At 35.4% G+C, this 115,343-nt stretch carries 103 protein-coding genes, 3 tRNA genes and 6 pseudogenes (2 of these 112 cut by a window edge); 47 read left to right on the plus strand and 65 right to left on the minus strand.

Annotated elements, in window-relative coordinates; genetic code table 11:
* The 9 genes from ABWU73_RS06610 to ABWU73_RS06650 form a co-directional block, all read right to left on the minus strand.
* A protein-coding gene (locus ABWU73_RS06610) for a hypothetical protein (RefSeq protein WP_182364772.1) crosses the window boundary here: on the minus strand, positions 1-54 show its 5' end (the start). It extends 732 nt beyond the left edge of the window; the window shows 54 of its 786 coding nt (coding positions 1-54); the start codon lies at positions 52-54; its stop codon lies beyond the left edge, outside the window.
* A 65-nt stretch (positions 55-119) separates the two neighbouring features.
* On the minus strand, positions 120-509 hold the full coding sequence (locus tag ABWU73_RS06615; protein ID WP_209473189.1) for a phage tail tube protein: 390 nt from the start codon (positions 507-509) through the stop codon (positions 120-122).
* Positions 484-894: a DUF3168 domain-containing protein gene (locus ABWU73_RS06620; protein ID WP_155968841.1), complete on the minus strand. Its 411-nt coding sequence runs from the start codon at positions 892-894 to the stop codon at positions 484-486. Before ABWU73_RS06620 ends, ABWU73_RS06615 begins: the two co-directional genes overlap by 26 nt.
* A 187-nt stretch (positions 895-1,081) precedes the next feature.
* Complete coding sequence (locus ABWU73_RS06625) at positions 1,082-1,630, minus strand: head-tail connector protein (protein ID WP_095742630.1); 549 nt, start codon at positions 1,628-1,630, stop codon at positions 1,082-1,084.
* 136 nt (positions 1,631-1,766) lie between these two features.
* Positions 1,767-2,078, minus strand: coding sequence for a hypothetical protein (locus tag ABWU73_RS06630; protein WP_015588824.1), 312 nt, complete (start codon positions 2,076-2,078; stop codon positions 1,767-1,769).
* Between the two features lie 148 nt (positions 2,079-2,226).
* The gene (locus tag ABWU73_RS06635; RefSeq protein WP_353285481.1) at positions 2,227-4,626 is read right to left on the minus strand and encodes an ankyrin repeat domain-containing protein; all 2,400 of its coding nucleotides are present in this window, start codon (positions 4,624-4,626) and stop codon (positions 2,227-2,229) included.
* 1,016 nt (positions 4,627-5,642) lie between these two features.
* Entirely contained in the window at positions 5,643-6,221 is a 579-nt protein-coding gene (locus ABWU73_RS06640; protein WP_010962344.1) for an RlmE family RNA methyltransferase, read from the minus strand.
* A gap of 76 nt (positions 6,222-6,297) precedes the next feature.
* Positions 6,298-6,873 carry a PopZ family protein gene (locus ABWU73_RS06645; protein WP_265017836.1) on the minus strand — a complete coding sequence of 192 codons (576 nt, stop codon included), beginning with the start codon at positions 6,871-6,873 and terminating at the stop codon, positions 6,298-6,300.
* 19 nt (positions 6,874-6,892) lie between these two features.
* On the minus strand, positions 6,893-8,116 hold the full coding sequence (locus ABWU73_RS06650; protein ID WP_010082597.1) for a TolC family protein: 1,224 nt from the start codon (positions 8,114-8,116) through the stop codon (positions 6,893-6,895).
* Between the two features lie 129 nt (positions 8,117-8,245).
* On the opposite strand from ABWU73_RS06650, the gene rplM reads away from it, so the two are divergent.
* From rplM to ABWU73_RS06665, 3 genes are all read left to right on the plus strand, one after another.
* Positions 8,246-8,704, plus strand: coding sequence for a 50S ribosomal protein L13 (gene rplM, locus ABWU73_RS06655; RefSeq protein WP_010082596.1), 459 nt, complete (start codon positions 8,246-8,248; stop codon positions 8,702-8,704).
* A gap of 10 nt (positions 8,705-8,714) precedes the next feature.
* Positions 8,715-9,170: a 30S ribosomal protein S9 gene (gene rpsI / locus ABWU73_RS06660; protein ID WP_006279875.1), complete on the plus strand. Its 456-nt coding sequence runs from the start codon at positions 8,715-8,717 to the stop codon at positions 9,168-9,170.
* 146 nt (positions 9,171-9,316) lie between these two features.
* A complete protein-coding gene (locus ABWU73_RS06665) occupies positions 9,317-9,628 on the plus strand; it encodes an HU family DNA-binding protein (protein ID WP_010082594.1) in 312 nt (103 codons plus the stop codon).
* Here the strand turns inward: ABWU73_RS06665 and ABWU73_RS06670 are convergent.
* A complete protein-coding gene (locus tag ABWU73_RS06670) occupies positions 9,621-10,328 on the minus strand; it encodes a pyridoxine 5'-phosphate synthase (RefSeq protein WP_006279877.1) in 708 nt (235 codons plus the stop codon). The two genes, ABWU73_RS06665 and ABWU73_RS06670, sit on opposite strands and share 8 nt — an antisense overlap.
* Positions 10,329-10,464: 136 nt before the next feature.
* Here ABWU73_RS06670 and ABWU73_RS06675 point away from each other — a divergent pair, with 136 nt between their 5' ends.
* From ABWU73_RS06675 to ABWU73_RS06690, 4 genes are all read left to right on the plus strand, one after another.
* Positions 10,465-10,758 carry a transposase gene (locus ABWU73_RS06675; protein ID WP_010082069.1) on the plus strand — a complete coding sequence of 98 codons (294 nt, stop codon included), beginning with the start codon at positions 10,465-10,467 and terminating at the stop codon, positions 10,756-10,758.
* A gap of 122 nt (positions 10,759-10,880) precedes the next feature.
* Positions 10,881-11,177, plus strand: coding sequence for an IS3 family transposase (locus tag ABWU73_RS06680; RefSeq protein ID WP_094189604.1), 297 nt, complete (start codon positions 10,881-10,883; stop codon positions 11,175-11,177).
* Positions 11,178-11,180: 3 nt separating this feature from the next.
* Complete coding sequence (locus tag ABWU73_RS06685) at positions 11,181-11,342, plus strand: DDE-type integrase/transposase/recombinase (protein ID WP_010082071.1); 162 nt, start codon at positions 11,181-11,183, stop codon at positions 11,340-11,342.
* Complete coding sequence (locus ABWU73_RS06690) at positions 11,335-11,499, plus strand: IS3 family transposase (RefSeq protein WP_010082072.1); 165 nt, start codon at positions 11,335-11,337, stop codon at positions 11,497-11,499. Before ABWU73_RS06685 ends, ABWU73_RS06690 begins: the two co-directional genes overlap by 8 nt.
* Before the next feature lie 472 nt (positions 11,500-11,971).
* Here the strand turns inward: ABWU73_RS06690 and ABWU73_RS06695 are convergent, their stop codons facing one another.
* The 10 genes from ABWU73_RS06695 to ABWU73_RS06740 all read right to left on the minus strand — a co-directional run bounded on the left by ABWU73_RS06695 (position 11,972) and on the right by ABWU73_RS06740 (position 22,100).
* On the minus strand, positions 11,972-12,607 hold the full coding sequence (locus ABWU73_RS06695) for a membrane protein (protein ID WP_010962341.1): 636 nt from the start codon (positions 12,605-12,607) through the stop codon (positions 11,972-11,974).
* 128 nt (positions 12,608-12,735) lie between these two features.
* Positions 12,736-15,252, minus strand: a complete 2,517-nt coding sequence (gene leuS / locus ABWU73_RS06700) for a leucine--tRNA ligase (protein ID WP_010962340.1) — start codon at positions 15,250-15,252, stop codon at positions 12,736-12,738.
* 12 nt (positions 15,253-15,264) lie between these two features.
* Positions 15,265-15,861, minus strand: coding sequence for a murein hydrolase activator EnvC family protein (locus ABWU73_RS06705; RefSeq protein WP_006279879.1), 597 nt, complete (start codon positions 15,859-15,861; stop codon positions 15,265-15,267).
* Positions 15,862-15,906: 45 nt separating this feature from the next.
* A complete protein-coding gene (locus tag ABWU73_RS06710) occupies positions 15,907-16,233 on the minus strand; it encodes a MerR family transcriptional regulator (protein WP_006279880.1) in 327 nt (108 codons plus the stop codon).
* Positions 16,233-16,538 carry an integration host factor subunit alpha gene (locus ABWU73_RS06715; protein ID WP_006279881.1) on the minus strand — a complete coding sequence of 102 codons (306 nt, stop codon included), beginning with the start codon at positions 16,536-16,538 and terminating at the stop codon, positions 16,233-16,235. Before ABWU73_RS06715 ends, ABWU73_RS06710 begins: the two co-directional genes overlap by 1 nt.
* 60 nt (positions 16,539-16,598) lie before the next feature.
* Complete coding sequence (locus ABWU73_RS06720) at positions 16,599-17,786, minus strand: MFS transporter (protein WP_141456806.1); 1,188 nt, start codon at positions 17,784-17,786, stop codon at positions 16,599-16,601.
* 199 nt (positions 17,787-17,985) lie between these two features.
* Entirely contained in the window at positions 17,986-19,155 is a 1,170-nt protein-coding gene (locus ABWU73_RS06725) for an IS4 family transposase (protein ID WP_264329432.1), read from the minus strand.
* Between the two features lie 576 nt (positions 19,156-19,731).
* On the minus strand, positions 19,732-21,195 hold the full coding sequence (locus tag ABWU73_RS06730; RefSeq protein ID WP_233395611.1) for a leucyl aminopeptidase: 1,464 nt from the start codon (positions 21,193-21,195) through the stop codon (positions 19,732-19,734).
* 135 nt (positions 21,196-21,330) lie between these two features.
* Positions 21,331-21,972, minus strand: a complete 642-nt coding sequence (locus tag ABWU73_RS06735) for a protocatechuate 3,4-dioxygenase (protein WP_010962336.1) — start codon at positions 21,970-21,972, stop codon at positions 21,331-21,333.
* Between the two features lie 5 nt (positions 21,973-21,977).
* The gene (locus tag ABWU73_RS06740; protein WP_255322264.1) at positions 21,978-22,100 is read right to left on the minus strand and encodes a hypothetical protein; all 123 of its coding nucleotides are present in this window, start codon (positions 22,098-22,100) and stop codon (positions 21,978-21,980) included.
* Positions 22,101-22,396: 296 nt separating this feature from the next.
* Here ABWU73_RS06740 and ABWU73_RS06745 point away from each other — a divergent pair.
* The 6 genes and pseudogenes from ABWU73_RS06745 to ABWU73_RS06770 all read left to right on the plus strand — a co-directional run.
* A pseudogene (locus ABWU73_RS06745) lies at positions 22,397-23,009 on the plus strand (DUF6444 domain-containing protein); the annotation flags it as partial.
* Between the two features lie 54 nt (positions 23,010-23,063).
* Positions 23,064-24,443: pseudogene (locus ABWU73_RS06750) on the plus strand (IS4 family transposase).
* Between the two features lie 7 nt (positions 24,444-24,450).
* Positions 24,451-24,798, plus strand: a pseudogene (locus tag ABWU73_RS06755) (PD-(D/E)XK nuclease family transposase); the annotation flags it as partial.
* Positions 24,799-25,261: 463 nt separating this feature from the next.
* The gene (locus tag ABWU73_RS06760; RefSeq protein ID WP_264329422.1) at positions 25,262-25,657 is read left to right on the plus strand and encodes a reverse transcriptase N-terminal domain-containing protein; all 396 of its coding nucleotides are present in this window, start codon (positions 25,262-25,264) and stop codon (positions 25,655-25,657) included.
* A 51-nt stretch (positions 25,658-25,708) separates the two neighbouring features.
* Complete coding sequence (locus ABWU73_RS06765; RefSeq protein WP_265017874.1) at positions 25,709-26,026, plus strand: reverse transcriptase/maturase family protein; 318 nt, start codon at positions 25,709-25,711, stop codon at positions 26,024-26,026.
* The gene (locus ABWU73_RS06770; RefSeq protein WP_220468192.1) at positions 26,020-26,391 is read left to right on the plus strand and encodes a reverse transcriptase domain-containing protein; all 372 of its coding nucleotides are present in this window, start codon (positions 26,020-26,022) and stop codon (positions 26,389-26,391) included. The genes ABWU73_RS06765 and ABWU73_RS06770 overlap by 7 nt, the downstream gene beginning before the upstream one ends.
* On the opposite strand, the pseudogene ABWU73_RS06775 reads toward ABWU73_RS06770, so the two are convergent.
* Positions 26,366-27,197 (minus strand): annotated as a pseudogene (locus ABWU73_RS06775) (IS5-like element ISWpi1 family transposase). The gene ABWU73_RS06770 and the pseudogene ABWU73_RS06775 overlap by 26 nt on opposite strands.
* Positions 27,198-27,366: 169 nt before the next feature.
* Here ABWU73_RS06775 and ABWU73_RS06780 point away from each other — a divergent pair.
* From ABWU73_RS06780 to ABWU73_RS06820, 9 genes and pseudogenes are all read left to right on the plus strand, one after another.
* The gene (locus ABWU73_RS06780) at positions 27,367-27,915 is read left to right on the plus strand and encodes a group II intron maturase-specific domain-containing protein (RefSeq protein WP_182282776.1); all 549 of its coding nucleotides are present in this window, start codon (positions 27,367-27,369) and stop codon (positions 27,913-27,915) included.
* On the plus strand, positions 27,912-28,055 hold the full coding sequence (locus ABWU73_RS06785; RefSeq protein WP_264329424.1) for a hypothetical protein: 144 nt from the start codon (positions 27,912-27,914) through the stop codon (positions 28,053-28,055). Before ABWU73_RS06780 ends, ABWU73_RS06785 begins: the two co-directional genes overlap by 4 nt.
* Positions 28,056-28,264: 209 nt before the next feature.
* Positions 28,265-29,204, plus strand: a pseudogene (locus ABWU73_RS06790) (IS110 family transposase).
* A 199-nt stretch (positions 29,205-29,403) separates the two neighbouring features.
* Positions 29,404-29,676: pseudogene (locus ABWU73_RS06795) on the plus strand (hypothetical protein); the annotation flags it as partial.
* Between the two features lie 214 nt (positions 29,677-29,890).
* Positions 29,891-30,838, plus strand: a complete 948-nt coding sequence (locus ABWU73_RS06800; RefSeq protein ID WP_264329628.1) for a hypothetical protein — start codon at positions 29,891-29,893, stop codon at positions 30,836-30,838.
* 63 nt (positions 30,839-30,901) lie between these two features.
* Positions 30,902-30,979, plus strand: a tRNA-Arg gene (locus tag ABWU73_RS06805).
* Positions 30,980-31,061: 82 nt separating this feature from the next.
* On the plus strand, positions 31,062-32,180 hold the full coding sequence (gene dnaJ, locus ABWU73_RS06810; protein ID WP_012673045.1) for a molecular chaperone DnaJ: 1,119 nt from the start codon (positions 31,062-31,064) through the stop codon (positions 32,178-32,180).
* A gap of 208 nt (positions 32,181-32,388) precedes the next feature.
* Complete coding sequence (locus tag ABWU73_RS06815; protein ID WP_012673044.1) at positions 32,389-34,023, plus strand: ribonuclease J; 1,635 nt, start codon at positions 32,389-32,391, stop codon at positions 34,021-34,023.
* Between the two features lie 5 nt (positions 34,024-34,028).
* Entirely contained in the window at positions 34,029-35,291 is a 1,263-nt protein-coding gene (locus ABWU73_RS06820; protein WP_006279726.1) for a Tol-Pal system protein TolB, read from the plus strand.
* A gap of 41 nt (positions 35,292-35,332) precedes the next feature.
* Here the strand turns inward: ABWU73_RS06820 and gatC are convergent, their stop codons facing one another.
* The 3 genes from gatC to ABWU73_RS06835 all read right to left on the minus strand — a co-directional run bounded on the left by gatC (position 35,333) and on the right by ABWU73_RS06835 (position 37,772).
* Positions 35,333-35,686: an Asp-tRNA(Asn)/Glu-tRNA(Gln) amidotransferase subunit GatC gene (gene gatC, locus ABWU73_RS06825; RefSeq protein WP_010962323.1), complete on the minus strand. Its 354-nt coding sequence runs from the start codon at positions 35,684-35,686 to the stop codon at positions 35,333-35,335.
* A complete protein-coding gene (locus tag ABWU73_RS06830; protein ID WP_264329627.1) occupies positions 35,676-36,602 on the minus strand; it encodes a ribose-phosphate diphosphokinase in 927 nt (308 codons plus the stop codon). The genes gatC and ABWU73_RS06830 overlap by 11 nt, the downstream gene beginning before the upstream one ends.
* A gap of 303 nt (positions 36,603-36,905) precedes the next feature.
* Positions 36,906-37,772 (minus strand): ankyrin repeat domain-containing protein, encoded by an 867-nt coding sequence (locus ABWU73_RS06835; RefSeq protein WP_006280296.1) that lies wholly within the window; start codon positions 37,770-37,772, stop codon positions 36,906-36,908.
* A gap of 413 nt (positions 37,773-38,185) precedes the next feature.
* Between ABWU73_RS06835 and ABWU73_RS06840 the strand changes: the two genes are divergently transcribed.
* A complete protein-coding gene (locus ABWU73_RS06840) occupies positions 38,186-40,759 on the plus strand; it encodes a hypothetical protein (RefSeq protein ID WP_353285482.1) in 2,574 nt (857 codons plus the stop codon).
* A gap of 628 nt (positions 40,760-41,387) precedes the next feature.
* Here the strand turns inward: ABWU73_RS06840 and purD are convergent.
* On the minus strand, positions 41,388-42,659 hold the full coding sequence (gene purD / locus ABWU73_RS06845) for a phosphoribosylamine--glycine ligase (RefSeq protein WP_341810212.1): 1,272 nt from the start codon (positions 42,657-42,659) through the stop codon (positions 41,388-41,390).
* Positions 42,660-42,693: 34 nt separating this feature from the next.
* On the minus strand, positions 42,694-43,971 hold the full coding sequence (serS, locus tag ABWU73_RS06850) for a serine--tRNA ligase (protein ID WP_038198549.1): 1,278 nt from the start codon (positions 43,969-43,971) through the stop codon (positions 42,694-42,696).
* A gap of 143 nt (positions 43,972-44,114) precedes the next feature.
* Between serS and ABWU73_RS06855 the strand changes: the two genes are divergently transcribed.
* The gene (locus tag ABWU73_RS06855) at positions 44,115-45,239 is read left to right on the plus strand and encodes a C48 family peptidase (RefSeq protein WP_265017833.1); all 1,125 of its coding nucleotides are present in this window, start codon (positions 44,115-44,117) and stop codon (positions 45,237-45,239) included.
* A gap of 25 nt (positions 45,240-45,264) precedes the next feature.
* The gene (gene dusB / locus ABWU73_RS06860) at positions 45,265-46,227 is read left to right on the plus strand and encodes a tRNA dihydrouridine synthase DusB (RefSeq protein ID WP_010962313.1); all 963 of its coding nucleotides are present in this window, start codon (positions 45,265-45,267) and stop codon (positions 46,225-46,227) included.
* 6 nt (positions 46,228-46,233) lie between these two features.
* Here dusB and ABWU73_RS06865 read toward each other — a convergent pair whose 3' ends face one another.
* The 12 genes from ABWU73_RS06865 to rpsL all read right to left on the minus strand — a co-directional run bounded on the left by ABWU73_RS06865 (position 46,234) and on the right by rpsL (position 62,138).
* Complete coding sequence (locus ABWU73_RS06865) at positions 46,234-54,747, minus strand: DNA-directed RNA polymerase subunit beta/beta' (RefSeq protein WP_264329621.1); 8,514 nt, start codon at positions 54,745-54,747, stop codon at positions 46,234-46,236.
* A gap of 58 nt (positions 54,748-54,805) precedes the next feature.
* Positions 54,806-55,207 carry a 50S ribosomal protein L7/L12 gene (gene rplL / locus ABWU73_RS06870; RefSeq protein WP_007551887.1) on the minus strand — a complete coding sequence of 134 codons (402 nt, stop codon included), beginning with the start codon at positions 55,205-55,207 and terminating at the stop codon, positions 54,806-54,808.
* A gap of 26 nt (positions 55,208-55,233) precedes the next feature.
* Positions 55,234-55,752 carry a 50S ribosomal protein L10 gene (gene rplJ, locus ABWU73_RS06875; protein WP_006279539.1) on the minus strand — a complete coding sequence of 173 codons (519 nt, stop codon included), beginning with the start codon at positions 55,750-55,752 and terminating at the stop codon, positions 55,234-55,236.
* Positions 55,753-55,764: 12 nt separating this feature from the next.
* Positions 55,765-56,418, minus strand: coding sequence for a 50S ribosomal protein L1 (gene rplA / locus ABWU73_RS06880; RefSeq protein WP_065094732.1), 654 nt, complete (start codon positions 56,416-56,418; stop codon positions 55,765-55,767).
* Between the two features lie 4 nt (positions 56,419-56,422).
* Entirely contained in the window at positions 56,423-56,863 is a 441-nt protein-coding gene (locus ABWU73_RS06885) for a 50S ribosomal protein L11 (protein WP_006279541.1), read from the minus strand.
* A 2-nt stretch (positions 56,864-56,865) separates the two neighbouring features.
* Entirely contained in the window at positions 56,866-57,702 is an 837-nt protein-coding gene (nusG, locus tag ABWU73_RS06890) for a transcription termination/antitermination protein NusG (RefSeq protein ID WP_070356705.1), read from the minus strand.
* Entirely contained in the window at positions 57,692-57,892 is a 201-nt protein-coding gene (gene secE / locus ABWU73_RS06895) for a preprotein translocase subunit SecE (RefSeq protein WP_022626186.1), read from the minus strand. The genes nusG and secE overlap by 11 nt, the downstream gene beginning before the upstream one ends.
* A 19-nt stretch (positions 57,893-57,911) precedes the next feature.
* Positions 57,912-57,984: transfer RNA gene (locus tag ABWU73_RS06900), tRNA-Trp, on the minus strand.
* A 13-nt stretch (positions 57,985-57,997) separates the two neighbouring features.
* Positions 57,998-59,170, minus strand: coding sequence for an elongation factor Tu (gene tuf, locus ABWU73_RS06905; RefSeq protein ID WP_010962309.1), 1,173 nt, complete (start codon positions 59,168-59,170; stop codon positions 57,998-58,000).
* 11 nt (positions 59,171-59,181) lie between these two features.
* On the minus strand, positions 59,182-61,257 hold the full coding sequence (gene fusA, locus ABWU73_RS06910) for an elongation factor G (protein ID WP_010962308.1): 2,076 nt from the start codon (positions 61,255-61,257) through the stop codon (positions 59,182-59,184).
* Positions 61,258-61,278: 21 nt separating this feature from the next.
* A complete protein-coding gene (gene rpsG, locus ABWU73_RS06915) occupies positions 61,279-61,758 on the minus strand; it encodes a 30S ribosomal protein S7 (RefSeq protein WP_007549313.1) in 480 nt (159 codons plus the stop codon).
* A 5-nt stretch (positions 61,759-61,763) separates the two neighbouring features.
* The gene (gene rpsL / locus ABWU73_RS06920) at positions 61,764-62,138 is read right to left on the minus strand and encodes a 30S ribosomal protein S12 (protein ID WP_006279787.1); all 375 of its coding nucleotides are present in this window, start codon (positions 62,136-62,138) and stop codon (positions 61,764-61,766) included.
* 1,114 nt (positions 62,139-63,252) lie between these two features.
* Between rpsL and prmC the strand changes: the two genes are divergently transcribed.
* Positions 63,253-64,092 carry a peptide chain release factor N(5)-glutamine methyltransferase gene (gene prmC / locus ABWU73_RS06925; RefSeq protein ID WP_010962305.1) on the plus strand — a complete coding sequence of 280 codons (840 nt, stop codon included), beginning with the start codon at positions 63,253-63,255 and terminating at the stop codon, positions 64,090-64,092.
* 164 nt (positions 64,093-64,256) lie between these two features.
* On the opposite strand, the gene ABWU73_RS06930 is transcribed toward prmC, so the two are convergent.
* The 8 genes from ABWU73_RS06930 to ABWU73_RS06965 form a co-directional block, all read right to left on the minus strand.
* Entirely contained in the window at positions 64,257-65,105 is an 849-nt protein-coding gene (locus tag ABWU73_RS06930; protein ID WP_010962304.1) for a P44/Msp2 family outer membrane protein, read from the minus strand.
* 121 nt (positions 65,106-65,226) lie between these two features.
* Positions 65,227-67,230, minus strand: a complete 2,004-nt coding sequence (locus ABWU73_RS06935) for a type IV secretory system conjugative DNA transfer family protein (protein WP_077188467.1) — start codon at positions 67,228-67,230, stop codon at positions 65,227-65,229.
* Between the two features lie 30 nt (positions 67,231-67,260).
* On the minus strand, positions 67,261-68,253 hold the full coding sequence (virB11, locus tag ABWU73_RS06940; RefSeq protein ID WP_065094644.1) for a P-type DNA transfer ATPase VirB11: 993 nt from the start codon (positions 68,251-68,253) through the stop codon (positions 67,261-67,263).
* Position 68,254: 1 nt separating this feature from the next.
* On the minus strand, positions 68,255-69,715 hold the full coding sequence (locus ABWU73_RS06945; protein WP_264329620.1) for a TrbI/VirB10 family protein: 1,461 nt from the start codon (positions 69,713-69,715) through the stop codon (positions 68,255-68,257).
* 16 nt (positions 69,716-69,731) lie between these two features.
* Positions 69,732-70,532, minus strand: a complete 801-nt coding sequence (gene virB9 / locus ABWU73_RS06950; RefSeq protein WP_174515708.1) for a P-type conjugative transfer protein VirB9 — start codon at positions 70,530-70,532, stop codon at positions 69,732-69,734.
* Positions 70,519-71,199 carry a virB8 family protein gene (locus ABWU73_RS06955; RefSeq protein WP_151807683.1) on the minus strand — a complete coding sequence of 227 codons (681 nt, stop codon included), beginning with the start codon at positions 71,197-71,199 and terminating at the stop codon, positions 70,519-70,521. The genes virB9 and ABWU73_RS06955 overlap by 14 nt, the downstream gene beginning before the upstream one ends.
* A gap of 72 nt (positions 71,200-71,271) precedes the next feature.
* Positions 71,272-72,354, minus strand: a complete 1,083-nt coding sequence (locus ABWU73_RS06960) for a GTP cyclohydrolase II (protein WP_010082649.1) — start codon at positions 72,352-72,354, stop codon at positions 71,272-71,274.
* A gap of 29 nt (positions 72,355-72,383) precedes the next feature.
* Positions 72,384-72,471 (minus strand) — tRNA-Leu (locus tag ABWU73_RS06965).
* Positions 72,472-72,661: 190 nt separating this feature from the next.
* On the opposite strand from ABWU73_RS06965, the gene ABWU73_RS06970 reads away from it, so the two are divergent.
* Positions 72,662-73,936 (plus strand): metallophosphoesterase, encoded by a 1,275-nt coding sequence (locus ABWU73_RS06970; RefSeq protein ID WP_209473146.1) that lies wholly within the window; start codon positions 72,662-72,664, stop codon positions 73,934-73,936.
* 27 nt (positions 73,937-73,963) lie between these two features.
* Here ABWU73_RS06970 and dnaA read toward each other — a convergent pair whose 3' ends face one another.
* On the minus strand, positions 73,964-75,346 hold the full coding sequence (gene dnaA, locus ABWU73_RS06975) for a chromosomal replication initiator protein DnaA (RefSeq protein WP_264329619.1): 1,383 nt from the start codon (positions 75,344-75,346) through the stop codon (positions 73,964-73,966).
* Positions 75,347-75,672: 326 nt separating this feature from the next.
* Between dnaA and ABWU73_RS06980 the strand changes: the two genes are divergently transcribed.
* The gene (locus ABWU73_RS06980) at positions 75,673-76,410 is read left to right on the plus strand and encodes a glutamine synthetase (protein WP_264329618.1); all 738 of its coding nucleotides are present in this window, start codon (positions 75,673-75,675) and stop codon (positions 76,408-76,410) included.
* Between the two features lie 3 nt (positions 76,411-76,413).
* Here the strand turns inward: ABWU73_RS06980 and ABWU73_RS06985 are convergent, their stop codons facing one another.
* Positions 76,414-77,136 carry a hypothetical protein gene (locus tag ABWU73_RS06985; RefSeq protein WP_264329617.1) on the minus strand — a complete coding sequence of 241 codons (723 nt, stop codon included), beginning with the start codon at positions 77,134-77,136 and terminating at the stop codon, positions 76,414-76,416.
* 175 nt (positions 77,137-77,311) lie between these two features.
* On the opposite strand from ABWU73_RS06985, the gene ABWU73_RS06990 reads away from it, so the two are divergent.
* The 5 genes from ABWU73_RS06990 (at position 77,312) to ubiA (ending at position 85,640) form a co-directional block, all read left to right on the plus strand.
* On the plus strand, positions 77,312-80,386 hold the full coding sequence (locus ABWU73_RS06990; RefSeq protein ID WP_208571588.1) for an efflux RND transporter permease subunit: 3,075 nt from the start codon (positions 77,312-77,314) through the stop codon (positions 80,384-80,386).
* A gap of 88 nt (positions 80,387-80,474) precedes the next feature.
* Positions 80,475-82,037, plus strand: coding sequence for a transcription termination factor NusA (gene nusA / locus ABWU73_RS06995; protein ID WP_070357032.1), 1,563 nt, complete (start codon positions 80,475-80,477; stop codon positions 82,035-82,037).
* Positions 82,038-82,046: 9 nt separating this feature from the next.
* Entirely contained in the window at positions 82,047-84,371 is a 2,325-nt protein-coding gene (gene infB / locus ABWU73_RS07000; protein WP_264329615.1) for a translation initiation factor IF-2, read from the plus strand.
* Positions 84,372-84,380: 9 nt separating this feature from the next.
* Positions 84,381-84,779: a ribosome-binding factor A gene (locus tag ABWU73_RS07005; protein WP_006279769.1), complete on the plus strand. Its 399-nt coding sequence runs from the start codon at positions 84,381-84,383 to the stop codon at positions 84,777-84,779.
* 3 nt (positions 84,780-84,782) lie between these two features.
* Positions 84,783-85,640, plus strand: coding sequence for a 4-hydroxybenzoate octaprenyltransferase (ubiA, locus tag ABWU73_RS07010; protein WP_182319897.1), 858 nt, complete (start codon positions 84,783-84,785; stop codon positions 85,638-85,640).
* 783 nt (positions 85,641-86,423) lie between these two features.
* Here the strand turns inward: ubiA and ABWU73_RS07015 are convergent.
* From ABWU73_RS07015 to ABWU73_RS07025, 3 genes are all read right to left on the minus strand, one after another.
* Positions 86,424-87,902: a UbiD family decarboxylase gene (locus ABWU73_RS07015; protein ID WP_264329614.1), complete on the minus strand. Its 1,479-nt coding sequence runs from the start codon at positions 87,900-87,902 to the stop codon at positions 86,424-86,426.
* 95 nt (positions 87,903-87,997) lie between these two features.
* Positions 87,998-89,071, minus strand: coding sequence for a Fic family protein (locus ABWU73_RS07020; RefSeq protein WP_259348578.1), 1,074 nt, complete (start codon positions 89,069-89,071; stop codon positions 87,998-88,000).
* A gap of 16 nt (positions 89,072-89,087) precedes the next feature.
* Positions 89,088-89,240 carry a hypothetical protein gene (locus ABWU73_RS07025; protein WP_007548541.1) on the minus strand — a complete coding sequence of 51 codons (153 nt, stop codon included), beginning with the start codon at positions 89,238-89,240 and terminating at the stop codon, positions 89,088-89,090.
* 324 nt (positions 89,241-89,564) lie between these two features.
* Here ABWU73_RS07025 and ABWU73_RS07030 point away from each other — a divergent pair, with 324 nt between their 5' ends.
* Together ABWU73_RS07030 and ABWU73_RS07035 are read left to right on the plus strand one after the other, a co-directional pair.
* Positions 89,565-90,323, plus strand: a complete 759-nt coding sequence (locus ABWU73_RS07030) for a DsbA family protein (protein WP_264329613.1) — start codon at positions 89,565-89,567, stop codon at positions 90,321-90,323.
* Positions 90,324-90,513: 190 nt separating this feature from the next.
* On the plus strand, positions 90,514-91,110 hold the full coding sequence (locus ABWU73_RS07035; protein ID WP_264329612.1) for a TIGR02217 family protein: 597 nt from the start codon (positions 90,514-90,516) through the stop codon (positions 91,108-91,110).
* Positions 91,111-91,240: 130 nt separating this feature from the next.
* On the opposite strand, the gene ABWU73_RS07040 is transcribed toward ABWU73_RS07035, so the two are convergent.
* From ABWU73_RS07040 to purE, 6 genes are all read right to left on the minus strand, one after another.
* Positions 91,241-91,594 carry a hypothetical protein gene (locus tag ABWU73_RS07040; RefSeq protein WP_353285483.1) on the minus strand — a complete coding sequence of 118 codons (354 nt, stop codon included), beginning with the start codon at positions 91,592-91,594 and terminating at the stop codon, positions 91,241-91,243.
* 82 nt (positions 91,595-91,676) lie between these two features.
* A protein-coding gene (locus tag ABWU73_RS07045; protein ID WP_156518237.1) for an IS5 family transposase occupies positions 91,677-92,440 on the minus strand; the annotation gives its coding sequence in 2 pieces (ribosomal slippage) (positions 91,677-92,086 and positions 92,086-92,440; 765 coding nt in all).
* A 20-nt stretch (positions 92,441-92,460) separates the two neighbouring features.
* Entirely contained in the window at positions 92,461-92,880 is a 420-nt protein-coding gene (locus ABWU73_RS07050) for a hypothetical protein (protein WP_353285484.1), read from the minus strand.
* Between the two features lie 244 nt (positions 92,881-93,124).
* Complete coding sequence (locus ABWU73_RS07055) at positions 93,125-95,779, minus strand: 2-oxoglutarate dehydrogenase E1 component (RefSeq protein WP_264329610.1); 2,655 nt, start codon at positions 95,777-95,779, stop codon at positions 93,125-93,127.
* Positions 95,780-96,792: 1,013 nt separating this feature from the next.
* On the minus strand, positions 96,793-98,619 hold the full coding sequence (mutL, locus tag ABWU73_RS07060; RefSeq protein WP_264329609.1) for a DNA mismatch repair endonuclease MutL: 1,827 nt from the start codon (positions 98,617-98,619) through the stop codon (positions 96,793-96,795).
* Positions 98,620-98,626: 7 nt separating this feature from the next.
* On the minus strand, positions 98,627-99,118 hold the full coding sequence (purE, locus tag ABWU73_RS07065) for a 5-(carboxyamino)imidazole ribonucleotide mutase (RefSeq protein WP_006280351.1): 492 nt from the start codon (positions 99,116-99,118) through the stop codon (positions 98,627-98,629).
* A gap of 436 nt (positions 99,119-99,554) precedes the next feature.
* Here purE and ABWU73_RS07070 point away from each other — a divergent pair, with 436 nt between their 5' ends.
* The 8 genes from ABWU73_RS07070 (at position 99,555) to rpoD (ending at position 104,227) form a co-directional block, all read left to right on the plus strand.
* Entirely contained in the window at positions 99,555-99,851 is a 297-nt protein-coding gene (locus ABWU73_RS07070) for a helix-turn-helix domain-containing protein (protein WP_012673420.1), read from the plus strand.
* A gap of 60 nt (positions 99,852-99,911) precedes the next feature.
* Entirely contained in the window at positions 99,912-100,319 is a 408-nt protein-coding gene (rpoZ, locus tag ABWU73_RS07075) for a DNA-directed RNA polymerase subunit omega (RefSeq protein WP_007548528.1), read from the plus strand.
* A gap of 28 nt (positions 100,320-100,347) precedes the next feature.
* Positions 100,348-100,593 (plus strand): monovalent cation/H+ antiporter complex subunit F, encoded by a 246-nt coding sequence (locus ABWU73_RS07080; protein ID WP_007548527.1) that lies wholly within the window; start codon positions 100,348-100,350, stop codon positions 100,591-100,593.
* Between the two features lie 6 nt (positions 100,594-100,599).
* Positions 100,600-100,887 (plus strand): monovalent cation/H(+) antiporter subunit G, encoded by a 288-nt coding sequence (gene mnhG / locus ABWU73_RS07085; RefSeq protein WP_006279703.1) that lies wholly within the window; start codon positions 100,600-100,602, stop codon positions 100,885-100,887.
* 1 nt (position 100,888) lies between these two features.
* Positions 100,889-101,416 carry a DUF4040 domain-containing protein gene (locus ABWU73_RS07090; protein ID WP_015589497.1) on the plus strand — a complete coding sequence of 176 codons (528 nt, stop codon included), beginning with the start codon at positions 100,889-100,891 and terminating at the stop codon, positions 101,414-101,416.
* On the plus strand, positions 101,409-101,828 hold the full coding sequence (locus ABWU73_RS07095; protein ID WP_006279705.1) for a Na(+)/H(+) antiporter subunit B: 420 nt from the start codon (positions 101,409-101,411) through the stop codon (positions 101,826-101,828). The genes ABWU73_RS07090 and ABWU73_RS07095 overlap by 8 nt, the downstream gene beginning before the upstream one ends.
* Entirely contained in the window at positions 101,825-102,136 is a 312-nt protein-coding gene (locus ABWU73_RS07100; RefSeq protein ID WP_006279706.1) for a cation:proton antiporter subunit C, read from the plus strand. Before ABWU73_RS07095 ends, ABWU73_RS07100 begins: the two co-directional genes overlap by 4 nt.
* A gap of 138 nt (positions 102,137-102,274) precedes the next feature.
* Entirely contained in the window at positions 102,275-104,227 is a 1,953-nt protein-coding gene (rpoD, locus tag ABWU73_RS07105; RefSeq protein ID WP_264329846.1) for an RNA polymerase sigma factor RpoD, read from the plus strand.
* 37 nt (positions 104,228-104,264) lie between these two features.
* Here the strand turns inward: rpoD and ABWU73_RS07110 are convergent.
* A protein-coding gene (locus ABWU73_RS07110) for an IS5 family transposase (RefSeq protein WP_156518237.1) occupies positions 104,265-105,028 on the minus strand; the annotation gives its coding sequence in 2 pieces (ribosomal slippage) (positions 104,265-104,674 and positions 104,674-105,028; 765 coding nt in all).
* A 190-nt stretch (positions 105,029-105,218) separates the two neighbouring features.
* Here ABWU73_RS07110 and ABWU73_RS07115 point away from each other — a divergent pair.
* Positions 105,219-106,199: an SGNH/GDSL hydrolase family protein gene (locus ABWU73_RS07115; RefSeq protein ID WP_010082050.1), complete on the plus strand. Its 981-nt coding sequence runs from the start codon at positions 105,219-105,221 to the stop codon at positions 106,197-106,199.
* 174 nt (positions 106,200-106,373) lie between these two features.
* On the opposite strand, the gene ABWU73_RS07120 is transcribed toward ABWU73_RS07115, so the two are convergent.
* The 4 genes from ABWU73_RS07120 to carB all read right to left on the minus strand — a co-directional run bounded on the left by ABWU73_RS07120 (position 106,374) and on the right by carB (position 110,800).
* Positions 106,374-106,757, minus strand: a complete 384-nt coding sequence (locus ABWU73_RS07120; RefSeq protein WP_227738615.1) for a hypothetical protein — start codon at positions 106,755-106,757, stop codon at positions 106,374-106,376.
* Positions 106,708-106,968 (minus strand): IS110 family transposase, encoded by a 261-nt coding sequence (locus ABWU73_RS07125; protein ID WP_010082049.1) that lies wholly within the window; start codon positions 106,966-106,968, stop codon positions 106,708-106,710. Before ABWU73_RS07125 ends, ABWU73_RS07120 begins: the two co-directional genes overlap by 50 nt.
* The gene (locus tag ABWU73_RS07130; protein ID WP_080717592.1) at positions 106,965-107,180 is read right to left on the minus strand and encodes a hypothetical protein; all 216 of its coding nucleotides are present in this window, start codon (positions 107,178-107,180) and stop codon (positions 106,965-106,967) included. The genes ABWU73_RS07125 and ABWU73_RS07130 overlap by 4 nt, the downstream gene beginning before the upstream one ends.
* A gap of 164 nt (positions 107,181-107,344) precedes the next feature.
* Positions 107,345-110,800: a carbamoyl-phosphate synthase large subunit gene (gene carB / locus ABWU73_RS07135; protein WP_264329608.1), complete on the minus strand. Its 3,456-nt coding sequence runs from the start codon at positions 110,798-110,800 to the stop codon at positions 107,345-107,347.
* 138 nt (positions 110,801-110,938) lie between these two features.
* On the opposite strand from carB, the gene ABWU73_RS07140 reads away from it, so the two are divergent.
* A complete protein-coding gene (locus tag ABWU73_RS07140) occupies positions 110,939-111,112 on the plus strand; it encodes a hypothetical protein (protein WP_167471214.1) in 174 nt (57 codons plus the stop codon).
* A 124-nt stretch (positions 111,113-111,236) separates the two neighbouring features.
* On the opposite strand, the gene ABWU73_RS07145 is transcribed toward ABWU73_RS07140, so the two are convergent.
* The gene (locus tag ABWU73_RS07145) at positions 111,237-111,992 is read right to left on the minus strand and encodes an SDR family oxidoreductase (protein ID WP_353285485.1); all 756 of its coding nucleotides are present in this window, start codon (positions 111,990-111,992) and stop codon (positions 111,237-111,239) included.
* Entirely contained in the window at positions 111,979-112,794 is an 816-nt protein-coding gene (locus ABWU73_RS07150) for a YihY/virulence factor BrkB family protein (protein ID WP_209473266.1), read from the minus strand. The genes ABWU73_RS07145 and ABWU73_RS07150 overlap by 14 nt, the downstream gene beginning before the upstream one ends.
* Before the next feature lie 134 nt (positions 112,795-112,928).
* Here ABWU73_RS07150 and ABWU73_RS07155 point away from each other — a divergent pair, with 134 nt between their 5' ends.
* Positions 112,929-113,273, plus strand: a complete 345-nt coding sequence (locus ABWU73_RS07155) for a TrbC/VirB2 family protein (RefSeq protein WP_209473268.1) — start codon at positions 112,929-112,931, stop codon at positions 113,271-113,273.
* A 95-nt stretch (positions 113,274-113,368) separates the two neighbouring features.
* Positions 113,369-113,713, plus strand: a complete 345-nt coding sequence (locus tag ABWU73_RS07160) for a TrbC/VirB2 family protein (RefSeq protein ID WP_264329606.1) — start codon at positions 113,369-113,371, stop codon at positions 113,711-113,713.
* Between the two features lie 680 nt (positions 113,714-114,393).
* Here ABWU73_RS07160 and recF read toward each other — a convergent pair.
* A protein-coding gene (gene recF, locus ABWU73_RS07165) for a DNA replication/repair protein RecF (RefSeq protein WP_264329605.1) crosses the window boundary here: on the minus strand, positions 114,394-115,343 show its 3' portion. The gene runs 148 nt beyond the window's last position; the window shows 950 of its 1,098 coding nt (coding positions 149-1,098); its start codon lies beyond the right edge, outside the window; the stop codon is at positions 114,394-114,396.

Raw genomic sequence — 115,343 nt, forward strand, 5'->3', positions numbered from 1 at the left:
GTTATTTTCTTCAATATCATCACCGTCTTCCTCGAAAAGGTCTTTGTCGTTCATGATTTTTTTTAATTTAGTTAAAATTCTCACCAGTTATTATTGTATATGAAAAAATTAAATTAACATTAATGAAAAGCGTTTACAACTTCAGCACTAGTTAAAACTACAGTAAAGCTGTCAAAAGTAACAGGATCATAATACCTCTCATACAATTCAACTGAACACCTAAGCCTTATCTTTTCCTTAGCATTAAAACTAATTTCATAATCATTATTAGAGTTTAGCATAGCAGAATTACGTAATAATTCATCAGCTAATACAGAGTCTAAAATTCCATTAATTTTTATCGTAATGTGTCTGCTTCCAGCACAATCGAGCACTTTCCTCCAGCCAAAAGAAGAAATATCTTTCACCTCTTCTCTGTTATTACGCAAAGTAAACCTTAGGTTTCTTATATTATTTAACACAATAAAATTATTGTCATGATCTTTAATTTTTAGCTGTAATTTGCTCATTATCACCTCCTTTTATTAAAATATCAAAATTAATTGTTGAATGTAAAATTTCATCGTGCTGATCCATAGCACAATTACTTTCTAAAATGGCCTCATTATTAAAACCTTCAATGCTCTTAAGTATCAAGTTAATATGCCTTATAATGGCAAACATACTGTCTATATGATAAGTATATATGTCGCATGAAAATCTTGCCTTTGTAGCAAAATTGGACAGCATATGCAGGTTATTATAATTCACTACACGCAATCTCAGGTAAGGAATGGTGACCTGTTTAGGTAAGTAGTCATAAATGTTAGTAACATATTTCCTTAAATCAGAGTTTGCTTTTAGTGCTTCATAAATGCTACTGTACAACTCGTTTATAGCTTGAATTTTTTTCATAATTAACCCTCGAAAGATATATAGAAACTCGTCATCCCGCTGCTTGTTAGCGGGATCTATGTTAAGAGATACCGCGAATGAATCGCGGTATGACGATAAGGTTTATACCTCGTCATCCCGCTGCTTGTTAGCGGGATCTATCCGTAACGGTATGACGTAGTAGCCCAGTTTGAATGACCAGAAAGAGCTACAAAACAACCTTTGGTTCGCGAAATGGAGAATATACCTTCTTCACTTCAGATAAATGGCTACTTACCTCCGATTCACGATTTTTGTAAAGAGCAGAAACATGCCGCATAATACCTAGTTTTATCTGCTCAGGAACATTGTCATAACCAGCTTCGTATACAACATCAACTCTTATTGCATTCAAACAATTGAAAAACTCAACGTAGCCCCCTACATCACTAAAATAATACTTAAGTGTACTCTTCTCTTGATTTTTAGACATCATTGCAGTAGCCAATACTATCTTACTCACAGGGCCATAGCTTAAATAGATCCTACGAGGTACATAATCTTCATATGAAACTTGCCATGTTTGTTTCACCAGTGACTTTTCCATATGCCATTCAGCGTAATCAGTTGCCATAAAAATTAGATCTGAAATCAACTTATCATCCTGGTCGTTCTCAATGCGTAAAAAAGATTTAACCTCTTCTAAAGTAACTGGAAAAGATTCAGGCTTAGATTTACGTTGCACAGATATTCTTGGTGAAGTAGATCTTATTGACATAATAACCCTCCTTTTTGATATAGCTAGAATAAGTAAGGTTTACCTCGTGACAGCGTGGGGCAAATCTTACTTACTTTAGCTATGCAGCTTGCATGCAACATTAAGTTAAATTGGCGCAGCAACAACTCTGAGTGCTTTATCGTATGAATATATTAAGAAGAGAACGTATTAAAGCTGTTTCTCCTTTTTTGTTGATAAAATTTGAACTTATAGCATATTCAACTAGGCTGGATTTTAGTAGATTGACATTTTGAGAATGAATATTATTGAAGGTGGAGTTTAACTCTTTAGCAAGCAGACTGCGAAATTTTTGCACACTGTCATATGCGATATTTTCAAGTTCATGTGCAAATTTATCTTGAGCTATAGTTGTTATATCTTCAATTTCCTTATTAAACTCCTCTAGCTTTTTTTCGTTATTTTTAAAATTTTTCGTAAAAGTTTTCATATCAATTAAACTCAACTATTATTATGATTATAATGACAATGAAAAACTACCGAAGTAAAAAATTCACACTACTGTGTAACTTACAAATACTTTTTACTACATTCCAGCGTCACGCGCTGGAATCTATAGCAAGTGTACAAATTAAATTTTACAAACACCGTTGTGCTGAATCTTGAATATTCACTTCTTTCAATTCAGTGGTAGGTTTTGGTTCAGCGATGGGTTTTGATATTGTGTATGTAATGCCACCAGCTATCAGTGCAGATACCACAGAAGCTGCAACTATTAATAGAGCAGACAATCCGGAAGCAATACTAAGAGCAGCACCTACTGCTAACATAGCTGCAAGGCTCGCATAGGCAACTTTTGGGGAAAATTGTCTTTTTCCTACTTTTTCTAGTGACACTTCATTTGTTTTAGTTTTGCCCAGTTCACCATCAAGTGGTGTGTTTTCATTCTCCAGACTTCTTATTTTTTGTGTTAGTGATTCATTCTCTTTATCGAATTCTTTCAACTTAGTCTCATGTCCAACTATGCAACTTTTTGATTCTGCTAGTTCCTTTTGCGCTTTTTCTAACAACACTTTTGTTTTAGAATGCTTATTTTCGTTTTCTTCTAATTCGCTATTAAGTGTTGTATTTTTACTTTCTAGATCTTGTATTTTTTGTTCTAGTGATTCATTCTCTTCATTGAGTTTCTCCAGTGCTTCCAATTTAGTCTCATGTTCAGTGACACAATTTCTCAATTCTGTTAGTTCCTTTTGCGCTTTTTCTAATGGTACTTCGTTTTTTTTAGTTTTTGTTTTTTCTAATTCACCCTTAAGTGTTGTGTTTTCATTTTTTAGATTTTTTATTTCTTGTCTTAGTGATTCATTCTCTTCATTGAGTTTCTCCAGTGTGTCCAGCCTAGCTCCATGTCCAGTGATATAACTTTTCAATTCTGTTAGTTCCTTTTGCGCTTTTTCTAATGGTACTTCGTCTGTTTTAGTTTTTGTTTTTTCTAATTCACTATTAAGCGTTGTGTTTTTACTTTCTAGATCTTGTATTTTTTGTTTTAGCAATTCATTCTTTTTCTGCTCATCCTTTAGCTGAGTACGTAATTCTCTTAACTTAGCTTTACGTTTTTCAACCTTTTCTGCTTTTTCTGGAGTTTCCGTTGCGTTGTGTGTTTTGGAATGAGAAAAGGTACTAGGTACAACCTCAGATGGCTGATCACACATACTGTTTAGTCTATCTATTAGGTCTTCATCCTTTATCAATGAGCGATCTGCTCCATGCTTTATCAAAAGCTTTGCTAATTTTTTATTGTCATTTGCAAGAGCATAATATAAGGGAGTATGCTCAACTTTATCTTGTGCATTAACATTTGCTCCACCTTCTACTAGATATTCTGCAATCTCTACACAACCATATGCAGCAGCATAATGTAAAGGGGTCAGTCCATCTTTATCCTGTACATCAACTTTTGCTCCACATTTTACCAAAAGTTCCACTGATTCTTTATTGTTATCTGCAATAGCCCAATGTAAATGGATCACGCCATCTTTATCTTGTGCATTAATATCTTCTCCATTTTCTAATATAGATTGGCCTAAAGCTTCAGATTCATCTACATCAAAATATATTCCACTATCGCCACTATTACTTTTATTTAAAAAGGTCTGTTCCCCATTATATGTAGTATACTGCTCTGGATGTTGACTGTGCAAGTCATTATGTTCTATGCGCTTCTGATTATTGGCAAGTCTTTGTTCTGCCTCTTGCAACTTTTGCGCCATAGCATCTCTTTCTCTTATAGCCTGTTCTTTTTCTAATGTATCATCTACTTTGTCTGTATTGTTTTCATTAACGATTGAGTTTGAAGAAGTCTGTTCATCCTCATCTTGTACATAGATTTCTCTGCTGTTTAGTGTAGTTCCGTTGTTCTTTTTCTGATCTCTTGCATTCCATGCTTGCACTGCAGCAGTTGTGTTATTTCCGTTCACAGCTAAATTTCCTGGAGTTTTATTATTAGGCTGCGGTAAAGTGCCTTGTCTATTTTGTCTTCTCGCAGCTCTTGCCTCAGCATAACGTTGTTCTCCTTCCTCTAACATTTTTATTATAGCCTTTTTACCTTCTACATCGCCGACAATATCCCTTGGAGTTCGGCCTTGACTATCTTTTAGTGAAGGATTTGCGTCATTATTCAATAAAAGCTGAACTATCTCTTGATGACCATGCAAAGCAGCAATGTGCAAAGCAGTTAGCTTAGACTTAGCTTCATCAAGTTCATATATTGGTTCATTAACTTTTGCTTCCTTTGCTAGTAGGAGTTTTACTATTGGTACACTGTTACATTCCACAGCAAGATGTACCAACATATAATTTACAATTTTGTCTGAATCTAATATACTGAACATCTTATCTATCTTCAAATTGTTATAAGTGCTATATACTATTGAGTCTGCATCTTTTAGCTTATTCCCTATTCTTTCAAGTAAATTATTCTCATTTAAACCTTCACTCTTGCTTACCTCATTTATTATTTCAAAAAACTTTTTCTTTTCCATTGCCGTAACCTTTCCTCTCAATTTATTTATTATTGCTGAACCATCTCACAAAAAAGTTAAGTTTGTCGAAATTCCATGTTTGATCTAAAAATTAGTCATAAACATTTTCTATGCAAGTAGCTGACACTGGTTCATTCTATAATGGTGTCACAGCAGTCCTACATCATGCCACCGCGAACCGTCATACCACGATTCATTCGCGGTATCTCATCCGCTAACTGTTCTCCCTCATCATACCGTCACGGTATCTCCAGATCCCGCTAACAAGTAGCGGGATGACGAGCTTATCTTCATGCCGCCACGAACCGTCATACCGCCGCGGCGCTAACAAGAGATCCCGCTAACAAGCAGCGGGATGACGAGCTTATCTTCATGCCGCCACGAACCGTCATACCGCCGCGGCGCTAACAAGAGATCCCGCTAACACGTAGGGGAATGACGAGGTCATGCCGCCGCAAACCGTCATACCGCCGCGGTATCTCTTAGCCGCTAACACGTAGCGGGATGACGGTTGTCGTTTAGCCATAAATATTAAGAAATTTACCAAATAAAAAAAAAGGCAAAAGAAGCCCTGGGGTTATTATCTGCTTTAAAATATTGGCGTTTTTTATGTTTTAAACGCTTGACAAGCAAGATTTAGCTGCTTTTAATTGCAACTAACCTACGCTGCAAATGTTTAAGAAATTTACTAAGCAGAAAAAAAGACAAAGAATCCCCGAGTTAGCTAGTCTTTTACTATCTCTGTCGAGTATTGGCATTTTTTGATGTCTTGTAACGCTTTATAAGCGCGTTCAGCTTATTTAGATAAAAATCTAGATGTAGATGAAGTTTTGTAAAGACATACAGTATCTATATACTGCAAAAAATTGAACATAAGACGCCGATACATTAAGTAATCCTTACCTTTTAATCTGCAGATTGGCGAAAGCAAATACAATAGCTTCAGTTTCATGATAAGGGGGCTGGCGAGGTTTGTCAAGCAAGTTTTTTGTTTCTGCGGACTACCTAGATTAATATTATATAGAAGGTTTGCTGCCAATAAAGCCTAAACTTACCAAATACATTTCTGTAGATTCAGATCTACTTGACTTTGGTTTAAAGTATTTTACTGTTTTAAACATTTTTTTTAGCTCGTTACAAAAATCTTTGTCAGATTCTCCTTGGAAAATTTTTACTACAAACGTGCCACCATGACTCAAGAAATGCTTTGCAAAATTGAGCGCTGCTTCGCATAAAAGCATAATTCTGATATGATCCAACGATTTTAAACCACAAGATTCGGGCGCCATGTCAGATAAAATTACATCAAATTTTTGATCCTTGAATTTTTCTCTTAAAATTTCAAACTCATTGATAATATCACATTGTATAAACTCTACTCCATTAATTGCATTCATTGGTTTTATGTCAAGAGCAACCACATTTGCACCTTTCTGAGATGCAACTTGTGACCATCCACCAGGAGAAGCACCAAGATCAATAATTTTTTGCCCTTCTTGGAATAATTTAAATTTGTTATCCATTTCTACCAGCTTATATGCTGAGCGTGACCTATAACCATCCTTGCTAGTTTTTTGCACATACTGATCATTCAAATGACGATGTAGCCACCTTGTTGAAGATAGTTTTCTGCCTCTAGCCGTCTTTACTCTAGTTTTTATTGCTAATACCCTACTTATTATTAATTATATCTTTAAGCTCTTTTTCAACTACTTCTTTTACCAGTGCATGTAGATATTTATTCAGCCATTCTGAGAGCTGAGGTTTTAAAAGAGATGTAACTAATTCTTCAACAGTAAGGTTCGCTTTTTTTTGTTGTTTATGCTGTAATTCGTTTTGCATTTTTCCAAGCAACGCTTTGATCTCTTCCATATTCTCTTTTAAAATTAGATGATCGTTATTTTGCGCTTGTAAGCCGCTATTACTCGCTTTGTTATTACTCATTTGGATATTATCGTACAAATAAATATCTTTTTTTTCTTCTGAATTGTAGCTATGGCCATTAAATTGGTTATTGTTGCAAGCCATTTCCTCACTTTGGTCATCATTATCAATGTCCTCTTTTTCATTATTTTCTTTTTTGCCATCTTCTTTTATTTCTTCTGGATACTCTTCCTCAAGGTATAGCACATCATCATTTTCATCCTTTATTTCTGCTTTATCGTTACTCGCGTTTTTACCCGATATAGCTTTTTTTATATCTTCTAGGATATCTTTTACAGATTGATTACCTTGTTCATCATGCATAGTGCTAATACCATTAAATTTAGAGGTTTATACTATTTATCATAAAAAGCAAGTTGTAAACACTAATCACATAATTGCTTTTTGCTTCAACTAAGTCTGAACGTGCTTTAAATAATGCATCTTCAGTGTCCAAAAGGTCAGATGTACTCTTTAAATTTAAGTTTACTTCTTGCTCAACTCCTTCCAATGCTAGAGCTGCTGCTTTTTCCGCTTCTTGACTTGCTTTGATAATGGCCTTTGCTGTCAACACATTATTCCAAGCATTTACAACTGCTTGTTCTATATTTTTTACCGTTTCATAATAATCGTAGGTAGATTTTTTTGCATCCATTTTAGCTTTACTGACACCAAAAGCATTAACTCCTCTCTTAAAGATTGGAACATCAAGAGTAAAAACTACATGAACATTTTCTAATAGTTTGTCTACCTTCATACCATCCTCCCCAAAATTTTTGCTTGCACTTAGATTTAAAGAAGGAAGCCACTTAGAGCTTTCAGCAATCACTTCCATTCCGGCTGCTCTTTTTTGATAAACTGCTGCTTTTAGAGATAAATTATTGGTTTTTGCTAACTGTAAACATTCATTTAGCTCTGGAACAGAAGGTAGTTTATCATTAGCTTCAGAAAGGTCATCAGCATCTTCGCCAATCAAATGATAATAAGCAATATTTACCAACTTTAATTTACCTTCAGCATCAACTCTTTCGGATATAGAAGACGAAAATTTTGCTTTTGCTAACAAAACTTCAGCATTGGTTACCTCTCCAAGGGAAAAGCGTTTTTTCATAGCTGACAAATGTTCCAAAGAAACGCGTTCTTTATGTTCTCTGAGCTTTAATATTTCTGTCTTTTGTAAAACATTAACATATGCTTTCACAGCATTAAGTGCAAGCTCTTGTTTTAATTGCTGAAATCGCATCTTTTCTGCTTTGAGAAGATGGCTTGATCGACTGAATGTGGCAAAGGTACCACCGCCATCGATTAATTTCTGGCGCAATGTAAGTTTTTTTTCAGATGTATCAAGATTAAAGTTACTATCGAAATTGTATTGCAAATTAATGTCAGGTAAAAATCCAGCTAACCCAGAAGATTTATAGTGTTTTTCTGCGCTTTTATATTGGTAAAATTGAGACTTTATTTTTGAGCTATTTTTGATGGCTTTGCTTATCACTTCTCCCACATCGGTTGCATAGCAACTTATAGTATTAAAAATGATCGCAAGTGTGATAATCAATCGAAACATTCTAATTCCTATGCATATTGGTTGCGCAGCTCAATTACTAACATAAATTACTTTAATAATCAATAACTAATATTGTTGACACTATTGAGAAATTAAGTATATCATAGCTTACTATTGTTGGATCAAATAATGAAGACTTTTTTCTTAAAGGAGAAACAAATCAATAAAAAGTGGTTTGTCATAGATGCAGAAGGATTAGTGGTAGGGAGGCTTGCAGCATTTGTAGCGACACTATTACGTGGAAAGCATAAACCTGAGTATACACCTCATATGGATTGTGGCGATAATGTAATTATTATCAACGCAGAAAAGGTGCATTTCACCGGAAAGAAGCTTAAAGATAAAATTTACTATAAGCATACAGGTTATTCTGGTGGTTTGAAGAAAACTACTCCAGATAATATTTTAAATGGCAAATTTCCTGAGCGTGTAATAGAAATGGCAGTGAAAAGGATGCTTGATGATGGGCCTATGGCACGTAGACGCTTTGAAAATTTGTATGTTTATTCTGGTTCAGAGCATAAGCATCAAGGACAGCAACCTGAAAAGATAGATTTTGCCTCTTTGAATCGTAAAAATAAAAAGTAATGGAGTAAAAATGAAGAGTTCTACAATAAATAACAATGATTGGTCAGAAAAGACAATTAAATCAGCAGTTGATTCGCTTGGTCGTTTATATGCTACAGGCCGAAGAAAAGAATCTGTAGCAAGAGTATGGATAAAGCCGGGGAGTGGAAAATTTAGTGTTAACAAAAAAGGCGATCTAATTTCTTATTTTAAAAGAGAGTCAGTGTGCCAAATAGTAAAAATGCCATTTGTTGCAACTTCCACATTGGATAAATACGATGTATTTGCAACTGTAAAAGGTGGAGGGCTATCTGGTCAAGCAGGTGCTCTAGCTCATGGAATAAGCAGAGCTTTAAGTAGTGTAAGCCAAGATTTGCATTCTATACTACGTAATGGTGAGTTCTTAACTAGAGATTCACGTGTTGTTGAACGTAAGAAATATGGTCAACATAAAGCTCGGAAAAAGTGTCAATTTTCTAAGAGATAGTTATTTTATAGGGGTGTTTTTTTGTAAGTATTATACAAATATTTGCAAAAATGTATGATATCCTCTATTTTTGTGATGAATTTAGTTGACTATCGGTGTCAACATAATATGCTATTTATGTGATTTTTTCAATATTAAGGTAATTTATGAGTAAAGAAGATATAATAAAACAATTAAAGGAAGATTGTTCTAGTCAGAATATAGATATAACAAAATCTGATTTGAGCAAGATTCATGATGCGTTTATTAAAATAATAAAGAATGAGCTGCATGGGAAAGGTGAAATACGTTTGCATGGAATAGGAACATTTTCTACTGCTATCAGTCAGGAAAAACAATGTCGTAACCCCCAAAGTGGTCAGATCATGACTGTTCCTAAAAAGACAAGGGTAAAATTTAAAGCAAGCCAAACTCTTTTAAGTATTTTAAATGAGAAGGAAAAAGCAGCAGTTAGTTAGACATTGTCATTTTCATTGTTTTTACTACGCTGTGTAAGCCGTAAAATACAGCTTCGCTAATTAAATAGTGGCCTATGTTAAGAGCTGAGATGTGAGGTATTCTTGTCATCTTCTTAGCGTGTTTATAAGTTATGCCATGTCCTGCGTGGCATTCTATTCCTAATTTATTGACGTACTCTGCAGCATTAGTAATTAACTGTAACTTTTTTTCTGATGGATTATCACAGTAATCCCCTGTGTGAATTTCTATTATGTCAGGTTTTGTCCCTAGCTTTTCAAGATATTTTAGTTGATCAATATTTGGATCGATAAACAGTGAGACTTTTATGCTAGAGCTATGCATTTCCTCTATTATACTAGAAAGTTTACTGTGCATATTCACGATATCCAGGCCACCTTCGGTTGTTAATTCTTCTCTTTTTTCTGGTACTATACTAATCGAATAGGGTTTTACCTTTTTTGCTATTTCAAGCATTTCTTCCGTGGCTGCAATTTCAAGATTTAGCTCAGTGCTAATGCTTTTTTTTAGGTTAAATACGTCTTCATCTCTAATATGCCTTCTATCTTCTCGTAAGTGTACAGTAATAAAGTCTGCTCCAGCGTCAATGGCTATTTCTGCTGCTTTCAATGGATCTGGATAAGAAGTTCCGCGTGCGTTGCGGAGGGTTGCAACGTGATCGATATTAACACCTAGTTTCACAATCTACCTCAGAAATTATTTATAGATTATACATGTTATTAGGTTTTTTGCATAGTCATTGTTTGACCTTACCCAGAAAAAGTGGAGAGAAAGAAAAGAGTTTTTTTGGGTAAAATAAAATTTTGGAGGATTAGAAATGGTAAGAGAATATACGGCAGAATTCAAATTGGAAGCTGTTAAACTGGCAAATGAACAAAGAAAGGCAGGTCAAACAATTACAAAAATAGCAAGAGATTTAGGAATAAAGGGTGGTTTATTAGGAAAATGGATAAAGAAACACAACGAAAAAAAGTCGGCGGCAAATGCATTTCCAGATGTAGCACCTTATGACAAAGAGAGGTTTGATTTACAAAGCAAGAGTAACAAGGGAAAGAGACATTTAAAAAAAAGCCCTGGCCAGTCAAAAAGAGTAAAATATTTTTTTATATAGTAACTGCTATAAAGTACAGGAATTATGTAGGATTTTCTGCTAGTGGCTACTATAAGTGGACCACAAGAAAAATAAGCAGTAGAGAATCAGCAAATAAAGAGCTACTCGAAGCTATTCAAAAAATATATCAAGTTTCTAAATGTAGATATGGAGCTCCTAAAATTCATGCTGAATTGAAGGCTTTGGGTAAAAGTTGCAATTTGAAAACGGTGCAAAGTATTATGCAGAAAAATGACATCAGGGCTATACTGAGAAGAAAGTTTAAAATTAAAAAACAACAAACAGATAATAGAGCTGTAGCTCCCAATATACTAGATCAAAACTTTATTGTTGATCAACCAAATAAAGTATGGGATTACTTACATCAAAACCAAGGAGGGATGGCTATATTTGGCAGCAATAATTCTCACGTATGGTAGTTAATGAGTAGTGCAATAAATAAACAATTGGTTATGAACTCTTTATTAATGGCCATTAATAGGCGTAAACCTGTTAAAAATCTACTGCTGCACAGTGACCAAGGTTCACAATATACTGCGCAAGGGTATCAATATCTCTTAGCTGTAAAGAATATAGATGAGTAATAAAGGCTGTTGTTACGACAATTCTGTTGCAGAAAGCTTCTTTAGCTCATTGAAAAGAGAAATACTTATTGATACTTCACAACACTCTGCTCAACAAACTAGAACTGCAATATTTGAATACATAGAAATTTTTTATAACAAACAACGTCACTATTAACTATTGCATTCCAGAACAATTTGATGCATCATTCTTTTTGTAAAAAACATTCCACACTTTCTCTCCACTTTTTCTGGGTAAGGTCATTTTTGCCTTGACCAAGAAAAAATTCAGCTATTGCCTTACTTTCTCTTGCAACAACTTCTTCCTTAACAATTTTTCCTTTCTCATCAACGATACTTATAAAAGTTTCTTTTAGTGAGATCGCTATAATATTCCATGAGACTGCTCCTACTAATAAAAGTTTAAATTATTTTTGAAGAACTTATTCTACTGAATTCGTTACTTCGTGCTAAAATAATGGACTCCATCATTCAACAGCAATTACAGTATGTTTACCCTTTTTCTTGTTATTTTTCTAATCTATAGCTAGCGTTCAAAACCATATTCGAAAATACGTTTTCGGATTTTTTTTAATGCTGTTTATTTCATCCTCAACATCGTCTCTACCTTTATGAACTAAGTAGCAGCATTAAAAATTATAACGTACCCCTATCTCTAGAGTTGCATCTGGTATTTGTTTTGCTTTTATACCACTTAGTTGCCCACCCATGGTCATACCAACTGCACCAATTATCTGCGGAGTAATTTCATAATCAACACCTAACTTTAGTTTATAGGAAATAGAACTCAGTATTTTATCTACTACAGATGAACCAGCAGCTTCACCACCTGATTCTGGAGCACCTTGTGTTTCTTCTTCCTTTTCTTTTTCTTCTTGTGAACTATTGCCATCACCATCAACTGTATCACTAACACCAAAGCCAAAAGGTGTTATTTGGAGATATCCTCCTAAACCTCCGCTGACATATAGTTTAACGGGATCAATATCAAGGTCAGGATAGAAGCGGTAGTTTGCCAATAAGCTAGCTCCTATGCTCTTTAATGACTTAATATTACTGAGAACCTCAAGTTCAAATTTAGAGTTTTGGTCATAATGGTAACCAAGAACAACACCAGGTTTCATTTTAAAGCCACCACCCCAACCAGCACCAAAGTTTAAACCTGCATAGTACTTATCTTCTGACTTACTTGCACTATTACTAGCTGCACCTGCTAGAGATGAAGTAAGCAACACAGCCAAAACGCACAATCTCTTTATTTTCATATAACTCCTCATACAAAAAAATATATAATGCATAAGTATATATCCTTTATATTAAAAAAGATATAACTACATGTCAAAAAAAGTATAGCCATAAAATCAGATTATATAAAACGTACTACTCAGGTCTTTTATATAACTATATTTACTATCTTATTTGGTACAGCATATACAGTGCGAACTTTGCTTTGATCGATCTTACTGGACACAGAGTCTATCGCTATTTTCTTCAATTCTTCTTGAGGTAAGTTAATTGCCACCTTGATTGTTGTACGTAATTTTCCATTGATTTGCACTGCTATAGTTACCGTATCGTCAACTAATAATGATTCATCAGCTTTTGGCCAAGGTTGACCTCCTATTTCTTGCCATAGGCTTTCAGCTAGATGTGGTATGAATGGTTCGATTACTCTGATTAATATACATATACCTTCATCAATAAGAGATTTTCCAGTTTTTACGTCTATTTCAGCTATTAAATTCGTCATCTCACGAAATTTTGCCACTACACAGTTTAATCTGCAGTTTTCCAAGTCATCTGTAAGTCCGTGTAAGAGTTTATGAATTTTTTTTCTGTACTCTAGAAGTCCACCCGTAACATTTTCATTATCATAGTGTATATTTACAGGTCTTAGCTGCATGACCATACGCCACAATTTATTTACATAACGAGAACAACCTTCCACGCCATCATCGGACCATTCCATATCTTTCTCCGGAGGAGTGTCGGACAACACAAACAAGCGAGCAGTATCAGCACCATACTTTTCTATGATAAAGTTTGGGTCAACTGTATTCTTTTTCGATTTGCTCATTTTTTCAACTTTGCCCACTTGAACTTTTGCACCTCGCGCTATTAATTCTTTTGCTTCTGCGGGAAATAGCCACTTACCATTTTCGTCTTTATAAGTTGCATGGCAGACCATTCCTTGAGTGATTAAAGTAGAGAAAGGCTCTTTAATATCAAAATAGCCACATTTGGTTAAAGCACGGCAGAAAAATCTTGAATAAAGCAAATGCAGAATTGCATGTTCTATCCCACCTATATAATAATCAACAGGCATAAAACGATTACATGCATCTTTGTCTATTGATTTATCTTCACTACAGAATGCAGCAAAATACCAGGAAGATTCAAAAAAGGTGTCGAATGTATCAGTTTCACGCTCTGCTTGCTTTCCGCACTTTGGACAATCAACAAATTTCCAAGTTGGGTGCTTATCCAGCGGATTGCCACCACTTGTAAATTCTACATCTATTGGTAGAACTACAGGAAGGTCTTTTTCTGGCACTGGAACAGTTCCGCAATCTTTGCAATATATGATAGGTATAGGGCATCCCCAATAACGCTGCCTTGAAACTCCCCAATCGTGCAAACGATAGTTTATTGTTTTTTTGCCTATTTTTTTTTCTTCAAATTTTTTAACTATGGCTTCCTTTGCTTCACTAACCATTAATCCGTTTAAGAATTCGGAGTTAAACATTGTCCCGTCTCCAGTATACGCCTCCTTTGTCATCTGAGTAGCTTGACACTGGGATCCATTGTAAGAATTCTGGTCACGCGCTGGAATGACACCTAAGTGGGCTGAAGAAATAACGGGAATTATCGGCAAATTATATTTCTGTGCAAATTCAAAGTCACGCTGATCATGTGCAGGGCAACCAAAAATCGCGCCTTCCCCATATTCCATCAACACAAAATTCGCTATGTAAAGCGGCAATTCCTTATCAAGAAATGGATGTTTGACGTTTAATCCGGTGTAAACTCCTATTTTTTCATCGTTCTCTCTTTTTGATTTTATTTCCTGGATCCCAGTGTCAAGCACTGGGATGACAACAGAAGAACCATTCTTTAAATCCTGCACAATAGGATGCTCTGCTGCCACTGCACAAAAAGAAGCCCCAAACAAAGTATGAGGATAAGTTGTAAAAACTTTTAATTTCTTATTCAAGCCAACTACTTCAAACTCTATAGTTGCTCCTTCAGATTTTCCTATCCAACGCTCCTGCATTGTTTTGACTTTTTCTGGCCAATTTTTCAAACTTTGCAGGCACTTGAGTAAATCTTCAGCGAAATCAGTAATCTTTAAAAACCATTGGGACAACTTACGTTTTTCAACAACTGCACCTGATCGCCATCCTTTTCCATCAACCACCTGTTCATTTGCAAGCACTGTTTGGTCCACTGGATCCCAGTTAACCCATGATTCTTTTCGATAGGCAAGCCCATGCTTTAAAAAATCCAGGAAAAATTTTTGTTCGTGTTTGTAATAATCAGGCTCACATGTGGAGAGTTCACGCTCCCAATTATAAGAAAGACCTATAGATTTCAACTGTGTACGCATATTATCTATATTCTCTTTTGTCCATGTTTCGGGGCTAATATTGTTATCCCTTGCTGCATTCTCAGCTGGTAATCCAAACGCATCCCAGCCAATTGGATGCAAAACCTCAAATCCATTAGCTCTCTTGTAACGCGCTATCACATCCCCTATTGCATAGTTACGTAAGTGTCCCATATGAATTTTACCAGATGGATATGGAAACATTTCCAACACGTAACACTTTTCTTGTTTACCACTCTTGCTTACAGAAAAATCCCATTTATCTTGATAAAATTTTTCAACACTTTTAAAATCATATTTCATATAAATCCAAATTCAATTACAGTTCATATGCATCAAAGGATCAACCGCTTGGCCATTATGTCGTATTGTGAAACACATCTGTGGATCTTTATCTTGTGTGCTTGATTTACCTGCAGATCCAATTACTTGACCTTGCTTTACTTTATCGCCAATTTCAACATGTATGTTTTTTAAATAGGAGTACACAGTCATGTAATTATCTTTGTGTTCCACTATAATTAAATTCCCATACCATCTCAGCCCTTTGCCTACATATATCACTTTGCCTGGTGCAGAGGAAACTACGTTCGTTCCATTTTGAGCAGCAATTTTTATGCCATCCTTACACATTTCATCAGAAGAGGTAGCTGAACCTTTAACTGGCATTACAAATTTACAATTTACCCCCACATTTTGTGTATTATTGTTATCTTTGTATATCCTATTTATGATGGCTTTTCTACTTTCTTTTTGCACTGAAGGCTCCCTAATTAAATGGTACTCTCTTGTATATTCCAGATCTCTTTTTCCGTAAAATTCTTCGCCTTTAAGCAGCACAGGTGCAGGTTTTTGCAGGCCACAGCCTATTAATATTGCTAATAACATAAGAAATGAGGCTATATGCCACATTTTAAACTCTCACAAAACTCCAAAATTTTAGCGAGACGTAGTGTTTCACGCCTGCTTGTTACTTTCCTCGTTATTTATTTTACTAGTTAAATAGTCCCTCAAATCGGTGAGTTCTTGCAACAAATTCTTTGTGACTTTTATATCATTACCAAATTCTTTTTGCACTCCTTTTATTGTATATCCTTTATCATATAGCATGTATTTTACTTTCTTTATGGCCTCTATACACTTGCGATCATATAGCCTTCTTCCTTTACGCTTTGTAGGCTTAATTTGATGAAATTGACCTTCCCAAAATCTCAAAACATGCTGTTCCAAATGTAGCTCTTCAGCTACTTCCCCAATCGTATAAAATAATTTTTCCTTGTTCATTAATTATTGATTGATTTTTTTATAATTTTTGAAGGCCTAAAAGAAACTGAATTTCTTGCCTGAATCATCACTTTCTCCGATGTATTTGGTATATTTCCTGGTCTTTCCTTCTTTTTCTTAACCAAGAATGTTCCAAATGACGATATTTTTACTATTCCATCCTTTACCAAGCTTGTCTTTATTTCGTCCAATATATCATCTATTATCGAAACAGAGTCTTCCTTTGATAATCCTATTTCTTGGTTTATATCTCCAGCTATCGTTGCCTTAGTTACTGTTGTGTCTTTTGTTGTAACGTGATCCATTATTGATAAATATTACAATACGTAAATATAATATAGCAATCGACTCGAGATTCAGCTACTTTATTTTTTAGAGTATGTCTCTTTTGTTGCATAATTTAAAATACCGGCAACTATCAATATCGCAAATATTGCAAAAAGTGCCATTTTATGATCTGTAAAAAGTGCTAACATTGACACTATAACTCCACTGCCAATAAACATAAATCCATTGATAATGGATGATGATGTGCTGATGTATTTTCGTTTCACAATCTCGCTGCCGACAGTAAAATTAAGCATATGTCCTCCCGCAAAAAACCCGAACATTAACATACAAAAGTACACAACGTGGACTGTTAAATGGCTGTATAGTAAAATAATAATTGAGACGCCTTGCAATAAAGCAAAAGCAGAAATTACATGTTTCCTATTTTTAAATAAGTTTGAGATTCGATCTGCAATTGGAGCACCAACTGCAAGACCAAGCCATAGTATTGCAGTTGCTATACCTGACTCCATTGCATTGAGTTCTGAGTTGCCCAGTAACCTTGGAGCCCACAAGGTATTAAGTGCTAAAAATGTTCCAAAAGTAATAGCACCCACCACTGAAGTTATCCAGATATCTCTTAATTTTAGCACTGTTAATATAGAGCACATTACTGTCTTCATAGAGCTTTTTATTGTGCGCTTTTCTGAGCTGCTTTCTGGAAGTGTGTTTGGACAAAAAAGCGTAAGTACAAATATCAACACACCAAATAGTATTATGCATACAATCAGATTTTTCCAATATGCATCTTCGGCAAGCAAGTTAGAGAACAGTATTTGAATTACCAAAGCAGAAAGGCTTGAAATTGTCTGCACTAGTGAAAACATTAGTCCAAATTGGGCAGCGGAAAAACATATGCTACTTGTGTGAGCAGCACCAATAAAACCAAATGATGCTCCAGTTGCAATCAACACTTGAGACAAAATCAAATGGGAGAAATTGTCACTATTAATAAGGACAAAAAACCCCAAGATCATAGTTGATAACGAGAAAAAATAAATTTTTTTACTGGAAAAAACATTAAACGTTGCTCCACTAAAAAATTGTAAGATGGCGAAAGTCCAAGTATATGCTGAATTAGCCAGTGCAACTTGCGCGATTGTAAGTCCAAGTTCCTTTTCGAGATTTACACTTATAAAGGTATAAATTATCTGCATGTTGCTGAATATAACAACCAAGTTACTAATCAGCCAAATGAACCAAGCCTTAGCTCTGCTTTCCATAAGATTTATTTTTATAAGTAATCTATTAGAAATTTAACACTAAGTCTCTTTTTAAGCTATTGTTTCCTGACTACTGTTATAGCTAACCCAAAAAACGGTTTCCCTACGTCATGCCGCCGCGGTATCTCTTAGCCGCTAACAAGCAGCGGGATGACGATTGTCAGGGTGTCATCCCAGCGCCCCATAAGTGTTGAAAGTATCAAAAATAACGTGATATGAGATGATCAACGGCATGTAAATTACCTCCCGACAGTAAAACAATCGAACGTATAAAAGAGTCATTTAGATCCAATGTGAATTGCAGTAATGCTATTTTGAACCCATGTAGATTATTTTTGATTTTATAAACAAGAAATAACAAAGCCGTAATAATAATCATGTAAATATACACCTTCATGCCATTCATAGTATGGCTTAAAAAGTGCTTATATCCAAGATTTTGCTTTATAAATTTAAAGAACACTTCTATATCCCATCTGCGCCTATATAGCTCTGTTACTTCATAAGCTGGCATTTCAAACAAGTTTGTCAAAAACCATATTTCATCTCCAATTTTATTTCTGATTTTTATTAGCCGTAGATCATGCTTTTCTGCCACTTTACCTCGTGCACGATAAAGATTAACTATTATATCTTCTAAAATCTCTGATCCATCCGATTTTTGTTCTCTTATAACTTTGTTCCTGCTTATAACATCATGTTTTCTTCCTACTTTAACTCTTGTGATAAATTTGTACTCCTTTTCATCAAATTCGGCAAAAGTTCCAACTTTTCTGATTCCTCTATCAAATAATAAAATATCCTCTTTTTCAACTTTAGCTTCATTAATTGCTCTCACTAATGCTATATCTTCACTACTTTCTTCTTGTCCTTTACAAAATCTTATACTTGTCGGCAATTGATCCTTTAATCCTACACTCACTTTAACTTGACTGTCGTTACTTTTACCGCCTATTTTTAGCCCATCTTTTATGAGATATCCCGATAAATTTATGATCGTCGAATCAAACTTATGTAAGTTATTTGATGTTTTTTGGGGTAATAGCTTTTTAATCTTGCTCATCAAATCAATGTATACTCCCTTAAAATATTCTGGATTTATAACTTTTAACCTTTTTGACAAACCACTGTATGTTACTGTACTTTTATCGCTATTCTTATCCATTATACACCTGTTTATTACCATTTCTAGCACTCTTAGGCTTGTTTTTTGCCCCATTAATATTAACTTCATTAGACCTTTAAATATAATCTTGCCCAACAATTTAGTATTACATTTATCTACTTCACTTAATTTTCCTAGCCTTTCTAAATCCTCATCTTTTATTAAATTTAGTACTCTTTCTATTTGATCCATTATTGCCTCCATTTTCTTGCAATAATAGTTCTTTATGTCTTTTTTGTGTTACTTTCAACACTTATGCCCAGCGCCCCTATGATGTCATCCGAGTAGCCAACACTGGTTTCCATCCAAGACGGTGTCATTCCAGTGCTTGACACTGGAATCCAGACTTTAATTGTTATACTTGTAAATAATCTGGTAAAAATAAACGTTCATCTCAAAATGCAGTATTTTTGTTGAAATAGCTCAACTGGATCCCAGTGTCTGGGCACTGGGATGACACCATAGGAGGCTACTTGGATGACAAAAAAAGGAGCACTGGGATGACAGCAGTCCTACGTCATACCGCCGCGGTATCTCTAGATCCCGCTAACAAGCAGCGGGATGACGAGCTTATCGTCACGCCGCCACGAACCGTCATACCGCGATTCATTCGCGGTATCTCAGCCGCTAACAAGTAGCGGGATGACGGTTGTCAGGGTGTCATGAAAGTAGCTGACACTGGAATCCAGAAAAAAAGAAATATGTATCAGCTACTTTCATTTGCTGCGCCTCGAAAATAAACGTTCATGTAGCTAAGCCATAAATCCAGTATAAAGACCTTTAATCATTGGCTTCGTAGTACTTCTCAACCAACTTATTAAGTAACCTTACACCAAAACCTACTGCTCCTCTTGGACAAATGTCAGTACCTTTCTCGTGCCAAGCAGTGCCTGCGATATCTAAATGTGCCCAGCAAGTTTCATTCACAAAACGCTGTAAAAACTGTGCAGCCATTATGCTATCTCCACCAGAGCCTGCAGGAGCGATGTTTTGAACATCAGCAATCGGTGAATCAATAATTTTGTCATAAGTTTCATTCATAGGAAAACGCCATAACTTCTCATTTACTTCATTTCCTGCATCAATCAGACGGTTTGCTAATTCATCATTATTTGAAAAAAGACCAGCATATTCGTTATTTCCAAGTGCAACCACTATAGCACCAGTTAAAGTTGCAAGATCAATCATAAATTTTGGTGAGAATCTATCTTGCGTATACCATAAAGCATCTGCAAGTATGAGCCTTCCTTCTGCATCGGTGTTCAACACTTCTATTGTTTGTCCAGACATTGAAGTTACTACATCACTTGGTCTTTGAGCATTACCACCCACTGCATTTTCTGCAAGTGCGACCACACCGATCGCATTTACTTTTGCTTTTCGTCCTGCTAAAGCATGCATCACCCCAACCACAGTAGCAGAGCCTGCCATGTCATATTTCATTGACTCCATACCACGTGAAGGTTTGAGTGATACTCCACCAGTGTCAAACGTTATACCTTTACCAACAAAAGCTATAGGCTTTTGTTCTTTAGAAGCTCCATTCCATTTTATCACTACTAATTTTGGTTCTTTACTACTTCCTTGTGCAACTCCAAGCAAGGCTCCCATTTTTTTCTCTTCCATCTGCTTTTTATCAAGCACCTCGATTTCAAGGCCAAGCTTAGTAAGTTCTTTTTTTATATGATCAGCATAGGATTCTGGATATAGAATGTTAGGAGGCTCTGTTATAAAAGAGCGCGCAAGGAATATACTCTCACCTTCTTGCCTTAAGTGCTCAAATGATCTTTCAGCATTACTTAATTGTTCATCTTTTACTAATACGGTAATCTCCTCTACCTCTGTAATTTTCTCATCCTTTTTAGTTTTATACTTATCAAACTTAAAACTACGCAGAAACGCACCATATGCAACATTTGCTGCACTACCTTCGATTAAAACCGCTGCTTTTTTAATTTTTAATCTGCTTAGCTCACAATATATTTTACCACCAATATTTAATTCTTTATTTTCATTCCATTCATCCTTCTTACCCAGTCCAACAACTATAACATTTTTTTCTTCTGGCAAAGCAGTAGAGAAAAATTCACCAAAACTTCCATTGAAATCGCTAAATTGCTTTATATTATCTATGACCTGTTTTCCTTGCAAAACTCCGCCATCATTTACGGTTTCGTTGTCTTCAAATAAACCCATTACTATTGTTTTAAAATCGGGCGAAATTTTAGAAATTGTTATTTTCATTGCTGGTATCTCCGTTGCAAATAATTGTAAACTGTACATAAAACATAGCAAAAACATCAGTAAGATATTTTTCATATACATCCTAAGTACAATAACACTTAAGTTTACTATGGACTCCCTTACATGCAAGGTTTTTTATCTTTTATTAGAGAACTTATTATATCCGCCCAAGGTAATGTTAAACGTATAGGTTTTTATGACCTGATCACTGTAAGTAAATGGTGTTATGAGAAGGCTTGCAAGCCCATTACTAACAAAATCTTCAAGAACAGGATCAGCGCAATTATCGCAATTATGGTCAGCAAAAAACATTTGCGTTGTGAATTCTGGAAAATCCGGATGTTGAACTAGAAAGTTGATATGTGGAGCTCTATCACCAATTTTACCAGGTGCTATCGTAATAAAATTATAATAGCCAAGATTATTCACTACAAACCTTCCTGATCCAGCAAAATTCAGATCATCCTCTATATTCTTATCGTAATGGTTCACGCCGCGTGAATTCGCGTGCCATATAGAAACTACAGCATTTTGTATTGGTAAGCAGTTTATATCAGTAATTCTACCCACTATGTGTATTAATTCCCCTATTGCACTATTTGGAGAACCAGGTTTCCTTCTTAAATTGTTTGAAGAGCTAAAATTTTTTGGCCTTGCATCAAGGTCATATATTTCCGGAGTTTTAATGCAGTTGAGCAAAACAGGATCAGCTGCAAATAGCGGCAAACTGAATATCATTTGTACTAAAAGTGCTAACAAGATATTTTTCACATTCATTTCATTTATAATAGACTTCTTGCATAACCATATAACAAACTTTTATTGGAAATAGAAACGAAAAAACTTGCTTGACACCCTTCGCCAGCCCCCTTATCATGAAACTGAAGGTATTCAGTTATCTTCATCTGTGCAGATTAAACAGCAAGAAAACAACGTAGTTGGCGTCTTATTTTTAATTTTTTGCACTATGTGCACCTTATGTCTTCACAATATTTCTAGGTTTTTACCTACACAAGCTGAAACGCGCTATTTAAAACATTAAAAAACGCCAACTTAAAAAATGGATAGTGAATAACTAGCTACCCTAGGGTTTCTTTTGCCTTTTTTTCTGTTTAGTAAATTGTATCCGTTCAGCGGAGTGGTAGAATAAGGTAGACAAAGCAAGATAATAAAGATAATCATAGAGCAAAAGTGAGGTAATGTGGTAAACCTTTTAGAACTTTGCAAAAATTTACAGCAAAAAATAGAAAAACTGAAAGCAGAGATAGAAAACTTAAAAGCAGAAAATAAAGCTTTAAAGATAGAGAACGCTGAATTAAAGGAAAGGCTTGGTTTAAACTCGAAAAATTCATCTCTACCGAGCTCTAAAGAATTGTACAAAACAAAAAAGGACAAGCCAAAAAGCGAAAGGAATGTTGGCGATCAGGTTGGGCATAAAGGAAATTTCCATGCCACAATGGAAGCGGATAAAGTAGTAAAAATAGAGTTGCCTAATATTTGCGAATGCGGAGGAGAGCTTGTAATATGCGAAAAACCTTATGTTCACCAAAAAGTTGATCTTCCGGAAATTAGGCCTTATGTAGTAATTGGAACATGGTCGTTGTTGGAGATGCAGAAAAAGAAAAAGTAGCAAGTTACCAGAAGGTGTTACGCCAGATACATTTGGTCCAAGGGTTAAGTCTATAATTGCAGCACTCAGCGGATTTTACAAAAACTCAAAGCGTGAAGTGGCTAGTATCATAAATGACATTTTTAATTTGAACATAAGTGTTGGCAGCATATCAAATCTTACTATTACCCACAAATATAAATGTACTTATAAATAAAGTATTACAATATTAAAGTTTGCAAATATTGAGGGTATAAAAATGGCAAACGAGAGTAATGAATGGGCTAAAAATGAATTTGGAGATGCTGTACTTGGAGATAAAAGATTAACTGACCGATTAGTAAAGATTGCTGATAGTTTGATAAGTTTACCTGAAAGCTCAATTAATGAGGCATGCGGAAGTTGGTCAGAAGCAAAAGCAGCATAACGTTTTTTTCAAAATGAGAACGTAAAAGAAGTCGATATTCTAGCTTCACACATTGATAAAACAGTTGAAAGAACAAAAGCTCATAAAAGAATTCTTGTGATTCAAGATACAACTTATATTTCATACTCAAGCCATAAGCGGATTGGGAACTATTGCTGGAAAAGGAGCAGTAATGCATACAGCCCTTGCTGTTAGTACGGAAGCTGGGAATACTGGATCAAAAGATTTACTCGAGGCAACTCATTTCTGAAGAAGAAAAAAGACTAAAGAGCCATCGTAACAACGTTCATATTGAGGATAAAGAAAGTATGAAATGGCTAGAAAGTTTAAAGAAAACAAATAATATTATAGATCTGGCCCAAACCGAAGCTATAACTGTATGTGACAGAGAAGCAGATATGCATGATTTTTTTGAACTTGCACATAATCTTAACTCAGCAATTTTAGTAAGAGCTCGCCACAACAGAAATGTAAATAAAAAATTCATGCATACCAGGAACAAGCAAAAATTATGGTCATTTATCCAAGGCCTCCCTTGCGCTGGAAAAGTAGAAGTTGAAATCCCTGCTAGAGATAACAAGCAAAAAAGGACAGCGTTTTTAGAAATTAGATTCGGAAAATTTATCACATGAAGGCCATATAAAATGTAAAGAAGGTCACATAAAATATAAACCGACAGAGTCTACAACTTCACGCAATTCATGTTGTTGAAAAAAACTCTCCTCCCGAAGCAAGTCCTCTAGAGTGGATGCTTTTTTCCGGTCAGTACTTTTGAAGAAGCTGTTGAAAAAGTTAGTTGGTATTGTTTGAGATGGAAAATAGAGATATTGCATAAGATTTTAAAATCTGGTCTCAAAGTTGAGGAATGTAGACTTGGAACAGCAGAAAGATTAATGAGGTATTTAACAGTCATGAGCATTATTGCTTGGAGAATTTTCTTTATTACATCAATTGCAAGAACTAACCCAACATTACTATGTACTGCCTTATTAGCTGAGGAAGAATGGAAAGTTTTATATGTTAAAATACACAGGAAACCATGTCCAAATATAGCCCCTACTATAAAAGAAGCCGTTTCGTGAACTTGGAGGTCATTTAGCAAGAAAAAGCGACCCAAAACCAGGACCAATTACTCTTTGGAAAGGGTGAAGACGTCTCTTTGATCTAGCAGAAGGATGGAGACTTGCTCATGAACCTCATATTTGTGGGTAATAGTAAGGTTTCTAAGGGAGGGAGTAGTAGTAATACTGCTTCCTTACCTGACCAGTTTGCTCGTGATAAAGGTTTTGAGAAACGAGCTCAACTATATGCTGCTAAGGCTTACTCAAGGCAAGCTGATAAATCTGGTAAGTACATTGATTTAAAGAAGGTTTTCTTTATTGCTATCTCTAATTGTAATTTATTTCCTGATAAGCTTGATTATATATCCAGCCACACTATAAGAGATGAGAAAACCAATGAGCATGACTTAAAAGATTTTCAATTTGTATTTATTGAACTACCTAAATTTCCTAAGAATAAGGAAGAACAGCTAGAAAGCATAGTGGATCGTTGGTTATTTTTCTTCAGTGCGACCCGGAAAGCCGTGGTTTTGTGATGGTTAAATTCCATCTTCCCTAGACATCGGGGATAATGTATGTCTCACATTTCAAAGGATGGCAACCTTTGGGATGCAAGCATGAGATAAAAGCAGGTAACACTAAACCTCATGGTGAATCCCTGCAAACAGAGTTAGATATGATTACGAGAGGAACCTATGTTTGAATTGTCGTCAAAGCATAGTATGCGAAAAGAGGTTGAACTACGCATAGACCAAAATGGTACGAAGCAAAAGGGGAACTAAAGATTGAAGACTTTAGTTATTGATGTTCCCAGCTTCCGGCAAATAGTAGGAATCTAAGTTTAACGTGAAACGAAGCTATGGAACGGAGCTATGGAACGGAGTAACCACATAAAAGCTCTTATATTCATTAAATATAAGTAGGTAGCCAACCACAAGCTGCTATGTGGAAGGATTGTTTAAGAAGCTAATGCCCAAAGTAATATCTGGGATATGCAGACGTAAACACTTTAATTTGGAAGGTAAAGTGGTGAATAGTAGTGAATATGTTATGGACCAGCAAAAAGCTAGGTATGAATGGAATGGAATTCCTTGGCGAAAGCTGAAGAAATCTTCATTTAAGCTACAAAAACGAATTTACCAAGCCTCTAAATGTAATGATATCAAAAAGATGCATAATCTTCAAAAATTATTGCTCAAATCAACAAGTGCAAAAACACTCGCTGTTAGGAAAGTAACACAGGACAATAGGGGGAAGAAGACTGCAGGTATTGATGGAAAGGCTAATCTTAATCAAAAAGAAAGATTACAACTATCATATTCTTTAGATATAAAAGAAAAAGCAAAGCCATCAAGACGCGTCTGAATCCCAAAACCTGGTAAGCCATCGGAGCATCGCCCGCTTGGTATACCTACTATATCACAAACACTTGTAAAAATGGCTTTAGAACCAGAATGGGAGGCAAAACTTGAGCCAAACACTTATGGTTTTAGACCTGGTAGATCATGTCATGATGCAATTGAAGCCTTATTTGATGTGCTAAAACAGAAAACAGCATATGTATTAGATGCTGATATTTCTGGATGTTTTGACAATATTAACCATAATAAACTGCTTGAAAACCACACCAACGTTAAAGAAAATCATAAGAAGATGGTTAAGGGCAGGCGTTATGGAAGATGGAAAGTTTCAATCCACAAAACGTGGTACAATTCAAGGAGGCACCGTTGCTAGCTTGTGTTGCATTACACGGATTAGAGCAACATGTCAAAAAAGCATTAACAAACGAACTCTTTCAATGCATGAAAAGAAAATATGGTAGGATATCGCATAAAAACGCGCAAAAGTCTATTAGTGTAATTTTCTACTGTGATGATTTTGTCATCATACATGAAAACGAAGAGATTATTCTTAAAGCAAAAATTTTAGTTGAAGAATGGTTAGAAACCATTGGACTAAAATTAAAGCCCTCCAAAACAAGAATTTCTCATACATTAAGAACCATTGACGAAACAAAACCAGGATTTGATTTTCTTGGATTTTCAATAAGAGGTTGTCCGGAAACTAGTAAATTCAAGCATATTCCCTCTTTAACATAACCCTACTTATAGCTAGGTATATGAAATTCTCAGTGGATGTTGTGAGTAAATCATACTCCTTCGATAGCCTTCTATTCCTATCAACCCAAGCAAAAGTCCTTTCTACAACCCATCTTCTTGGCTGTACTTTAAACCCTTGTTCTCTTGTTGGTAGTAGCTCAGGTGGCGTATCTTTGTGCACCCAAAATCTACATGGGGCCTTTTAACAATTTCAATATCTATGTCATATTCTTCCTTTATGTGATTCTTTAAATTTCTTCCTTGGTATCCCATGTCAGCCCACATTTTTTTAACTTTAGTATATTTTGTTCTCATATTGTTTAATGCTATTTTAATACCATCTCTATCATTTTCGTTAGCAGCGCCTACGTAACAACCTAGTATAAAACCCTGAGTGTCTGTAATTATATGCCTTTTTCTACCCTTTACTTTTTTACTTCCATCATAGCCTTTGATCCCCCCTTTTCTGTAGTCTTTACAGATTGACTATCTACTATACAGGCACTCGGCTGCTCATTCCTTCCTATTTTTCTTCTACTATATTTTGTAATTTCATAATTCATTTTCTCAAAAATTCCCTGCTTCTTCCATTGCCTGAACTGCTCATACACAGTCTTCCATAGCGGAAAATCATTTGGTAAATACCGCCATTGACACCCTGTACGCAATACATAGAAAATTGCTTCTAATATTTCTCTTTTGCTATACTTTGGCGGCCTTCCTCCTTTCTTGTATGATACTCTGAAGTGTTTTTCTATTCTTGCCCATTCCCTTTCGCTTAGATCTGTTGGATACTTTTTTCTCATCTTTACCCCGTACTAAAATTTCAGATATTATAGCCTTTTACTTGTTTCCGGACAACCTCTAAGACAATATCCAACAAAAGAAAGTAAAAAAGGTTACACATTATTAATAAAACCAAGTCGTAATTCTATAAAGCAGCATACATTTGCTATTAAACATAAACTTAGAGAAATGCGTGGGGCGCCACAGGAAGTAATAATAAGGAATCTCAATCCAATAAACAGAGGATGGAGTCAATATTACTCTTCGGTAGTTTCATGTAAAATCTTTAGCTCATTGGATAATACTATACATAGAAAGCTCTGGAAGTGGGCAGTCTTTAGGCACCCAAACAAAGGGAAATGCTGGATAAAAAGAAAATACTTTAAAAAGTATAATAACGATAACTGGCGTTTTATGACAAGTAACAAGATACATCTTATTATACACAGCGATCATGTTATTAAACGACATATCAAAGTGCAAAAAACCAGATCTCCATATGATGGTGATTGGGTATATTGGGGTAATCGTCTTAGAGAAATACCAGATAAGCCATCGAGAGTAATAAAACTATTGAAGTTACAACAAAGTAAATGCGGTAATTGTAGACTATGGTTTGAAAGTGATGATATAATAGAAATACATCATAAAGACCGGAATAGACGAAACAATATGATCAAAAATTTATCTTTGTTACATGGGCATTGTCACGATGAATTACACAGGAGGTGTGCATGACAAGCACCAAATTAGAGAGAAGCCGTATGAGGCGCAAAGTCTCACGTACGGTTTTGAAGTCGAGTGAGGAGGGGCGACCTTCTTCACTTAGACAACAGTATGCAGATGAAACTACAGATGAAGACCTAAGGCAATTGTAAGTTAAAAACGTGATATAAAAGAGATAAGAGAGAAAGATAACCCTGCTCACTAGGAATAGCGGGCGTGCGCGACCGAAAGGAAATTGGTATTACAACCGTTGGTATCAAGGTACGCTAGCCCTATCTCTCGATACGTTTGAATAGTTGCTTGGGACATATATATGCACCCGTTTACAATCTTAAATTAACTAAAACTATCGAGGTTTATTATGGTTACATCTTATCAAAATTTTATTGGCATTGACATCGGAAAATTTAAAAATGTCGTTGCAATTCACAAACAGAAGAATGCTGTCGAATTTGATAATAATGCTTCTGGTTGGCAACAATTATTTCAAGAGTTTTCAGATATTCTACCTAATGCTTTAGTGACTTTAGAAAATACAGGGAAATATGAGCTTGGCTTATCACATTTTCTTACCGACAAAAATATTGCCGTGCATCGAGCTAATACTCGTAAAGTAAAAAGCTTTATTTTATCTCACGGAACTTTAGCAAAGTCTAGATGCAAGAGCTCTTGCTCAATATGGATTTGAACGCCATAGAACTATCTCTCTATTTGTACCTACCTCTACAGAACAATCAACTTTGGCTGCACTTTGTCAACGTCGTGATGATATTACGCAAATGAGAACTCAAGAAAAATGCAGACTTGAAGCACCGGAAAATGATCATATAAAAGAAAGCTGTCAAAAGACCATTGAGTTTTTCGATAGTCAAATAAACGAACTCAATGATACTATACAAAAGATTATTGATGAAAGCCGCGAATTACAACAACGCCAAAAAATTCTTAAAACAGTTCCTGGAATAGGTAAAAAGTTATCACAAGATTTTTTGTGTTTAATGCCAGAGCTTGGTTACTTAAATAGAAAAGAAGTAGCAAGTCTTGCCGGAGTTGCACCGCATCCAAAAGAAAGTGGTAAAGCTGTTGGTTACCGAAGGATTACAGGTGGTAGAAGTAACGTTCGTTCAAAGCTCTTTACAGCCGCTATGGCTGCTACAAGGTCAAAATCTATACTTGGCGCCTTTTATTCTAAGCTTGTTGAAAGTGGTAAGAAGAAGATGGTGGCTATAACAGCCCTAATGCGTAAAATTATAGTAATTGCTAATACAAGACTTAAAGAAGCAATTAATTTGCATACTTAAAAATCTTCACAACGGTAACTGAAATTGGCTAATGAATATGTGCGTCCACACAGACTTAAAGCACATATTCATTAGCTTAAGCAGAAATTGCTGTGGTAGCTGTTTGATATAAAATTCTATTTCTATGACAAACGGGTTTTTATTGCCCATATAATTTGCAAAATTACACAAATAAAAAAATTTTTAAAAAACATAGTTGATAGCAGAAAAAGCACCAATAATAAAGTTAGCCTACGATGAATTAGACAGGTTTAGCTGGAATGAAAAAGATTTAGTAGCATATGAAGAAAGAATAATGGATCTGCGGAAAGAAGAAGCCATTCTTGAATACAAACTTGAGGAAGGTATAGAGAAAGGAAAAATCGAAGTTGCAAAAAATTTACTTAAAGCTGGTGTATCTGTTAATTTAATAGCTGAATCCACTGGCCTTTCTCAAGCTGAAATTGTACAGCTTAAGCAAGAAGTGGCCTAAGTATCACGTTTTTCAGGGCTTTTTTAGCTCGGCAGTGGTCTGAAAAGTCCATTTTTCACTTTATAAAATGTTTATATTTTACCACCTACTTTATTTGAATAAGTTCTTCTGCCACACTCTGAACGGATACTTGAATCAGGCTCAAGTTGACAAGTAGATGTTATCTTGTTATAATAAATATTTATTAATTTAATCTTAACTTAAGAGGGTATTTATGGTAGCAAGCGATAGTGTTTTAAAAAGGTATGCGTTAGCCTATATAAAGAAATTAGGTAATAATAATAATATTGAAGGGTTTCTACAGTATTGTAATAATACACCGAATTTAACTTGGAGCAAGGAGAATTTTAAAAATGTGTATGAAGAATTTACACATCCAAATTCAAGCAATAGGCACGATACAGGAAGCAGAAATGATCAATATAACGCAGGGAATAACGCACAACCTACAGGCTCTCAGATTACACATATACATGTACACAATAGAGGTTTAGACTTTTGGGATTATTTGCTATTACAATGCTGGATGGATTCTTTATTCGGTGGACGTGGTCACACTACGGTTAATAATATAACGAATATTAACAATGGTAATACCACTCATCAAGGGAGAAAAGAGAATAAAAAAGAATCAGAAGACAGTAGAAAGCTATTAGCTTTGGGTATAGTAGCTGCAGTTGTGTGTGTTGCTTTCCATGCTGGTATGTGTTTTTGGTATAACAGCAGCAGAAAAGTGGCTAGAAAAGAAGAAAAAATAGATTACCTGGATAGTAAATTTAAAACGTTCAGAAATATAGAATTTGCGGTTGGCGTTGTTTCTTTGGCAGCTTTGGTAGCTTGTGCTGTTTACCCAGTCTTACCAGTGTGGGGTTTAGCTATCCTTGGCGTTAATTCTCTCGTATGTTTTGCTGGTGGTTTAGCTTTTCATATGAAGCATGAGGAAGAATCAGAAAATATCGAGAAAGCTAAAGGAGCGGTAGATAGCTGTCTTAGACAAGGGCATGGTTATGGAGATTCTTCTCGTTATGATGCACCACCTCCTTACTTTTCTCAAGATCCTAATACTACTCCAACTGCTCCTCCTTGTAGTGAATTTGATAATTCTAATGCGAAACGGCAGTTTGAGAATTGTGAGGGGTTCACGTATGATAGAAATCAATAGTTTTATTTTTAGCCAAATTAATTGAATCAAGCCACAAAATCTGCTAAAGTTAACTTTATGAAAGCACCCTTAGCTCAGTTGGATTAGAGCATTTGACTACGGATCAAAAGGTCGGGCGTTCAAGTCGCTCAGGGTGCACCACATTTTATAGGAAACAGAAGTCACACTTGAAATTAATATATGTAATACCTATCTTTAAAGGTTAAGCACTAAACTATTATATATGAGCAAAAAAGACTACTATGATCTGCTGGAAGTAGGCAGAAATGCCAGTATTGATGAGATAAAAAAAGCGTATAAAAAATTAGCGTTAAAATATCATCCTGATAGAAATCCTGGCAATCAAGAAGCAGAGGAAAAATTTAAAGAAGTAACAGCTGCATATGAAGTTCTGTCTGACTCTGAGAAAAGAGCAGGCTATGACCGTTATGGCCACGAAGGTGCTTCTGGTGGATTTCAAGGCTTTAGCTCTGCAGGAGATTTTAGCGACATATTCAATGACTTCTTTGGTGGAGGATTCGGTGGTGGTGCAAGTAGATCGAGAGCAAAAAGAAGTACAACAGGAGTATCTGGAGCAGACCTACGTTATGATCTTGAAATTACCTTAGAAGATGCATTTAAAGGAATACAAGCGCCTATACATTATGTGACAAATGTAAAATGTGATACATGCCAAGGCACAGGTGGCGAAGGAGCAATTAAACCAGTTCAGTGCCACACATGCCAGGGAAGCGGTAGGATTAGAACTCAACAAGGCTTTTTTACCATCGAAAGAACATGTACTACATGCTATGGGGAAGGAGAAATAATACAAAACAAATGTAAGAAATGTGGTGGAAGTGGACGTAGAAGAGATGAAGTAAATATATCCGTTTCAATTCCAAAAGGCATAGAAGAAGGAGCTAAGGTAAGGATAAGTGGTAAAGGAGAAGCTGGAACAAAAGGTGGAAAAAGTGGAGATTTATACGTATACGTGAAAATAATTTTCCATAAAATCTTTGCTAGAAATAAAGCAGATTTACACTGTAAAGTGCCTATAAGAATGACACTAGCAGTGCTTGGTGGTGAAATCGATATTCAATCAATTGATGGAGCTAAAATAAAAGTAAAGGTCCCTGAAGGCACTCAAACTGGTACCAAACTACGTTGTAGGGAAAAGGGTATGCCATATATGAACTCACATGCTCGTGGTGATTTATATGTACAGGTAATAGTTGAGACTTTAAATCCAAAAAATTTAACTAAAAAGCAAATTGAACTATTAAAAGCGCTTGAAGAAGAGGAAAATGCAAGTGTACAACAGCAATCTGAAGGGTTTTTTAGTAAAGTAAAAAAAAAATAAGAAATCTGCTAAATGACATAAAGGGGTAACTGTTTACGGGTTTTCATTTAATCCTGCAATTCTTTGACCTTATTAATGGAAAACTTAACAATAGTGTTATTATTAGCCAACAGAAACTTCTTAGTTCCTTAAAACTATGTAAAAGCAATAAATTTCTTTATTTAAGGTCGAAGTTTTGCTATTCTCAGGTTTTAATAATTTAAATTTAATGAATATAAACAAAAATGAGTTTTTATTTCTTCCGCTTGGGGGAGTAGGAAGAATCGGGATGAATGTTAGCCTATATCATTACCAAGGTAAGTGGATTATGATCGACCTTGGTGTTGGTTTTGCAGATGAAACTATGCCAGGTGTTGAGCTGCTCATTGCTGATATAGATTTTATTGCTCAAAGAAAAAAAGATTTACTTGGAATAATAATTACACATGCACATGAGGACCACTGCGGTGCAGTGCCCCACTTGTGGGAAGAGTTGCAGTGCTCCATATATACAACAAAGTTTACGGTTAATTTTCTTAAAGAGAAACTAAAAGAATTTCGATTGGAAGGTATAGTGCCTGTGAAAGAGGTAGACATAAATGGCAGCATAAATTTGGGTCCTTTTACCGTCGAGTTTATAAATGTAACTCATTCAATTCCTGAGGCAAATTCAATATTAATTAGCACTGAAATGGGTAGTGCACTCCATACCGGAGACTGGAAATTTGATCCAAAACCTGTTGTTGGATTAACTTCTAATATGGAGCGTCTAAAAGAAATTGGCGATAAAGGTGACCTGCTTGCAGCAATTTGCGATTCAACCAATATATTAAGCAAGCATCACCCTGAGTCAGAAGGTGAAATTTATAATAATATTTATAACATAATAAAGCGGTCTAAAAAATTAGTTGCTGTTTCGCTATTCGCTTCAAATGTGGCACGAATTGAAACGATAAGCCAAGCTGCAAAAGCACTAAATAGAAAAGTAGTTTTACTTGGTAGATCTTTATGGAGAATAGTGAAAGTTGCGCAAGATAGTGGTTATTTAACTGATTCTCCTCAGTTTCTTGAAGCAAAGGAAGCAGTAAATTTTCCAAGGGAAGAACTGGTGCTACTTTGCACAGGTTGTCAAGGTGAGCCACTGGCAGCTACCGCAAGACTTGCTGCTAAGAGTCATCAAGCATTTAAAATGCAGCAAGGTGATACCATGATCTTTTCGTCAAAAATCATTCCTGGAAATGAAACTCGTGCGCACAACATGCTCAATGCCTTTATTGAGATGGGGGTAGAAGTTATTACTGAAAAAACAGAGCATGTTCATGCTTCTGGGCATCCAACAAGAGAAGAGCTAAAGGAAATGTATTCTTTAATAAAACCGAAGATGTCTATTCCAGTTCACGGCGAATATATTCACACGCATGCACATGTAAAATTTGCTAAAGAGTGCGGTGTGGCAAAAGCAATAATGATTGCACCAGGTGATATTGTTAATTTGGAGAACGGAGAAAAGGTTGATTCAATTGATGTTGACTACTTTGGTATTGATGGTATGTTGCTACGTCATCCGGAGAGCAGTGTTATAAAAATGCGTAAAAGAATGAGAGATGCCGGAGTTATTGTGGTAACAGCAGTTGTAAACAAGAAAAATAAATTGCTTGCTAAACCAAAAGTATTTGTACCTGGTGTTTTTGAAGTGCTAGAAGATGCAGCTACCATACAGAAAATTGTCAAGAAAGTTGAGTCGTTGTTTAGTTTGCAGCCAACAAAAAAAATTAAAAATAAGATTGAAAGTTCAATATTGAGTATCTTAAAGGAATATTTACTAAAAAGGCCTATAATTGAGGTTCAGATAGAACAGGTATGAAATGAATGAAGCTATTCGTTCATCTGGTGTTATTTATTTCGTTATTTATTCCTTATTTTACAAAAGCTGCTTTATATGTTGATATAAAAAAAAGCAGTGTTGGTAACATTGGTCTTGTTGTATCTAAATGTACATGTAAAACAGCGTTGGAAAGCGAATTAAGCGAAAATATTGCAAAGGTAATAGGAACAAATTTATCTAATTGTGGCTTATTTAATGTAAAACGTGGCGCGGAAGCTGAATCTAAATCTTGGAAAAGCGATACTGTAGTCACAGTAAGTTTAAGCGAAATATCTGGTAGTGCATTAGAGCTATCATTTCGTTTATTTGACGCTTTTACAAAAAGAGAATTACTTACTCAGTCAGTTGTTTTTCCAGCAAAAGACTGGAGAAAAATTGGTCACCTCGTTTCGGATGTGATACATGATAGATTAATTGGTGAGAAAGGGCACTTCAACACAAAAATCACGTATATCGCTGAAGAAAAAGATAGCAACTACAAATCTGTGCGTAAAATTGCTGTGATGAATCAAGATGGAAGTAATATAAAATACTTAACAAATGGCGATAGATTTGTGTCAACACCGAGATTCTCACCAAATGGAAAGGGTATTGTTTATATCTCGTACGCAAATGGTAAAAGTTATATAATATTAAAAAATTTAAAAGATAACACTGAATCAATAATCAGCGCATTTGAAGGAGTTGTTTCTGCACCAAGATTTTCTCCCGATGGTAAATCTCTTTTAATTTCCCACTCATTGGGTGGTGAAACGAATATATTATCTTTGGATTTAAGTAGTAAACGAACAAAAAAAATTACTAAAGGTTCAGCTATAAGCACTTCTCCCTCTTTTTCTCCAGATCAAAAGTATATGGCTTTTAGTTCTGATATAAGTGGGAGTCAGCAACTGTACGTTATCGATTTTACTAACAAAAGTAAAAAACCTAAAAGAATTAGTTTTGGAAGTGGAAGATATGCTACGCCTGTTTGGTCGCCAAAAGGAGATCTGATAGCTTTTACAAAGATTCAGTCAGGAAAATTTTACATAGGAGTTATGAAGCCAGATGGCAAAGAAGAACGTCTGCTTTCAGAGGGGCATAAAATTGAATCCCCGGCATGGTTACCAAATGGTAGAGAAATCATTTTTACAAGAACAGAATCACCAAGCAACTCTAAACTATATTTAGTAGACTTAGTAAAGAAAAATCAAAAAATGGTTTCCACTCCCACAAATGCTTCTTTACCGGATTGGTCTTATTTTTGAAAGTAGATCTATTATAGATTTGATATGAGCCTTATTTTACTTTAATTGCTTATAACCTTTGGCACTACGAAATACCCATGCTCAGGTTTTGTATTGGACAATATCTCTTTTTTAATGTTTTGAGAATTTATAACATCATCGCGTACATGAATGTCCTTGTCTATGCTGCCATAACGCATAGGAGAAACACCTTCAGTATTAACTTGCAATAAAGTATCATGTATCCAATCCAGCATTGTCAGTTCTTTGGAGTAGTGATCAATCTCGTCATTTGATAACTTAATCCTTACAAGCTGTGCAATTTTAAGCATTTCTTCTTTGGTAATTGTTATTTTTCTCTTATTTGCAAATTCTATTAGTGAAGTAATAACGTCTTCTGTTGACTTAGCTGGCATCTTTACCTCCTTGGATAAAGTGAGTTAAAATATTTACAACCGAAACAACTTCTATTTTACCAGTTTTTTCAAGTTTGTGAAGTATGGTATCCGTAATCACTAATTTATCTAAAGAAGAGGAAGAGATTTTCTCAACTGCACTTCCTGAAAGCACACCGTGTGTGATGCATGAAGTTACGGACTTTGCTCCGTAACTTTTTAAAGCAAGAGCTGCATTACACAATGTTCCACCAGAGTCAACTATATCATCAACAATGACACAATTTTTGTTTGCAACTTCTCCTATTATGTTCATTACTTGAGATGTACCTGCTTTCTCTCTATATTTATCTACTACAATAATCTTATCACTTAACCCTATCTTGTACTTTTCCTCTAAAGTCTTTGCAAAAGCACGTGCTCTACCAATTGCTCCAACATCAGGTGCAACAATTGCCAAATTTTCCGTGTGTATAGAGTCAACAAATGCTTCAAGGCAGTTCAAATTAGTTATCGGTACATCAAAGAATCCTTCAATTTGACTTGAGTGCAAATCAATAACTGCAACACTACTTGCACCTGCAGTTTGAATAAGATTTGCAACTAATTTGGCACTTAAAGCAGACTGCACATTATTGTTCTTGATAATTCTATCTTGCCTGCTATATCCATAATAAGGAATAATTACTACTATCCTTTTGGCTCCTAATCTATTTACTGCATCAATTATGAGCAGAAGCTCCATAAGGTTATCATTCACAGGGGGAGAAAGAGATTGTATTATATATACTTCTTGATTATATAGATCATTTGCTACTTCTACATTTACCTCGCCATCGGTAAACTTTGATATCCAAGCAGAGGATGGTTGAACATCTAGCCGGTTAACTACTGATTCCCCTAATTCCTTACTAGCATTACCTATTATTATCTTCATAACGCACTAATTGAGTTTTTAAGATTATACAGAAATTGTGAAATAATTGAAATGTAAGTGTCTTTATCTAGCATTCTTGTCGGTGAATTAGGTACCTCTTGTACAATGACCTGTCATTTTCACGCGTTGTTTCAATATACAGACCCAAATTGAAACAACTATACAAAATCCTGCTTATGTTTCAAGATAAATGACTTTAATGAAATATAATTTATCTAGTCATTTGTATCTGCTAACATACTACACTTCCCATTGTAGAGCCTCTGCAACTTACTGAAATTTATAATCGCTTTATAAAAAGCTTTATACTCTTTGCTTAATTGGAGGCGCTACCTCTGCACTTTCTGCTCTGTCTAGGGTACTACTTGGTTTTTCTGCAGTAATTTTTTGAATGCTACCATCTACCTTATTCTTGATATCTGCTCCATATGATCTTAATACTTCAATAGCTTTCTCGTTTCCACTATTCAGCGCAATATCCAAAGCATCCATTCCATCATTATTTTTGTGGTTGATAAAATTCTCTAACTCAAAGATTTTTATATATTGCTCAATGATGAATTCTACCACTTTTCCAGGGCAATTATTAGCGGCAGGAAAGAGTACTGCATTGTTATTATTGTCTTTCTTTGTTACATCTGCTTTGAGCTTGTCTATCAAATACTTGATAATTTCTATTCTGCTATCATCTTCTGCTTCAGTGCACTGCCTAGCAGCTAAAAACAGAGCTGTTCGCCCATTATTGTCCACATCTTCAATATCTTGTCCCTTATCAATTAAGGCTTGTATTATATTTTTGTTCCCATATAAAGCAGCAAAGTGAAGAGGAGTATACCCTTCGGTACTTTCTCTTTCATTAATCAATGCACCATGGCTAGCTAGTAATTCTATAAATTCTGGCGTATTTGCAAAAACTGCAAAGTGCATTGGTGTTAGATCATCTTTACCATGATTTTGAGTTTTTGCATTAACGTTTGCTCCATTTTTTATCAGCAATTTTGCTATTTCTAATTGTTTGCGTCCGATGGCAATATGCAGTGGCGTACGATTGCGTTCATAATGATCATTGACGTTTGTGCCACATTTTATTAGTAGTTCTGCAGCTTCAATATTACCTTCCTGAATTGCAACGTATAAGGAAGCATATCCATCTTTTGTTTCCTCTGTCATACGAAATTGCAAACATGTTAGTTCATATATTATTAAGGATTATTATTAAGTTTTTATTAATACAATATTAATGTAGCGGGATGACGAGCTTATCGTCATCCCGCCGCGAACCGTCATACCACTGCGAACCGTCATACCGCCGCGGTATCTCTAGATCCCGCTAACAAGCAGCGGGATGACGGTTTTTCAAATTATCGTAAGTCAGTTTAGCTATAGCTACAAGTTTCATTCTTCCCTTACAAATAACTTTACTGCGTCCTTTTTTCGGATTCAGAATTAGCAAGAAACGTTCTTGTAAGGTGGTCTACTAAAATTTTGCTTTATAAAACAATGTCTGAACTATGCAATTAATACATTATCAACACAACTGATTCATAAAAGCAAATATTATAACCACGAAGAGAGAAAATGTTATGCTTAGTTTAATAAGAAAGACCTTGAGAAAAAAAATGACTCATCAGGTAAACGATTCGAAATTGAAAGAGAAAGATGAAAAAAGTATTTTAAAATTAGCATCAAAAATAGAAGGCAAAGAAAGTAGCATTGCTGAAGAACTAGAAAAAATATCTGAAAAGGAAAAACAAAGAATTCTTACTACGGAAGTAAGCAAACATCGGGGTAAAGAATCAACTTTTACACTACTTACTCATGCTATATTTTGCGAGAATAGTCAAGCTGTAAAGGATATTTTGCAACAAGCCAAATTGAGCAACCTTTTAAAGAGTGTTCTTAATGCAAAAATCATTAGTGATGATTCATTAATTTACACACCGCTTACTTATGCCATATTATGTAAAAATAGCAAAGCTATTAAAGAAATTTTAAAAGTCTCTAAGGAGAACGGTATTCTGAAAGATATTCTTGACGCAACAACAACTATAAAATATCTAGATGGTCGGAGAGCAACTGTTACACCACTTGCTTGTGCTATACTATGTGGAGATAGTATAGCTATTGAAGAAATTTTAAAAGTCTCTAAGGAGAAAGATATTCTTAACACAACAGCAACTATAAAATATCCAGATAGCCAGAAAATGACTTACACACCACTTACTTATGCTATGTTCTGGAAGGATAGCAAAGCTATTAAAGAAATTCTAGTAGCAGCTAAAGGGAACAGTACTCTTCTGAAAGATATTCTTAACACAACAACAATTATGAAATATCTAGACCGGGAAGTGGCTTATACACCACTTGCTTATGCTATACTACGTAAAGATAGTATAGCTGTTGAAAAAGTGTTAAGAGTAGCTAAAGAAAAAGGTATTCTGAGAGATATTCTTGACGCAACAACAACTATAAAACATTTAGATAGCCGGGAAGTGACTTACACACCACTTGCTTTTGCTATGTTCCGGAAGGATAGCAAAATTATTAAAGAAATTCTAGTAGCAGCTGAAGAGAACAGTATTCTGAAAGATATTCTTGACGCAACAACAACTATAAAATATCTAGATGGTCAAGAAGAAATTTACACACCGCTTACTTACGCCATATCATGTAAAAATAGCAAAACTATTGAAGAAATTTTAAAAGTCTCTAAAGAAAACGATATTCTGAAAGACATTCTTGACGCAACAACAACTATAAAATATCTAGATGGTCAGAAAGAAATTTACACACCGCTTACTTACGCTATATCATGTAAAAATAGCAAAACTATTGAAGAAATTTTAAAAATCTCTAAAGAAAACGGTATTCTGAAAGATATTCTTGATGCAACAACAACTATAAAATGTCCAGATGGTCATGAAGAAACTTGCGCACCGCTTACTTATGCTATACTACGTAAAGATAGTATGGCTGTTGAGAAAATGTTAAGAGTAGCTAAAGAAAACGATATTCTGAAAGACATTCTTGACGCAACAACAACTATAAAACATTCAGATAGCCGGGAAGTAACTTACACACTACTTGCTTATGCTATACTGCGTGAAAATAGTATAGCTATTGAAGAAATTTTAAAAATCTCTAAGGAGAACAGTATTCTGAAAGATATTCTTAACGCAACAATAACTATAAAATGTCCAGATGGTCGGAGAGTAACTGTTACACCACTTGCTTATGCTATACTACGTAAAGATAGTATGGCTGTTGAGAAAATGTTAAGAGTAGCTAAAGAAAACGGTATTCTGAAAGACATTCTTGACGCAACAACAACTATAAAATATCCAGATGGTCAGGAAGAAACTTGCACACCACTTGCTTATGCTATACTACGTAAAGATAGTATAGCTGTTGAGAAAATGTTAAGAGTAGCTAAAGAAAACGGTATTCTGAAAGACATTCTTAACACAACAATAACCATAAAACATAAAAATAATCAAAAAGTAACTGATAAGTTACTTGCCGCATTACATGATCGCAAAGTTATTCAAGAAATTTTAGACATAGCTAGAGAAAACGATATTCTGAAAGACATTCTTAATGCAACAATAACTATAAAATATCCAGATAGTGAAGAAAAAATCTACACACCACTTACTTATACAATATCATGTAAAAGCAACGAAGCTTTTAATACAACAAGAGCTATAAATCAAGATGGTCAGGAAAAAACTCACATCCCATTTCCTACCGTTTCCGTACTTGATGAAAGAGAAACTGAATTAAAATTAAAAGAAAAAAGACAAAGTAGAAGAGATGAGGGATTAAATTTTAACAATGGTAGTAGTGACAAAAATGTTGAAATAAAAGTTAATGGGGATATCTTGTTGCAGCATAGTAGTGGAATTGAAAATGAAATAAATCATACTGCTGTACGTAATGATGTAAGGGGGGTAAAGCCTCTAATAGAAAGTAGAGTAAATGTTAAAGTACAGAATATAAATGCAGTGATTGCAACTTCTGTGACATTTAAAATGATTGCAACTTCTGTGACACTTGAGTTGGTAGCTAGTAAAATAACATGTGTACTGTCAAAACCCACCACTAAATTGGAAGAAGTAGCTATAACATATTTTCAAGGTTTAACACTATATTTATGAAACTTAATTTATATGTGCTAAACAAGATGCTGATTAGTTTTATAGCTAACCCAAGAAAGGTTTCCCTACGTCATACCGCCGCGGTATCTCTAGATCCCGCTGCGGGATGACGATTGTCGTTTAGCCATAAATATTTAAGAAATTTACCAAATGAAAAAAAAGGCAAAAGAAGCCCTGGGGTTATTATCTGCTTTAAAATATTGGCGTTTTTTATGTTTTAAACGCTTGACAAGCAAGATTTAGCTGCTTTTAATTGCAACTAACCTATGCTGCAAATGTTTAAGAAATTTACCAAGCAGAAAAAAAGACAAAGAATCCCCGAGTTAGCTAGTCTTTTACTATCTCTGTCGAGTATTGGCATTTTTTGATGTCTTGTAACGCTTTATAAGCGCGTTCAGCTTATTTAGATAAAAATCTAGATGTAGATGAAGTTTTGTAAAGACATACAGTATCTATATACTGCAAAAAATTGAACATAAGACGCCGATACATTAAGTAATCCTTACCTTTTAATCTGCAGATTGGCGAAAGCAAATACAATAGCTTCAGTTTCATGATAAGGGGGCTGGCGGAGTTTGTCAAGGAAGTTTTTCGTTTCTGTGAACCACCTGCTAACCGACAGCTAACATTAACTACCGATATCGTATCTGAAGAAGCCCCCTGGCCATTCTAAAAAATTTAATGCTGAGTACACCTTACTTTTGGCTTCCTCTATAGTGCTCCCTTCTGCTACTATATTTAGCACTCTTCCGCCATCGGAAACTAAGTTACCACTTTCATCGAATTTAGTACCAGCATGAAACACCAACACACCAGGAATGCTTTCAATCTTATCTAATCCTTTAATTACTTCTCCCTTTTGATAATCACCCGGATAGCCTTTACTTGCAACAACTACACAAACTGTAGATTTGTTGTTAAGTTCCACCATTTTGACATTTAACTTTCCTTCTGCAACTGACAACATCAATTTTAACAAATCGCAATTTGAATCAAATCTAGGTAATATAGATTGCGTTTCTGGATCACCGAATCTAACGTTATACTCGAGAAGTTTTGGGCTACCTTTGCAAATCATTAAACCAGCAAAGAGTACTCCTTTATAAGACGTACCCATGTTAACCAATGCTTGAGCTGTAGGGTATATTATTTTTTGGATAATTTTTTGCTCCATGTCCTTACTTATAATTGAAGGTGATGAGTACGACCCCATACCTCCAGTATTTTGGCTTTCATTACTTTCATCAACTCTCTTATAATCTTTTGCACACCCAAGAGTTACTACTTTCAACCCATCAATAAGAGCAAAAAAACTTACTTCTTCTCCAACTAAAAACTCTTCTATGATTATTTCTTCACCTGATTCACCAAATTTTTTCTCCACTAGCATTGAATTTATTGCTGAAAAAGCTTCGCTTTCTGTATTACATATAACCACCCCTTTTCCTGCTGCAATTCCATTTGCTTTCACTACAAGTGGAAACTTTATTTTATTGCTACGTACAAAATCTTTAGCTAACCCTTCATCAACAAAACACTCGTACTTGGCAGTTGGTATACCATATCGTTTACATAGTCCCTTGGTGAAAGACTTCGATCCCTCAAGTTTTGCAGTTGCTTGACTTGGAGCAAAAACATTTATTCCCTCTGCAACTAAATCATCAGCAAGCCCATCAATTATTGGTTGTTCTGGACCAATAACAACCAACTCTATATTTTCTCTCTTGCAAAATTGTGTAACATCCACTGAATTTTGAATATTTACATCCACAAGAACTCCCAAATTTTCCATGGCCTGGCGACCAGGAGTTACATATAACTCAGTCAAGATAGGAGATTTTTTTAGAGCCCAAAGTAGAGCGTGCTCACGCCCACCAGAACCTATAACCAGAACCTTCATCTTTATTTCCTCGCTTTTCTATATGTCAAAATTATTATTTGCTTATAACAGTATCATTACTCATGTATTTTTGCAACACGTTTGGTATTGCAATCGACCCGTCAGAATTTTGATAATTCTCCATTATGGCAATAATCGTTCTTCCTATAGCTAAAGCTGAGCCGTTTAAAGTGTGAATATATTTTTTCATCTTTTTATCAGTTTCTGAAGAGTATTTAGCGTTCATCCTTCTTGCTTGAAATGCACCACAATTTGAGCAGCTTGATATTTCTCTATATTTATTTTGCCCAGGTAACCATACCTCTATGTCATAAGTCCTTTGTGCAGCAAAACCCATATCGCCACTGCAAAGCAGCATTACTCTGTATGGCAATTCTAATTTTTTTAATATCTCTTCAGCAACACTCGTCATACGCTCAAGCTCATCATTTGATTGGTCTTCAGTTGTGATGCTTACCAACTCCACTTTACCAAATTGGTGTTGCCTTATCATGCCCCTGGTATCGCGACCTGCACTACCTGCTTCTTTACGAAAGCACTCCGAATATGCAGTAAAGCGAATAGGCAGTTCTTTTTCTTCCATTATTTTGTCAGCAACTAAATTTGTTAAAAACACTTCACTTGTGGGAATCAACCTCAATTCGTCGGTAGTTAAATACGAATCGTCAGAAAATTTCGGTAGCTGACCAACATTATACATAGCTTCGTTTTTCACCAAAGCCGGGTGGTACACCTCAGTATAGCCAAATTCATTAACATGCATTTCAAGCATACAATTTATTAGCGCTCGTCCAAGCTTAGCTAACTGTCCTTTTAATATCGTAAATCTTGATCCGGAAATTCTCGCCGCTTGTTCGAAGTCCATTAAACCTAATTTTTCTCCGAGTTCATAATGAGATTCTGGTACAAAATCAAACTGTCTTTTTCCTCCATATCTTCTCACCTCTAAATTAGAGTTCTCATCTGCGCCTATTGGCACATCTTGCGCAGGAATATTCGGCAAGTTAGATAAAACATTCACTAACTTATCCTTTTCTGCTTGTTCTTTTAAGCTGATTGCCTCTATCTCATTTGTGATGCTTTTTGACAACTCTATTTGCTCTTCACAGGGGCTCTTGCTCATTTTAAGCTTTTTTATTTCCTCTGTGATTTCATTGCGCTGCCTATTCAAATCCTGCAGTTTAGTGGTTAATGATCTTTTCTCGTGATCGATTTCTAATATCTCTTCCGCAGTAGATTCTCTAATTCCCCTGCTTTTCATTGCCTTTTCAAATCCTTCAGGGTTTTTGCGTATATATTCTATATCGTGCATATATTGTGCTATTACTAACATTGTTACTGTACTCCAAAAGCTCTTAATATTCAATATATTCTCATACTACTAAAATTATTATGGTTGATTTTTTTGTTAGAATTTGTTAAAATTTAATTAACTTAGCGTTCATAGGGTGTAGTATGTTGGGTATTACAAAAAATAATCAGAAAGAGAGCACTGACTTTGCTGGTGAGGAATTCGTTATCTACGCTACTTGTGTATGCCTAGCAGCCACATTCGCTGCTGGCTGTTTAGGGGCGGTAATAGGATCCCCTCTATTGACCTTTCCACTTGCTATGCTCATCTCTAACCCCGTAGTTTGGGTTTTAATGGGAACAATTCTTACAGTAGCATACAAAATGGTTGTTGAACCTTTATTTTACTTAGCGAAGGGTTATATTAATGGAAAAAGAGCAAGTCAAGGTGAGCAAAAAACTCCAGATGAGGATAGTGGTATTTTTCCTGGACCAGATAATGAAGATGGGTCAACTGTTTCAGAGAACAGTAGTCGCAGAAGTTCTATTGCTTCAAAAGGTAGTGGTTTGGGTGGTAAAGAGTTTCATGAAAATTTGGACACTCTTGTGCATCAGACAAACAGAGGAAATTATGCTTACTGGTTATGTGATGATGACATTACACATATTGCAAGAGTTGTGTATGGGTACTCACAAAGTGAACATAGTAATAATAATGTCTATTTTCTTGCTCCTAGCTATTCTAATGGTTGGGACGAACTCACAAAAGAATTTCTTCAAAATTATAGAGGTGAATTAAAACAAAATTCTAAATTGATATTTACTTCGGTTCTTCATATTAACAACAATCATTGGGTAACTTTGGTTATTAAACCTGATGCAGGTGATAAAAAATTTAGAGCTTATTACTGTGACTCATTTGGTAATCAATTGCCAGATAATGTGCTAAATATTGTTAAAAGAGAACTGCAAAAAGAGGAATGGGTATTAGACATAAGAATTTCCCCAACTAAGCAGCAAAGTGACGGGTATAACTGTGGAATATTTGCGTTAGAAAATGCTCATAAAATTACACAAATGCTTAACGAAGACAAATCATTTGACGAAATTGACAAAAAGTTATCAGAATATAAATTTGATTTGAATGAGAAAAGAGAAGAATTTACAAGAGCGCTTATGGAAGATGAGAAATGTAAGGAAGATCTAAGAAATCGTAAGCGTCCGCCAAGGACGAAAACATCTCAGTCTTCTATTTCAAGGGAGAATGCAAGTTTGTGTTGCATTATGTAATCAATGAAAAATTACCATTGACCTTATGCCCCTCCAAATAGGAAATTTGACAATTGATTCTCCAGTTATTTTAGCTCCAATGTCTGGAGTGACTGATTATCCGTTTAGAAGTATTGTGAAGAAACTTGGTGCAAGTTTGTTAGTTTCAGAGATGATCGCAAGCAGAGCTATGATTATGCAAACTCGCCAGAGTTTGCAAAAAGCAAAAGTCGATGCATTAACTGCTGTGCAGCTTGCTGGGTGTGAGCCAGATGTTATGGCGGAGGCTGCAAAATTAAACGAGGACATGGGAGCAAAAATTATAGACATAAACTTTGGTTGCCCTGTTAAAAAAGTTGTAAACGGTTATGCAGGATCAGCGCTAATGCGTGATGAGAAAAAAGCCGCTGAGATAATTGAAGCTGTGGTCAAAGCAGTGAATATGCCAGTTACGGTGAAAATGCGCACTGGATGGAACGATGAAAATCGCAATGCCCCGAGACTTGCGAAAATTGCCGAAGACTTAGGAGCAAAAATGATCACTGTGCATGGAAGAACAAGAGCGCAGCTTTATAATGGTCAAGCAGATTGGAAATTCGTTAGAAATGTTAAAGAGCAAGTGAAAATTCCAGTTATAGTAAATGGCGATATTAAAAATTTAAATGATATTCAGAATGCTCTCAAAGAATCTGGAGCAGACGGAGTGATGATAGGTCGTGGTGCCTACGGTAAACCTTGGCTGATTAATCAAGCAATGAACTTTCTCAGTGGAAGTGAAACTTCTGAGCCAACAGCTTCAGAGAGATTAAGCATCATACTCGAGCATTACGACAATATTCTTGAGTACTATGGAAATGACACAGGAATAAAGATGGCCCGCAAACACATAGGTTGGTACAGTAGCGGGCTTCAAGGCTCATCTGAATTTCGTGTGAGAGTAAATAACATGACAGATAGCACAGAAGTGAAAGAAAATATTATTGGCTTTTTTGGTCAAGAGACACACTAGCTGTACTCAATTCGACTGATCGTATGCCACTACGCTCTCTTCCTCACCAGAGTGTAAATGACAACCATTATCCATCAACCATTCCTCGTCATAAGTTTCAATATCAAAATATTTTTCATATTTATCCACATTATCACAAAGTGAAAGTGCTCTGATCTTATTCATAATCAAACCTGTACCAGCAGGAATTAATCTTCCTACTATAACATTTTCTTTTAATCCACTTAAAGGATCACTCTTCCCGCAGAATGCTGCTTCTGTAAGTACTTTTGTTGTCTCTTGGAAAGAGGCAGCAGAAATAAAGGAGCTAGTTTCAAGACTTGCCCTAGTAATCCCCTGCAGAATAGGAAGATAATGAGTAGGCCGTTTGCCAGAGTTACTCATAGCATCATTTTCCCTATCAACTTCCAGCTTGTCAATGCTTTCGCCAACCAAGTACATAGTATCACCAGGATCAGTAATTTCCACTTTTTGTAGCATTTGTTTTAAGATCACCTCTAAATGCTTATTGTCTATACGAACACCCTGCAATCTATAAACTTGCTGTATTTCAGAAATCATATAGTGCGCTAAAGCTTCTAACCCAAGCACACGTAAAATATCATGGAGATCAGGGTCACCATCCATCAATAGATCACCTTTACGTACAAAATCACCTTCATTGACTATTACATGCTTACTTCTTGATACCAAATATTCAACTGGAGAAATTTGTTCATCTACAGGTTTAATTAATATACTGCGTTTTCCTCTACGGTCTTTTTCAGAAAACGCTACATAGCCATCTATCTCACTAACAATAGCATGCTCTTTAGGACGACGTGCTTCAAATAACTCTATAACCCTCGGTAAACCACCAGTAATATCACGAGTTTTAACTGACTCTCTTGGTGTTCTTGTAATAACATCACCTGCATGAACCTTCTGGCCATCTTGTACATTGAGCACTGCACCGATTGGTATAAAATAACATGCTTCAACGCCACTTGCGAGTGTCATTACTTTACCATTATCGTCAAGCAGCACAATACGAGGACGTAAATTAGCTCCACCAGAATGCAATTTCCAGTCTTTTACTACTTTGCTTGATATTCCTGTAGATTCATCCATCACTTCAGTGATCGAAATTCCATCTTTTAAGTCCTGATAAGACACTGTACCAGTCTTCTCCGTGATAATAGGCAATGTATAAGGATCCCATTCCGCAACTTTATCGCCAATTTTTACTGACCCACTCTCATCTACATAAAGCTTAGCGCCGTAAGGTACACTGTGCTTCAACTTCTCACTACCAAGGCTATCAATCAACACGACTTCACAGGAACGGCTTATCACAATTTTATTTCCGTTTCTATCTATAATTATATTACTATTGTTTAACTTTATTTTAGCATTAATAGAAGCTATAATATTCGAGGATTCAACGCCTCTAGTCATTACTCCACCTATATGAAAAGTACGCATCGTTAACTGAGTACCTGGCTCTCCAACAGATTGAGCAGCTATAACACCAACTGCTTCACCTATTGAAACAATTTTACCAGTTGCAAGGTCTCTTCCATAACATAAAGAACATACACCAGGACTTATTTCACAAGTTAAAGGCGATCTAATTTTTACAACATCAAGACCTGCAATGCTGATTTGCTTTACTTTATCCTCATCAATTAATTCCCCTGCTTTTACTAATAATTCTTTTGTCACTGGGTTATATATATCATTTGCAGCTGTTCTACCCAGCACAACACTCTCTAGAGATGCAACTATAGTACTTCCTTCAACTGTAGCTCTCACAACAAGACCATTTTTTGTTTTACAGTCATGCTTTGTAACTATGCAATTTTGAGATACATCAACTAAACGACGAGTTAAGTATCCAGAGTTTGCAGTTTTAAGTGCAGTGTCAGCTAAACCTTTACGCGCACCGTGAGTAGAATTAAAGTATTCAAATACGTTCAATCCTTCACGGAAATTAGAAATTATAGGTGTTTCTATAATCTCACCAGAAGGTTTGGTCATGAGCCCTCGCATTCCTGCTAGCTGTTTCATCTGTGAAGTAGAACCCCTTGCACCAGAGTTAACCATCATATACACTGAGTTGTACTTACTATTTCCATCATATATAGATATTGCTTTTAACATATCATTAGCTATCATATCCGTACACTTAGACCATTCATCTATAACCTTGTTATACCTCTCACTTCTAGTTATTAGCCCATCTTGATATTGCATAGAGAATTTCTTAATTTCACCCCTCGCGTGATCAACATGTGTAGCTTTAGTTTCAGGTATAACCATATCACAACGACCAAAAGAGACACCAGAAAATGTGGCATACTCAAAGCCAAGTACCATTAATTTATCAGAAAATGCCACTGTAGCACTTTGACCACAGTTACGATATACCAAATCAACTATACCAGTTATTTCCTTGACTGTTAATATCTGATTTATTAGATCGAAGCCTAGATTCTCATGCTTAGGAAAAATTTGCCATAATATTAAACGGCCAGGAGTTGTACAAACAGTTTTATAGTGAGTTTCACCGCTGCTATTAATATACTCCATCCTATACTTTATACTAGAATGAATATGTAAAGTACCATCACTCAAGGAATGCTCAACTTCACAAAAAGCACCAAAAGATGGTAAATTATCTTCCTTAGGTTCTTGTAAAGTCAGATAATATATACCAAGTACTATATCTTTACTAGGAACTATAATCGGTCTGCCATTAGAAGGACTTAAAACGTTATTAGTGGACATCATCAACACCCTAGCTTCAAGCTGAGCTTCCAATGAAATTGGCACATGCACTGCCATTTGATCACCATCAAAATCAGCATTAAACGCCGTACAGACAAGCGGATGAAGCTGTATTGCTTTGCCTTCAATAAGGATTGGCTCAAAAGCCTGAATACCAAGTCTATGTAGCGTAGGCGCTCTATTCAACAAAACAGGATGCTCTTTTATTACCTCTTCAAGCATATCCCAAACTTCTGGTTTTTCTGCTCTTATCAACTTACTAGCAAACTTAATAGTTGGAGCCATACCATACATCTTAAGCTTTGAGTAAACAAAAGGTTTGAATAGTTCAAGAGCCATTCTTTTTGGTAATCCACACTGATTTAGTTTCAAAGTTGGACCAACAACTATTACAGAACGTCCAGAGTAGTCTACCCTTTTTCCTAAGAGGTTCTGGCGAAAACGACCCTGTTTTCCTTTTAACATATCACTAATGGACTTTTTATATCCAACAGCACCAGCTTTATTTACCAAAGTATTACGACGACTATTATCAAAAAGAGAATCAACTGCTTCTTGTAACATCCTTTTTTCATTACGAATCATAATCTCAGGAGGATTTAAGCTCAACAATTTCCTCAACCTGTTATTTCTATTAATAATAGTCCTATAATGATGATTCAGATCAGAAACTGCAGGACGACCACTCTCAAGCGATACCAAAGGACGCAAATCAGGTGGTAAAATAGGTATAGTTGTAAGTATCATCCACTCAGGCCTATTTCCAGATTTAATGAAGTTTTCAACAATACGCAATCTCTTTATAATTTTCTTTCTTCTTATCTCAGAAGCAACAGATTCTAATTCTAGTCTTAAATCCTTCCTAATTTCATGTAAATCAAGGCGCGTTAGCAACTCTCTTATAGCTTCAACACCTTGCATAGCTACAAAACTATCGATCCCATAGCTATCTTTAGCTTCATTATAAGCTTTTTCACTAATAATCTCACCTTTTTCAAAAGGCGAAACAAGAGGATCTATTACGATATAATTATCGCTATATAAAATATTCTCAATATCTCTGAGAGACATATCCAATAATGCTCCAATTCTTGAAGGAAGCGATTTCAAAAACCATATATGAGCAACAGGAGATGCAAGCTCTATATGACCCATCCTTTCTCTTCTTACTTTAGAAGATGTAACTTCTACTCCGCATTTTTCGCATATGCGACCTCTGTGTCTTCTTTTTTTGTATTTTCCACATAAACATTCATCGTCATTGACAGGGCCAAAAACCTTAGGGCAAAATAATCCACCTTTCTCAACTTTGAACGTACGATAATTTGCAGTTGAAACATCTTCTATCTCACCACAAGATATACGCTTAATACTTTCAGGGCTAGCAATCGATATGCTAACCTCATTAAAAGGTTGTGCAATGTTAGTGTGAGATATATCTTCAATCACTACATCATTTTGCTTTAAATCTACATTTAAACATAAAGAACGTAGTTCTTTTATCATCACATTAAAGGATTCAGGAATTCCACATTCAAAATTACTGTCACCTTTTATTATCGATTCATAAATCTTAACTCTACCATTAATATCATCAGACTTCACAGTTAACATTTCCTGCAAAGTATAAGCAGCACCATAGGCTTGTAATGCCCAACATTCCATTTCACCAAAACGCTGACCACCAAAATGAGATTTTCCTCCAAGAGGTTGTTGAGTAACCAAACTATAAGGCCCTACTGAACGCGCATGAATTTTACCATCAACCAAGTGGTGCAACTTAAGCATGTACATGTAACCAACTGTAACCTTGCGGTCGAATTTTTCACCACTGCAACCGTCATATAATACAGCTTGTCCAGAGTTATCTAAACCAGCAAGTTCAAATAATTTTGCTATTTGTTCATCTTTTGGACCCTCAAATACAGGTGCAGCAACAGGAACGCCATCACGTAATTTGCGTGCAAATTCAATGAGATTATTATCACTAATATTACGAATATCATTACAGATAGATACGTTACTGCCATAGCTATAAACCTCAATCAGGAAGTTACGTAAATTGCTGTATGAACTTTTACAAGAGTTCAAATAGTTCTCTACTAACTCATTCAACTCGTCATTTAGTGCATTCTTATTAGGTGTATTTAAAACAGAAGCCGTTATTTCATCATCATCAATATTTTCAATTTTTTTATTATCAAGGTATGCTACTGCAAATTGTGTAAAATTATCATCGTTAAGGGACCTAATTCCCTTGCAAAAAGCACTTTTGATCTTATTGATCTCATCGAGAATATTACTTACCTTTTCCCCTAATTTTCTACAAGCCCAACCTACATGCGTTTCCAGTATTTGCCCTACATTCATTCGTGAAGGAACACCAAGAGGGTTAAGAATAATATCAACAGGAGTACCATCTTCCAAATAAGGCATATCTTCCACTGGCACAACTCGAGAAATCACACCTTTATTTCCATGTCTACCAGCCATTTTATCCCCTGGTTGCAGACTATGTTTCACAGCAATGAAAACTTTTACTGACATCGACACACCTTGAGGCAGGTCATAACCTTCATGTAATTTTTCTACTTTTCGCTTAAACTGTGCTATTGCATGTGATACTTTTTCATCAAAATCTTTTTTTAAGCTCTTAACTTGCTCAGAAATGGATTGGTTTTTTAATCCTATACCCCACCATTGCTCACGTTCAATAGAGTCAAATTTTTCTCGATCTTGAGAACCAGAATTAATAAGAAGTTTCTTCAGTTCATCATAGAAATATTCACTAGTAACATTGATTATATAATCTCGCTCTTCCTCAAAGTCATTTATCTCTTTTTGTTTGATGAGTAATGCCCTTTCATTTTCTTCAACCCCCCTGCGTGTAAAGACTTGTACATCAATTACTGTCCCTTCAACATCTGGAGATGTATATAAAGAGGAATCCGCACAATCGAATGACTTTTCACCAAAAATTGTCATTAATAACTTCGTTTCAGGAGGCAATGAAAGAGAAGGTTTAGGTGTAACTTTACCTACCAGAATATAGCCTGGACCAACTCTTGTACCAATTTTCACTATACCACTATCATCCAAGTGATATAGATTTTCTTCATTAACACCAGGTATAGCACGAGTTATTTTTTCTGATCCTAAAGGGGTATCATGTACAACACAGTCAAATTCTTCTATATGAATAGAAGTAAAGAGATCTTTTTTAACAACTTCACTAGAAATAATAATAGAGTCTTCAAAATTATAACCTTGCCAAGACATAAAAGCGACTAGCAAATTTTTACCAAGCGCCAACTCACCACTGTTAATTGCAGGACCATCAGCTATTACATCACCCTTTTTAACATAATCACCTACGCACACTAGCGGTCTTTGATTAATACAAGTATTATGGTTAGAACGCTGAAATTTCCTTAGATGATAAATATCTACGTCCAAGTAGTTAACCCTTTCTTTATCAAAAGCACGTATAACTATAGAGTTACTATCAGAACTATCAACTATGCCATCGCGTTTTGCTAAAACTACAGCACCAGAGCCAGAAGCTACAAAAGACTCCATACCAGTAGCAACCAGAGGAGCGGTAGGCTTCAATAAAGGTACGGCCTGACGTTGCATATTTGAGCCCATTAATGCTCTATTAGCATCATCATTTTCTAAAAATGGAATCAAGGAAGCTGCAACTGATATTACCTGCTTAGGAGATACGTCAATGTAACTAACTTGGTCGCTACTTACCATGACGAAGCTACCAGCATATCTACAGTATAGCATGTCATCAACAAAGCAATTATTTTCATCAAGCTTTACGCTAGTGTCAGCTATATGATGTGAGCCTTCGTCTATAGCAGAAAGATACTCAATTTGATCAGTAACAACCCTATTGACTACTTTTCTATAAGGGCTTTCAATGAAACCATATTTATTAATACGCGCGTATATAGCTAAGCTGTTGATTAACCCTATATTTTGCCCTTCAGGAGTCTCAATAGGGCAAATTCTTCCATAATGAGTTGGATGAACATCACGCACCTCAAATCCTGCCCGTTCTCTTGTTAAACCGCCAGGACCTAACGCGGATAACCTTCTTTTATGTGTTATTTCAGATAACGGATTAGTCTGATCCATAAATTGAGATAATTGAGAAGAATTGAAGAAATCTCTTAAGACATTAGTTAACACTTTTGGATTAATAAAATCAGATGGAGAAACTTTATCTAAACTAGAAGTGGACATAGAATCAACTATTGCGCGTTCCAATTTCAACAACCCAGTTCTAAATTGATTTTCTATAAACTCTCCAACTGATCTTACTCTTCTGTTTCCTAAATGATCAATATCATCTACAGATCCTTGACCGTCACGTAACAATACTATTTTTTTCACAATTTCAATAATATCTTCATGCGTTAAAACAGTTAAATCCTCATCATAATTTAATCCAAGGTAAGAGTTAAGCTTCAACCTACCAATGTTAGACAAATCATAATATTCCGGACTGAAGAAAAGATTACGGAAAAACTCTTCTACTATCTCTAAAACAGGAACTTCACCAGGACGCAAAACTCTATATATTTCATATAGTGCATCCTGATAAGACATGTTTTCATCTAAGAAAAGCGTATTTAATATATAAGGTCCAACAAACAAATTATCTATGTTCAACACTGATATTTCATCTACAGATAATAACTCAAGCTTCTTTATGTCTTCCAGCTTTATAGATTCACCAGCAGATAAAATTTTCGTAGAGCTAGCACTATCCATTAAATCTTCTGCGAGGAATAAACCACATATAGAATTAAAAGGAACCAGATACTCTTTCAATTCATTATCATATAGCTTTTTAGCTAGTCTTGAGGTAATACGAACGTTAGCTTTAAGCAGCACATTACCTTCAATATCCATTAAGTCGAAAGGCAGCCTCACTCCTTTAAATTTATCAGGAACAAAAGGCACTTTCCAACCATCTTTATGTTTTACATACTTTATTTTCTCATAAAATCTATCGAGTATATCATTATTTGATAGACCCAACGCCTTTAATAAAACTGAAATTGGCAATTTTCTTTTTCTATCAACACGAAAATACAAATGGTCTTTAACATCAAATTCAATATCAAGCCAAGAACCCCTATAAGGAATAATTCTAGCAGAATAGATCAATTTACCAGAATTGTAAGTTTTTCCCTTATCGCTATCAAAAAATACACCAGGAGACCTATGCATTTGTGAGACGATAACTTTTTCCACACCATTAATGATGAAAGTGCCCTTATCAGTCATCATAGGCAACCCACAAAAGTGGACTTTCTGCTCTTCTATAGATTTTACAACGGTTGCAAGTTTAGAATGATCTCCACTCTCTTTAATCGATTTATATTCATCAAGAGAAATACCATCCTGCATAACAACAAGACGTATAGAAGCAATAACCTGAGCAGAAAAAGTTACACCACGCTTTATACACTCAGATTCATCATACTTAGGATCATCTACCCTACAACTTATAAACTCAATAGTAGCCCTACGCAAAGGATCATTTATTGGAAAGATTGTATGAAAGATAACTTCAAGTCTTTCATTACCCTTATTCTTAGGAGTAAAAGAATCATATGATTCTTTTTGAACCTTAACCAAATCCAATAAAGAATCTTTTAAATCAATCGACCTAGAATAAGAAACTCTAGGAACAAAAGCACCAGAAGCGTACATATAAGAAGAATCAACCATTAAAATACCCCAAACTAATTAAAAGAGCTATATCAATATAAAATTAATACATTAAATATTATTCAAGCTCCACTTTAGTTGCTCCTGCTTCAATAAGTTTTTGCTTGATTTTTTCTGCTTCGTCTTTAGGAACATTAGCAGTCAAATCTTTAGGTAAAGATTCAACCAACTCTTTTGCTTCTTTTAAACCCAATGTAGAATTAACCTCTCTCACAGCTTTAATAACTCCTATTTTTTTACTCGCATCAATTTCTTTAATCACAACTTTATACTCAGCTTTTTCTTGAGCAGCAGGAGCAGCAGCATTATCACCAATAGGCGCCCCAGCACCAACAGCTCCACCAAGAAAAGAACCAGCAGGCAACCCTATTTTCTCTTCTAAAACTTTTACAAGCTCAGAAGCCTCTAATAGGTTTAAAGATAATATTTTATCAACCAAATCACTTGTTACATTACTCATAATTACCACCTTACTTAACAACAAATTTATTTTTTAGAACTATAATAATCCAAAACTCTCATAAGCCTCATAGAAGATGAATTAATAGACAACGCTAACCGAGCAGGAATATCATAAGATATTAAACGCATAATTTTAACACGCAATTCATCCAGAGAAGGCAACTTAGCCAGTTTATTAACATCTTCCACTGTTAACAATTCATTTAAATGAGCTGCGCAAATCACAGACATTTTTTCTTTGTTAGCATTAGTAAAATCAACTATTAATTTTGCAGCTTCTACTATGCCACTAGAGTATATAATAGCAACAGGACCGGAAAATTTGCCTGATAAATAAGAGAATTTACCAGTCCTTTCCAAAGCCAAGCGCGCTAGAGTGTTTTTAACTACTAATACCCCACCTGCTATAGACTTCAGACTATTCCTCAGAGTTAATGAATCATTAGCATTTATAGATTTAAAATTTACTAATATCAAGAAATCATTATTTACAAATACGTTTATTGTGCTCTGTATAAATTCATCCTTATCTTTACGCTTCACGGTATCACTCCCTTAAATTATATCTTCCACTTTGCCTATCTTATAAGCTTTACCCATAGTTGAATTTAAAAAAACACCCTTAAAGTAAATTCCTTTCGCAGAAATAGGTTTATTATCTTTAATTACTTTAAGAAAGGCTTTTAAATTTTCTAGCAAGTCATCAATATCAAATTTAATATTTCCTAATTTACCATGAATAACACCATTTTTATCTGTTCTAAATTTTACCTGACCAGACTTAATGGTTTTAATAGCTTCTGCAATGTTAGAAGTCACAGTACCAAATTTAGGGTTAGGCATCAGCCCTTTAGCACCCAATACTTTTGCAATAGGAGTGATTTTTGCCATAAAATCAGGAGTAGTAATGCACCAATCAACATCTAACTTTCTACCTTTTTTTATTTCTTCAACTAAATCCTCTCCTCCTGCAATATCAGCACCAGCTTTTTCAGCTTCTAATAAATGTTTATCTTGAGCGAAAACAGCTACTTTAATATTCTTCCCGATACCTTTAGGCAAAACTACTGTACCACGCACCTGCTCTTCAGATTTACGTGAATCTACGCCTAAATTGACCGCAATATCAACTGATTCATTAAATTTTGCTGAAGCAGACTCAACAATCTTCTTCAAACACTGCTTAGGATTATCATTATATGTATTCATTTACCTAACCTTCCACAACTTCTATACCCATAGATTTTGCAGTGCCTACAACCATTTTCACTGCTGAATCTTCATTATCCACTTTCATATCAACCATCTTGCACTTTGCTACTTTAATTATAGCAGACATAGGTAATTTAGCCACTAATTCTTTACCAGGATTACCAGAACTTTTACTTAATTTAGCCTCCTGCTTAAGTAAATAAGCCACAGGCGGACCGCTGACAGTAAAATCATGAGAGCGATCATCCTTTATGGAAATTCGCACTGTTACTAAATCGCCTACTTTATAATTAGCGTTAGCAGCACTAGTAACTTTATTAAAAGCTTCACAAAACTTAGGAACAGGTATACCACGTGGACCAAGTACTGAAGCAATTTTCGGTCCTGGAACTGCTTTCCCAGCTTCCATAAGTAAGTTAATCTTAGCAACTATAACACTCATAATTAATCCTCTATTTTCTCTACTTGAGCCAGATCAAGCTCTATTATTGTCGGCTTACCTAAAATCGATACTTCCACATTAATAATTTTTTTCTCATCGTTTACCATATTTACCTTACCAGTAAAATTTTGAAAAAGACCATCATTAATTTTCACTTTTTCACCTTTTTCATAACCATAACCTAACTTCTTTGTCTCTTGAGCATTATAAAGTGCATTACACATTGAGTGAATCTCATCATCCAAAATCACCTTTGGAATATTACCGTTTTTCAAAAATCCATAAACCTTAAGAGATTTTGGTATATTATTGATAAAATTCAATACTTCATCGCATAAATTCACGTATAAAAAGACATAACCAGGAAAGCATTTCCTTCGTGTAGCAATTTTCTTAGATTTCAACTCTACTTCACTTAGCTCTTCATATGGAATAAAAACTTCCTTAAAGTAATCATTAACACCCAATCTCATAGAATTTTCCAATATATGTTGGCGCACTTTCTCTTCACAATTGGAAGCAACTCTCAAGATATACCATTTATATCTATTAAATTCTTTACACTTTAAACTTATCTCATCATCTGAAATCATCTCAAAATCACCAGATTCGCCACTGCAGAATCCAGGCGTTTGATTCAAAATATTTTTGCTTTCATCACACAGATGCATATATACATACACTTCACATAATTCTTTTATATCAGACTTTGAATTACATACCGTTTGATAAGGAATAAACACTTCCTTAAAATAAACAGCATTACTTACCAATTCGCGTATGTTTTGCTCATATCCATAATCAACTTTAATGATATACCATTTATATTCACATTCCATAAATAATTCCAAATAAAGCCTTAATTACGTAAAGAGACATAAAATCCACAAAACAGAAGAAAATCGAAAAGCATAATATAACAATCATTACAACAAATAGAGATGACAACACCTCCTGTTTCTTTACCCAAGCAATTCTTCGTATTTCTTGCTTTATATCACAGAAAAAACCACACAAACTTTTTAACATTTCCACCACAACATTAATGCAGGAGCGATAGGAATTGAACCTACAACCTCTGGTTTTGGAGACCAGCGCTCTACCAATTGAGCTACACTCCTATAACTCAAACTCTCACTCCAAAATTTCAGAAACAACACCAGAACCAACAGTTCTACCGCCTTCTCTTATCGCAAAACGCAATCCCTTATCCATTGCTATCGGTACTTGCAATTCTACTTCTACACTCACATTATCTCCTGGCATTACCATCTCCTTCCCATCTAGCAATTTTATGCTCCCAGTTACATCCGTTGTCCTTAAATAAAACTGTGGCTGGTAATTCGCAAAAAATGGTGTATGCCTTCCTCCTTCCTCTTTCTTTAATATATAAACCTCCGCCTTAAACTTTCTATGCGGTGTTATCGTCCCCGGTTTCGCTAATACTTGCCCTCTCTCCACTTCTTCTCTTTTTGTTCCTCTTAACAATATTCCTACATTGAGTCCTGCACTTCCCTTATCCAGCAACTTCTTAAACATCTCAACACCTGTGCATATCGTCTTTTGCGTCGCTTTCAGACCTATTATCTCTATCTCTTCTCCCGTCTTTATCTCTCCCTTCTCTATTCTTCCTGTTACCACTGTTCCTCGCCCCGATATCGAAAATACATCTTCGATTGGCAATAAAAATGGTAAATCCACAGGCCTTGGTGGAACCGCTACATATTCATCTAACTTTTCCATCAATTTGTCTATTGATTTCTTTCCATATTCGCTGCTGTCATCCTCCAGCGCCTTGAGCGCTGAACCAACCACCACAGGCACTTCATCCCCTGGAAATCCGTATTTACTCAGTAATTCCCTCACTTCCATTTCTACTAAATCTATCATATCAGCATCAGCAACATCAGCTTTATTTATATACACCACGATATATCCAACACCTACCTGCTTCGCCAGCAATATATGCTCTCTCGTTTGTGGCATTGGCCCATCAACCCCCGACACTACCAATATCGCCGCATCCATCTGTGCTGCACCTACTATCATGTTCTTTACATAGTCAGCGTGTCCAGGACAATCAACGTGTGCATAATGCCTTTTTTCCGTCTGATACTCAACATGCGCTGTTGCTATCGTTATCCCCCTCTTCCTTTCTTCTGGCGCTTTATCTATCTGATCGTACGCTACAAAATTTCCATAATGCTTCGTTATCGCCGCTGTTAACGTCGTCTTCCCATGATCCACATGTCCTATTGTTCCCACATTTACATGCGGCTTTCCAAATGCTTCCACTACTGCTGTCATAATTATTACCCTTAATTATACTCTAACTTTAACTCATCAACCACATATTGTGGCACTTGCTCATAACAAGAAAAATGCATACTATACTGCGCCCTTCCCTGAGACATAGAACGCAAAACGTTGATATAACCAAACATATTTGCAAGAGGTACCGAAGCAGTAATTATTTTACTATTATTACCTAAATCGAGCATATCAGCAACATTTCCTCTTCTACTATTTATATCACCCATAACATCACCCATATATTCTTCAGGAGTAATGATTTCAACTTTCATTATAGGCTCCAGCATTTTTGGACCAGCTTTATTTGCCATCTCTTTAAAAGCACCTTTAGCAGCAAGTTCAAAAGCTAAAGGACTAGAATCAACCTCATGAAAAGCACCATCAAGAAGGGTAGCCTTAAAATCAATCAACGGAAATCCCGAAATTATACCACCTTCTTTTATCAACTCCAAGCCATTTTCTACCCCAGGAATATACTCTTTTGGAATAGCACCACCTACAATTTTACTTTCAAATTGAAACCCAGAACCAGGCTCAAGAGGTTCAAATTTTATTTTAACCTTAGCAAACTGACCAGCTCCACCAGATTGTTTTTTATGAGTGTAATCAATTTCAACAGATTTAGTGATAGTTTCACGATATGCAACCTGAGGAGCACCGACGTTAGCCTCAACGTTAAATTCGCGCTTCATTCTATCAACAATAATCTCAAGATGGAGCTCACCCATGCCTTTCAATATAGTCTGGCCACTTTCCGCATTTACTGACATTCTCAAAGAAGGATCTTCTGCAACCAACCTATTTAGAGCAATACCTAATTTTTCCTGATCTGAAGTGGTTTTAGGTTCTACAGCAATTTCAATAACAGGCTCAGGAAATTCCATACGCTCCAATAATATAGGAAAATCAACAGAACATAAAGTATCTCCGGTGGTTGTTTTCTTTAGCCCAACTAAAGCAACTATATCTCCAGCCCTAGCCTCAGTTATATCTTCTCGGTTATTTGCATGCATAAGTAACATTCTGCCAATCCCTTCAGTTTCGTTTTTTAACGCATTTGAAACGGTAGATTTAGACTTTAATTTACCAGAATAAATACGGATAAACGTCAAGCTGCCTACAAATTTATCCGTCATCACTTTAAATGCAAGAGCAACAAATTTCTCTTTTTCTGAAGGTTTGACCTCAATTTTCTTTTCTGAATCTTTAGGATCAATTCCAACAATTACATCAACATCAATAGGAGAAGGTAAAAAGTCAACCACACCATCTAAAAGTGGTTGTACGCCTTTATTTTTAAAAGCTGATCCACATAACACAGGAACAAATTTTCCTTTAATGGTCCCATTTCTCACGCATTTTTTCAGTAAATCCACTGGCAGATCATTAGACTCAAAGTAAGTATTCATCGCTTCATCATCCATCTCAGCTGCAGCATCTAATAAAAGATTTCGATATTCTTGAGCCTTATCAAGCAAATCAGAAGGAATATCTTCATAAGAAAATTTAGCGCCCAACGTTTCTTCTTGCCATATAATGGCTTTCATAGAAATAAGGTCAATTATACCTTTGAAATCTTTCTCACTCCCTATTGGTAAATGAATAACTAAAGGTGCTGCACCAAGCTTCGTCTTTATCATATCAACACATCGATAAAAATTTGCCCCTATTCTATCCATCTTATTAACAAAGCAGATACGAGGAACGCTATATTTATCAGCTTGACGCCACACTGTCTCAGATTGAGGTTCAACTCCAGCAACTCCATCAAATACAGCAACTGCACCATCCAAAACCCTTAAAGATCTCTCAACTTCAATAGTGAAATCAACGTGACCAGGAGTGTCTATTATATTGACCCTATGATCATTCCAAAAACATGTTGTTGCAGCAGATGTGATTGTAATACCACGCTCTTTTTCCTGCTCCATCCAATCCATAGAAGCTGCACCATCGTGCACTTCACCAATTCTATTTTGCTTACCAGTATAAAATAAAATACGCTCTGTTGTGGTAGTCTTACCAGCATCTATGTGAGCCATTATCCCTATATTTCTGTATTTAGATATTCCAATTTCCATATCACAATTAATTAGCTAACATTAAAAACGAAGATGAGAAAATGCCTTATTAGCTTCAGCCATTTTATATTTTTCTTCGCACATCTTAAACGCACCACCGCGTTTATTATAAGCATCCAGTATTTCAGATTGCAAACAATCAACAGTGGTTTTTCCACTCTTTTTTCGAGCAGCAGAAGTTGCTTTAGCAATCCACCTTAACGCTAAAGAAACCGCTCTATCTTGTCGAACTTCAACAGGTACTTGATAAGTTGCACCACCAATGCGTCGAGAACGCACTTCTATAGAAGGAGTAACATTTCCTACTGCTGTCTCAAAAATTGATAACCCACCTTCGCCTATTTTCTTTTCAGCTAAAGACAAAGCGTCATAGATAATCTTTTCTGCAGTAGATTTTTTACCACATTTCATGATTGTATTAATGAAACGCATCAGCAAAACACTGCCGTAACGCGAATCAGGACTTATTTCTCTTTTTTTTGCTTTATTCCGACGAGCCATAAACTTTAACCAGATTTCTTTACACCATATTTTGAACGAGCTTTCTTTCGATTTTGCACACCACGCAGATCAAGGGCACCTCTTATTATGTGATAACGCACACCTGGCAAATCTTTAACCCGCCCACCACGTATCAAAACAACAGAGTGTTCTTGTAAATTATGACCTTCACCAGGTATATAAGCCGTCACTTCACCATACCCACTAATTTTTACTCTGGCTACTTTACGGAGTGCTGAGTTAGGCTTTCTAGGAGTTGTAGTATACACCTTAGTGCAAACACCTCTCCTTTGAGGGTTGCTTTCTCCCAAAGCTGGTACCTTTTTCTTATGGGTCAATCCTAATCTACCCTTACGTATTAATTGATTTATCGTAGGCATATGTTATAAACTCAAGCTCATTAAAATAACTAAGTTTTTAGTTATAAAATAATAAACCTCAATAGTCAATATAAAAATAAACATTACTACTCTAATAATTAAGCTCAACTGCCTTGAAAGCCATCAGTAGACTTCTTGCACTACCTCCCAAGCCACAACTGTCATTCAGTAGAAACGAAAAAACTTACTTGACACCCTTCGCCAGCCCCATTATCATGATACTGAAGGTATTCATTTATCTTCAATCTGTGCAGATTAAATGACAACAGTATTACGTAATTGGCGTCTTATTTTTAATTTTTTGCACTATGCACACTTTACGTCTTCACAACATTTCTGGGTTTTTACCTATATAAGCTGAAACGCGCTTATAAAGCGTTTAAGACAGTATAGTACGCCAATTTGCAGGATTAGAGAGTGACAACTAGCTAATACGGGATATCTTTTGCCTTTTTTTCTGCTTAGTAAATTTCTTAAACATTTAAACTAAGGTGAGTTGCATTTAAAAGCAGCTAAATTGCAGTGTTTAAGACTTAAAAAACGCCAATACTGAAAATAGACAATGACTAGGGCTTCTTTTGCCTTTTTTTTTGCTTGGTAAATTTCTTAATATTTATGGCAACATGAACTGAGCAGGAAGGTGTCATTCCAGTGCTTGACACTGGAATCCAGTTTTCCATATAATCTCATCGAAAATGTTGTAACCACTTTCTGTGCTAGTTTGCTTGCTTACAAGCAAACTTTTCTGGATCTCAGTGTCTGGGCACTGGGATGACAGGGGAGGGAGGCTACTTGGATGACACCATTCTTTTTCCTGGATCCAAGTAGTCAGGGCACTGGGATGACAGGAGAAGGTACTAGGATGACACCCTGACCTCGTCGTCCCGCTACGTGTTAGCGGAATCTAGAGATACCGTGACGGTATGACGTAAAGCTCGCATTAGCTATACTTTTATGCTCACCAACTTAGCTGGATCCAAGTAGTCAAGCTACTTGGATCTGCAAATTGCAATGTTCGTACAGCTGCGTGCTTGACACTGGGATTTAGTGCAGCTACCCTAAACTGGAAGCTCATCTTGCTATTTTTGGCTGAAAGAAACATATTTTTAGAATAATGAAAACAATCAGCACTTTAATTCAAGAAGGATCGGAGTTATTATCGTCACATAAAGTTGAATCACCACATTTAGATTGTGAAATCATCATGCAGCACGTACTTGGAGTGGAAAGATCATTTATAATTGTGAACCATGCTGATCAAGTGCCGATGGAGAAAGAACTTTTATTTTGGAAATTAACAAAAAAAAGAGCGGAAAGATATCCAATATCGCAAATAATAGGTAATCGTGAATTCTGGAGTAAAAATTTTATAGTTAACCAGCATGTTTTAGATCCAAGGCCAGATAGTGAAACAATAATCCTAGCAGTGTTAAAATATTACCCAAACAAAAAACAGAAACTAAAAATTGCAGATTTTGGTACAGGCACAGGTTGTTTATTGATATCCGTACTTAGTGAGTATGAATATGCTGTTGGCGTCGGTTTTGAAAAAAGCTTGGAAGCATATAAAGTTGCCTATCAGAACACAAAAAAACATGATCTTCTCAGCAGAGCCAAAATATTTCCAAGTTCGTGGACAGAGTGCAGAGGTTCATTCGATCTTATAATCAGTAATCCTCCATATATTAAAAGAAGCAAATTGAAAGACTTGCAAGCTGAAGTGCAAAAGGAACCAAGAATTGCCCTTGATGGTGGTATTGATGGTTTGAGCTGTTACTTGAGCATTTTTCCAATATTGAGAAAGTGCCTTAAAAAAAATGGGTTTGCGATATTGGAGATAGGTGAAGATCAAAGCAATATTGACAAAATAATCCCCTCATACGAATTAGCTTTTCAGGAATATGTATATGACTTAGCGGGAATGAAGAGATGCATTGTTGTGAAAAGAACATAGCTAATGTTTTTTTGCCTTCATCCCATATTATCCTATATCATCCCAGTACCCTCTACCTAGTCATCCAAGTAGCGTGACTACTTGGATCTATATTTAACTAGATCCTATGGTCAAGCCATAGGACGACAGGAACGGTTTTATGCATTTTTTAAAGGGCAACATGTTTAAGCTTTGCTGGCAAAATGGAAAGTAAGACCAGCCTCTATACCGTGTGTGTGAAATAGTTGATTACCTATATTTATTTCCTCAGTTACTTTGCTACCTGAGCTAGGATTAAGCTTCTTTTTTTTATCATTATTAGGGTCGTCTACCACTTGTCCTAACCTTTTTGCTGTAAGCTTAATATCGCTACCAATAGCACCAAAACCTCTATATCCGATATGCATATTTACATCTTCGTTTATGCGATAGTCAAAGCCAGCTTTTAATTGACCTGCGGGTCTTATTGACGGTTTTTCAAACATCGTCATTCTTGTTGCACCGATCCCAATACCAACGTAAGGAGAAAAAGAGAAACGGTCACTTTTCCAATGATGATAAACATTTGCCATTACAGATATGTTCTCAATTTGGTCATGACTAACTGCAGCACTATAGAGATAAGTTTCTTTATCAGGATCCTCACCAGTCTCCTTTAGGTATGAAACAGTTATTTGGCTACTTGTTAAACCAATATTATCCACTTTTACAGAAGAATACATCCCTTCCAATTCAGCCCTATAGCTGTTGTTACCCAATTCCCCTGTGTAACCAAATGCCACATTTGCAGCAAAAGGTGGATTATAATCTCCTTTATACTCACTTAGTGACTGACCTTCTGTGTTCTGAGCACCCCTGTCATTTATAGACAAATTTTTGATACCTGTAGTGCTTGTTTTTAGTACGCTTGTGTTATTTAAATATTGACCGTAATACCCACTACCAAAGTAAAACCCTTCTGTTTCACTTGCAAAAGATTGTTGTGACAACAATAAAGCAAATGCTGTAACCGCTAATGTTTTTTTACTAATCATTACTACTCCCCTAGTTAAAATAGCTAATCTAATACTAATTAATTCAAAATGGCTTAATATGAAAAACCTAATTATTTGCATAACTTGCACTTTTCTGAGCTAAAAATAGGCAAAGTTAACCTTACTTCTCGTCATTTTTTAATTTATCCTCATCTTCAAATTCATCCTCCTCTTCTTCGTCATCAAACCCATCATCGCTCCTATCCTCATCTTCCTCGTCATCATCTTCAAACTTATCGTCGATATCTTCATCATCAATATCTTCGTCTGCAAATTCATCTGATTCATCATATACTGCATCTTCGGTTTTAGTTTCAGCAGGATAATCAACTGAATTAGGTCCCTCAAGAACATTATTCCCCTCGTTATTAACCTTATCTTTGCTCGCAGCGGCAGAAAGAACTTTGTTTGGGTCATATGGTTCTTGTGTAGGCACACGAGTTTGTTTGAGCAGCCTTCTTGTGAAGGTGGTATCACTGTAGTACAAAATTTTCTTTGATTTAATTGGGTAAGTCGACTCTATTAAAATTATCTGATCGTCACGTGGCAACATAATAACTTCTTGAGGCAATAGCAATGCTCTCTGTATTTCAGAGATATGTAATGACCTTGAAGCAGGATTTAAATCTAAAAATTTAGGCTTATTCAACGATTCTTGTTGTACAGTTTTGTTTCCTATAAGTTGCGATATTAAATTAGCTGTTTCAATATTATTGGCTGCAAAAGTTATTCTGTAAGTCGAGTTTGACAAAAAGGAGTTCATCCCTGCTTCTTCGTATATTCCTTTGAGCTGCTCAGTATCTTGAACAATTAAGAATAACCTAACTCGATAACCACGAAAATATGCAATACCTGTTTGAAATTGCTCCATTTTTCCAAGTGTAGGAAACTCATCCATTAAAAACAATACGCCATAAGGCTCGTCATCCGATGGCAATTTTCTACATAAAAACTCAGTTGCCTGTTGGTAAAAAACCTGCATTAAAGGCCTGAGCCTAGTCAAGTTGTCAGGAGTTAAACCAACATAAACTGTAATTTTCTTCTTTTTAAAATCTAGAATATTAAAATCACTTGACGCAGTTGCAGTATCAATCAATGGGTTTGCCCACAATTCAAGTGATGAGTTCATGGTTGATACAACACCTGACCTTTCTTTATCAGCTTTTTGTAAAAAAGCTGCAATATTCATATATGCTACAGGGTGTAGTATTTTACCCATTGTATCAAGAGCAACAGCAAGATTATAAACCACGTCATCACTACGCATCGTACGCACAACTTCACCAAAAGATTTAACTTTCTCTGGTGCAGCAAGTAAGTATAATACCACTCCAACAAATAAGCTTCTTGCTTCATTCTGCCAAAAGTCTTGTTCAGGCATGATTAGGTTAGCTATTTTCTGCACATCGTCAACCATCTGCCCAGGTTTTTCACTAATCCATTGTAATGGATTGTAACAGTGACTTATTCCATCTGGCTGCGCTGGATTCCATACGTATACTTTTTGTCCTTGTCGTTCTCGCCAACCACTTGTTATTTCATAGTTTTCTAATTTTATGTCGTGTACAATTACCGAGTCAGTCCAAAATAATAAATTAGGAATTACAAAGCCAACACCCTTACCAGAACCTGTAGGTGCAAATAACAATGCATGCTGAAACCCATCAGAAATGAAGTATCCTCTTTTATCTTTACCAAGCAATAATCCCTTTTTGCTTCTTAATCCTGCTTTTCGTATGTCTTTCTCTGATGCCCACTGCGAATCTCCATGAAGTGATTCCTTCTTTTTAAATGGTCGCCACTCAATTATCCTTTCTCTTAAATTCCATAAGATAATCATTAAAACAATGATAGGCAGTGCAGAAGATATAATTAATGTGATTTTGAGCTCAAGGCTATATAACTCTGGATGATGCCAACAATATTGTATATGATCAAAAATCGTTGGCCAAAGAGCTTGAGGGAAAGGCGTCAAACTAGGATTAATTGCCTTAAAATCCACAGCATCCGGACCATCAGCAAACAGAACAAACAATATACCAGATAGATAGAAGCAAAACTCAAGTACGCTAAAAGCTACTACACCTCCTATGAGAATATTACGTAGGTGATTTCCATTACTCATAAACTACTCTTCCTTAACTTATGTATAAATTTAAGCATTTTCGCTCGCAGATCTAGTAAATAATATCTCAGAAATGCTTCTTTTGCCCCCACCGGTTCTTTTTAGCTGAATAACAATATCAATCACATTTCTAATGTATGGTATAATTTGGTCTGGAGGAATGCCAAGATTTGCCTGCATAACCATCAATTTTATTTGCTCAAGGGCCATTGTTGGACTATCTGCATGAAGGGTTGATATTGATCCAGGGTGACCAGTATTTATCGCCCTGAGAAAACTAAAAGCTTCCGCTCCACGGAGCTCACCAACTATTATTCTGTCTGGCCTTAAACGTAAGCACGCTTCTATCAAATCTTGAGTGGTTACTTTTGCTCTGCCCTGCCCTCCTTTAGAGGCAATTAGATGGACTTTATTGGGATGATCGTTCAAAACGATTTCCCTTGCATCCTCAACAGTAATAATTCTTTCCTCAGCTGGAATAGCACGCAAAGTAGCATTAGTAAAAGTAGTCTTACCAGTGGAAGTTCCACCACTAATTATAATATTTTTCTTACTTATTACAGCGTATTCTAAAAACTCTTTTATTTTTTTTTGCCTTAACAATAAATCCAAATGACGGTCAACTGGATTATCAGTTGCTTCTGTAACAGTTTCAGAAAAAGCCCCCATTTTTTCGTAATCATCGAGTGCTAACTGCATGCTAGAAGGCTTACGAATCGACATGACTACTTTATCAGGTTCACATGCTGGCGGAAATACTATCTGTATACGATAACCATTTGGTAATGTTGCCGAAAGTAACGGCGCTTCTTCGCTAAGTTTTTGTTCTGTAGCTTGAGCAATCAGTCTGCCAAGAGATTTCAAATGGTTAAGATCGAATACTTCTAATTTTTCACACCTTATTTCACCGCGATTTTCAATCCATACTTCCTTTGGCTTATTTATTGATATTTCATTTACGCCTTCTTCTTGAAATATGCCTTGTAATGGCTCCAAATATGTATCAAGTGCAGCATAGTTCATTTCATTGATTTAATATTGCCTGTGGAGGAAATACTATATCTTGGTTAACAAATACTTTCAATGCAGTGCCTTGATCAACATAAATAGTTGGTTTTTTATCTGTATATCTGCCCACTACATCCCGCATATCTTTAGAAAAATCCTCGATTGATTTCCCGATTGCTTCATCATAAACAGACTTGCTTTTTCTTTGAATTTGTTCTAACAGTTGATTTACAATTTCCAGGCTTATATTTACCTCGTCTTCTTCAATTCCTAGTGCTTTTGCTATTTCCTCTTTCATTATTTTTAGTAAATCTTGTCTGCTTTTGGCACTCCGAATTCTTCCGATAGCCCCAAGGCCTAATTTCCATTTGTCACTAGATATCTTCTTTTCTGGGTCAATAATGAGTTGGAGAGAAGAAAAATCTATTTCGGTTGCAGTGATAGACTTTACTGCATCTCTGATAGTTAGCGTATCAACAAGATTAGAAGCCTTTTGCCCTATAACAGCAGAACCAATCGAAACACCAGCAAGTGTCACCGAAGAGAATAACGCACTTACTATTTTGTTATCAACTATTCCTGCTATTCCTGCTCTACCAAGCTCGTCAGTACTAAGTGATGAGATTGCAATATCTATTCCATGTGGCAGAATCACTCTATTCCAGTTTATATTTACACGAGATTTAGCAACATTCGAGTCAAATGAATAACTGCCTATCAATCTTGAGCCTTTAGGTATTAAAACTGTATCACCAGTTTCTGCATAAACATCTCTACTCACCATAGCACGCAGCATTCCTTGCAGATCAGAGTTTATTGCAGTTTCAAGAACAGCATCAATAATTTTACCTTGAGTAATCATTAAACCAAGCTTTCCTACTCTGGTAGCTTTGCTCGATTGTGCTGAAGTGTCGGATAAAATAGCATCAGCAGCCTTGTTCTCTCCACTACCACCTGAAATTGTCAACATCTGTGCACTACGTCTGTCTCTAGGATAACCGCCACCCCCTATTGTAGGAAACGAGGTAGGTAAATTGCCCATAATATTACTAGAAGGAAAATTTTGCTTTGGCAAAATAGGTATATTTGACACAGGAGTTTCTTTTGGTTTCTCTTCTTCTTTTTTCATCACTTCTTCTTTTCTAATTTGTTTTATTTCTGGTATGATTAGTGGTGTAGGAAGAGGAGGTAAGGGTGGTAAGGGATCAGTTATTATTCTTTCAGGAACCATTACATTATCTGGAACTTGTTCCAACTTTCCTTTCAATTCTTGAACGTTTTGCTTTGTTTCCTCTTTTTTAATAACTTCTGAACCCTCTTTAGGAGAAGGACTAAAATAGAGATAATACACTCCACCAGCCAGAAGCACTAAAATAATGACCATCAATGCCCTATGACCTTGATTAGAGCCAACTGTTACTACCTTATTCTCTATTTCTGATTCATCTTCTGAATTGTTACGCCTTTCTTTATTCATATTGCATGTACCACAGCTAAAGTGACCTATTTATAATTTCAACTTCACCATCTTCATAACGCATAAATAGCTTTTTATGTACTCCTTTTATTATAACATAATCATCAAATAACAGCCTTTTACAAGGTTTATCCTCCCCTTCTACAAAAACCTGAGGTATTTTATTATTATTTCTAAATTTTAAATAGGTTAAATAACCATCATCAAATAACTCGATCGGAACTATATCCGCATTACCACCTTCATCAATATATGTATAATTGTACTTCGTATCATTTTCTTGTATTATTTTTTCTAGCTTGTCTGTAGTATATTGCATTTGAGTAGGTAAAGAAACCTCATCTAAATCAACATCAAATTCACCTTCTTCTTGAGGATAATAAAAACGTACTACGTAAGATATATCCTTTTCAGCAGAATAATCGTGATCTACTTTCTTAGCATCAGTATCCGGGTATTTATCGTAGTTTGGCCTTGAGATTAAATCAAAAATGTAATTTCTTTTTTTAGTTGTCGTAATAATCATGTTAGTGCGACTACTAACTTCAAATGGCATGATAAGCAATTTATTGTCATAAGGATTAATTTTCCAACTTGATGCATCACCAACAGCGATATTTTTAACTTTTTCTCCTTCCGCAAATTCAATATAAGAATAGTAACCCTGACTAAAAACCACCGTAAATACTTCATTAGGGCTATACACAAAAGTCTTTATTCTACTATCTATAGAAATAGGCTCATTATAATTAATGGATGCGTTTAAATTGCCACTTACAAGTAAAGCTAAAACTAATAATATCCTATACATATTCATCATCTACTCTATATGAAATAACTTGAAATCCTAATGGGTTAATATATCTTTGCTGATCATCCATTTCAAGCGATGCATATCTATATGACATAATAACTATCTTATTTTTTCTCGTAGAACTTCCATCTTTTCGTGTAAATTCCACAAAAAATCTCACCTGAAGAGCATCGTTACCCAACTTTTGAATTGAGCGAATTTTAAATTCACTTTTGGTATCTGAATATAAATTAAAAAGATCATCCATATTCTGCGATCCTACATAATTTCTAAATTCATTATACACATTAGGTGAGGAAAACAACCTCACCTTTGTATAATAGTTATAATTATAATGATATGGATCAAAAACCTCCCTTGCTTTTATATACTCTGAAATAAAATAATCGTTTAGCGCTTCATCTGCAGAATACTGTTTTACTGTGACAGGATCAACCAATTGCACTATTCCTGATTTCTTGTCAATTTCTATAACAAATGGCTCAATAGTGCTACTTGTGCTAATTTTAAATATGACTAATATGCTGATAGAGATCGTTGCTAATAATATTAATGCAAATAAAAGTAGAATATTCCTTTGAGCAATAACTGTGCTGTAGCGGTTTGAATTCCAATTTATATCCTTATCTAAGGATTCAGTATTTTTTTCTCGCTTAAAAAATCTTAGCATTTTAGTATTCCTAAAAATCTTAACTTATGTTAATAAACATAGCAAATTAACAAAGTAGTTACAGCAAAAAAGCTAAAAAACTCTTAATCTATGGCCTAATTTACCAAACTTTGTCTCCATATATGAATCGTTATATTTATTACGTTCCACAATAAGTGGTAGACACTTTGTAACTCCTATACCACTACTTTCCAATTCTGACAATTTCCTATCATTGTTTGTAAGTAATTGGATTTTGTTAATGTTCAATTTCTTAAGCATTTTAGCTGCAACAGCAAAACTCCTTTCATCATCTTCAAAACCCAATATTCTATTTGCATCAACAGTATCAAGATTATGTCCTCTTTGCATACTGTACGCTCTTAACTTATTAGTTAAACCAATGCCTCTTCCATCTTGCATCAAATACAATATAATACCACTTCCAGAGTCAGCTATCATTTGAATTGCTTGATGTAACTGACTTCTGCAATCGCATGACAAGCTATCTAACAAGTCACCCGTATAGCACGAAGAATGAATTCTCACTAATGGTTCGTCATCTTTATCTGGATTGCCAATGATAATTGCATGATGTTCTCTTCCACCACTTTCGGTTCTATAAGATATGATATTTACTTCTTGAGTCTGTTTTAAAAATAATGATGTTTTGCACACTTCATATACATCCTGATTTTCTTGAAAATTATTTATGAATGACGTGTCCAGTGCAATAACGTCATTTTTCTCGCACCAATTTCGCATTTCATGGTTATTCTCAAAAGTCATATCAGCCACTAACGCGTATGGCAATAATTCTGAGAACTTAAGCAAGGCAATAGCACATTCATCTATTGTCTTTGAGCATTGCAACTCTTTTATGCAATCTTCCTTTGAACAGTTTATTAAATAGAGCAGTTCATCAAAATTATTCACCAACAGACGTTTGCTGTTATGTTCTTTATTCTGAGATATGTATTTTACCTTACTTGAAGTTAAAGTAACATATACATTACTTGATGTAAGCTTGTATTGATTAAATAAATCTCTTTCTAAAGCCTCAGCAGCAGCAAACAATAGGTAATTACTTTCATCATATATTACAATTGGCCGACCGCGCCTGATTTCGCTGATAGCTCTTTCTACCTTATTGCTACTCTGATTTCCTATAAACATTTTTACCCATATTAAACAGCGATAAAAACTGGTGCGGCCGAGAAGACTTGAACTTCCAAGGCCTTATGAGCCACAGCGACCTCAACGCTGCGTGTCTACCAATTCCACCACGGCCGCACTATATTCTAGTTTTTATATAATTATTTTAAATTACTTAATCATTTTAGAATTTTTCATCTAGAGTGTCAATCTGATACTAGAATAATTTAGAAATTGTTTGTATAATTTGATTATGAATTTTGTGATTATAAATTTTAATCATTTAAGATAACCTTACTACTAATTTTTAACTTAGGTTTTTATACAAATGAATATAGCTAATATCTTTATTTTTTTAGCTCTCTCTCTTATAACTAGCTTTCATTTCGTCCATGCACAAATATTATACACATGGTCTCAAGTTATCCCAGAAAATAAACTAAGCATACGCGCAATTACGGACAATGACATGTGTCCCATTGTTTATGTTGATGGCGAGGAAACAGAAATGCTGAATCGCAGCTCAATTAACAATGGTGATCATAACGAAACAGTTTGTGAACTGACAGTACAAACAAGTGCCAAAAACATTAGTATTGAGGATCTACGGGTTCCTATATTACCAAAAAAGGTTAATAAAATTGCTTTCATTGGTGACACGGGCTGTAGAATAAATATGTTATTTCAGCAGGAATGTAATTCGGTAGATAGCTGGCCTTTAAAAAAAAATTTAGATTCAATCGCCCTTCATAAACCAGATTTAATTATCCATGTTGGTGATTATCATTATAGACAAACAAAATGTAGAAATACAAAAAAGTGTGGCGATATTTATGGATATAATAAAGAAGTTTGGTACGCTGATTGGTTTGAGCCTGCAAAGGATATTTTATCACAATCCCCTTTCCTTTTTGTTCGTGGAAACCATGAGAGTTGTGATAGAGCTTATGAAGGATGGTTCAGGTATCTAGATTCATACCCCTTTTCGTCTGAAAAATGTGGAAACTTCGTTTCTAGTTGGTCCTTAGATGCTGGACCGATGAAATTTTTTATCTTCGACTCTTCATCCGGTGAGGATATTTTTACAACCCAAAGCACAATTGATGCTTTTGAGAGGCAATTTGATAAATTGATACAAAATAGTTCTGACAAGCCCATGTGGTTTTTAACTCATAAACCGCTTTGGAGATCTCCAAAAAAAGAATTTTTGACATTAAAAAGCCATGGTAATCTTACACAAATCGAAGCTTTTGGAGATAAATTTCCAAGCAATGTTACTACCATAATTTCTGGCCACATTCATATAGCCCAGATTTTATTAATGGATAATGTTCCAGACCAAATTATAGTTGGAAACGGTGGTGCATCATTACACGCTCAAGATCAAGAATCTGTTTATCAAAATGTAGAATTTGACTATTCAAATGGTAAAAACTACTTAGCACACGAGGTTAGAAACTTTTTTGGCTTTGGCTTTGCAATACTAAATTTAGATGATCACGAATTTACCTTCTATAATCAACACAATAAGGAAATGTATTCTGCGAAGCTAACAGAAGATTTTAAACTTAAACGGATTAAAACTATAGTCGATTCATTTTAGGATTTGTTATTAGCTATTTTAAAAACGCTACTTAAACATTTTTTTTAATCGATTGATTTCATCAGCAAATTTTGAGTCGGTCTTTATAAAATTTTCTACTTGTTTTACTGCATGTATAACAGTAGCATGGTCTCTGCCACCAAAGTTTCTCCCAATATCTGGTAGGCTTTTTTGCGTAAATTTTTTGGCAAAATACATAGCTATTTGTCTTGGCCTTGCAAGACTGCGAAGCCTTCTATTGGATTGCATATCTGCAACCTTTATATTGAAAAATTCAGCTACTTTCTTTTGTATTTCTTCTATTGTGACTGACCTATGATTTGACCTAAGAAGATCGATTAGGGTTTCACTAGCTGATTCTACCGTCATACTTCTTCCAATTAATGAGGTATGGGTAACCTTATTTAATGCTCCTTCTAATTCTCTTATATTAGATTTTATGTTCCTTGCTAAAAACTCTAGGACATCTTTCGGAACATACATATTCATCTGCTCCACTTTTGCCTGCAATATACCAAGCCTTAATTCAAAAGTTGTTTCATTAATATCTGCCACCAACCCCCAACCGAGTCGTGATTTTATTCTTTCTTCCACTCCATCAAGATCACTAGGAGACCTATCAGCTGATATAACCAATTGTTTATTTTGGTCTATCAATGCATTGAAAGTGTGAAAAAATTCTTCTTGTGTACTATCTTTACCACTGATAAATTGCACATCATCTACCATCAATACATCTACTGATCTAAATTGCTCTTTAAATAACATAATATCTTTGCTTCGCAGCGCTGTAATATATTGGTACATGAATTTCTCTGCTGATAAATACACCACTTTTCTTTTTGCTGATGGGGAATTGACTATGTGCCAAGCTATAGCATGCATTAGATGTGTTTTACCAAGTCCCACTCCACCATATAGAAACAAAGGATTGCTGCCTAATATTGGATCTATAGATTCTGCCACACGCTTTGCCGCCGTAAATGCTAATTCATTTGGCTTTCCCACTACAAAATTATCAAAGGTGAACCTTGGATCCAGCGGCGAACCAAGATTATGATTACTTTCCTCTCTGTTTTTTAGTATAACATTAAAATTTGAATTCCTCTCCTCAATTACTTGAATATCAATAGAACGTATACTTTTATCTTCGCTTTGCCATAATGATAATATTTTTTTCATGTAATGAACTGTAATCCACTCTTTTATAAACCTTGTTGACACGGATAAAAGAACTTCCCCATTTCTGCTACTGACAAATTTTAGTGAACTCAGCCAGCTATTATATGTTGCTTCTCCATAAAGATTATAAAGACAATTTTGGATTTTTTCCCAAGTAACATTGTGATCCGTTACTGTAATAATCTGATCAAAAAATATAGTAGAAACCTTAGGGCTAGTTAAGTTCATATACCACACCAAGAAAAAAGCAATAATTAGAAAAATATAAGATAATCAATAGCTTACTGCAAAATGAAAAGCTAATACTACTTAATACATACTAAAAATTATGGTGATTTTTTGATGGGTTGTAAAGGGTATAAAAACATTAAAATTGATCATTTTTATTTCAAAAAAATGAAAAATTTGTAAATGTCGCTTGTATCGAGGATTAGAAGCATGCTATTAAAAACAGTAATACATTATGTATAAATAAGATGTTAAATTTACTGGCAAATAAGTAAAGTATTCATATAAATATAGCTAACCTAATATAGATTTACTGAAGCAAATTTATGATTATATTAAGTAATTTGAGTTGTTATGCTGTATTCGGTATTGAACTAGAGTTTTACATTGAAGGAATAGAAAAAGAATACTTATTTCTGAATAGCATCAAAAATAAAATAGCATCTCTTGAATTTTCTTGCGAGAAGGAGAATTCTACACATCAGTATGAGATAAAAAGTGGTTGTTATACGAACTCCTACAATTTAATTAAGCATTTTGAGTTAGCAAAACAATCACTTACTGAAACAGCACAAAAACTAGGTGGGAATGTTTCTTTTAAAGCAAAGCCTTATTTGGATAGAGCAGGCAGTGCATTAAATGTGCATGTTAATCTCGTGAATTCAAATAACGGTAACTTATTTTATATCAATGAGCAAAAGTACAGTGACTATCTGATTCATAGTATTGGTGGATTATGTGCAATGATGAAAAAACATATGTTGTTTTTTGCTCCAAATGATGATTCATATTTAAGATTTCAGTATCCGGATATTCACACTCCAACTACGATTAGTTGGGGGGTAAATAACAGAACTGCTGCGATAAGAATTCCCTATTTTGGCAACGATTCCAAAAGATGCCGCCTGGAGCACCGTGTTCCTGGAGCAGACTGTAACCTTGAAAAAGTACTTACAGCAATAATTGAAGGTATAGTTTTTGGTATAGAGAACAAAATTGCTCCGCCAAATAGGGTCTACGGCATTGCATCTGATCCTCAATATAAGATGAAGAGGTTAATATAACAACTATCTATCAAATCCTAATCCGTTAAACCCCTTTTGGGTAATTGGCTGTTCTAACATTTTTCTTACATCATTATCTACATTTTCGCACTGTAATAGCAAGTCTGCAGCAGATAGTTTCTGCGTGCTTTTAGACTTAAGCCCTACATTGGTAAGGTCGCTCGATGGCTGCTTAGGAAGTGGATTACCAGACACATCCATGTGCTCAGGAAGAGGTTTCATCTGATTCTTTATAAAGCTAGAGCTATTTTGTGTAAGAGTTTCATTATCTGGATCTGGCATACCAAGAACAATCTTGCCAGGCACTACCATAGTTTTTGTATAATCAACAGGATTACTATTTTCAGCATCTATAGTCTCAACATGAATTGGTTTGCCAACCGCATTTATAGGGCCACCAAGTCCGTTCTTCATGTATTCTTGTGCTCTTTTCCTTATTATTTCTTCTTCTAGCTCAGTTTCAGTTCTTTTTGGTTCTTTTACGGTACCTTTTTCTTCACCTTCATCTCCTGAAACACCAGTAATTTCAGCAGGCTGTTCTTTTTTAGTTCTTATTTTATGAATCAGCGAAAGTAATAAGTAAGTAACTGCAGCAGCAGAAACGATAATGGCTATCTTTGCGGCAATGTGGATTGCTGTTAAAAATATTAAAGCTGATAAAGCTCCAGCTAATCCAGACACAATAACTTTATTTTTGCCTTTTGTTATATTTAGAATTGCCACCATAATAACCTCTCAAATACTGCTCTAGAATTATTATACAGAAATTTTCTTATACTTGCAATTTTGCAAAAATTTTAATTATTTGCGTAAAGTTTTAAAGCTACACAAGGATTAATTAATATGCAATGTATCTCGACTATAATATTGTACAAACGCACATATTCAGCTAACATTCAACATGCAGAGCTTACTCATAGAGCGAAACAGGGCGGTGGTATTATTACTTATAGTAATTTTTATCTTCGGTTCATACGTTTATGTAAAAATGCCAAGGGAAAGCAATCCTGGTATACAGATTCCTATAATCAGCGTGTTTGTTGGACTTCCTGGGATTTCTGCTCAAGATAGTGAAAAGCTATTAGTGCTTCCTATAGAAAATGAACTAAGATCCATCGAAGGTGTAAGAGAATTGAGAGCTTTTGCAACTAATGATGGTGCTCACATGATACTCGAATTTGGAACAGAGTATGATAATAAAGAAGTGCTCGATAATGTCCGTTCAAAGCTTTCAAACATAAAATCGAAGTTACCTGTTGAAGCGGAATCTCCGATAATCAATGAAATAAACTTGAGCTTATTTCCGATACTCAATGTCGGCTTAATTGGTAATTTGCCAGAAAGAGCCTTAACTGAAATAGCACGCAAGCTAAAGAAAGAAATAGAATCTCTGCCAAATGTTCTCAAAGTTGAAGTGGCAGGTATGCGTAAAGAAACAGTGGAAGTGATAGTTGAGCCCACAGTTCTAACAAAATATAACATTCAATCAAACGAAATATTCCAAGCTATATCAAGCAATAACAGACTAGTGGGAGCTGGGTCACTGGAAAATGATACCGGTAAATATTCGATTAAAATATCAGGGTTATTAAAAGATATAGAAGATATTATGAATATTCCTATTAGATCTCAAGGCGATGCAGTTTTGAGAATCAAAGATATAGCAAAAGTATACCCTAGGTTTGAGGATCACCAAGGATTTGCTCGCATTAATGGATTACCTAGTGTCGTGCTAGGAATTTCAAAACGTAACGGAAAAAACATAATAGACACAGTAAATCAAGTAAAATACTTAATGGATAAGGCAAAAGATCAATTACCTGAAAATTTAAAAGTGGTGTACTTAAACGACCAGTCAAAAAACGTCCGCGATGTGCTTGATGACTTGGAAAACGGCATAATATTTGCTGTGTTGTTAATATTGATCATAATGATGCTTTCTATGGGAACAAGGATTGCTATTCTTGTGGCACTCTCGATACCCGGTTCCTTTCTCATTGGGATAATAGCTCTTTACTTTATGGGTATAACCTTAAATATCGTTGTGCTCTTCAGTTTAATTATGGCTGTTGGCATGCTGGTTGATGATGCAATTGTGATCAGCGAATATGCCGATAGAAAGATGATCTGCGGAATGGACAAAGTAGAAGCTTTTTACACTTCAGTTCGTGATATGTTTTATCCGGTTCTATCATCAACGTTAACTAAATTAGCAGTGTTTTTTCCTCTATTATTCTGGCCTGATACTGTTGGTAAATTCATGCAGTACATACCAATTACAATAATCCTAACTTTGACTGGATCGCTCATTATGGCTTTGGTTTTTATACCAACACTTGGTGCAATATTTGGTAAGCCTTCGATAACTTCAAAAAAAGAAATAAAAAAAATGAGTGCTATAGAAAGTGGTGAAATAAAAAATGCTGGGCCTATAATAAGAGCTTACGTACGCATGCTAGAGAAGGTTTTGGATCATCCTAAAAAATTCGTATGTGCTACTGTATTCGTTTTGTTTTCATTTAGTGTGCTGTACTTTACTTTTGGTCCTGGAGTAAAGTTTTTTCCGAAAGTGGATTCAGATAATATTTTAATCAGTGTTAAAGCAAAAGAAAGCTTATCAGCCAAAGAACGAGATCTGATACTCAAAGAAGTGGAAGAACGCATTTTGAGCATTGAAAAAGAAATTCATGTTTCTTATGCTAGATCAGGAGCATTTTCAGACAACGTTATCGCCAGAATACAACTAGAACTTATGGATTGGCGCTTCAGGCGCAAAGCTAAGCACATACTAAATGATATAAGGAGCAGTGTGCAAGACATGAAAGGAATAATAATTAATGTTCAAGAGGAAAAGCCAGGACCGTCGGCTGACAAGCCAATACAAATTAACCTCAGCGGAAGTGTATCCAGTTTGAATTTAGCAGCAGAGAAAATTCTAGAAATTATGAACCAACCTTCATCCGGGTTTATAAATATTCAAGATAGCAGATCAGCACCTGAAATAGAGTGGAATATGAGTGTTGATAAGAGTAAGGCTACAAGCTCTGAAGTAAGTGTTGCAACCATTGGCGATTTTATAAAGATGGTTACAAATGGAGTATTGATTGGAAAATATAGACCAAATAACACGGATGAAGAAATCGATATTGTACTCCGTTTCCCCAGAAAGGACCGCAATATGAAGACTATAGACAATCTTTTTATCAATACAGTTAATGGCCCGTATCCTATGAGCAACATAGTAAAATATGCTCCCGAAAAAAAGGTAAACAAACTAAACAGGATTGATGGATTACGCACAGTGACAATCTCTGCTGACGTTGATACTGGCTATCTTGTTGATGAAAGAGTAAAGTTCATTCAGAATTCTATTGCCCAGGATTGGGACAAGGGAGTAAAAATTGATTTTAAAGGCGACAAAGAAGATCAACAAAAATCAGGAGCATTTTTGTTAAAGGCTTTTATATTAGCGATTACACTAATGATATTGGTATTAGTGACACAGTTTAATAATGTATACCATACATTTATCGTAATGACAGCAGTGTTTTTATCCACAACATGTGTGTTTTTTGTTTTCTTTCTTATCCAACAAGTTTTCGTAGTTGTTATGTGTGGAGTGGGGATAATTGCTTTGGCAGGAATTATAGTGAATAATAACATACTATTGCTTGATGCCTTTCATCATCAAATTAAGGTACACAAAAATGACATCAAGCGATGTGTAATAAACGCTGCAATTTCTCGCGTTAGGCCAATATTGCTTACCGTTGCAACCACAGTTCTTGGTTTAATACCGATGATTACCAGGTTAAATATCAATTTTTTTACGCTACAAATCACATATGATGCTCCATCAAGCCAGTGGTGGGTTGACATTTCAACAACCATAGCAAGTGGAATATTGGCTGCAACGGTTTTAACTTTATTCTTTACTCCTGCGTTGCTTGTTATACAAAAACATGAAAAAACTTGACTTAAATTAGCAATCATTTAACATTTAAGATAGTGTTCTTTGCCCGTTGGAGCTATAATTATAACTAATTACATTGGATTTATTTATTATGATTGCTAATCGTAAAAGCAGTGTTAAGCAGAAAAGTAACAAGAATAACATAGTTGGAAGCCTTGATGTAATAAAAACAGCAGGAGAGCTTTCACTTCAAAAAGGTTTAGATTTTGATGTTGTAATAAAGGCACTAGAAAGTGCTATAGAAGCAGTGGCTCATCAAAAATATGGTAGCAAAAGTAAAATTGTAGTTGATATAGATAGAAACACAGGCAAAGTTACTTCATATAGAAAACTAAAAGTTATTGATGATGAATCAAATGAAAAAGAGAATACTGAGTGTGAATCAATTACGCTTACACAAGCTAAATTAATAAAAGGAGATGCAAAAGTTGGAGATACTGTTAGTGAATTGCTCTCTCTTAACACTGATCTTGCTTCAGCAAGAATTGCCCAGCAAAAGATTGCTCAAGTAATTAAAGATGAAGAGTCAAAAAAGCAATATGAGGAGTTTAAAGATAAAGTGGGAGAAATAAGGTATGGTATTGTTAAACAAGTAGAATATTCAGATCTTATTATAGACATAAATGGCACTAGGGCATATCTTCCATTGCGAAATTTAACTGGTGGTGAATCATTTCGTGAAGGTGATAAGGTTAAAGCTTACATACAGACTGTTAAGCGCTCTGATGATGGACGTCAAATTATTCTTTCTAGGACTCATGAAGGCTTTTTGGAGGCATTATTAAATCAAGAAATACCAGAAATTGCTGACGGATTAGTGACAATTAAAGGTATAGCTAGAGATGCTGGCTCAAGGTCTAAGGTTGCCGTTTTCTCTCCCGACAAGAACATTGATCCAGTAGGTGCTTGTGTTGGAGTTAAGGGAGATAGAATAAAAACTATTATACACGAATTAAATGGTGAAAAAATTGACGTTATAAATTACTCCTCAGATTTGGGTCAATTTGTTATTAAAGCCATTACTCCTGCAGAAGTATCGAAGGTTATTATTGATGAAAATGAAAATTGCATAGAGTTAATAGTTGCTGAAGATCAATTGAGTTTAGCGATAGGAAAAAAGGGCCAGAATGTAAGATTAGCTTCAGAGCTTGTTGGATGGAAAATTGAGATATTAAGCACTCAGCAAGAATCAGAAAGGCGAAGTAAAGAACTTAGTCAATGTTCAGCTTTATTTGCTGAAGCTTTAAACTTAGAAGAGATTATGGGTCAGCTATTGGTAACAGAAGGTTTTTCAAGTGTAGAAGACATATCTAGCGCTTCAATTAAAGAGCTTGCTTCAATAGAGGGCTTTAATGAAGATATTGCAAACGAACTTCACAATAGAGCAAACAAGTACCTGAAAGCAGAAAATGATAGAAAAATAGAAGAGCTAAAAAGTTTAGGTATGGAGGATGATGTAATCAATTTAACTTTATCAATAGACAATAAAATTGCTCTTAGTAAGCATGATATTAAGACTTTAGAGGACATAGCAGATTTATCAAGTTATGAGTTTTGCAGCATACTCTCTTCCTCATCCGATAGCAAAGAAGATCTAAAAGATACAGTAGATTCAATAATCATAGAAGCACGTAAAAAGCTTGGATTAATATAATAAAATAATATGAATAATGAAGATATCAGTGATAAAAAATTAACGCTCCAAGGCTTAAGCAAGCTTAAATTAGACCTCAATTTAAACTCTTCAGCTAGCCCAAGTACTGGAGCTACAGTAGTAAAAAAAAGAAGAAAAAAATCTCATGATGCAGAAGAACATAATTTATTTGACGAGAGTAAATTATGTTCTTTAACAGAGAAAGAACAAATTTTTCGCATTAATGCTGTGCAGAATGCTGCTTTGCTGAAAGAAAGAAATCAGAGAGAAGAAAAAGAGAAAACAGCAAAAGAAGACAGCAATAAAGAGATTGACGAGAAAAATGAAGCGGACGCTTTATCTAAGGAAATAAATAAGCAAGTTTTAAGTAATACCCACTTAGTTGAACCAAAAGAAGATAGTATTGACCATGAGGACAACGATAAAAAGTCTTTTAAAGTCAACAAAGATATATATTCTAAGCATTCTAAACTGGTAATTGCACAGGCAATAGATGAAAAAACTGAACAACCCCCTGTATTTAAGCAAAGGTTTGGTATAAGAGGTAGAAAGTCAAAGTTTACTAAGGGTAAAAATATATCAAGAGAAGTTATTGTACCAGACAAAATAACTATCAGGGAGTTATCTATTCGTATGGCAGAAGATAGCAAGAGTGTGCTAAAAATGTTCAAAGAAGAAGTTGGTGAGAGTTATAGAGTAGATGATCTGGTGGATCCAGATATAGCATGTGAAATAGTGAAAAAATTTAATCATACGGCCAAACGAGTGAGCGATGTCAACAAAGAAAAGGATTTATTTTTTATAGAAGGCAGAGAAAGCCTGCTTAAAAAACTTAAACCACCAATCGTCACTTTTATGGGCCACGTCGATCATGGTAAAACCTCATTGCTCGATGCATTTCGTGAATCTAATGTTGCAGAAAGAGAGTCAGGTGGCATAACTCAACACATAGGTGCTTATCAAATAACGACAAAAGATAAGCAAAAAATTACTTTTATTGATACACCAGGACATGAAGCGTTCACTGCGATGCGTGCATGTGGTGCCAATATTACTAATATAGTTGTAATAGTAGTTGCAGCTGACGATGGAATCATGAAACAAACAGTTGAAGCAATAAATCATGCAAAAGCAGCAAATGTTTCCATCATAGTTGCTATTAATAAAATTGATAAATCTGAGCCTGGTGATGTAGAAAAAATAATTAATAGTTTGCCTCAATATGATCTCATCCCTGAAGGGCTTGGTGGTGATGTTATGATTGTGCCAGTATCAGCAAAAAAGAAAACTAATTTAGATAAACTAGAAGAGACGATTTTGTTAATCGCTGAATTAATGAAGCTAGAAGCAATAGAAGATTGTCGAGCACTTGGATGGGTAATAGAATCCAAAATAGATAAAGCGAAAGGAATATCAGCTACATTGATAGTTGAGGAAGGAACGTTAAAGGTTGGTGATATATTGGTAGTTGGTACAACATACAGTAAAGTACGTAGTATGGTTAATCACCTTGGTCAAAGAGAAAAAGCAGCACTACCCTCCGCTCCAATTGAAATTACTGGTCTAAATGGTGTACCAAATGCTGGAGATAAATTTGTTGTTGTAAATTCTGAAAAGCAGGCGCGTGAAATTGTTGAATACAGGCTAGAGTTGATCAAGAAAAAGAAAGAAGATTTGGGCGACAATAATTTAGATATATTCAGCCGTAATAACAGTGAAATAGAAGAACTATCTGTAGTTTTAAAGTGCGATGTAACTGGTTCTATTGAAGCAATATCAAGTTCAATTGATAAACTCGGTAAAGATCAAGTGAAATTAAATATCCTACACAAAGCAGTAGGAGGGATAACAGATTCAGATGTGCTGCTTGCAGAAGCATCAAGTGCAGTAATTTTAGCTTTTAATGTAAAAGTGGACTCAAAAATAAGGGACTTGGCAAAACAAAAAGGTGTAGAAATACATACTTATAACATAATATACGAGCTCATTGATGACATGAGAATGTATTTAACTAAAATGTTAAAGCCTGTTACACGAGAGGTTCGTGTTGGTTCTGCATCTGTAAGGCAAATATTTAATGTATCTAAAGCTGGTAATATCATTGGATGTTACGTAAGTGATGGAGTCATAAGAAAAGATTCTTTAATTAAGGTAATGCGTGGTGGCAAATTGGTGCATGAAGGAAAGTTAAAAGCACTACGTAGATTTAAAGATGATGTTAAAGAAGTAGGTGTAAACTTTGAATGCGGAGTATCACTAGAGGGTAATGTCGATATTAAAGTTGGAGATATTTTGGAAGCTTATCAATTAGTGCAAGAAGAAAGGGTGTTATAGTAGCTGGATATGAAAAAGGAAATTAGAAACCTAAAGATAGCATCGGTATTGCATAGAGCAATATCAAGAGTTCTAATGGAAGGTAAGGTGTTCAATAAAAATGTAGCGGTATCTGACGTAAAATTAAGTAAAGATTTGAAAAAAGCAGATGTATATATTGTGTTATCTTCATTGAATATTCAAGTAGCTGACTACTTAGATCCAGAAAAAAGACGCACTGGAGATCCTTCTGAGAATAATTGTGATATTAACACTGTTGTTAATGAAATGAACCAGTCTGCATGGTCAATACGTAAATCTATATTGTGTTATGTTGATTTGCGATTTATACCTGAACTAGTTTTCAAGCCTGACTTAGCGTTCGACAATTTTGTTAATGTAAGCAAAATATTACATAATCACACTTAATTAATGCATTTCAATCGTTACTTTTCATTAATGAGGTTGCACAGTTTAACGGGTTTGTGGCTTGTGCTATTTCCCAGTTTGAGCGGTATTCTTTTAGCCTCAACTTCTCTATCGTATCAGGTTCTTTTTCTCCTTGTTTTGTTTACTATAGGTGCATTTTTAATGAGACCCGCAGGGTGCATAATCAATGATATCTTCGATAGAAAAATAGATGCGCACGTTGAACGAACAAAATATAGGCCACTTGCAAGTGGTGCATTAAACATAAAGCAGGCTTTAGCTTTACTTTCACTGTTACTGTCTATTGCCCTGGTAATCTTATTATTAACTAATAAAACTACACTCATACTTGGAATAATCTCAATGTGTATGATAGCTACTTACCCTTTATTAAAGCGGTATGTTTGGTGGCCACAATTGTTCTTAGGGTTTACCTTCAATATGGGATCGCTCATGGGCTCAGCAGCAATAACAAACCAGATCAGTATAGAATCCTTGCTGTTTTATATAGGATGCGTCTTCTGGACACTTAGCTATGACACCATATACGCCCATCAAGATAAAAAAGATGATGAAAAACTCGGGATGAAATCTACCGCATTATATTTTGGTGATACAACAAAATCTTGGTTGAAAAGATTTTATTTAATATCTCTTATGACGTGGCTATATGCTGGTATCTTATCATCATTAAATAACATTTTTTATATTGCTCTACTTGCTGTAGGGTTCATATTTCACCGCCAATACAAAAATTTCAATCCTGACGATCCCAGTCAATGCATGTCCATATTTAAAAATAATTCCTACGTAGGGTTGCTTCTCTTTTTTGGCATCCTTTTAGATAGAATTATCACCTAGGTCTCAAGAGTTTCGGCTCTAATGAAATCAATAGACTCAGGTAGCCCGCAGAAACAAAAAAACTTGCTTGACAAACTCCGCCAGCCCTCTTATCATGAAACTGAAGCTATTGTATTTGCTTTCGCCAATCTGCAGATTAAAAGGTAAGGATTACTTAATGTATCGGCGTCTTATGTTCAATTTTTTGCAGTATATAGATACTGTATGTCTTTACAAAACTTCATCTACATCTAGATTTTTATCTAAATAAGCTGAACGCGCTTATAAAGCGTTACAAGACATCAAAAAATGCCAATACTCGACAGAGATAGTAAAAGACTAGCTAACTCGGGGATTCTTTGTCTTTTTTTCTGCTTAGTAAATTTCTTAAACATTTGCAGCGTAAGTTAGTTGCAATTAAAAGCGGCTGAATCTCGCTTGTCAAGCGTTTAAAACATAAAAAACGCCAATATTTTAAAGCGGATAATAACCCCAGGGCTTCTTTTGCCTTTTTTTTCATTTGGTAAATTTCTTAATATTTACAGCTAAACAACAACCGTCATCCCTAAGTATCCCGCTGCTTGTTAGCGGCTGAGATACCGCGAATGAATCGCGGTATGACGGTTCGCGGCAGGATGACGATAAGCTCGTCATCCCACTACTTGTTAGCGGCTAAGAGATACCGCGGCGGTATAGCTATAGGATGACAAAAAAAAGGGCACTGTGACGAACTTAAATCACAATTATCAGTTAATGCGGCATTATAAAAAACGCCAAACTTTTTTCTGCTTTTATGCAAGAAGTCTAGTCCATATATTCCTCCCACTTCTCCGCGACTTTCCTTACTATTTCCTCACTCATCTCAATTTTCTTTCCCCACTCTCGTTTGGTTTCAGGCGGGATTTTATTTGTCGCATCAAATCCCATTTTACCTCCAAGTCCACTTTCAGGGGAAGCAAAGTCTAAATAATCAATAGGTACACTTTCTATCATGATTGTATCACGCACAGGGTCCATCCTCGTTGACATTGCCCACATTACTTCCTTCCAATCACGTACATTTATATCATTATCAACAACGATAATAAACTTCGTGTATAAAAACTGCTTTAGAAAAGAAAGTATGCCCATAACAATTCTTTTTGCCTGCCCTGGATAGGATTTTTTTATCGACACTATCGCTATTCTATATGAGCAACCTTCCGGTGGCAGATAAAAGTCCACTATCTCTGGAAATTGATTGATAAGAATGGGCACAAAAATTTCATTGAGTGCTTCACCAAGAATCGATGGTTCATCAGGTGGCTTGCCAGTGAAAGTGCTAAGATATATCGGGTTTTTACGCATAGTAATTGCAGTAATATTAAATTCAGGAAATTGCTCAACAGAATTATAGTAGCCGGTGTGATCTCCGTATGGCCCTTCGTCTTGATATCTATCCAAACTCACATAGCCTTCCAGAACGATTTCCGCGTGAGCTGGTACTTGAAGTGGAATAGTCTTACAATTTACCAGCTCAAGCGGCTTCTTTCGCAGTAGTCCAGCAAATTGGTATTCTGACAATGTTTCTGGCACTGGAGTTACCGCAGCAATAATCGTTGCAGGATCACTACCGATCACAGCAGCAGCAGGAAATTTCATATTTCTGCCTTCTTCCTTCCAACGCTTATGGTGAGTTGCGCCACCCCTGTGTGCAAGCCAACGCATTAGTGTTGTTTTTTTATCTATAACCTGCATACGATATATTCCAAGATTAAAATTATCTTGCTTTTCTTTCGTGGGTCCTTTCGTTACCACAATTGGCCAGGTGATAAGTGGTGCAGGTTCATTTGGCCAGCATGTTTGAATGGGCAGTAGACTTAGGTCCACTTCATCTCCGGTTAGCACTACCTCTTGACATGGAGCCTTGCTCACGACTTTACTTCGCATCGATAACACGACTTTCAACAAAGGAAACATTTTTATAGCATCCTTAAAGTTTTTTGGCGGCTCAGGTGATTGCAAAAATGCTAAAAGTTTACCAAGATCTCTTAGTTCATCAGGGTTTATGTTCAACCCCAATGCAATCCTCTTAATAGTACCAAATAAATTCACCAAAACTGGAATCGAATTTTTGCCATTTTCTGTGATAACATTTTCAAAAATGATCGCTGGCCCTTTGCTTGACAAAACTCTGCGATGAATTTCTGTCATTTCAAGAACTGTTGAAACTTCCTCCTTAATCCTAATCAGATCTTTTTTTTCTTCTAAGGCTTTGATGAAGTCACGTAAGTTGTTGTACATATTCCAGTTTTTAAAATTTTAAGTTTACATTTAGTTTTCAAGCACTTTATTGAAATTTGACCTATGCACTACTTTCCTGCCTAGCGAGCTTTCAGTTAATTTGAGATCAAATCCTCATATTGCTTACTAAGTTTGTATTTCCTTCCTCTATTGGAAAAATCTACAATCTTGATAAACCCCATTTCCACCCACTTTTTACAAAGTTGCGCACTGGTACGAGGCTTAAAATTAAATAGTTCGCCAACCTGACTAGCTGTAATAGCGGAAAACTCCTGGAAGAGCTCAAGAGCTTTGCGTTGTTTAGGATCAAGCTTACGTATAAGATCAGTCTGATCAGCGTGGTATTCTTCTTTATTTATACGTTGTAAAACGTTCTCAAATGAATTTGCCATACCTTCTACGAAATACTCCACCCACTTAGTAATATCTGCTTCAGCTCGTCCCATGTAATAGTTGTGCGATGGACCTATACTGATTGCTTCATAATACGCTCCTAGATTCTTAGCATAATATTCTTCCAATGAATAAAGTCCTTTTAGGTCATACCCACCAAGGTGTAAAATTAATGTAGTCAACAATCTTGCAGTACGACCATTACCGTCATAGTAAGGGTGAATTGTTACAAATTGATAATGCGCAATACCTGCAATAATTGGGCAAGGCACTTGCTCACTGTTACGAATCCAATCAATCATACTGCTCATGAGCTTTGGTACATCCTTTGCTTCAGGTGGCATATAAATTATTGCACGTGTAAGACTATCGCGGATAACATTTTGACCATCACGATAAGGTGTTGATTTTATTTTAGATTTTCCACTTGCTATTACTAGAGCATGTAGTGTTTGAACAGCTTTCTCAGTAATGGGTATTCTCCTTGCTGCCCATTGTTCAACTTGAGTTAAAGCTGCATAATATCCTTTAACCTCATTTTCATCTCTCCTATATTTTGGAAAGTGGCTTTTACCACTTAAAACCTCTTCAATCTGTTTAGGTTCAAGTCGATTTCCTTCAATCATAGTAGAATAGTGTGTGGTATAAAGCCGTGCAGTTTCACGAAGAGACAAAAGCATTGATACAGTGAGCGGCAAATGTAACACTTTTTCTTTTGCTGCTTCAATCCTTATAAGACAACTAGCAATTTTAGAAGTAATCGTATAATTCGGCATCGGCATAATATCTGCATTACATTACTTCTATATTATGCTGATAAAATGCAGATAATACAACATTTACACGACGCCGACCATAAACAGCAATAAATTCGGCTGATTGAGAAAGAAGTTTGTCTTGTAGAATAGCTATTTCTTTTTCTCTGCCAATTATTGGTTCACTCATATGTTTATTCCGCGGAAAATTATACACAGCGGAATAAAATTATCAACTTTGTTTTACCGCCGTATTTACAGCGTGGCGGTAAAAGATAGAGCATCTCATAATTGGCTATTCTGGGGGTAGTTTGGTCACCTACATTATCAAGTCTTCTGATGAACTTTGTGACAATATACCTAATCATTGTACGTAAAGTTTGTATTCGAGGCAAAACTGACTATAAAATACACTTGATATAAATGTTTTTATATATTAACATTAGATGCTTCTTTTAATATACAGATAAATGTGTACTAAAAGTTTTATGTTGTAGGTTTTTAAATAAATTGTATGTCTAGAATATCGTTTTTATTAATTTTAATAATAGCAATAGCAAGCTTGCCGATAATAAACAATTGGCTTTCAAATCGCAGCCAAATGCTAAGCGATGATTATATAGGTGAGAAATTAGATAATTATATAAGCAGAAATTTTGATAAGATCGTAAAAACTCTCAAAGAGGAGTCGATTAAAAGTAGTTACGCTGCTCGAGATAATGTAACCAAAAGTAAAATTTCACAATACAAGGATCAAATATTTGACCTTACTTATCCTTACTCCGGAAATGAAAATAGTAGTGTTATAGCTGTAGGCTTCCTTGACTATTCTTGTGGACATTGCAAAGCTATAAAGAATGATATAAAGCAGTTAATTAACGACGGCAAAATTAAGTATATCTTTAGGGATGCTCCAATACTTGGTAACGCTTCTTTAAAGGCAGCAAAAAGTGCTTTAGCTGTCTATTTTCTCGATAAAGAAAAATATTTCGATTTTCACCATGCTGCTTTAAGTCACAAAGGAGAATTTTCAGACGAAAGCATATTGGATATAGTGAAAAACATAGGGATTGATGAGGACGATTTTAATGATTCCATAAAAGATAACGCGAACAAAATTGAGCAAATGATAAACAACAGTAGGCTTCTAGTAAGAGATTTGGGAGTAGGTGGTACACCTTTTTTAATAATTGGAGATAGCCTGTTTGTAGGAGCAACTGATTTGAATGTATTACGCAAAAAAGTAGATGAATTAAGTCACAAGCAAGGCTAGTTACAGTTTGCCATAAAATTTTATTTTTTTGCTTGACAACTCAAATGAACCTGAGTATAGTAACTGTGGGTGTGACAGCAGTTTAACTCAGTAGTCTCATCCACTTTCCATAGCGTCATTTACTATGTGAAACGCTTTCAAATTACAACATTTTCTTCAACCAAACTATTTTACTTTCACAGGAGGGTATATGTCATTCACAGAAATTAGATTTCCAGAAAATATATCTTATGGTTCCACTGGAGGACCGGAATTTTCCACTGACGTTGTAACAACTCACAATGGTTGTGAACAGCGCAACATCAATTGGTCTCATGCACGCACTAGATACAACATAGCTTACGGGGTCAGATCAAACGAGCAACTACTGGAACTAATAACATTTTTTCATGCACGAAAAGGTAAAGCAATAGGGTTTCGTTTTAAGGATTGGTCGGATTTTATAGCCATTAATCAAGAGATTGGTATAGGAGATAACAAAAAAACGACTTTTCAGCTAATCAAAACTTATGTAAGTGGGGAAGATAAGCATATACGTATGATCAAAAAGCCAGTACATGGGACAGTAAAGATTTATTTAAATGGTAAAGAAGAGAGTGAATATTCAGTAAATTATTCAACTGGAGAAATAACATTTATGAAGCCACCAGTAAAAGATGTGATAATCACTGCGAGCTTTGAATTTGATGTGCCCGTGCGCTTTGATACAGATTACTTAAACGCTTCTATTGATGACTATGGAAGCAATAGCTGGAATAATATCCCCTTGGTGGAAGTGAAATTTTAGTTATAAGCGAGCATAGATCCACATCATAGTAGGGCTACTAGTCACCATCAATTGAAAAAATTAAGCACCACTGAGGCTCTATATTTAAATGAGCCTTAGTATATGCAATTATTTTAAACTTTATCACCAGCTATATACTACAATGTTGCTGAGCTTTGCTAACATTTACACTTGAAGCTTGGGGAGATTCTAACTCAGTGCTTTTTTCTTCCTGCAAAATAGAAAGCTTCAACAACTCCTTTAGAGTTGATTTTGCAAGTGTTGTATCATCTTTGTTTAAGATGTAGTCTAGCATGCCGTTTTTCTGTAAGAGATTAACAAAATATCTATCTCCCTCATTAAGAACCTCTATCTTGTTAATACAAGATAATACTAAATCCGAATTCTTTGTTGCTAAAATTCCATTCAAAAAGATATCTAATTTTGTTTTATCTTCAGTTAAGTCTTCAGCTAACCTATTTCTGATATTCTCATTGTCAAACACAATGTACTCGAGGTACGAGGAAGGCTCAATAAGTATAAAGTCCTCTAAAGGTACTAGTTCTAAGAACCTGTCTTGAAAGGAGTTAAGCAGCTAATTTAGTAAGCATAGAAGTAATCATATTAAATAAGATATTGTTTTTTGAAGTAAGAGGAGAATGCTCGTAATCCTTGCTCATGCGTCTAAAATTGGAAAGCCAAGCAAAGGTTCGTTCTACAATCCAACGTTTAGGAATAACCTGAAATCCTGTATCAACCAATTTCTTGGTAATCGTTAGCAAACATCCAGTTTCCAACAAACATCGATTTTGTAATTTACCTTTGTATCCTTGATCAGCAAAAAACTTACGTAATGTTGGAGCTTTGCATTTAGCTTGAATAAAAAGATTGGTAGCACCATCACGATCCTGAATGCTTGCGCTGTGTACCTCTGCAGTAATTACAAGACCTAGTGTATCTACAATAATATGGCGTTTTCTACCCTTTATTTTTTTACCGGCATCATATCCTCTTGATCCCCTTTTTGAGTCGTTTTCACTGATTGACTGTCAATTATACCTACTGAAGGTGTTTCATTTTTACCAACCATTTTTCTTACCTCTTTTACTAGCATGTCATGTATTTTTTTCAATTTTCCATTATTACGCCACCTGATAAAATAGTCATACACCGTTTTCCATGGGGGAAAATCCTTTGGTAGCATTCTCCACTGGCAACCACCCCTCATTATATACCTTATTGCATTAATAATTGTTCTGATGTTATGTTTTCTTGGTCGTCCTATCGCTCCTTGTGCAACATAGGGCTCTAAAATTTCCCATTCCTTGTCACTTATATCACTTGGATACAATTTACCCTCCTATTTTTTGCTTACCTCATCATACTCTTTTCTTTATTCCCTTTCAAGACAGGTTCTAAACAGTTGTCAGCATAAGCAAATATTCCACACTCAGTAATACGCCCTCTTCTTCTCACAACACAGCAATTGAGACGACCATGATACATTGATAACAAAGAAAAAAGACGTATTATACTTGTACCTCTATCTTTCATTTCCTCGAAAAGCTTCCTATCATTTATTAATTTGTGCAAAATGTAATCCATAGCAGGACCTGATTTGCGGAAACGAAACATATTACTCTTTTCAAAAATGGCCTCAGCTAATTCGATAGATTCTTTATCCTCATCTACAAAAGCTTTTTCATTTCTATTTAACTGTATGATCTCAGCTTTGCTATCTCTGCGTAGACCAGTTCTCCTTATTAACATCTCAAATATTTTTGTATTCATATATATCCTATATTAATTAAAGTAAATATTAATAATGTTTACTTTTTAAATAAAAATAAATGAAAATTTTAATAAAAATTAATTTTTTTTTAATAGAATAAAAATCTTTTATATTTGCTTGAGTACCAAAAGGGCTTTATTGGTGTAATGCGTTTTCTATTGCGCCTGGCTGCAGTGCCCAGCGTCAAGATCTGATGAACAATGTTCGCTTGCCAGCTTTCGCTTCAATATTTGCACAATTGTGCTAGATCCCCTGCATAACCTGCTTTAAAATCTCCTCCTGCTGCTGAGTGTGAACACTAACATAACCACATGCAGGAGATGCAGCAGCAGGTCTTGCGATACACTTAGGTCTTTTTGCTTGGATATCGAGATTAGATAACACTTCTTCTATCAATGGGTTGACAAAAAACCATCCTCCCATATTTTTTGGTTCTTCTTGACACCATATAATTTCAGCGTTTTTGTACTTTTCAAGTTCATTACTTAGTTTATCTGCAGGAAAAGGATAGAATTGCTCCAAACGTATTACTGCTATATCGTTTATTTTTTGTGCTTCACATATGTCGTAATAAACTTTACCACTGCATATTACAACTTTACGTATTTTATCATTCGAAACTAAACCTGTTCTACATTCTGGAATTACTGTGAGGAATTTTCCTTCAAAGTCAGATAGGTTAGATACTGCTCTTTTGTGGCGCAGTAGCGATTTAGGTGTAAACACTACCAGAGGCTTACGAAAGTCTCTATGCATTTGTCTGCGTAAGACATGGAAGTAATTCGCCGGAGTGGAACAATTAACTACCTGCATATTATCCTCTGCGCAGAGTTGCAAAAATCTCTCTATACGTGCGGAGCTATGCTCAGGTCCCTGTCCTTCATAACCATGAGGCAGCAATAAAACTAGACCGCTTGATCGCAACCACTTTGTTTCTGCAGATGCGATAAACTGGTCGATCATAATTTGCGCACCGTTTGCAAAATCACCAAATTGTCCTTCCCAGAGCACCAGTGAATACGGAGAATCAAGACTATATCCATATTCAAAGCCCATTACAGCATACTCAGATAGTGCGCTATCTATGACCTCAAAGTGAGCTTGCTTTTCATTTATATTGTTTAGCGGAATAAATGCTTCTTCTGTTACCTGATCAACAAGCCTTGAATGACGGTGCGAGAAAGTCCCACGACCAGAGTCTTGTCCTGATAAACGCACTCCTATTCCTTCTGTAAGCAGTGATGCAAACGCAAGACTTTCAGCAGTTGCCCAGTCTATATTACTACCGGAATTTATACTGTCTATTCTGCCATCGAGTATTTTTCTAACCTTATTGTTAATGTTAAAGTTACTTGGGATATTGCTATTTATATGCACACCTAATTTTTTCAACTCATCTGGCGGAACACCAGAATCCGTGTAGTATTCGCTCAAATCGTTCAGCTTTGCTCTTCTTAATTTTGACCACACTCCACCGAACCAGTCAGCTTTTTTTGGAGTGTAAGCCGCTGATTCAGCAAGACTTTTATCTAATTTTGCCCTGAATTCACTGCGCAATTTATTTACTTCATCGCCATCTAATACTTTCTCTGCAGTCAATTTTTCTTCATACAATGTTCCAGGAGTTTTATGCTTTGATATCGCCTTATACATAAGTGGCTGAGTGAAATTCGGTTCATCACCTTCATTATGGCCATATTTGCGGTAGCACATTATGTCAATTACTACGTCCTTTTTAAATTTCTGCCTATATTCCATCGCCAGACTTGTAGCAAAACTCACAGCTTCCGGGTTATCTCCATTGACGTGAAACACTGGAGCTTCTATTGATTTTGCTATATCAGTGCAATAAAAAGAGGATCGTGCGCAACATGGGTTAGCAGTAAAACCAACTTGGTTATTAATGACAATGTGCACAATGCCATCCACTTTATAGCCTTCAATATTGCTTAAGGTTAAAGTTTCAGCAACCACTCCTTGACCGATGAAAGCCGCATCACCATGAATTGATATGCCAAGCACAGATCTTATATTCTGTTTTGCTCTTATTCTTCCAGCCAAAACCGGATTTACCGCTTCAAGGTGAGATGGATTAGGGCATAAACTTAAATGTATTTTTTTGCCACCTGAAAGTGCTCGATCAGAAGAGTAACCAAGGTGATATTTAACATCACCGGACACCTCAAGACCACTTGGGTATGCAAGATTGCCTTGAAATTCAGACAGCATTGCCGCATATTCTTTCCCCATCACTTTGGTTAGAACATTGAGTCGTCCGCGGTGAGCCATGCCAAGGACTATTTCTTCAATACCAAAAACCGTAGAATCACTAATGATTTTTTCAATTGCAACGATAGCTGATTCTCCACCTTCAATAGAAAAGCGTTTATATCCAGGAAATTTCATATGGAGAAATTGCTCGAACATTTCGGATTCGACCAAGTGCCTCAGTATTTCCTTTTTATCTTGTGAACTCAGCGTACAGGTTTGATTTTCGATCTTTTCCTGCAGCCACATTCTCTCCTCATAAGAGGAGATGTGCATAAATTCAAAACCGATATTCTTGCAGTAAATATCTCTATAGATTCCAGTGTCACTTGCCGGAGATAGATTCGAGTATTTTTGATAATCTACTTCCTTATTCACATTGGGTGATAACGGATTAAGATCCGCAAAAAAATGACCGTAAGATCTGAAAAAATTTGCTAAACTAGAAACTGAATCATCCACCTTAGTTACATGTTGTGCACCGCAGGTCTCCGCTTTATTAACTTCTAAATTGCTTGAAAAAATTCTATACCAATCCTCCCCGATTGATTTATCACCCTGCAAATAACGGCTATACATTTCTTCCACAAATTCTGCATTATCACCATAAAGGCAGCTTAAACTCGACATAATCACTATAAAAAGTATCAAATACTTATAAGTATAACTTAAGTTTTTTAAAAAAGAACTTTTTTAGTTTCTATACGTCATACCGCCGCGGTATCTCTTAACATAGATCCCGCTAACACGTAGCGGGATGACGATTGTCAGGTTGTCATTCCAGCGCGTGACGCTGGAATCCAGTTTTTATTTGCAGCCTACTTGACTCGAAGCTAAGTTTTCTGGATCCAAATAGTCAAGGCACTGGGATGACAAAAAAAGGAGCACTGGAATGACAAAGCTATAGGTTGCAAGCGAGACGTCATACCGCCGCGGCGCTAACAAGAGATCCCGCTAACACGTAGCGGGATGACGAATTACTATGCCGCCGCGAACCGTCATACCGCGATTCATTCGCGGTATCTCTTAACATAGATCCCCTACTTAACTGTCATACCTTAACATAGATCCCGCTAACAAGCAGCGGGATACTTAGGGATGACGATTATCGTTTAGTCATAAATATTTAAGAAATTTACTAAATGAAAAAAAAGGCAAAAGAAGCCCCGTGGTGGTTGGCTATTTACCATGTACTAAAATATCGGCGTTTTTTTTATTCTAAAACGCTTGATTAAGAGCGATTTAGCTGCTTTTAACTTGCAACTAACCTACACCGCAAGTGTTTAAGAAATTTACCAAGCAGGAAAAAAGGCAAAGAAACCCTAGGGTAGCTAGTATTCAAATTCTCCCTTGTCAATTTGACGTTTTTTGCTGTCTTAAACGCTTTGTAAGCGCGTTTCGGCTTATATAGGTAAAAACCCAGAAATTTTTAAAGACATGCGATGCACGTAGTGCGAAAAATTAAACATGAGACGCCAAATACCCTAAGTTTTTTGTCATTAACCTGCACAGATTGCGAAGATAAATAAATAGCTTCAGTTTCATGATAAAGGGGCTGACGGAGTTTGTCAAGGAAGTTTTTTCGTTTCTATGAGCTACTTGGATGACGAGAAAGGAGCACTTACATATTTATGGCAACCTCATTACCTGCGCTCAAAAAGTTTTTCAATATCACTGAGTTTCATTTCTATATAAGTTGGTCTTCCGTGGTTGCATTGCCCGGAATATGGGGTTTTTTCCATTTGTCTCAGCAGCTCATTCATTTCATCTAACCTCATTTTTCTACCCGCTCTAATTGATCCATGACAAGCGATAGTGGCCAATATTTTGTTCACTTTATCTTCTACTGGCAATGTATCTTCTATTTCCGTTAATCTATCGACTATATTAATTAGCATCTCTTTCACATCTATTGTGCCCAAGATTGCAGGGATTTCTTTTACTATCACTTTATTCTCTGATTTGATTTCAATATCAAAACCCATTTCAAATAACTTATCTTTATAAACTTCAATCATCTCCATTCCGGCTTGATTTTTGATTTCAACCGTTTCAGGAAGAAGTAGTTTTTGTCTTTTTACACTTGATTTTTGTTTTAAGCATTCATATACTAGTCTTTCATGGGCTGCATGCTGATCGACTATAATCAATTTGTCCCTTACCTCTGCAATAATATAAGTATTATAGACCTGACAGCGTGCAAACCCGAGCGGGTGGCTCTCTATCAAATCAACTTGCTCTAACACCTTTTTTTCCAGAACCATAGTCTCCGCTTGTGATGGAAATTTCTGTATGCCGGTATAATCAAACGATTTTGACTGTTCTGATAAGCCTTTTGCTTTTTCATTTGGAGAAGCAAATTCTTTTATTAGTTGATTTTTAAAAGGACTTGGTCTTTTTTCATAAAATTCTTTTTGAACATTAGGTTTATCAAAAGGATCCGGCAATGTTGAATCCATTTTCTGGTCATGCGCTGGAAAAGTGCCTATCCTTCTTGACAATGCTTTAATTAATCCTCTTGTCATTATCTCATATATGAGCTTCTTATTCTGAAACCTTACTTCTGACTTATTTGGATGCACATTTACATCTACTTGATCATAAGGTATCTCTAAATGTAACGCTGCAAAAGGATACCTATCGCTTGGAATAAAATCATGATATGCATACCTAACTGCGCCAATAAGTAAATTATCTTTAATTGGCCTTCCATTAACAAACGTATAGATCTGAGTGGACTTACCACGATTGACGGTCGGCTTACAGATGTGTCCCGTAAGTTTAATGTCGTCTTCTTCTTCATTGATCTCCAAAGAATTGCCCTGAAATTCTTCTTCTACTTCACACAATCTATGAAATAACGAAGTCTGCTTAGCGTATTTTAAGAGCTTTTTATTACCTGAAGTGAGAGTAAACCCTATATGATAGTTAATCATTGCTAGGTTGTTTACAATATCAACAATGCTTTGAGTTTCTGCTCTTTCGGTTTTTAGAAATTTTAGTCTATTTGGGGTAGCGAAAAACAAATCTCGTACTTCAATATGTGTCCCTTGTGATAAAGGGTAAGGAGTTAGCTCCCCTATTTTCTCTCCACCCTCATAACTTATAGACCATGCTTCATTTGCTTCTCTTGCCTTAGACGATAATTTTATCCTACTTACTGCTGCTATTGAAGGCAGAGCTTCTCCTCTAAAGCCAAGATGCTTGATTTCTATTAATTCACTATCGCTCAATTTTGAAGTAGCATGGCGCATAAACGCAAGTTCTAAATCGTTTTTTTCTACTCCGTTACCATCATCTGTCACAATAATAAGGTTACGCCCACCACTTTCTATTTTAATCTCTATTTCTAAACTTCCAGCATCTATTGCATTTTCCACTAATTCCTTTACTACACTTGCTGGCCTTTCTATCACCTCCCCCGCTGCTATACGGTTTATGGTTTTTGTGTCTAAAAGAGTTATTGCCATAGATTTATTATGAAACTGGTTTTTCTTTTACTTCTTTGGTCTGTTTCTCTCTCCACTTTTTTAACCTACCTGCAATTTCACTGTTGGAAATTGACAATATAGATACGGCAGTAATGGCAGCATTATATGCTCCATTTTCTCCTATAGACATGGTTGCAACTGGAACACCCTTTGGCATTTGAACTATAGAGAGTAGACTGTCCAGCCCATTTAATTGTTTACTATGCACAGGAACGCCGATAACTGGTAAACAAGTTAGTGACGCAACCATACCAGGTAAATGAGCTGCACCTCCTGCACCAGCTATAATAACCTTAAAACCTTCTTCTTGTGCAGATTTAGCAAAATTGAAGAGCCTTTCTGGTGTTCTATGTGCAGATATTATGAATATATCATGTGAAACTTCTAATGCTTTTAACATATCAACAGTATGGACCATAGTGGTGTAATCTGACTCACTTCCCATAATAACAGCAACATCTTTTTTTATTTTTGTCATATTCAACACAATTTTACTTACTAACTAAATAATGTTCCAGCTAAAAAGCAACAAATATTTAAATTATATTATAAATATAATATATAGAATTCTCGTTAAAATAGAAATTTTAAAAATTTAAATAAATATTTATATTAAGATATAGAGATATAAACTTCTTATGTAAGATAAATTTATAAAATAATTATTTTTGTATTTCAAGCTTTGTAATCTTAGCTTGTTCTTTCTATAAATGGTTTTTTCAGATAGACTGATGGTAAAATGGTAATTTAAAATTACTAGAAATTTGATAAAAATATTAATATATAATCAACTTAAAGTTTTAAATATTGATATCATATAATTATTGACAAGTTACATGATATTAATATCTTGGTATATTAAATATTATGTTATAATATTTAATAAAGTTAATTGATATGTGAGTGTAAGAATTATGGAAATAATATCGTTAAATAACTTAGACAGTGCAGGAATAAAAACAAAGTTGCTTTATATAATAAATAAAATTGTAGAAAAAAATGCTTGGACTCAGGCTTTTGCAGCTGAGAAACTTGGTATTGATCAGCCAAAGGTATCGCAAATTAAAAATGGTAAAATAGATGGTTTTTCTTTAGAGCGATTGTTAGGATTTCTAAAAAAACTTGATCATGAGATAACAATCACGATGACAGAAAGCCAAGAAATAAAATCTGAGGCAGAAAAAGTAAAACATGAAGTTGAATCGCAATAGATACAAAGTTGACAACTTGTTTTTTGTGATATAGTATAAAACTTATTAAGGTAGTATCTTATGGCTGAGTCTATTGTAGAAAAGTGTATAGAACGGGTAAGTAACCGTTTCAAATTGGTTCTGTTGGCAAGTCAAAGAACACATGATTTAAATACAGGGGCAAGTAATCCAATTCAAGCAGCTAAGTTTAAAGGTCATAAAAATACCATAGTTTCCTTACATGAAATAGCAGGAAAACAGGTGGATACTCATGAGCTGTTTAGCCTTTTGGTAGGTAGATGCAAGGAATACATGAAAGGAAATATGAATAATGTTTACAGCAGTAATACAAGTAAGCTAGCGAATTTATTAAATTTTTCTGATAACACAGATCTTGATGCAAGTCAAGAAAGCCAAGATTATGAAGTGGATGGTGAAATAGATGATGAAATAAATGATCAAGATGGCGATGAAGAAGTATCCGTTTAGAAATCTACTGAAGTTACATAGTCTTTAAATGATTTGCATTGCTATCTATACACTGTTGTTCTGTATGAGTGTAATGTTGTGTTGCATAGTGTCTAAGTCAAATGATGTGTACAATAAGGTTTTAGCGTTCAATAATTTCTCAACGCAAGTAGTTGTACTTATAACAGCAATATCAATCATTCTGAATAATTTTTTTTTAATTGATATAGCATTGTTGTATGCTAGCGTTAGCTTTATATCAACTATAGCACTAATGAGATTAATGTTGTTTTGATAATTTATGATAGGATCCATTTTCATATTTTTAGGTATTTGTTTGATAATTATTTCAAATATAGGGGTGATCAGATTTCCTGATTTCTATACTAGGTTACATGCAGCAGGTATTACAGATTCTAGCGGTGCAACGTTATTGTTAATTGGTTTTGCTTTGCAGAATGGATTTTCAATCAATACTGTTAAAATAGTATTATTAATTTTTATAATATGGGTAGCTAACTCAACTAATAGCTATATTTTAGCGCGCACTCATTATAAAGTTAAGAAAAAAACTGTTAAAGAAGGCTAAGGTGTTAGAAATATTAAATGTAGTGTTACTTTTGTTGTTACTAACAGTTACGGTTTTTATAGTTTTCTCGCGACATTTAGTCGTAAGTGCTGTTCTAATGTGTGTATTTAGTTCACTGATTGCGCTTATATACTTAATTATGAATGCACCTGATGTTGCAATTACTGAAGCTTCTGTTGGTGCGGGGCTCAGTACAGTTTTTACGTTTGCAGCACTCTCCTTGATAAAGAATCATAAAGTAAATCTATCTCATAACCCTATAACGCTTTTTTTTATGTTATTTCTGGCTGTATGTTTGTCATATTTTATGATTCAATTGCCAGATTTTGGCAGCCACAATGCTCCGATCCACTTGCATGTTGCTCCTTATTATGTGGAAAATACCGAAAAAGCTACCGGTATTCCTAATATAGTGACAGCTATTTTGGCAAGCTTTCGTGGTTATGACACGTTTGGAGAAACTATAGTAGTTTTTACTGCTGCGCTTTGTATAACGTTGATATTAAAAGAAGAAAAAGAAAATGATTAAAGATCCGATATTAAATGCAGTAACATTTTTGATGATACCTTTTATCATTTTATTTGGTTTATACATACAATTTCACGGTGATTACACTCCGGGTGGAGGTTTTCAAGCAGGAATAATTATTGCCTCCGGGATAATATTATATTCAATGCTATTTGGTGTATCTACAACTCTAAAAGCAATACCTTATTCTGTGATTAGATTGACTAACGTGTTAGGTATTTTAATTTATGGAGGAACGGGCGTTGCAACAACTTTACTTGGCCAAAATTTTTTATCTTATGATATCTTGTTAACCAATAATAGAACCGGTCAAAAATTAGGTATTTTTTTGGTGGAATTAGGTGTAGCATTTACTGTCTGCTCCTCTATGTTAATTATATATATAAATTTTGCTCGTAGGAAAAAACAATGACTTTATATAATTATACGATTATTATTGTATTAATGGTGCTAGGTTTATATATTATTATAAACGATAAAAATTTAATCAAGAAAATGATAGGGGTAAGCGTCTTCCAAGCATCTGTTTTGTTATTTTACATATCTCTAGGATATATAAAAAGTTCCTTGCCTCCTATATTGGTTTCAAATTTTTATTCATATAGCAATCCTATACCCCATGTTTTAATGCTTACTGCTATAGTGGTTGGAATTGCAACATTTTCAGTTGGATTATCCATAGCAGTAAAAATGGAAGAAAAGTATGGAACAATTGATTAAGACAAGTGTACATAAATTAACAGTATCTTAAACTATATGAAGTAACAAATAGCCACAAGTTAAAAGTAAAATTATAGACTTGCTCGTTGTAAGTTTGTTTGTTAATAAGAAATAAAATTATAAACTATAAAGGTAATGATGTCAACTATTAATGATGCAGAAGATAAGAAAAAAATTATCAAAGATCTGGTAACTAAGAGTATAAAAAAGGGTGGTTTTATCACCTTTGATGATATAAATGATAAATTATCAGATGAAAATTTTTCGTCTGACTTTATAGATGATGCTATATCTTTATTGCAGGATTCCGGAATTAATGTGCTTGAAAGTAGCGAAGATGAAGAAGATATTCCTTCCAACAGTGATGATAGTAAACTTGATGATGATGACACATCGCCAAATGTTACTGCAACTTTAGTACAAAATGATGATCCAGTGAGGATTTATTTACAAGACATGAGCTCCGTAAAGCTTTTATCAAGGGCAGATGAAATCGAGATAGCAAAAAAAATTGAATCTGAAAAGCATAACATGTTACGTGCAATAATTGAAACATCAGTAACATTAAAGGTGATAAAAGTATGGCGTGATGATTTAAGTAATGGAGCTCTCTTACTGAGAGAAATTATAGATCTGGATGCAATTTATAACTCTGATTTTAATGTGGTACCCAAAGAAGAAAGTGAAGAGAGTGAAGAAAGTGCTGAAGATGTTGAGGATTCTGAGGATGTTTCTGAAGATGCTGAGTACTGTAGTGATGATGAGAAAGATAGTAAAAAAAGTGATGATGAGAAAGACGGTAATAATGAAGATATAAATTCAGTCAATTTAAATGTTTCTATTCTTGAAATGGAAAGTGACTTATTGCCAAAGGTCATAGTTGCATTGGATGAGATAATTACTTTAACAAATGAAGCGTTGATATTAAGAAAAAATTCTAAAAATTTCTCTAATGAGCTAGAAAATTTGTATAATCAAATATGGTCTATAGCATTACAAATTAAGTTAAGTGATGCTGCTGTTGCCAGAATTACACAAGAACTTTATAAGATAAATAGATCCATTACGCTTGAAGAGGCTAATCTTATTGCTGAGGCTAGAAAATACGATATCGATAGAGAAAGTTTCTATAAAGTTTATGATGACGTGCTTTTAAAGCACGAATTGAAAAAGATAAGTCTTTTAAAGATCAATGAAAATCAGTCCTCTTTTACAGGTGAATTAAAAAACAAATTTTTAAGGTTTATAGACGATAACTCTGAACATATAGCTAGTACCTTGAACGGTATTAAGCAGCATATACAGGAAGATAACGTACAAGAATTTAAGGAGCTAATCAAGAGAATACAAAAACACGAACGAGAAGTCTCTGAAGCAAAGCAAGAAATGATTAAGGCTAACTTAAGGCTAGTAGTTTCCATTGCTAAGAAGTATTCAAAAAGAGGCCTTGATCTGCTTGATTTGATACAAGAAGGCAATATTGGTCTTATGAAGGCCGTGGATAAGTTTGATTACAAACGTGGATATAAATTTTCAACTTATGGCACTTGGTGGGTAAGACAATCAATCACTAGAGCAATACCTGAGCAGTCTAAAGTAGTTAGAATACCAGTTCATATGGTGGAAATTATCAGTAAAATCAACAGAGCATTAAGAAAGATGACTCATGAGATGGGAAGAGAGCCGACGTTAGAGGAATTGAGTGTAGAACTGACAATGCCACTGGAAAGAATACGCAAAGTTATGAAAATAGCAAGGGATCCAGTAAGTCTTGAAGCTCCAACAGGAAAAGATGATAGTAGTACCTTTGGTGATTGTATAGAAGACAAGCGAGTCTCCAGGCCAGAGGATGCTGCAATACTTGCTGACTTGCGTGGCATTACAACCAATGTTCTTGCAACTTTAACACCAAAGGAAGAAAGAATTTTAAGAATGCGTTTTGGCCTTGGTAAAGATGGGAAGGAACATACCTTAGAAGAAGTAGGAAAAATTTTTAATGTAACACGTGAGAGAATTAGGCAAATAGAGGCAAAAGCACTGCGCAAGTTGAAACATCCAAGCCGTGCTAGAAAACTTAGAGGGTTCTTTTAAGTATACGTGTCAAGTTAAGAACCTGTCTTGAAAGGAGTTAAGCAGCTAATTTAGTAAGCATAGAAGTAATCATATTAAATAAGATATTGTTTTTTGAAGTAAGAGGAGAATGCTCGTAATCCTTGCTCATGCGTCTAAAATTGGAAAGCCAAGCAAAGGTTCGTTCTACAATCCAACGTTTAGGAATAACCTGAAATCCTGTATCAACCAATTTCTTGGTAATCGTTAGCAAACATCCAGTTTCCAACAAACATCGATTTTGTAATTTACCTTTGTATCCTTGATCAGCAAAAAACTTACGTAATGTTGGAGCTTTGCATTTAGCTTGAATAAAAAGATTGGTAGCACCATCACGATCCTGAATGCTTGCGCTGTGTACCTCTGCAGTAATTACAAGACCTAGTGTATCTACAATAATATGGCGTTTTCTACCCTTTATTTTTTTACCGGCATCATATCCTCTTGATCCCCTTTTTGAGTCGTTTTCACTGATTGACTGTCAATTATACCTACTGAAGGTGTTTCATTTTTACCAACCATTTTTCTTACCTCTTTTACTAGCATGTCATGTATTTTTTTCAATTTTCCATTATTACGCCACCTGATAAAATAGTCATACACCGTTTTCCATGGGGGAAAATCCTTTGGTAGCATTCTCCACTGGCAACCACCCCTCATTATATACCTTATTGCATTAATAATTGTTCTGATGTTATGTTTTCTTGGTCGTCCTATCGCTCCTTGTGCAACATAGGGCTCTAAAATTTCCCATTCCTTGTCACTTATATCACTTGGATACAATTTACCCTCCTATTTTTTGCTTACCTCATCATACTCTTTTCTTTATTCCCTTTCAAGACAGGTTCTAAGAAGAAGCTGATTTTGCCCGGAAAAAGTGGAGAGCAAGTTAGGCCAAAGTTGTATAATTTCACCGCTATTTTTCTTTTTCTATGAATCTAATGAAACAACATGCTAATCTACAGTAAATATTATGACAAACAAAAATGACAATTCTAATTCAAAGTATAGAAATTTTTATGTTCTGGGTGATAGCTTATCCGATAATGGCGCAATCATTGGAATTTTAAATAATTTATCCTTTGCAAAAAGCGTAAAATTTGATGATCCTTTTTATCAAGGAAGATCTTTTAGCAATGGCCCTACTGCTGTTGAATATATAGCAAAATATTTAGATTTAGATGAATTTAAACCTGGGTGGAGTTATTCATTTTTTGGGAGATGCCACGAACAGCAAGGTCAGAATTACGCAGTTTCATATGCAACAGCATCTGAAATTTTTGACCCTATTTTTTCTTATTTCTTCAATAAATTTCGTTTAGCTAACCAGCTAGATGCGGTAATTAAACATCATCCAGATATAGGTAAAGAAGATTTATTTTGCATCATAATCGGCGGAAATGATGTTATGGTTGCCACTGCTTATGACGATACTAAAGCGGAAGAAGTGTTGGAACAAGCAGTGAGTGAAATATGTAATGCACTTAAGGTTCTAAATGAACATGGTGTTAAGCATGTAGTTGTTGCAAATGCACCTGAAGTTGGCTCAATACCAGCTTTTAATAGAGATGAAGAAGCAAGGGAACTAGCTACAAAGCTCACGGAGAGTTTCAATGCAAAACTGGCTAAAGGCTTAGATTATATGAAGAAAAGTACAAATCTTGAAATAAAAGCATTTGATCTTAACTCTAAAATGAGAAGTATGTTTAGCGAATACAAGAGCAAAGGTTTAAATTGTCAAGATGCATGCACATCGAACATTGCAGACCAAGTTGGGAGATTTAAAGAAAATATAAAAATACTCTTAAAGTTGATATTTAAAGGGGAACTTGACGTTCACTATAACCCTGGGTGTAGCAAAGAAACACTAAAGGATTATTTCTTTTTTGATTATTTCCATCCAACTGCGGAACTTCATCATGAAGTTGGTAATGAAGTGTATGAGTTGATTTGACACAGTTTTTTGAACATATCCTTTTAAATAGTAACCAGACTGCATTCTGTGATTTTTAGCAAAACACGATCTTTCATTTGAGCTTTCTTCAATTTAAAATAAATACAGAAAATTGCTGCCTATAGCTAAACTGACTTAGATTTACCGATAATTTGAAAAACCGTCATCCCGCTACTATATAGTTATTGATATATATTTTCTTTTAAGCTCTTGGTTTTGATCGATAAATGTAATCATTTCATCTTCTAAAGTTTTAATTTGATTACGTAAAATTGCAAGAAGTTCCTCTATTTGTTTGATTATAGATGTATCAGTTACCTGTTGGATTTGGGTTTTTTGTATTTTTGCTATTTCTACAAGTTGGTTTCTACGAGATAATTTTTGTTTCAAGCAATCAATATTACCATTACTAACTGTTAAAGGAGTAACACGCATATCTGTATTATTAATATAACGTGAGATGATACTGCAGTCTATTTTATCAGTTTTTGTAGTAATACCAAGGCTTTTAGCATAGTCTCTCCCACCTTGGTTGAATGACGTACACCTCAAAACCATTGCTTAGTAAAGTATAGGCACATAATTTTTCGTATCCACCAGTTGCCTCAAGACCAATTTTGGTTACATTATGCAAACGTAAAAAGTCCAGCATTTCATCAATGGATTGTACATTGTTTTCAAATATTTTATAATGCTCAAGTGGGTGAATGTGGAGATCTAATTTACTTTTGCTAACATCAATGCCAGCAATAATGTTTGATGAATTCATAATTCCTCCGTAATAATAACATATACTGCATTTTCCAGCCTTATATACGAGCCTAAAAGCTCAATCAGTTGTTCGGAACTTTCAGTATAATAAACCAGAGAAGAGAACCTTGCTGAACAACGATTCTTATAATCAAGGGGCGTGACGATTCCTCTTCTCTGTGTGTCTTTAATCTCACTACTTTGATATTTATAAAGACTTGTTCTTAACATATAAGGGAAGTGTCCTCTAGGTGAGATTGTGGAGCATTCGTTGCAGCATTTGGCTGTTCAATTACGCTAGTTGATTCTTTAGGTATACTATTTCCTTCAAAATTTCCATCTTTTTATTATGTTCTCTTTAGCATTTTGAGAGTGAATTATTCTAGTTTTGATATTTAAACGTTTTGTATCTGCTGTAATGATTTCACTTCCAGTTTGCTATTCTTTACATATTGAATTGCAAGCACTAACGCTTTACTTCCGGAAGCTGTGGTGCTGTAAGCTATATTTTGCAAAATAGCAGTTCTCCTGATATCTTTGCTGTCTGAGACTGACTTTACACCTTTTGAAGTATTAATCACTAGATTTATTTTTCCATCTTTGAGCATATCAACTATGTGGGGTCTGCCTTCTCTTACTTTATTTACAGCTTGTGCAGCAATGCCGTTATTGTTCAGATACGAAGCTGTGCCTTTGGTGGCATATATTTCAAAATTCAGTTCTTTCAACATTCGTGCAACTGGCAATATATACTTTTTATCATCATCTTTTACTGAAACCAGAGCTGTTCCTTCTGTTGGTAACTTGTATCCTGCAGCCATGTGCGTTTTTGCAAGTGCAGCTTCAAATGATGAGTCAATTCCCATCACTTCTCCTGTTGATTTCATTTCAGGACCAAGTAAAGTATCAACTCCTGCAAAGCGGGTAAATGGAAAAACAGCAGCTTTAACTGCAAAATGATTGAAAGGCTTGTTTTCCTGATTCAATTTTTTACCCAAAATAACCTGAGTGGCAAGCTTTGCAATAGGAATATTGATTACCTTGGAAATAAAAGGAACGGTTCGACTAGCCCTTAAATTCACTTCAAGTATGTATACATCACTAGACCTCTTGCATAACTCGATTTCTGAAGGCAATTTTGTCGTCAAAGCTTGTCTGCGCTCCTCAAATACATTCGAGTATTCTGTGGTGCTCATCTGCACTTTTCCTAAAGATTTCTCATCACAAACAGGTTCTGCAAGAGGTCTATTCTCTTGAACAGCAAACTGAATGTTTATCAGACCTTTCACTTTTAATGCTAATGCTATTCTCTCAGTTTGGAGCTCGATCTCTTTTATTACTTCGTCACTCAATGTATTTGTCGGTATTGAGCATGTTGAATCACCAGAGTGGATACCAGCTTCTTCAATATGCTCCATGACCGCTGCAATGAAAACTTTTTCCCCATCACATACAGCATCAACGTCAACCTCAACTGCATTGACTAAAAATTTATCAAGAAGCAGCGAACCATGCTCAAAGATTTTAGTTTGATCTAAGACGTACTCTTTAAAGCTCTGAGTATCGTGTCTAATCGACATAGACTGACCGCCGAGGACATATGATGGCCTGACTACTAGTGGAAACCCCACCTTTTCTGCGTTGGTTAACGCTTCTTCTACTGAATGGCAGATAGAATTTTCAGGTTGTTTTAAATTAAGTTGCAAAGCAAGGTTTTTAAACCTCATGCGATCTTCTGCAAGGTCAATAGAATCAAACGAAGTTCCCAGAATTTTGAAACCTCTCTCGTTAAGCACTTTGGCTAACTTTAAAGGTGTTTGACCGCCTATTTGAACTATTACACCAACCAGTGTGCCATTTTCTTGCTCTTTACTTAGTATTTCAAGCACATCCTCTGCAATGAGTGGTGCAAAATATAAACGATCAGCGGTATCGTAGTCAGTTGAGACAGTTTCGGGATTACAGTTGATCATTATTGTTTCATACCCCATTTCTTTGGCGGCAGAAGCTGCATGTACGCATGCATAATCAAACTCAATACCTTGACCAATGCGATTTGGACCACTTCCTAAAATGACAACCTTTTCTCGGTCAGAAATATTCGCCTCACATTCCGTTTTATTTTCAACATCACCCTCATAGCAGCCATACATATAAGCAGTGCTCGATTCAAATTCAGCTGCACAGGTGTCTACGCGTTTATAAACTTGTTTAATGCCAAATTTTTTTCTTATTTCTTCGATTTGTTTTACTCGATCTCCAGCGTGTAACGCTGGCTGGATCCCAGTGTCACGCACTGAGATGACATTAGAGGGTACTGGAATGACAGAGGTAGGTCTATTACTTAACTTTGCCAATCTTGCATCTGAAAATCCCATTTTTTTCATCTCTAACATTTCATATGCAGTCTCAGGAAGGCCGTTTTCCTTGATTTTTTGTTCAGCCAAGATGATTTGCTGTATATTTTGCAGAAACCATAAGTCATATCCTGTAATCGAATTTATTTCTTCTATGCTAATTCCGTGGCGCATTGCGTCAGCAGCAATCAGTAATCTGTTTGGTAGCAATTTTGCTAATTGAGATTTTATGTGATCAATATCAATGTTCTCAGGAAATACTTCATCAAGTCCTGTAAAATCAGTTTCAAGTGAACGGAAAGCTTTCTGTAGTGACTCATTAAAAGTGCGGCCTATAGACATCACTTCTCCCACTGATTTCATGGAGGTTGATAATTCACAATTCGTCCCCTTAAATTTCTCAAACTCAAATCGAGGAATTTTAGTGACGATATAATCAATCACTGGTTCGAATGCTGCTGGTATTATTGGAGCACAGTCGTTACGTATTTCGTCGAGCGAATAGCCAATAGCAAGTTTAGTTACAACTTTTGCAATAGGATAGCCTGTTGCTTTCGAAGCAAGTGCAGAAGAGCGAGAAACCCTTGGATTCATCTCAATCACAACGAGGCTTCCATCTTCTTTAGGATTCACTGCAAATTGAACATTTGCACCACCGGCACTAACATCAATTTCTCTCAGCACTGCTATAGATGCATTTCTCATCTGTTGGTATTCTACGTCACGCAGAGTCAAAGCAGGAGCAACAGTTATGCTATCCCCAGTGTGCACTCCCATCGGATCAACATTTTCTATCGAACAGACTATTATGCAGTTATCTTTACAATCGCGGATAACTTCCATTTCATATTCTTTCCAGCCGATAATTGATTCATCTATCTGAACTTCATTTATTGGCGAAATTTTGAGAGCACTTTCTGCGATATTGAAAAACTCCTCTTTATTATATGCTATGCCGCTACCTGCACCACCAAGGGTGAATGACGAGCGGATGATTGCTGGTAATCCAATGTAATCCAAAGCCTTTTTTATTTGTTCTTGATTTTTTATAATGATACTTTTGGGGTATTTCAGTCCTATTCTATCCATGGACTGACGGAATAACTCTCTATCCTCTGCTTTTTTTATTGCTTCTCTATTTACCCCTATTAATTCTACGTTGTATTTGTCTAACACTCCATCATCTGCAAGTTTTATTGCACAATTGAGCGCTGTTTGCCCGCCCATTGTTGGCAATATTGCGTCTGGCCTCTCCTTAATTATAATTTTCTCTATGATTTCAGGCAGTACCGGCTCAATATACGTCGCATCAGAAAACTCAGGATCTGTCATTATAGTTGCGGGGTTGGAGTTAACCAAAATGACTTTATAACCTTCGCTTTTTAATACTTTACAGCTTTGCGTTCCGGAATAATCAAACTCGCATGCCTGACCTATAACTATTGGGCCTGCTCCTATTACTAATATAGATTCTATATCTGTGCGTTTCGGCATAATTACAATAACGGTCTCTATTCAAGTAATGTTACCAATCTTTCCTGTATATGTGAATTTTTATTAAACCTATTAGCTAATTACTTTTAGGCTTGACGCATAACTGTACGAACATTGCAATTTGCGTGGCAGATTCCAGTGCTTGACACACAGCTGTACAAACATTCATTTTTGAAGGTAAATTGCACAGCAAATGATGTCATTCAAGTAGCTGACACTGGTTCCTTTATGACGGCAGTGCCCAGAGGTGTCATCCCAGTCTGGGATCCAGAAAACTTAACTTTAAATAAGTGGCTGCATAATAAAGACTAGATTCCAGACTGGAATGACACCATAGAGGCACTGGGATGACATCCTTCCTAGTGGAGATTACTCTCAAATCACAATGTTCATACAATTGTGGGCTTAACGGTATCTTTGCAGATACTATGGTAATTTATTCGGGAGATTTGCTGAGCGGTAAGATTTTTCCTGATATGCTGCAGTCTTCAGAAGCTAATTCCACAAATTTATCTGTTAGTTTATCAGGTGACACCAATTCAGATCCAGGAAATGCCTGCTCACTACCCACAGGTCCTTCCGTGTATACAGCATTTACACATAATTTTGTATGTTTTGTCTCAGATGCATATATCTGCACCATTATTTCTAGTGCAACTTTACTTGCAGCATACGGCATCCAATATGGATAAGAGGAAGGAGAAAGTGTCACTTCTGAGGTCATGAATATCGCTCTTCCAGCATTAGACTTTTTTAGCATTGGATCTAAGTTTTTTAGTAAGTACCAATTGGCAGTAAAATTTGTATTCATTACGTTCTGTAGCTCTTCAATCTCACAGTCATGAATGGGGTTCAGTTTGCCTAAAATTCCAGCACACGCAACTAATATATCAAGTGCTCCAGATTCTGATAATTTCAGGCTTTCTATCATGTTTGTCAGTATCTTTACATTCTCAAAGTCTAAAAGATCAAGCTGAATTAGTTTCACAGAGCCTTCTTTAAATTCTTCAAGCTCTTCAATTTCATTATATAGTGGCTTGAGATTATCAAGAGATCTTGAAATCAGAATCACACATGCACCTTCTCTTATAAACCTTTTTGCAACAGCAGAGCCTATTCCACCTAAAGCTCCGGTGATTAAAGCTACTTTACCTTCTAACTTACTCATTTCTTTCTCCTTAGCGAGATCCATTGAAATATTTTAGCTGAAAATTGAATTTTGCTCCATATATAAAAATCAAACTTAGCATATAAAAAAATAGTAATGACACTACCACACCACCTAAACTTCCATATATCAAATCCAGTTGGTCAAAGGAAGCTTTTAAGTATTGCTTAAAAGCTGAAGCAGAAATCGTCCAAAGAATAACAGCTACACAAGATCCAGGAAATACGTCTGATAAATTTTGTTTTATGTTTGGCAACATAAAATATAGCCAAGAGACTACTGTGAAAAGTACAAATTCAATAAGTAAATACCTAGTATAACTTAGCCCCTGATAGGAAAAATCAATTAGCATTGGTACTAGTGTAGAAAACACTATAGTTAGAGTTATAATAAGCGTGATTACTAAAAATTGTAATATACTTAGTACTCTTCTTAATATATAAGGCGGCGAAACCGGAACTTTATAGGCCTTATTGAGTATTGTTCTAAGCCCTTCAATTGTCGATGAAGCGGTCCAAACAGCACCTACAATTGCTAAAGTTAGTAAGCTTTGCGGCGGGCCTGATATTATCTCTCTGATACGCGGCATCAAAGATGCCAAAATATCCTGTGGCATGTTATCAATGATAAATACCCAGCCAATGTTATACTGGTCTAAGAAATTTGCGAATGTTGATGCCACAGCCATTAAAACGATGAGAAAAGGAAATATTGATAACAGAATTAAAAATGATAAATACCCTGCATGCTCCACTCCATCATTATAAATTGTGTCAATCAAAGCACGATAAAGACAATAAACAATACCGTAAAATTTCTGTAGCATGTAATATAAACGAACCAAGAAAAGTATTCTAAATGAAATAAAGGATACTTTTAAGCAAAAAATCCTCACCATTTACTTAAATTTAATCAAAGGGATAGATAATTTAACATAGAACAGGAATTATAGGAGGCGTAATGAAAAAATTTCTTCTACTTGTGGCTTTAATTCTCTCCTTTGCGTTTGATGCAAATACTAATGAGCTAGATGCAACGTCAGCAGTGATATGCAAAATAATGAGCTATACTCACGGCATAGGTGGACCGATGATTACGATAGTGATAATAGGTGCAGCTTTGCTTGCGATATTCGGTAGAATGCCGTGGCCAGCACTTTTTGCACTCGGTGCATTTACTGCTGTGTTTTTTGGTGCTCCTGCCGTTGTTTCAAAAATAGCACCAACTACAGCAAGTAAGTGCGAGACGTGTGATGCTGGGAAAACATTGAAACCTGATGCAGATGGAAAATATACTTGTCAGTAAAAAGCATTGAGTAAATGGTACTTACTGCATCATTTACTCAAATTTAATCAAAATGATAGATAATCCAGCGTTAAATAGAAATTATCGGAGGCATAATGAAAAATTTTCTTCTACTTGTAGCTTTAATTCTCTCCTTCGCATTTGATGCACATGCTGATGCAACATCAGGAGTAATATGCAAAATAGTAAGCTATACTCATGGTCTAGGCGGACCGATGATCACAATAGTAATAATAGGTGCAGCTTTGCTTGCAATATTTGGCAGGATGCCATGGCCAGCGCTTTTTGCACTCGGTGCATTTACTGCTGTATTTTTTGGCGCTCCTGCAGTTGTAAAGGCAATAACAGGAAAAGAGACGACTTGCACCCAAGCAGGATGTACCTCTGCCGCTAATGGAGGAACTTGGGATCCAACTAAGAAAGAATGTACCCTTCCATAAACCTGTACTGAAGTTCTCTTTATGTTTTCACTTGAAAGTGGTCAAGCTGACCACTTTCAGTGTCTATGATTACCTAATAAATTCTTTTTCTGTAATCATATCAGTTAAAGTCTGGATTCCAGCGTCACGCGCTGGAATGACAAGGCTTATCGTCATGTCACCGCGAACCGTCATACCGCGATTCATTCGCGGTATCTCAGCCGCTAACAAGAGATCCCGCTAACAAGTAGCGGGATGACGGTTGTCGTTTAGCCATAAATATTTAAGAAATTTACCAAACGAAAAAAAAGGCAAAAGAAGCCCTGGTCATTGTCTATTTTCAGTATTGGCGTTTTTTAAGTCTTAAACACTGCAATTTAGCTGCTTTTGAATGCAACTCACCTTAGTTTGAATGTTTAAGAAATTTACTAAGCAGAAAAAAAGGCAAAAGAAACCCCGTGTTAGCTAGTTGTCACTCTCTAATCCTGCAAAATCGGCGTACTATACTGTCTTAAACGACTTATAAGCGCGTTTCAGCTTATATAGGTAAAAACCCAGAAATGTTGTGAAGACATAAGGTGCACATAGTGCAAAAAATTAAAAATAAGACGCCAACTACGTTGTTTTCTTGCTGTTTAATCTGCACAGATGAAGATAACTGAATACCTTCAGTATCATGATAAGGGGGCTGGCGAGGTTTGTCAAGGAAGTTTTGCATTTAATTCATTTGATAATTCAAAAAACTTGAAAGAATAAAGATAGCTATTGAAATTATCTTGATTTACATCAGTTATCCAAGTTTGACATTGAATACTTAACACTTCCTCCATTAACGCCTTTCTGTAATGTTTATCCAGATGAGACATTATATCATCAAGTAGAAGAAGTGGTGCCTTATTGTAATGAATACACCTTGCTTTTACACTGGATAAAATAATAGAAAGCAGTAATAACTTTTGTTCTCCAGTGGAGCACAGATTTATTGGTACGTTTCTTTTTTGACAAAAAACCCGAAAATTATCGTTATGCACACCAAAGGTTACTCTACCAGTCAATGAATCTTTTTCTCTGTTTTCCTTTAGACGATTCTGAAAATATTCTGCAGTATCGTCCAAAGTTAGCTGGCTGCTGAATTTCAAACTTGCCTTCGGAAAAAACTCACTGGAATGGTTATCAATTGTGTCTTGTAGTGTCTTTAAAACAGACGATCGCATACGTAAAATACTAACTGCATTAACGGCCATTATGTTTTCAAGACTAGAGAGCCAATTTTCGTCCAAGGTGTTCTCTCTCAACAGTTTACTTCGCTCACGTTTAGCTTTTCTGTGTTTCATGTAGCAGCAAGTGTAATTTTCCTCAAACAGTGAGACTATACGGTCTAAAAATTTTAATCTGTCACTTGGAGAATTGAGAAGAACATAGTCCATTTGTGGAATCAGCCATATTACATTGGATATCTTATACAAAGATGAATAACTCGATTGCGTTTTTCCATCAATTTGTATTAGTTTCTTATCAAAACTCTTTGTGATACCAATTGAATTAAAATCCATTCCATTAAAAAAATCATAGTGCACTACCCAATCTTCATTACTGAATCTATTTTGTATCTCACTGGCTTTTGCTTTTTTCATTCCATTGCTTTTAGCAA

The organism is Wolbachia endosymbiont (group A) of Andrena helvola, assembly GCF_964028415.1.
In the GTDB taxonomy this organism is placed as follows: Bacteria; Pseudomonadota; Alphaproteobacteria; order Rickettsiales; family Anaplasmataceae; genus Wolbachia; species Wolbachia pipientis.

Excerpts from the sequence above, each read along its gene's own strand:
- ABWU73_RS07070 (WP_012673420.1), top strand. The coding sequence starts at position 99,555 with ATGGAAATAATATCGTTAAATAACTTAGACAGTGCAGGAATAAAAACA.
- ABWU73_RS06705 (WP_006279879.1), bottom strand. The coding sequence starts at position 15,861 with ATGTGGCATATAGCCTCATTTCTTATGTTATTAGCAATATTAATAGGC.
- ABWU73_RS06990 (WP_208571588.1), top strand. The coding sequence starts at position 77,312 with ATGCAGAGCTTACTCATAGAGCGAAACAGGGCGGTGGTATTATTACTT.
- ABWU73_RS06830 (WP_264329627.1), bottom strand. The coding sequence starts at position 36,602 with ATGAAGATAATAATAGGTAATGCTAGTAAGGAATTAGGGGAATCAGTA.
- ABWU73_RS06855 (WP_265017833.1), top strand. The coding sequence starts at position 44,115 with ATGTTGGGTATTACAAAAAATAATCAGAAAGAGAGCACTGACTTTGCT.
- ABWU73_RS06955 (WP_151807683.1), bottom strand. The coding sequence starts at position 71,199 with ATGCTAAGATTTTTTAAGCGAGAAAAAAATACTGAATCCTTAGATAAG.
- ABWU73_RS06840 (WP_353285482.1), top strand. The coding sequence starts at position 38,186 with ATGCTTAGTTTAATAAGAAAGACCTTGAGAAAAAAAATGACTCATCAG.
- dusB (WP_010962313.1), top strand. The coding sequence starts at position 45,265 with ATGCCCCTCCAAATAGGAAATTTGACAATTGATTCTCCAGTTATTTTA.
- ABWU73_RS06675 (WP_010082069.1), top strand. The coding sequence starts at position 10,465 with ATGGTAAGAGAATATACGGCAGAATTCAAATTGGAAGCTGTTAAACTG.
- virB9 (WP_174515708.1), bottom strand. The coding sequence starts at position 70,532 with ATGAATATGTATAGGATATTATTAGTTTTAGCTTTACTTGTAAGTGGC.
- infB (WP_264329615.1), top strand. The coding sequence starts at position 82,047 with ATGAATAATGAAGATATCAGTGATAAAAAATTAACGCTCCAAGGCTTA.
- rpsL (WP_006279787.1), bottom strand. The coding sequence starts at position 62,138 with ATGCCTACGATAAATCAATTAATACGTAAGGGTAGATTAGGATTGACC.
- rpsG (WP_007549313.1), bottom strand. The coding sequence starts at position 61,758 with ATGGCTCGTCGGAATAAAGCAAAAAAAAGAGAAATAAGTCCTGATTCG.
- ABWU73_RS06685 (WP_010082071.1), top strand. The coding sequence starts at position 11,181 with ATGAGTAGTGCAATAAATAAACAATTGGTTATGAACTCTTTATTAATG.
- ABWU73_RS06625 (WP_095742630.1), bottom strand. The coding sequence starts at position 1,630 with ATGTCAATAAGATCTACTTCACCAAGAATATCTGTGCAACGTAAATCT.
- ABWU73_RS06715 (WP_006279881.1), bottom strand. The coding sequence starts at position 16,538 with ATGGATCACGTTACAACAAAAGACACAACAGTAACTAAGGCAACGATA.
- ABWU73_RS07055 (WP_264329610.1), bottom strand. The coding sequence starts at position 95,779 with ATGTCGAGTTTAAGCTGCCTTTATGGTGATAATGCAGAATTTGTGGAA.
- ABWU73_RS06865 (WP_264329621.1), bottom strand. The coding sequence starts at position 54,747 with ATGGTTGATTCTTCTTATATGTACGCTTCTGGTGCTTTTGTTCCTAGA.
- ABWU73_RS06885 (WP_006279541.1), bottom strand. The coding sequence starts at position 56,863 with ATGAGTGTTATAGTTGCTAAGATTAACTTACTTATGGAAGCTGGGAAA.
- rpsI (WP_006279875.1), top strand. The coding sequence starts at position 8,715 with ATGAAGAGTTCTACAATAAATAACAATGATTGGTCAGAAAAGACAATT.
- ABWU73_RS07080 (WP_007548527.1), top strand. The coding sequence starts at position 100,348 with ATGATTTGCATTGCTATCTATACACTGTTGTTCTGTATGAGTGTAATG.
- rplM (WP_010082596.1), top strand. The coding sequence starts at position 8,246 with ATGAAGACTTTTTTCTTAAAGGAGAAACAAATCAATAAAAAGTGGTTT.
- dnaA (WP_264329619.1), bottom strand. The coding sequence starts at position 75,346 with ATGAACTTAACTAGCCCTAAGGTTTCTACTATATTTTTTGATCAGATT.
- nusA (WP_070357032.1), top strand. The coding sequence starts at position 80,475 with ATGATTGCTAATCGTAAAAGCAGTGTTAAGCAGAAAAGTAACAAGAAT.
- nusG (WP_070356705.1), bottom strand. The coding sequence starts at position 57,702 with ATGGAATGTGAATATAAATGGTATATCATTAAAGTTGATTATGGATAT.
- ABWU73_RS06695 (WP_010962341.1), bottom strand. The coding sequence starts at position 12,607 with ATGAAAATAAAGAGATTGTGCGTTTTGGCTGTGTTGCTTACTTCATCT.
- ABWU73_RS06735 (WP_010962336.1), bottom strand. The coding sequence starts at position 21,972 with ATGAATGTGAAAAATATCTTGTTAGCACTTTTAGTACAAATGATATTC.
- ABWU73_RS06635 (WP_353285481.1), bottom strand. The coding sequence starts at position 4,626 with ATGGAAAAGAAAAAGTTTTTTGAAATAATAAATGAGGTAAGCAAGAGT.
- ABWU73_RS07150 (WP_209473266.1), bottom strand. The coding sequence starts at position 112,794 with ATGCTACAGAAATTTTACGGTATTGTTTATTGTCTTTATCGTGCTTTG.
- ABWU73_RS07160 (WP_264329606.1), top strand. The coding sequence starts at position 113,369 with ATGAAAAATTTTCTTCTACTTGTAGCTTTAATTCTCTCCTTCGCATTT.
- rpoD (WP_264329846.1), top strand. The coding sequence starts at position 102,275 with ATGTCAACTATTAATGATGCAGAAGATAAGAAAAAAATTATCAAAGAT.
- ABWU73_RS07035 (WP_264329612.1), top strand. The coding sequence starts at position 90,514 with ATGTCATTCACAGAAATTAGATTTCCAGAAAATATATCTTATGGTTCC.
- ABWU73_RS07100 (WP_006279706.1), top strand. The coding sequence starts at position 101,825 with ATGACTTTATATAATTATACGATTATTATTGTATTAATGGTGCTAGGT.
- ABWU73_RS06815 (WP_012673044.1), top strand. The coding sequence starts at position 32,389 with ATGAATATAAACAAAAATGAGTTTTTATTTCTTCCGCTTGGGGGAGTA.
- ABWU73_RS06785 (WP_264329424.1), top strand. The coding sequence starts at position 27,912 with ATGACAAGCACCAAATTAGAGAGAAGCCGTATGAGGCGCAAAGTCTCA.
- fusA (WP_010962308.1), bottom strand. The coding sequence starts at position 61,257 with ATGGAAATTGGAATATCTAAATACAGAAATATAGGGATAATGGCTCAC.
- tuf (WP_010962309.1), bottom strand. The coding sequence starts at position 59,170 with ATGACAGCAGTAGTGGAAGCATTTGGAAAGCCGCATGTAAATGTGGGA.
- ABWU73_RS07020 (WP_259348578.1), bottom strand. The coding sequence starts at position 89,071 with ATGCCGAATTATACGATTACTTCTAAAATTGCTAGTTGTCTTATAAGG.
- ABWU73_RS07115 (WP_010082050.1), top strand. The coding sequence starts at position 105,219 with ATGACAAACAAAAATGACAATTCTAATTCAAAGTATAGAAATTTTTAT.
- prmC (WP_010962305.1), top strand. The coding sequence starts at position 63,253 with ATGAAAACAATCAGCACTTTAATTCAAGAAGGATCGGAGTTATTATCG.
- ABWU73_RS06835 (WP_006280296.1), bottom strand. The coding sequence starts at position 37,772 with ATGACAGAGGAAACAAAAGATGGATATGCTTCCTTATACGTTGCAATT.
- ABWU73_RS06615 (WP_209473189.1), bottom strand. The coding sequence starts at position 509 with ATGAGCAAATTACAGCTAAAAATTAAAGATCATGACAATAATTTTATT.
- ABWU73_RS06720 (WP_141456806.1), bottom strand. The coding sequence starts at position 17,786 with ATGGAAAGCAGAGCTAAGGCTTGGTTCATTTGGCTGATTAGTAACTTG.
- secE (WP_022626186.1), bottom strand. The coding sequence starts at position 57,892 with ATGTTAAAAAGTTTGTGTGGTTTTTTCTGTGATATAAAGCAAGAAATA.
- ABWU73_RS06970 (WP_209473146.1), top strand. The coding sequence starts at position 72,662 with ATGAATATAGCTAATATCTTTATTTTTTTAGCTCTCTCTCTTATAACT.
- ABWU73_RS06930 (WP_010962304.1), bottom strand. The coding sequence starts at position 65,105 with ATGATTAGTAAAAAAACATTAGCGGTTACAGCATTTGCTTTATTGTTG.
- rplA (WP_065094732.1), bottom strand. The coding sequence starts at position 56,418 with ATGAATACATATAATGATAATCCTAAGCAGTGTTTGAAGAAGATTGTT.
- ABWU73_RS07050 (WP_353285484.1), bottom strand. The coding sequence starts at position 92,880 with ATGAATACAAAAATATTTGAGATGTTAATAAGGAGAACTGGTCTACGC.
- dnaJ (WP_012673045.1), top strand. The coding sequence starts at position 31,062 with ATGAGCAAAAAAGACTACTATGATCTGCTGGAAGTAGGCAGAAATGCC.
- mnhG (WP_006279703.1), top strand. The coding sequence starts at position 100,600 with ATGATAGGATCCATTTTCATATTTTTAGGTATTTGTTTGATAATTATT.
- ABWU73_RS06725 (WP_264329432.1), bottom strand. The coding sequence starts at position 19,155 with ATGGAGGCAATAATGGATCAAATAGAAAGAGTACTAAATTTAATAAAA.
- ABWU73_RS07120 (WP_227738615.1), bottom strand. The coding sequence starts at position 106,757 with ATGGTTTTGAGGTGTACGTCATTCAACCAAGGTGGGAGAGACTATGCT.
- ABWU73_RS07095 (WP_006279705.1), top strand. The coding sequence starts at position 101,409 with ATGATTAAAGATCCGATATTAAATGCAGTAACATTTTTGATGATACCT.
- purE (WP_006280351.1), bottom strand. The coding sequence starts at position 99,118 with ATGACAAAAATAAAAAAAGATGTTGCTGTTATTATGGGAAGTGAGTCA.
- ABWU73_RS06690 (WP_010082072.1), top strand. The coding sequence starts at position 11,335 with ATGAGTAATAAAGGCTGTTGTTACGACAATTCTGTTGCAGAAAGCTTC.
- purD (WP_341810212.1), bottom strand. The coding sequence starts at position 42,659 with ATGAAGGTTCTGGTTATAGGTTCTGGTGGGCGTGAGCACGCTCTACTT.
- ABWU73_RS06820 (WP_006279726.1), top strand. The coding sequence starts at position 34,029 with ATGAAGCTATTCGTTCATCTGGTGTTATTTATTTCGTTATTTATTCCT.
- ABWU73_RS06650 (WP_010082597.1), bottom strand. The coding sequence starts at position 8,116 with ATGTTTCGATTGATTATCACACTTGCGATCATTTTTAATACTATAAGT.
- serS (WP_038198549.1), bottom strand. The coding sequence starts at position 43,971 with ATGCACGATATAGAATATATACGCAAAAACCCTGAAGGATTTGAAAAG.
- ABWU73_RS06760 (WP_264329422.1), top strand. The coding sequence starts at position 25,262 with ATGCCCAAAGTAATATCTGGGATATGCAGACGTAAACACTTTAATTTG.
- ABWU73_RS06935 (WP_077188467.1), bottom strand. The coding sequence starts at position 67,230 with ATGAGTAATGGAAATCACCTACGTAATATTCTCATAGGAGGTGTAGTA.
- ABWU73_RS07025 (WP_007548541.1), bottom strand. The coding sequence starts at position 89,240 with ATGAGTGAACCAATAATTGGCAGAGAAAAAGAAATAGCTATTCTACAA.
- ABWU73_RS07125 (WP_010082049.1), bottom strand. The coding sequence starts at position 106,968 with ATGAATTCATCAAACATTATTGCTGGCATTGATGTTAGCAAAAGTAAA.
- rpoZ (WP_007548528.1), top strand. The coding sequence starts at position 99,912 with ATGGCTGAGTCTATTGTAGAAAAGTGTATAGAACGGGTAAGTAACCGT.
- ABWU73_RS06800 (WP_264329628.1), top strand. The coding sequence starts at position 29,891 with ATGGTAGCAAGCGATAGTGTTTTAAAAAGGTATGCGTTAGCCTATATA.
- ABWU73_RS07145 (WP_353285485.1), bottom strand. The coding sequence starts at position 111,992 with ATGGATCTCGCTAAGGAGAAAGAAATGAGTAAGTTAGAAGGTAAAGTA.
- virB11 (WP_065094644.1), bottom strand. The coding sequence starts at position 68,253 with ATGAACTATGCTGCACTTGATACATATTTGGAGCCATTACAAGGCATA.
- ABWU73_RS07005 (WP_006279769.1), top strand. The coding sequence starts at position 84,381 with ATGAAAAAGGAAATTAGAAACCTAAAGATAGCATCGGTATTGCATAGA.
- ABWU73_RS06645 (WP_265017836.1), bottom strand. The coding sequence starts at position 6,873 with ATGCATGATGAACAAGGTAATCAATCTGTAAAAGATATCCTAGAAGAT.
- ABWU73_RS06980 (WP_264329618.1), top strand. The coding sequence starts at position 75,673 with ATGATTATATTAAGTAATTTGAGTTGTTATGCTGTATTCGGTATTGAA.
- ABWU73_RS07130 (WP_080717592.1), bottom strand. The coding sequence starts at position 107,180 with ATGTTAAGAACAAGTCTTTATAAATATCAAAGTAGTGAGATTAAAGAC.
- ABWU73_RS07015 (WP_264329614.1), bottom strand. The coding sequence starts at position 87,902 with ATGTACAACAACTTACGTGACTTCATCAAAGCCTTAGAAGAAAAAAAA.
- ABWU73_RS07155 (WP_209473268.1), top strand. The coding sequence starts at position 112,929 with ATGAAAAAATTTCTTCTACTTGTGGCTTTAATTCTCTCCTTTGCGTTT.
- leuS (WP_010962340.1), bottom strand. The coding sequence starts at position 15,252 with ATGAAATATGATTTTAAAAGTGTTGAAAAATTTTATCAAGATAAATGG.
- ABWU73_RS06710 (WP_006279880.1), bottom strand. The coding sequence starts at position 16,233 with ATGAACAAGGAAAAATTATTTTATACGATTGGGGAAGTAGCTGAAGAG.
- gatC (WP_010962323.1), bottom strand. The coding sequence starts at position 35,686 with ATGCCAGCTAAGTCAACAGAAGACGTTATTACTTCACTAATAGAATTT.
- mutL (WP_264329609.1), bottom strand. The coding sequence starts at position 98,619 with ATGGCAATAACTCTTTTAGACACAAAAACCATAAACCGTATAGCAGCG.
- ABWU73_RS06960 (WP_010082649.1), bottom strand. The coding sequence starts at position 72,354 with ATGTTTATAGGAAATCAGAGTAGCAATAAGGTAGAAAGAGCTATCAGC.
- ABWU73_RS06945 (WP_264329620.1), bottom strand. The coding sequence starts at position 69,715 with ATGAATAAAGAAAGGCGTAACAATTCAGAAGATGAATCAGAAATAGAG.
- ubiA (WP_182319897.1), top strand. The coding sequence starts at position 84,783 with ATGCATTTCAATCGTTACTTTTCATTAATGAGGTTGCACAGTTTAACG.
- ABWU73_RS06780 (WP_182282776.1), top strand. The coding sequence starts at position 27,367 with ATGCGTGGGGCGCCACAGGAAGTAATAATAAGGAATCTCAATCCAATA.
- ABWU73_RS06985 (WP_264329617.1), bottom strand. The coding sequence starts at position 77,136 with ATGGTGGCAATTCTAAATATAACAAAAGGCAAAAATAAAGTTATTGTG.
- ABWU73_RS06665 (WP_010082594.1), top strand. The coding sequence starts at position 9,317 with ATGAGTAAAGAAGATATAATAAAACAATTAAAGGAAGATTGTTCTAGT.
- carB (WP_264329608.1), bottom strand. The coding sequence starts at position 110,800 with ATGCCGAAACGCACAGATATAGAATCTATATTAGTAATAGGAGCAGGC.
- ABWU73_RS06630 (WP_015588824.1), bottom strand. The coding sequence starts at position 2,078 with ATGAAAACTTTTACGAAAAATTTTAAAAATAACGAAAAAAAGCTAGAG.
- ABWU73_RS07030 (WP_264329613.1), top strand. The coding sequence starts at position 89,565 with ATGTCTAGAATATCGTTTTTATTAATTTTAATAATAGCAATAGCAAGC.
- ABWU73_RS06740 (WP_255322264.1), bottom strand. The coding sequence starts at position 22,100 with ATGAAGATAACTGAATACCTTCAGTTTCATGATAAGGGGGCTGGCGAA.
- ABWU73_RS06620 (WP_155968841.1), bottom strand. The coding sequence starts at position 894 with ATGAAAAAAATTCAAGCTATAAACGAGTTGTACAGTAGCATTTATGAA.
- rplL (WP_007551887.1), bottom strand. The coding sequence starts at position 55,207 with ATGAGTAATGTAACAAGTGATTTGGTTGATAAAATATTATCTTTAAAC.
- ABWU73_RS06730 (WP_233395611.1), bottom strand. The coding sequence starts at position 21,195 with ATGAAAATAACAATTTCTAAAATTTCGCCCGATTTTAAAACAATAGTA.